Here is a 115,343-nt window from a genome sequence, read left to right as displayed (position 1 = left end):
CGCTCCAGCAGCGCCTCCGCGTGCCCGCCGCCGCCCAGCGTGCCGTCCAGATAGAGGCCGCCGCGCTCTGGCCGCAGAAGCTCCATCGCCTCCTCCACCAGGACGGGGGCGTGGTACGGCGTGTCGTAGCTCACGCGGCGTTGCGCATGGAGGTGGCGCGGGTGACGGTGCTTCCGCAGGCGCGGCAGCGGCACCAGTCCGCACCGGCCCACCCGGACAGCGCGGGGAGCACCAGGTAGGGTCCCAGGTGCCGGTCCGCGGCGCATGCCAGGACGGGCTCCGCCAGCAGGGCGAAGTTGAAGATGTGCGGCTCGGTGGTCACGTGGCGAGGCCCGGGAAGGGGTAGGCTAGCCGAAGATCTGGTGCATGAAGCGCGCGGCGTCCGGCACGGGCATCTCGGTGGCGGCGGTGAAGCGCGCCGGGTCCCACAGCTCGATGCGGTCGATGGCGCCCACCACCAGCGTGGCCCCATCGATCCCCACCGCTTCCTGCAGCCGCTGGGGCACAAGGATGCGCCCCTGCTTGTCCGGCACGACTTCGCAGGCGTTGGCCGTCACCTTGAGGACCCAGGGGCGGGCCTGCGGCTGCAGCCGGAGCACCTCTCGCAGGCGCCCCTCCACCTCGGCCCAGGCGGACCGGGGGTACAGCGTGAGCGCGTCCGGAAAGACGTGCACCAGCACGAAGGGCTGTTCCTGGCCTTCCCGCCTGAAGGAGGCGGGAAGGCTGAGGCGGCCCTTTTCGTCGACGTTGTGATGGAAGCTTCCCAGGAAGCCGGTCATTCGATCCGTAGACGAGGGCACCCCGCGGCATCCCACTCTTCCCCACTTCATCCCACTGAGCCCCAACCTAACGCGTTTCCCGGCAAGGTCAAGGAGAAGATGTGCCGAAGGTGCCTGGCGGGGTTCTTGCTCCCCGGCGCCGCGCAACCCACACCACGCCGCCCCGGAGCGCCGCCCTTGCACCTGGAGATCGTCATCAACCCGTCCACCCCCGCCGCCGTCGAGGCGATCCGGCGCGGGGTCGAGTCGCTGCGCGAGGCCGGCCACCAGGTGCGCGGGCACATCACCTTCGAGGCGGGCGACGCGCGCCGCTTCGCCACGGAGGCGGCGGAGCGCGGTGCCGAGGTGGTGGTGGCGGCAGGCGGCGACGGCACCATCAACGAGGTGGTGAACGGGCTCAACGACTGGGCGGAGGCCGGGGGGCACGACGAGCTGCCGCGCCTGGCGGTGATCCCGCTGGGCACGGCCAACGACTTCGCGGGGGGCCTGCGCGTCCCCAAAGACCCGGAGCAGGCGCTCGCCGTGGCGGTGGAGGGTACCGGCTACCCCGTGGACCTGGCCGCGCTGAACGGGCGCTGCTTCCTCAACGTCTCCAGTGGCGGCTTCGGTGCCGAGGCGACGGACGAGGCGTCGGACGAGCTGAAGCGCATGCTGGGCCCGATCGCCTACGTGGTGACGGGGGTGAAGAAGTTCGTGACGCTCACCCCGTGCAAGGCGCGCTTCACCTCCGGCCGCGAGGTGCTGCACGACGGCGACTTCCTGATCTTCGCCGTGGGCAACGCGCAGCGTACCGGCGGCGGCGTGCGCCTCACCTCCGAGGCGGACCTCTCCGACGGCCTGCTGGACGTGTGCATCGTGGAGGCGATGACGCACATGGAGTTCGTGCGCATCGCCCCGCAGCTCCGCGCCGGCAACCACGTGGAGCACGAAAAGGTGGTGTACCGCAAGGTGCGCAGCGTGACCGTGGAGGCGGAGGTGGAGCTGAGCGTGAACGTGGACGGCGAGCCGATGTCGGCCCGCCGGTTCGAGTACCGCATGCTCCCCCGCCAGATCACGGTGATGGCGCCGGGGCCTCCGGACGGCGCGGAGGGGTAGGGCCGGGGCCCCCTCCCCCAATAACTACCTGGGGGAGGGGCGTTTTGCGTGCATCCGCGCGTAGCGCAGCGCGCGGCGCCGTTCGGCATCCCTGGCGCACACCGATGCCGTAGGGGCGCGATTTATCGCGCCCGCCCTCGCCCCCACCGCGACCGCCGCCCGCCGGACCGACACCCGTCACTGGTAGGGGCAGACCTACGTGTCTGCCCACCCTCTCCCCCACCGCGACCCCCGCCCTCCGCACATAACCCGTGGGGGCCGCCCCACGTGGCTGCCCGTGCCCGCCCCCGCCCCTCCCCCGCAATTTGGGGAGGGGCAGCGAGGAACGAGCGGGGAGAGGGCCCCCGTTTGACTCCCCGCCCGCCCCCGCTCTACCTTTCCGCCCTGGAGCACCACCCAAAAGCACACCCGCGAAGCCCCGCCCGATGCCCATATATCCGCTGCGCAAACTGGACCCGGCCGCCGAGGCGACCGCGCTGTACGACCGGTGGCTCGGGGAGCTGCAGGAGGCGCTGGCCCGCGGCGACGACCGCTGGGAGCTGTGCCGCCAGACACTCACCGCGCTCTGGTATCCGGGGATGGCCGGCGTGGACCCGCGCAACCTCCCGCTCGCGGTGCAGGCGTCGCTGGCGCAGATGGACGCACGCAACGTCACCCTGGAGCCCGAGTACTACGCCGAGGTGGACGTGGAGCGCTTCAACGAGCGGAAGCCGCTGCTCTGGATGTGGCAGATGTTCGACCGCAGCCCCATGGGCGGCAACGTGCACCTGGGCGTGCACTTCCGCCGCGCGCTGGCGCCGTACCTCTTCAAGCGCGTGGGCAAGAACTTCAAGTGCTTCCACTTCGTGGAGTTCACGTACGGCTACAACCTGGAAGTGGGCGACGACGTGGTGGTGCACCGCAACGTCCTGCTCGACGACCGCGGCGGGATCGTACTGGGGAACGGCGTGTCGATCTCCGACTACGCCAACATCTACTCCCACACGCACTCCATCGTCGACCAGCGCGACGTCAGCAACCTGCAGACGGTGCTCGGCGACGGCGTGCGCATCACCTACCACGCCACCGTGCTCGCCGGGACGCACGTGGGGGAGAACGCGATGGTGGGGGCGATGGCGGTGGCCACCAAGGACGTGCGCGCCTACCACGTCAACGTGGGCATCCCCGCCAAGTCGGTGCGGGTGAAGCCCAACGCGCCGCCCGAGGTGTACAAGGTGACGCTGCGCAGCGAAGGGACCGCCTCCGGGGCATCCGCCGCGGGAGAAGGGTGAGCGGCGCAACCACACGAGCCCTGCAGACCATGAGCGATACGACCACCGTGCCGGTGGAGACCACCGATCCCGTCAACGGCCGCATCCTGGCCGTCTCCGAGGACCGGGTGCAGGGGTTCCAGGACGAGCCGTTCCAGGAGATCGCCCGCCTCAGCGAGGTGGATCTGGAGACGGTGCTGGAGCGCATCCGCGCGATGCTCGCGTCGGGCACCATCCGCCGCGTGCGGCAGACGCTGATGGCCACCAACCTGGCCCCCGGCGCGCTGGTGGCGTGGCAGGTGCCGCCCGAGCGGCTGGACGACGCCTTCGAGTACATGTTCCGCGAGGACCCGTTCTCCGGCCACGTCGTCATCCGCTCCACCGACCGCGAGACGCAGGGCTCCAAGTACCGGCTGTGGACGACGCTCAAGGTGCCGCAGGGCTTTTCGATGGAGAAGCACGCGCGCTTCCTGATGGAGCGCACCGGCGCCCTCGCTTACAAGCTCCTCCCGGCCCACAAGCTGTTCGCGCTGGGAGTGGGCCACGTGCGCCGGCGCGGGCTGGAGCCCGGCGCCCGCTCCGAAGAGCTGGGCCAGGTGCTCGACACCAACATCGTGGAGCTGTCGGACCTCGAATGGCGCATCCTGGAGGCTCTGAAGCGCGAGTTCGCCGCGGAGGAGATCACCGACCATCCGTGGACCGCGCGGGCGGAGGAAGCGGGCGTGCGGCTGGAGCGGTTTCTCCAGATCGCGCGCGACCTCAACCGGCGTGGCGTGATCGGGCGCTTCTCCACCTTCCTCGAGCACTACAAGCCCAACGCCGCGGGGGAGCGGGTGACGCGCTACAACGCCCTCTTCCACTGGCGCGTGCCGCAGGGGCGCGAGCTGGACGCGGGGCGTGAGGTGGGCCGCCACTTCGTGATGACGCACGCCTACTGGCGCGAGGGCGGGCCGGAGTTCGGCGGCGTCAACATCATGGGCGTGGCGCACGGCACCGAGAAGGAGACGGTGCTCGCCCACAAGGCCGCCATCGACCAGCACCTGGAAGAGGCGGGCATCCCGGTCGGCTACACCAACGTTTTCTGGGGCGGGCGCAGCGAGATCAAGCCGTCCGAGATCTCGCCCTTTGCCTACGCGGAGTGGTGCCGCCGCAACGGAATGGACCCCGGGGCGATGCGCTGACGCGGCTGGATCGGAGAAACGCGGAAAGGAGGCACGGAGAGACTCGTTCTCCGTGCCTCCATTCGTTTGACCCCGGAATGAGATAAGTTGTTGGTTTTGACAGGCATCGGCGCGGCGCTTACATTCCGGCGTCCTTGACCGGACCCTGAAAGCCGACTCGTGTAAATCACCGGGAATTGTAGATATGGAACTTCGCGAATTCTTCAACGAAGACGCGATCCAGCTCGACCTCAAAGGCGAGAGCAAGGATGAGATCCTCAAGGAGCTCATCGCCCTGCTCAAAGTCGACGAGAAGTCGCAGGGGATCCTCTTCAAGATGCTGAAGCGCAGGGAAAACCTGGGCTCCACCGGGATCGGCAAGGGGATCGCCATCCCCCACTGCCGCTCGCTGGTGGTGAACCGGCTGCGCGTGGCGTTCGGCCGCAAGACGTCGGGGGTGGACTTCAAGGCCATCGACGAGCAGCCGGCGCGCTACTTCTTCATGATCGTGGCGCCGCCGCTGGAGGTGTCCAACCAGTACCTGCCGGTGCTGGGCAAGATCGCGCAGTTCTCCAAGGAGCCGGACGTGTCCACCCGGCTCGACCAGCTCACTAATCCTTTGGAATTCCTCGCGCTCCTTCAGGAGAAGGGCGTCTGAGGCGCGGAGAGTCCCACGTATGCACCCCCAGTTGGAAGCACTGCTGGAGATCCAGGACCTGAAGACGCAGCGCCGCGAGCTGGGAGAGACCTCGTCGCGCGACGTGCAGGAAGCCGTCTTCGGGCTGAGCACCGACGTAGCGCTCACCATCCTGGACGAAAAGATCGCGGAGATGGAGGAGGCGCTGGCCCCGGAGGTCCGCAACCGCTACCGCCGGATCGCGAACAAACAGCCCCGCGTGGTGGTCCCGGTCATCCGGGGCACCTGCTACGGCTGCTTCGTCCAGATCCCCACCGCCCTCGCCTCCGACGCGGACCGGAACGAGGAAGTACGCTCGTGCCAGAGCTGCGGGCGGTTCCTGTATCTGATCGATTGAACGGAAAGTGCTAAGTCCTAAGTGCCAAGTCCTGAGTAACCTTCAGCACTTAGCACTTAGCACTTAGCACTGAGCACAACAGTTAAGCCGGCCCGGATCAGAATCCGCGGCCGGCTTCACTGTCTTCTGAAGATGGGGGGAATGAAGCGCGAGCGCTTCGAAGGGTTGGCGACGATGATGCGAATCAGGTCCGGCTCGCGCCGGTCGCCCACCACCAGCTCGCAGTAGTAGAGCCCCGAGGGGGCGCGCCTTCCGTTCAGGTCCCGGCCATCCCAGTAGGCCACCTTGCGGCCCGGCTCCGTGTAGCGGAGCCCCTGCACGCGCACGTCCCGGCCGCGGGGATGGCCGACCGCCTTGGGGATGGCGATCAGCTGACGAAACATGTTTACGATTCGGATGGTGACGACCCGGGGCTCGCCATCCTTGAACAGGCCTTCCTCCAGGTAAAACGGAATGTATGTATCCGGGTTCGGCGGATTGGGGTAGTTCTGCTCCAGCCGGTAGCCCTTGGATGGCACCACCGGGGCCCTTTCGTCGGGGTCCTGCCCCCATAACCCGGGGGGGAGCCCCAGCCCGAAGAGCGCCAGGAGCAGGAGCAGAACCGGGGGTGCACGCAGCATCAGCACCTCATTCGGTCCGTGGATCGCGCTCGGTGTGCTCCTCCGGGATCGCGCGGGGTTCGTACAGGGTTTCCGTTGTGAGTATACCGGAACCGCGCCGGGCCGGTCAAGCCGAATCCACGACGGGGTGGTGTACGGGCGAGTGAACTCGCTGCAACAACAGCACTAAGTCCGCCTTCGCGGATTCGGGGGCGAGATCTGCCCGTGTACGTGAATACGGCGCCGCCGCTCCGTAGGGGCGCGATTCATCGCGCCCACCCTCTCCCTTCCTCGACCTCCGCATCCCGCATCGATCCCGCAGGGGCCGCCCCACGTGGCTGCCCGTGTCCTGCCATGCGACCGATGCCCGCATCCAGGAGCGAATGAATTCGCCGCCGGAACCACTCAAAGTCCGCCTTCGCGGACTCCGGGACCAATGCCGCGCCTATCAAGCCGGCTTCAGCCGCCTTCCCGTCGTCCCAGCCGGGGGGAATCATCCCCCGGTTCCCGCGCTCGTTGCAGCAGTCAACCGCCGGTCTCCCCCGCCTCCGCCCTCGCCTTCTCCGCCAGCCGCTCCCGGATACGCGCCGCGATCACCTCGATGCCGGCGGTGTTCTGCCCCCCGCGCGGAAGGATCACGTCCGCGTAGCGCTTGGTGGGCTCCACGAACTCGAAGTGCATGGGGCGCACGGTGTTCAGGTACTGGTCGATCACCGCATCCAGCGAGCGCCCGCGCGTCTCGATGTCGCGGCGCAGGCGGCGGATGAAGCGCACGTCCGCCTCCGTGTCCACGAAGATCTTGAGGTCGAACATGTCGCGCAGCCGCGCGTCGGCGAAGAGGAGGATGCCGTCCACCAGGATCACGTGGCGCGGTGCGATCCTCACCGTCTCGGCGGCCCGCGTGTGGCGGGTGAAGTCGTAGACCGGCTTCTCCACCGCCTCGCCCGCCAGCAGCCGCTCCAGCTGCCCGATCAGCAGGTCGTTGTCCAGCGAGTCGGGGTGGTCGAAGTTCATCCGCTGCCGCTCCTCCACCGTCATGTGGGCCAGGTCGCGGTAGTAGGCGTCGTGGTCGATGAACACCGCCGAGTCCAGGTGCAGCGACTGGTAGATGCGGCGCGCCACGGTGGTCTTCCCCGAGCCGGTGCCCCCGGCGATCCCGATCAGGAACGGTTTCATCTAGCGTGCGAAGTGGAGTCCAGGCGTGCCCGGCCGTGCGGCCGGCGCGCTCGGTTGTAGCCCGCGGCGGCGGCGGGCGCAAGGGTACCAAAGAAGAGCGGGGCGGCTCTCAGGCCGCCCCGCTCTTCTTTGCGCAGTACTACCCTTCACCATCCAATGGACTTAGAAGAGGTAGCGCGCGCCGAGCTGGATCTGGTAGCGCGAGCCGAGGTTGCTCGGCTGGAACACCTGGCGCCCGGCGCCGAACGGCGCGAGCTCCACACGGCCGGCGGCGTTCGGCGTGTTGTTGGTCACGCGAAGGAGCGGATCGCTCTGGTTGGACACGCTCTCGTTGAAGCCCCAGTTGCGGTTGAGCAGGTTGCCGAAGTTCAGCACGTCCAGCGTGAGCTGCACCCGCTGGTTGGCCAGCGACGGAACGGTCTGCGCCAGGCGAACGTCGAAGCGGTTGCTCCACGGCTGGTTGCAGGCGTTCCGCTGCAGCACCTTGCCGCGCGACTCACGCAGGCACTCCACGCTGTTGATGAACGCGTTCAGGTTCGCCCACGACTGCTCCGGCGTGATCGGCTGCGTGGCCGTCGCGGCCTGGAAGCGAACCTCACCGATGCTGCGCGGAACGTAGATCAGGTCGTTGCTGATCGCGTTGTCGTTGTTCACGTCGCCGTCGTACCGGTACGAGTACGGCCGGCCGCTCTCCCCTTCGTAGATGAAGGAGATCTCGGTGGGCGCGCGGCGGATGAAGTTGGCGCTGTAGGTGCCGCTCGCCAGAATGCGGTGCTTCACCAGCCAGTCCGATGGGCGCAGCTTCGGGTCGTTCGGATTGCCGTCGATCAGGTTGAACACGAAGTTCGACGAAGCCGTGCTGGAGCGCAGCGCGTTTACGTCCTGCGATTCCGTGAAGGTGTACGCCAGGCGCACATCCAGCGTGCGGGCGAAGTTCTTCTGGAGCTGCCCGGTAAGGCTGTACGTGTAGTTCTCGTCCGTGTTGAACACCTCGTACACCTCGCCCAGGCGGGCCAGGCCGCTGGTCGCGGGGAAAGAGCCGTTCGGGTAGCGGCGCGAGTAGCGCGGGCGACCCTCCACGTAGCCGCCTGTGGCGAGCGGGCCCGTCAGCGAGTCGGTGCGGATCGCCAGGTTGCGGTACACGGGGTCGCTGAGCGACTGGTTGAAGAGCCCCTCGAACGTCACCACGAAGTCCCGCGGGAGGCGGCGGTCGACGCCGAACGAGGCGCGGAACACCTGCGGGAGCTCGAAGTTCGGCGCCAGCGTGTTGATCTCGTTGGGCGTGAAGCTCGTCGTGCCGGTGCACGCGGTGGGCTGCTTGGTCGGGTCGGTGACGAACGCCGGCACGCTGGGCGAATTGCACGTGAAGCGGACGTAGTCCAGCCCCGTGTTGCCGAAGGCGTTCGAAACCCACACGTACGGCGTACGGCCGCTGAACAGGCCCACGCCGCCACGCACCTGCGTCACCTGGTCACCCGCCACGTCCCAGTTGAAGCCGAGGCGCGGGGAGAACTGCATCTCCTCGCCGCCCACCCTGCCGGTGCTGCGCTGGTAGTACTTGACGACGGAGTCGTTCTGCGCCGGCTTGTCCGGGAAGCTGGTGCGGTCCAGGCGGAGCCCGGCCGTGATCGTCAGGTTGTCGCGCGCTTCCCACTGGTCCTGCAGGTAGCCGGAAAGCTGCCGCACCGAGAACTCCGCCCGCTCACGCGCGTTCGGGTTGTTCGGATTCAAAAAGGTGTAGGAGTACTGGTTCGGGGTGCCGTTCTTCAGCGCCGTGGTGTCCGCGAAGCGGTAGTTCCCGTAGATGTTCTGCGCGAACAGGTTGCTGAACTGGAAGAACTCGTTGTGCGTGCCCAGCGTGATGCGGTGGGCCCCCGCCGAGAGCGTCAGGTCGTTCGTGATCTCGAGGAGGTCCTGGTTCAGCGCGTTCGCCACCGAGCTGTTCTCCGGACCCGCCACCACGAAGTTGGTGCCGCCCGCGCCCACGCGCACGAAGGGAAGCTGGGTGGTGCCGGGGTCGCGGCGCTCACGGATGGTGGTGCGGTTGACCCGGAGCTCGTTGGACAAGTTCGAGCCGAAGGTGCTGTTCAGCTGGCCGACCGTCGAGTTCGTCCTGCTGTCGAACGCGTACATCGTGTTCCCCAGCTGGTACAGGTCGTTGCGCCGCGTCAGGTTGTCGTCGAACGCATCCACGTAGTTGTTGCGGATGGTAAGACGCTGGTTCGGCGACAGGTTGAAGTCCAGGCGGCCGAAGATGTTGGTGCTCTCGCGGCCCAGCTTCACCTCGCCCACCGTCCCCGGGTTGTAGCCGTACTGCGTGGTCAGGATGTCCGAGATCCGGTTGGCCAGCGGGTCGCTGATGGACGACTGCTGCCCGGCCACGAAGCCCGTGGGCGACTCGCGGTCCGTGCGCTCGCCCGCCATGAAGAAGTGCACCTTGTTGCGGACGATGGGGCCGCCCAGCGAGGCGCCGAAGTTGGTCTCGTTGAAGTTGCTGAACTCCGGCGACAGCGCGATCGAGTCGCCCTGGCGGAAGCGGTAGCGCCCCACGAGCTCCTGGTCGCGGGTGAAGAACGACGCGGTCCCCGTGAAGCGGTTTGTGCCGCTCTTGGTGACCGCGTTGATCCCCGCGCCCGTGAAGCCGCCCTGCCGCACGTCGAACGGCGCGAGCACCACCTGGAGCTCCTGGATCGCCTCCATGGTGATGGGGCGCGTCCCCGCCGCGCCGCCCGGCGTGCCGCTGGTGGAGAGGCCGAACAGGTCGTTGTTGACGGCGCCGTCGATCTGGATGTTGTTGAAGCGCGAGTTGCGCCCCGCCGCGTTGGAGCCGCCGCCCGAGGTGGCGATCTGCGGCACCAGGCGCGTGAAGTCGGAGAGGTCGCGGCTGATGGTGGGGAGGCGCTGGAGGGCGCTGTCCCGCACCGTGGTGGCCGGCCCCGTGCGCGTGCGGGAGAAGGTGGCGCCCGAGCGCTCGGCGCGCGCGGTGATCCCTTCGATGGCGATCGCCTGCGCGGCGAGGGTAAAGTCGAGGCGCAGCGTCTGGCTGAGCGTCAGCGTCACCCCGGTGCGCGTCTGCGGCGCCAGGCCAAGGCCGCTCACCTCCACGCGGTAGCCGCTTCCCGGCTGGAGGCCGGAGACCAGGTAGCGCCCGTCTTCGCGCGTGACCACGCGGCTCTGGGCGCCGGTGGACCCGCTGGTCACCAGCACGCGCGCGCCGGCGACCGGTGCGCCCGCCGCATTGGTGACGCGGCCCGACACGGCGGACGTGGTGACGCCCTGTGCCTGCGCGCCGCCCGCCCAGCCGAACGCCAGCAGCATCGCGCAGAGGAGCGCGGCTGCCGTCTGCGAACAGCGTTTAATCATGTTTTTCTCGGGGAGATTGAGAGTTTCCAGCCACGACCCGGGCACCTGCCCGGGACGCGCATTACACTAGCCGCGCCCGGACGCGCCGGGTAGCGGTGAATGTAACGTGTTTGCCACGCCGGGCAAGACTTCCGTCCACCTCGTGCGCGAGTTGGAAGGGCTTGCCCCCGCGGCCCTTCACCGGCCGTCGGTTACGTAGCGCAGGACGTCGTAGCGGGTGATGATCCCCGTCAGCCGCCCGTCGTGGCGCACGAGCACCGCCGGGTTCTGCCGGTTCAGCAGCCGGGTGATCCCCGGCAGGTCCACGTGCGCGTCCACCACCGGCAGCGGCGCGTCCATCAGGTGCTGGACGGACTGGTCCAGCGTGGCGGTGTTCTCCAGCACCCGCGACATCAGCGTGGCCTCGGAGAGGTGCCCCACGCAGTCGCCTTCGGAGACCACGGGGAGCTGCGAGATGTTGTGCTGCGTGATGAAGCCCAGCGCCTGCCGCACCGGCGTCTCCGGCGCCACGGCGATCAGGTGCGCAGGCGCGTTGTCGCCCTTGCCGCCCACCATGTCGCGCGCCGTCACGCGCGACGGCTCCAGCATCCGGTTCTCCCGCATCCACTCGTCGTTGTAGATCTTGGAGAGGTAGCGCTCGCCGGTGTCGCACAGGATGAAGACGACGCAGGCGTCGGGATCGTCAACCTCGCGCGCCACGTCCAGCGCCACCTGGCAGATCAGCCCCGCCGATCCGCCCACGAAGAGCCCCTCCTCGCGCGTCAGGCGGCGCGCCATCCCCAGCGAGGCGCGGTCCTCCACGTAGCGCCACTCATCCACCACGCTCATGTCCAGCGTGCCGGGGATCTTGTCCTGCCCGATCCCCTCCACCTTGTACGGCGCCGCCTCCGGCTTGGCACCCGTCGCCGCGTAGCCCGCGAGGATGGAGCCCACCGGGTCGCCGCCGATGACGCGCACCTCCGGGTTGCGCTCCTTGAGGAAGCGCCCGACGCCCGTCAGCGTGCCGCCCGTGCCGGCCGCGGAGACGAAGTGGGTGACGCGCCCCTCCGTCTGCTCCCAGATCTCCGGGGCCGTGGTGGCGTAGTGCGCCTCGGGGTTGGCCTGGTTGTAGAACTGGTTGGCGAGGATGGCGTTGGGGGTCTCCTCCGCGATCCGCTTCGCCATCATCACGTAGTTGTCCGGATGGTCCGGCGCGACCGCGGTGGGCGTTACGATCACCTCGGCGCCGAAGGCCTTGAGGAGGCGCACCTTCTCCTGGCTCATCTTGTCCGGGATGGTGAAGATGCAGCGGTACCCCTTGATGGCCGCCGCCAGCGCCAGCCCCACGCCGGTGTTGCCGCTGGTCCCCTCCACCACGGTGCCGCCGGGGCGCAGCTCCCCCGCGCGCTCGGCCGCCTCGATGATGGCGGGCCCCACGCGGTCCTTGACGCTCCCACCCGGGTTCATGAACTCCGCCTTGCCGTACACCGGCGTGCGGATCCCCGCCGTCACCTGGTTGAGGCGGATCAGCGGAGTCCACCCCACCGCCTCCACGATGTTGGCGTAGGGGCGCGTGTGGCGCGGGCGGGCGAGGAGCTGCTCGGCGAAATCGGTCATGGGACCACGGACTTGGGGGATGGGTCGCGCGCCGAATCGGCGGCGGCACCCGAATCGAACTTCACGGGAAGTATGAACCATGCGCCCACCGGCTCCGCGCCGCGCCGGGCGGGCTCGAAGCGCAGCGACCGGCTCCCGGCCAGCGCGGCCGCGTCGAACGCCTCGTATCCGCTGGTGCGCTCCACGCGCACGCTGTCCACGGTGCCCTGCGCGGTGATGTAGAGGCGCAGCATCGTCTCACCGTTCACCTGCGCCTCCCACAGCTCTTCCGGATACTGGAAGGGAGAGCCCTCCTTCCCCGCCGCGTTCCGGAGCGGCTCGATGGGGCGCGGTGCCGTCATCGCCTCCTGCCGCGCGTCGCACGCCCCCAGCAGCAGCACGAGCGCGACGAGGCGCATCATGAGCGCGCCGCCTCCGCCAGCTCGGCGAGGAGCGCGAGCGCCTGCATCGGTGTCACCTGGTTCACGTCCACCCGGCGCAGCCGCGCGACGGCGGGGTGCGGATCGGGCTCGAAAAGGGCGAGCTGCGCAGGGAGCTGCACGCGTCCGTTGCTGGGCGGGGCGGGCTCGGCCTGCGCCTCCAGCTCGCGCAGGATCTCCCTGGCGCGCTCCACCACCGTGCCAGGCAGGCCGGCCAACCGCGCCACCTCCACGCCGTACGAGCGGTCCGCGCCGCCGGCGATCAGGCGGCGCAGGAAGACGATGTCCTCCCCCACCTCGCGCACGGCGACGGAGAAATTGACGACGCCGGAGAGCCGCTCCGCCAGCCGGGTGAGCTCGTGGTAGTGCGTCGCGAACACCGTCTTGGCGCCGGTCACGTCGTGCAGGTGCTCGGTCGTCGCGGTGGCGACGCTCAGCCCGTCCCAGGTGGAAGTGCCGCGGCCGATCTCATCCAGCAGCACGAGCGAGCGGGCGGTGGCGCCGTGCAGGATCGCCGCCGTCTCGTTCATCTCCACCATGAAGGTGCTCTGCCCGCGCACCAGGTTGTCCGAGGCGCCCACGCGGGTGAAGATGCGGTCCACGATCCCGATGCGGGCCGTGCGCGCCGGCACGAACGACCCGATCTGCGCCAGGAGCACGATGAGGCCCACCTGGCGCAGGATGGTGCTCTTTCCCGCCATGTTGGGCCCGGTCAGGATCATCACCCGCCGCTCGGTGTCCAGGCTCAGGTCGTTGGGGATGAACTCCTCGCGCGGCATCATCGTCTCCACCACGGGATGCCGCCCGCCGCGGATCTCCAGCGCGAACCCGTCGTCGACGGCCGGGCGGCAGAAGTCGCGGCGGCAGGCGGCCTCGGCCAGCCCAGCGAGCACGTCCACGGCGGCGACCCGCTCCGCCACCCGCTGGATGCGCGGCAGCTCCCGCGCGACGGACGCGCGCAGCTCGGCGAAGAGGCGCGTCTCCAGTGCCGCGATGCGCTCCTCGGCGCCCAGCACCTTCTCCTCCCACTCCTTCAGCTCGGGCGTGTAGTACCGCTCCGCATTCGCCAGCGTCTGCTTGCGGTGGTAATCGGAAGGGACGCGATCGGCGTGGGTGCGCGTGATCTCCAGGTAGTACCCGAAGACGCGGTTGAAGCCCACCTTGAGCGACCCGATCCCCGTCCGCTCCCGCTCGCGCGCCTGCAGCCGCGCGATCCAGTCCACGGCGCCGTCGCGAACGGAGCGCAGCTCGTCCAGCTCGGCGTTGAAGCCGGCGCGGATCACCCCGCCCTCCGCCACGGACACCGGCGCCTCCGCATCGATGGCGAGCGCCACCAGCTCGCGCACGTCGTCCATCGGCTCGATCGCGTCCAGGTGCTCCTGAAGCAGGGCTGCCTTGCAGTCCGCCAGCGCGGCGCGCAGCGGGGGCAGGCGCCCGAGCGACGCGGCGAGCGCCAGCATCTCGCGCGGGTTCACGCGCCCCGTGCCCACCTTGACGCCAAGCCTCTCCAGGTCGCGGATCTCGGCCAGCGCCGCGCGGGCGTCGCGCCGCACCCCGTCGTCGCCGAACAGCTCCTCGACGGCGTCCAGGCGGGCGTTGATGCGCTCGCCGTCCAGCAGCGGGGCCAGGAGCCAGCGGCGCAGGAGGCGGCCGCCCATCGGCGTGAGCGCCTCGTCCATCACCCCCAGCAGCGTCCCCTCGGCGCCACCGCCGCGCAGCGTCTCCACCAGCTCCAGGTTGCGGCGCGTCATCTCGTCCAGCGGCATGGCATGGCCGGGGCGCTCCACCCGCGGCGGCCGCAGCGCGCCGAAGCCGGCCGGCTGCACCTCGTTCAGGTACGCCACCAGCGCCCCCACCGCGCCCACGAGCGGCGCGTCCCCCGCCTCGAAGCCGAAGCCGCTCAGGTTGGCGACGCGAAAGTGGCGCTGGAGCTCCTCCCGCGCCGTCCCCGGCTCGAACAGCCAGTCGCCGCGAAAGGTGCGCGTCGCCTCGGCGGGCGGGGTGCCGGGAAAGAGCTCCCACGAACGCGGAAGGAGGAGCTCCGCGGGCCGGGCGGCGCCCAGCACGTCCGCAAGCTCCTCCCACGCCACCGCCCGCACCGTCACCTCCCCGGTAGACAGGTCCGCCAGCGCCAGCGCGACGCTTCCCTCCCCCGCCGGGTCGCCGGAGACCGCCGCCAGGTAGTTGTTGCGGCGGGCGTCGAGCAGGGCGTCGCTGAAGACGGCGCCGGGCGTCACCATCTCGGTGACCTCGCGGCGCACGAGCCCCTTGGCGAGCGCCGGGTCCTCCACCTGGTCGCAGATGGCCGCGCGCCGGCCGAGCCCCACCAGCTTGCGCAGGTAGTTCTCCAGCGAGTGCGCGGGGATCCCCGCCAGCGGCGCCTTCGACCCGCCGTTGTTCCGCGAGGTGAGCGTGAGCCCCAGCAGGCTGGAGCCCTCCACCGCGTCCTCGTTGAACAGCTCGTAGAAGTCGCCGACGCGAAAAAACACGAACGCATCGGGGTGGCGCGCCTTGACCTCGCGCCACTGCATCATCAGCGGGGTGTCTTCCGACGACATTCCGGTGGGGGATGGGAGCCGGTGCGGCCTGTAAGCCCTTGATTTTACAGCGGAATCGGGGTTGGGGCAACTGTGGGGGAATGGGGAACGGGGAATGGGGAACGGTACAATGCCTGGTAGGGGCGCGATTCATCGCGCCCGCCCAGTGCGTTCCCCCGACCTACGCCCCGCGCACGAATTCGGTAGGGGCAGACCCACGTGTCTGCCCACCCTCGCCCCCGCCCCAACTCTGCCACACACACCAATCTGGTAGCGGCCGCCCCGCGTGGCTGCCCGTGCCCTCCCCCGCTCCGCCGCCCGCCGAATGCGCAGGCCCAACTGTTCCGCTCGCCGGTCAGGGCGCGGGCTGGCTCCCGGCGGCGGGCTGACACTCGTCCTGCAGAACCTTGCTCGCGAAATTGACCCGGCTCTGAGGCTCGCGGTTTTCTGGTGCGGGGTGGACGAGGACGCGGGCATAATCCGCCAGTAGCTCCTTTCCAACCGCGGACCCGACAACACCATCGATCTCCAGGCGCGAGCGTTCTTGAATGGCTCGAAGCGCGGCCGCGTCGGGGTGGCGCGGACTGGCCTCGCGGAACGCCGTCCGCAACGCCTGCGAGGGTCTGGCCCGCAAGAACAACTCGGCTGCCGCAAGGCACAGTGCGCTCCGGTTCAAACGGCGCACCGACTCGGCGCTCATCGCGGTCCCCGGTTCTTCCGCGAGATTCAACCGGAGCCGATCCGCGGACCCGTGAACGAGCATGTAGCGCACCTGGGAATCCCGGTTGGCGCAGGTAGACCAGAGCGCCCGGGCACTCACGATTTTTACCCGGGGGGTGGAACTCGCCAGCCCAGCTCGCGCCGACTCAAGCGCAGCCTGCCGGCGGGCCTCCGTTCCTTCGATGACGTGCAGAACCTGCCGCCACGCCAGCACATCGCCGGAAATACGGGCGTCAGCGCCTGGCTCGCCCCGGAGGAGGTCACCTGCTGCTACGCAGAGTGCCGCGCCCTGTCCCTTGAAGCCGTCGTCGAGGGGCTGTTGCTGGGCAGATGCCGCGGGTGCAAGCAGCGACAGCGCTCCCACGATGGTCGCGCACCGCAGCAGCGATGGGACTTCAGAAACTCGCATCGGATTCACCGCCACCTCTCAATTTTTAAGTTTTTGCGACACTGCACCACTGATGTCCGGAGTCCGTCCGCCCTCCCGCTCGTCGGTCAGGGGTTGGCTGAAGTCTCCTGACGGCCGGCTGGCAGCTTTGGAGAATCAGGCTCGCGCGGTTGGCGACGTCGTGCTGGGTCTCGTCTTTTTCTGGAGTGGGGTCGAGGATGTATCGCGCGACATCGACTACAAGCTCCTTTCCAACCGCGGACCCGGAAGCGTCGCCAATCTCCTGGATGGAGCGCTCTCGTATGGCTCGGAGAGCGGCTGCGTCGGGGTGCGGCGGACTGGCATCGCGGAACGCTGCCCGCAACGACCGCGACGGGCTAGGCTGCGAGAACAACTCGGCGGCCGCGAGGCAGCGTGCGCTCCGGTTCAAGCGACGCGCGATCGCAACCCCGAGAACGGTGCCTGGTTCTTCCGGGAGATTGTACAGAAGCCGCTCCGCGGGAGCGTAAGCAGCCAGATATCGCACGCGATAAGCCCGGTCGGCGCAATGCCGCCAGTTCACCTGGCCCAACAGCGCCGCCCGATTCGAAGCGGCCCCTGCCAGTTTCGCTCGAGCCGAGTCCAGCACAACCTGTCGCCGGTCCTCCGTTTCTTCCATCACGTGCAGGATCTGCCGCCATGCGAGCACGGTTCCATGAACCTCCGCCAGAGGGGGGCCCGGCGAGCGCGCGAGATGCTCACCTGCCGCGATGCAGAGCGCGGGGGCGTTTTCCTCGGGGCCTTCCGTAGCCGGTTGGGCGAATGCCGCTGATGAGAGCAGCGACAGCGCTCCCGCAAAGATCGCGGAACGCAGCAGCGACGGGACTTCATAAGCTTGCATCCGATTCATGGCGCGAACTCCGAAATGCACGATCTTGTCTGGAGATACACGATCCTCCTGCGTCGCCGGAGCCTCTCCGCTCTCTGGAAGCGGAAGCGCCCCGTGTGAGCCCGCAGTCATGCCGTCTTCCGCTCCCCGTACTGCCACGCCCCCTGCAGCTCCACCCCCACCACCGACGACACCCCCGGCTCCTCCATCGTCACGCCGTAGATCCAGTCGGCGGACTCCATGGTGCGCGGGTTGTGGGTGATGACGATGAACTGCGTCTGCTCCTTGAAGTCGTCCAGGAGCTGGATGAAGCGGCCCACGTTGGTCTCGTCCAGCGGCGCGTCCACCTCGTCGAAGAGGCAGAAGGGGGACGGCTTCACCAGGTAGATGGCGAAGAGGAGCGAGAGCGCCGTGAGCGTGCGCTCGCCGCCGGAGAGGAGGTGGATGCGCTGCGTCTTCTTGCCGCGCGGCGAGGCGTGGATCTCGATCGGCGACTCCAGCGGGTCCTCGGGATCGGTGAGCCACACGTCGCACTCGCCGCCCTGGAAGAGCGACTGGAAGGTGCGGTGGAAGTTCTCGCGTACGGTGTTGAAGGTCGTCATGAACACTTCGCGCGCCGTACGGTTGATCTGGCGGATGGCGTTGGCCAGGTCGTCGCGCGCGGTGGTGAGGTCGGTGCGCTGCTCCATGAGGAAGCGGAGGCGGCGGTCCTCCTCCTCGTGCTCCTGCACCGCGAGCATGTTGATGGGACCCAGCGCGCTCACCTGCTCCGCCACCTCCTTCACCTCCGCCCGCCATGCCTCCGCGTCGCCCTCCTCCACCGGACGCGCGGCGGCGGCGAGGACGTCCCACGGTCGCCCCCACTCCACCTCCAGCCGCTCTCGGGCGCGCAGGAGGCGGCCCTCCAGCTCGGCGCGCTCCAGCTGCCGGCGGTGGCGCTCCTCTCCGGCGTCGGCCTCGCGGCGGCGGGCGGCGCGGACCCCTTCCTCGGCCGCGGCGGCTTCGGACTCCAGCTCGGCCAGGCGCGCATCCAGATTGGCGAGGGAGGCGGCCTGCTCGTCGCGCTCGCGGAAGAGGATCTCCACCTCGTCGCCCGCGCGTTCGCGCACCCCCGCAAGACCCTCCAGCGAGCGCCGCAGCTCGGTGGCCTCGGCTTCCAGGGTGCCGCCGCGGCGCAGGGCAGCCTCGGCGCCGTTGCGGGCGGCGGCCAGCGCGCGCTCCGTCTCGCGCAGCTCGCCCTCGGCACGCGCAAGCGCGACGCGCAGCTCGGATTCCTCGTCGCGCGCATCCTCCCACGCCGCGTCCAGCTCGGCCAGGCCGGCGCCGGCGCGCAGGGCCTCGGCGCCCGCCTCGGCGGCGGCGCGGGCGAGCTGGCTGAGCCGCTCGTCAAGCGCGGCGATGCGGGCGGTGGCCTCAAGGGCGTCGCGCTGCGTGGCGGCGATTGCGGCGTGCACCTCCTCGCGCTCCAGCTCCAGCCGGCCGCGGCGGTGGCCGTGCGCGGCGGCCTCGGCGTCCAGGCGGCGCAGCTCGGCCTCGGTGACGCGGCGCATCTCCTCCGCCTCGCGTGCGCGCTCCTCCGCCTCGCCCAGCTGCTGGACGAGGGAGTCGCGCTCGCGGACCAGGCGGTCGTGCGCGACCTCCGCGTCGGCCAGCTCGTCGCGCAGGCGGGCGAGCGCCTCGCGCCGGGCCAGGATCCCCTCGCCGGTGAGCGGCTGGCCGAGGCGGATGACGCCGCGCGCATCCACCGTGTCGCCCAGCGAGTCCACCCGCGCGCCGCCGAAGCCTTCCAGCGTGTCCTCCCCGGCCACGTACACCAGGCCCTCCAGGAAGACCTCCACCCAACCGTGCCCCTCGCCCGTGCCGCTAACGCCCAGCGAGTGCGCGGCCGGAAGCGCGTCGCGGACGCCGGGTGCGTCGAGCGGGAGGAGGAGGAGCGTTCCGCCGCCCTTCCACTCGTCGCGGAACCAGCGGCGCACCAGGCGGGCGGCGTCCAGGTCGCGCACGACGACGGCTTGCAGGAGCGTCCCCAGGAACGACTCCACGGCGGCGGCGGTCTCGGCCTCGGCGGTGGTGGCGCGCACGAAATCGGCGAGGGGGGCGAGGACGCCGGGGAAGCGCTCGCGGGCCTGCATCAGCGCCGTAACCGCGGGCGAGAAGCCCTCGTACGAGCGCTCCAGCGCCTCGCGCGCGGCCACCTGCGCGCCCAGGCGCGACACGCGGTCCTGCGCCGCGCGCAGTCCGTCGCGCAGCGGCGCCTCGCGCCCGCGCAGGACGCGCATCTCCTCGCGCGCCCGCGTGGCGGCGTCGGAGGCGGCGTCCAGGCGGTCGCGGAGGGTGTCGCCCTGGCCGCTCCACAGCTCCGTCTGCTGGCCCATGCGGTCGATCTCCGAGCCGAGCTGCTCCGTCTGCATGCTCAGCCGCTCGGCGCGCTCCAGCCCCTCCTGCCTGCGCCGCTCGGCCGAAGCGCGCTCCCCCTCCGCGGCGGCGATCTCGCGGGCGACGTCGCGCTGGCGAGCGGCAGCGGCCTCGCTGGCCTGGCGGTGGCCGGTGAGGGTGGCGCGCAGCCCCTCGTTCTCCTCCACGCGCGCCTCCAGCCGCTCGCGGGTGCCATCGACGCGCGCCTGCACGCGCTCGCGCTCCGCGTCCAGGCGCATGGCCTCGGCGGACTGGGCGGCGGCGCGCTCGGCCAGCTCGCCGCGCTCCCTCACGAGCTGCGCGATGCGGAGCTCGGCGTGACCGCGGCGCTCGTCGGCCAGCAGGATCTCGCGCTCGCGGGCGTCCAGCCGCTGCCGCACGGCATCCAGGCGCCCCGCCACCTCGGCGCGGCGCCGGCCCAGCTCCGCCGTCTCGATCCGCCGCTCCTGTAAGACCGTTTCCGCGGTGGAGCGCTCGATGGCGGCGTCGTGAACGATGCGCTCCAGCTCCGCCAGCCGCCGCTCGCCCTCGCCCAGCGCGGCGGTGAGCGCGGCCACCTCGGCAGTCGCAAGCGCCACCTCCAGGTCCAGACGCCGCGCCTGGAGCTCCTCGTAGCGCTGCGCGCGCCGCCGCTGCCGGGCGAGCGAGCGCACCTTGTTCTCCACCTCCGCCACCAGGTCGTTGAGCCGCGCGAGGTCCCCTTCGGCGCCCTCCAGGCGGCGCTGGGCGGCGCGGCGGCGGTCCTTGTACTTGCCGATCCCCGCCGCCTCTTCGAACATCGCGCGGCGCTCCTCCGCCTTTTCGCTCAGGATCGAGTCGATCATCCCCGCCTCGATGATCGAATAGGCGTCGGACCCGAGCCCCGTGTCGCGCAGGAGGTCGTGGATGTCGCGCAGGCGGCACGGCGCGCGGTTGAGCGAGTACTCGCTGCCGCCCTCGCGGTACACCTTGCGGGTGATCTCGACTTCGGACTGGGGGATGGGAACGGAGCCGTCTTCGTTGGAGAAGACGAGGGCGACTTCGGCGTAGTGGAGGGGACGCCTGCGGACGCTGCCCTGAAAGATCACCTCTTCCATCTTGCCGCCGCGGAGTGCGCTGGCCCGCTGCTCGCCAAGGACCCAGCGCACCGCGTCCGCCGTGTTGGACTTGCCGCAGCCGTTGGACCCTACGATGGCCGTGACCCCGTCGCGGAGCTCGATGGTGGTGCGGTCCGCGAACGACTTGAAGCCGTGGAGCTGGAGCCTGCGGAGCCTCATTTCTGCGGGGCGGGCGCCCGGCCGGTGCGCGCCACGAGGCGCGCGGGGAGCCCTGCCTGCTGCACCATCCTGAGCATGGGCGCCGCGCCCGCGGAGTCCTCGAAGGCGCCGCCGTACACCTTGTACCGCTCGCTGCCGTCGTTGAACGGCACCGCCACCACGTACGCTGGGATGGCGCGCCCGCTGAGCGAATCGGCCCGGGCCTGCGCAGCCGCCTGCGTGGGAAGCTCGCCCAGCTCGACGGCCAGGGGACGGACGAGGATCAGGTCGTCCGCCGTCCCCACGTCCTCCGCGTCGACGTCGCCGCTGCGCAGGAGCCGCTCCCGCAGCGCCACCGCATCCGCCGAATCCGCCAGTGCGCCGGAGAAGACCTTGAAGTAAAGCTTGTCGCCCGTCATCTCGGGCGTGACGTAGAAGCGCGCGTCCGGAAACTTCGCGGCCACCGAGGAAGCGAGCTGGCGCGCCCGCTCGTACTCCGGATACGCCTTGACGAAGACCGCGAAGGGGAGCGCCGTCCCCGCCGCGGCCACGCCCTTGGGGGCCACCGCCGTAGCCTTTGCGCGCGGATCGGCCTCGGCCCCACTCGGTGTGCCGCCCAGCAGCTGCGGATACTGCTGGAGGAGGATGTACACCGCCCCCGCGAGCACCGCCAGCAGGAGGAGGAGGGTGAGGAGCGGCGCCAGGCGGCTCTTCTTCACCGGCTTCGGCTCCGGCGCTTCCCACTCCGGGTCGGGCACCGGGAGCGTCGACGCGGGCGCGCCGACGGTGTCCTCCGCCGTGCGGAACTCCTCCCCACCACCGTGCGGCTCTGTAGTGCGCGGCGCGGCCAGCCAGGGGCGGATCCCGGTGGGCGCCTCCGGTTCGGCGAAGCGGGGCGGCGCGGGCGGCGCGGGCGCGGCAGGCGACGCGGCGATGGCGGCGGCACGTGGCGCGGCATCGGCGCGCGGGCCCTGCGAGGGCGGCGTGAGCCAGGCGTGGACCGTCACCCCGCCCGGCGCGTCTCGCGAGAGCTCGGCCTCGTGCGACTGCTCGCCCAGCATGATGGCGTCGTACGCCCAGCGCGCCAGCGACGGCAGCCCCGGCGCGTCCGAGGGCACGAAGATGAGCAGCGACGCCCCCGCCGAGCGGAAGCCGGCGATGATCTTTTCCCAGCGCCCATCGCGGAGGATGGCGTTGGAATCGGGGGTGTAGGTGCCGGCGGAGATCAGGTAGAAGCCGCGCCCGGGTACGGGCCGCGCGCTGCGGGCGAGCGAGGCGCCGTACAGGAAGATGTCCACCACCCCTTCCATGCTCGACATTCCGATCCGCTCGGCGAGCATGGGATCGTCCAGCCCCAGGTCGGCCAGCACGGTGCGCTGCCCGGTGGCGTTCCACCCCGTCGCGATGGCGATCGCCGCGTCGGCCACCCAGTCGCGGTCGGCGGCGCGGTCGAAGAGGAGGAGCACCGGTCCGGTGCGCGACGCGTCGAACGAAGCCGCGGCCGGAAGGCGCTCGAAGCTGGGATCGAAGAACGTGGGCTCGGGCAGCTTGCGGCCGGCCGAGCCCGAAGTCGCGTGGATGTCGGTCATCGAAGGGAGCGGAGGTCTGCCCGGCGAGGCGCAAACGTGGCGGAAGGACGTTGCCGGGACGCGGGCAATAGTACACGCGGGCGTCGGCGCGTGGCAAGGATGGGGATTGGGGATTGGGGATGAGGGATGGGGGATGGGGAACAACGAATCTGGTTTCCCTCATCCCTTCATCCCCTCATCCCCAATCCCCGCAGTTACGCCGCCGCCCCTTCCGCCGGAGCCAGCACGTGCGTGGGCGCATCGCCCCACAGGCGCTCGAGCTGATAGAACTCGCGCGCGGCCGGGTGGAAGACGTGCACGACGAAGGAGAAGTAGTCGATCAGAATCCACCGGCCCCCGCGCGCTCCCTCCACGTTCAGCGGGCGCGTGCCGCCGGCGCGAAGCTCCTCCACCACGTGGTCCGAGATGGCGGAGACGTGCGTGTCCGAGGTGCCGGTGGCGATCAGAAAGAAGTCCGTCGCGGTGGAGATCCCGCGCAGGTCCAGAAGCGTCACGTCCTGCGCCTTGCGGTCGAACAGGTGCTCGGCGGCGCGGGCGACTTCGGGCGGAAGGTCGAGGCTGTGCGGCGTGACGGGGGTGGTGCTCATCGGTCTCCAGGATCGCGATCGTCGGATAGTCGGTTCCCCGCCGTGTCCGGCGGAGATGCGTGTGCGGGCGGCAAGTCAGGTGCCATCCGCGTCTTTTTTGAGTACAGCGGCCGGTTAGGATCGCCAGCGCAACTGAATGAGGGGGAGCGGCTTCGCGCCGCTCCCCCTCCGCACCGGGCCTGTCCAGGCGAGCCGCGGATCTACGGGTTGAGCGTGCTCCTGACCTCTTCCGGCGCCGAGCCGAACACGCTCAGTGAAGCCGCGGAGCTGTGGGAGTTCACGACGAAGCTCTGCAAGTTCACCGCGGCTGGCGCCGTGGCGGTGAATACGATGTACCCGCTCATCGGTTCGCCCGCGTACCCGCCGGCGGCTTCGATGCGGTCCCTGAGCGAGAACACCTGCTTCGGGCTCGCCGTGAAGCTGATCCTGCACGGGTTGCACACGGCCTGCCCGCTCCGCGACTTCATCGGCTGGCCGTCGTTGGCGAACACGCTCACCTCAACGGTCGCGCCGCGGTCCAGGTTGACCATGTGCAGCTCCGTCGCGACGCGGCCCGGCCGCTCCAGCACGTGCGGGATCACCCAGGTGCGGCGTGCCGACTGCTGCGCATGCGCCGCTTCTGCGGACAGGAGGATGGCTGCACACACGAAAACCGCTGCGCGGATGAGCATGGGGCGTCTCCAGTGGCGTAGTGTGGGGCTGCGGGAAGGACCTGGGCAAAAGTTATTCACCCACCAATCCCGCTGCAACGATCACGTTCTCGCCACGAAACAGGGCGGCCCGCCGCGTGGCGGGCCGCCCCGAACGAACGGAAAGTGCTAAGTCCCAAGTGCTAAGTCCTGTCGTTGCCGTTCAGCACTTAGCACTTAGCACTCAGCACTTCGGTTACTCCTCCGCGATGACCCACACCTTGAGCTCCGGCCGCACGTCGCTGTGCAGACGCACCGGCACCGAAGTCACGCCGAGAGCCTTGATCGGCTCGTCGAGCTCGATCTGGCGGCGGTCGATCTGGATCCCCTGCTCGGCCAGCTTGTCCGCGATATCGCCCGCGGTGATGGACCCGAACAGCTTCCCTTCCTGCCCGGCGCGGGCATTGAAGGTGAGCGAAACGCCCTCGATGGAGGCGGCGCGCTGCCGCGCCTCGGTCAGGGTGGCGGCCTCACGCTTGGCCACCGACGCCCGCTCCGTCTCGATCCGCTTCACGTTCCCCGCGGTCGCCTCGTAGGCGAAGCCACGGGGGATCAGGTAGTTGCGAGCGTAGCCCGGCTTCACGTCCACGAGGTCCCCGGGCTGGCCGAGGTTCTCCAGACTCTGTCTGAGGATGACCTGCATCGTAGTTTCTCCCTTGCCCGGTTACGACTCGAAGCCCGCGATGTACGGCAGCAGGGCCAGGAAACGGGCGCGCTTGATGGCGGTCCCGATCTGGCGCTGGTGGCGCGCGCACATCCCGCTGATCCGGCGAGGCAGGATCTTGCCACGCTCGGTCACGAAGCGGCCGAGCGTCTTCTCGTCCTTGTAGTCCACGGAGCTCAGCCCGGTCTCACACACGGGGCAAACCTTGCGCGAAGATTTCATCTTACTCGTCCTCCCCGTCGTCTTCGGACTCCTCGTCACGCTTCGGAGCGGGCGGGACCGGTGTGGTCTGCAGGTCGCCCTCGTTCACCACCACGAGGTAGCGAAGGACTTCGTCGTCCAGCTTCAGCAGGCGCTCGAACTCGGGGAGCGCCTCGGCCGGGGCCGAGAAGTGGGCCACGGTGTAGTGGCCGGTGGTCTGGTCCGCGATCTCGTACGCCAGGGGGCGCTTCCCCCAGTGGTCCACCGCGGTGATCTCGCCGCCACGCTCGCCCGTGAGCATCCCGTGGAAGCGCTCGATCTTCTCCTCGATACGCTCATCCTCGAGCGCCGGGTGGAAGATGTACACGACTTCGTAATCCGACAAAAGGCACCATCCTTTGGACATGAGGCCCCGTGCGGTGCGCGCGGAGCAGGCATGAAAAAGTGCTGCCCCCGGTCGGGGGGCAGCACGGGAATGTAGCGGATACGGGCAAAATACACAACCCACGGGCGCGTGAACTCGCTGCAACAACCGCACAAAGTCCGCCTTCGCGGACTCGGGGAGAAGATCCCCCCGTACGGCCCCACACCGCGCGCCCATAGGCGCGTGATTCATCACGCCGCCCCATCCCCCGCCTCGATTCTCGCGTTGAACGCAGATGCCGTAGGGGCAGACCCGCTTGTCTGCCCGTGTCCTGCGTATTCGCCCCAGCCCGCCTCCAGGAGAGAAATCGAAGAGGGGCCCAGTGGCTAACTGATCCCGTGGGAGGGTACCGTCAGATAGTACCCGACATGGGTGAGTGTCTGCTTTAGGTGCTTCGTCTCCACCGCGCCAAGGAACCGCAAGAAGCGGCTGGCAGACACGGCGCGAACCTGCTCCGAAAGCAGGTAAGTGTCTTCGGTCACACCGCCAACACCCCTTGGGAGCCTGACCCGTCCGGGGAAGTTCCGGCTCGTGCGGGTACCCGGGACGACCACGCACAGCCCGGTGCGGTTGAGCTCGTTGCGCGAAACCATCAACGCCGGCCGGATTCCCGCCTGCTCGCTCCCCTGGACGGGATCGAAGTTGACCATCCACACTTCACCCTGAAGCGGACCCGCCACTGCCGACATCAAGCAACCTCGTCCTCTAGACCGTCCATCAGGGTGCCGTCGAACTCACGACGCTCCGCCTCGAACTCAGCCAGTGCTGCGGGATCGTCGCGAAGCTTCGCGTACGCCTCTTCGTACTCCCTCAAGAACAACTCGCACTCGAGGCTCTCCAGCGCAGGCGCCGTGCTCTCGGATGCTTGAGGATCAGCAGGTGCTGGCGGGGCTCCGTTGCGTGAGTTGCGATGCGTTACGCGCTGGTGCGGAACAGCAGGATGTCCCCATCCTTGACCACGTACTCCTTCCCCTCCGACCGCATCAGCCCCTGCTCGCGGGCGGTCTTCACGGAGCCGGTCTTCACAAAGTCATCCCAGGCGACGGTCTCGGCGCGGATGAAGGCGCGCTCGAAGTCGGAGTGGATGACGCCGGCGGCCTGGGGGGCGCGAGCACCCACCGGGATCTCCCACGCGCGGACCTCCTTTTCGCCCGCGGTGAAATAGACCTGCAGCCCCAGCAGCGCGTACCCCGTGCGGATCAGCGTGTGGAGGCCCGGCTCGTTCAGGCCCAGCGACCCCAGGAACTCGTCGCGCTCCTCGGGCGGGAGCTCGGCCAGCTCGCTCTCGATCTTGCTGCTGATGGGGATGATCTCGGCGCGCTCGCCGCTCGCCTCCACCGCCTTGCGCAGCGCGCGGACGTGCTCGTTGTCGCCCTCGGGGAGGTCCGACTCGGCGACGTTGGCCAGGTAGAGAACCGGCTTGCTGGTGAGCAGGTTGTACGAGCGCAGGATCTTCGACTCCTCCTCGTTCGCCTGCACCACCCGCGCGGCCTGCCCGGCACCAAGCGCCTCCAGGAGCCTTTCCAGGAGGCCGACCTCGGCGAGCGCGTCGCGGTCCTGGCCGCGGGCGGCCTTGCGGGCGCGGTCCAGGCGCTTCTCCACCACCGCGAGGTCGGAAAGAGCGAGCTCCAGGTTGATGACCTCGCGGTCGCGCACGGGGTCCACGCCGCCCATCACGTGCACCACGTCCGGGTCGTCGAAGCAGCGGACGACGTGCACCACCGCGTCGGTCTCGCGGATGTTGCTGAGGAACTGGTTGCCGAGCCCTTCGCCCTGCGATGCGCCCTCCACCAGCCCCGCGATGTCCACGAACTGCACCACGGCGCGCAGCACGCGCTGCGGCTTGACCTTTTCGGCCAGCAGGTCCACGCGCGGGTCGGGCACCTCCACGTTCCCCACGTTCGGCTCCACGGTGCAGAACGGGTAGTTGGCGGCGTCGGCGCCCGCGGCGGTGAGGGCGTTGAACAGGGTGGACTTCCCCACGTTGGGGAGCCCCACGATCCCAAGCTTCAGCATATCAGAACATCCGGAAAGGATGGAGTTGCAAACGAAGCGGCCGGGACACCTCGCGGGGTCCCGGCCGGACTCTGAAATCTAACCCCTGCGCCGCGAGCGTCAACTGCGCTGCGCGAAGCTGCGAAGCTCCTCCAGCGTCCCGCGGTACCAGTTGCGGTCCACAGGCGCGCGGATGCCCCTCACCCGCCCCCGCTCCGAGTGCTGCCAGAACGTCCACCGCCGCCACCCGCGCGGCACCGCCGGCCCGTTGCTGCGGTAGTCCGCGATCCAGAGCGGGTAGTCGCCGAACTGCGCGGCGAGGCGAGGGGCGAAGCGGCGGCTCACGTAGATGATGGGTCGCTTTCCCGTCTCGGCTTCCACGATGCGCAGCCAGTTGCGCACCCCGCGGCGCAGCGTCGCATCGGACACGCCGTCGGTCGCCTCCACGTCCAGCACGGGCGGCAAGTCGTTTGGGCCGACCTTGACGCGCCGCAGGAAGTGCCGCGCCTGCACGGCCGAGTGCGTCTGCGGGCGGTAGTAGTGGTACGCGCCGCGCAGGAGGCCGGCCTCGCGCGCGTTCGTCCAGTTGCGCCGGAAGTTCGGATCGGTCCAGTCGCCGCCCTCGGTGGCCTTGATGAAGACGAAGCGGATGCCGTCGCCTTTCACCGCCGTCCAGTTGATGCGGCCCTGGTGGTGCGAAACGTCGATGCCGCGGACGCGGCGCGGCGCATCGGCCTGCAGGGCGGTGCCGGCGAGGACGAGCAGGGCGAGGGCGCCGGGCACGAGGCGGCGCAGCGGGAGAAGCGTGGCGAACTTCATGGCGAGGTGAGCGAGCGTTGGATCGGTTCAGCGAATTCAGATGCGGCGGAGCACCGCGCTCCGCCGCGCGTTGCGTCAGCGGCGGGCGAACAGGGGTCCGGAGCCGCCGGTCAGGGCCGCGAGCTCGTTCGATCCGCCGCGGAAGTGGTCCAGGTCCACGTCGCCCTGGATGCCGGGGACGCGGCCGGTGGCGGAGCTCTGCCAGAAAGTCCAGTCGCTCCACCCCGTCGTCGGCATCAGCGGCTGGTCGCGCCCGTAGGATGCGATCCAGAGCGGGTACGGCCCGGGCGAGGCGGAGACGTAGCGGTTCCAGAAGTCCGGGTACGTGTAGACGATGGGGCGCTTCCCCGTGGCGCGCTCCACCGTCTCCAGCCAGCTGCGAACCGCGCGCAGCAGCGCATCGCCCGTCAGCCCGTCCGACGTCTCGACGTCCAGCACGGCCGGCAGGTCACCCGCGCCGAGTCGGGTGACGCGCAGGAAGTGCTCGGCCTGCTTCACCGCGTCCACGTTGGGGCGGAAGTAGTGGTACGCCCCGCGCGTGATCCCCGCGTCCGCGGCGGCGGCCCAGTTGCGCGCGAACTGCGGGTCGGTGTACGTGCCGCCCTCGGTCGCCTTGATGAAGGCGAAGTCGATGCCGCCCCCGCGCACCGCCTGCCAGTCGATCGTGCCCTGCCAGTGCGATACGTCGATGCCGTCGATGGTCTCGTCGATGGCGGGGCCGGTAGGTAGGTCGGTGCACGCCGCGGCGGCGAGCGACACGACCACGGAGAGGGAACGAAAGAAATTATTCAGCAAGTATATGCAGCGGTTCGGGTTGCGTTCGTTCCGCACATCTACACGAAACGCACCCGGAAGGGTCCCTACACGACAACCGCATGGCTCACACAGAGACACAGAGCCACAGACGAAAGACGACGAAGTTCTCTCTGCGGCTCTGTGTCTCTGTGTGAGATTGCTTTTCCGCGATCAGCCGCGGGGCATCTCCATGTGCGGCACCGCTATGGCCTCTTCCTCGCCGGCCTGCGGGACGGGTGTGACCTCCTGGCCGCGCAGGGAGAGGAACCAGGGCGCGAGCACCAGCGCGATCACCGCCATCAGCTTGATCAGGATGTTGAGCGACGGGCCGGCGGCGTCCTTCATCGGGTCGCCCACGGTGTCGCCCAGGACGGCCGCGGTGTGGAGCTCGGAGCCGGGGTGCGTGTCGGGGTCGGACTCGATCCACTTGCGCGCGTTGTCCCACGCCTCGCCCGCGTTGGTCATGAAGAGCGCCAGGAGGATCCCCGACACCGTGGCGCCCACCAGCACGCCGCCCAGCGCCTCCGTCCCAAGCGCGGCGCCCACGATCACCGGCACCAGGATGGCGATGACGAAAGGCACCGCCGCCTCGCGCAGCGACGCCCGGGTGGCGATGTCCACGCAGCGCGCGGAGTCCGGCTGCACGGTGCCGTCCATCAGCCCCGGGATCTCGGCGAGCTGGCGGCGCGACTCGGCCGCGACCTTGGCCGCCGTGCGCCCCACCGCGGCGAGGGTGAGCGCACCGACGAAGAACGGCACGCCGCCGCCCAGCAGGAGCCCCAGGAGGACGAAGGGGTGGATCAGGTCGATCGACTCCAGCCGAACCGCCGAGGCGTAGGCGGAGAAGAGCGCGAGCGAGGTGAGGGCCGCGGCGCCGATCGCCACGCCCTTGCCGCCCGCGGCCGCGGCGCTCCCCGCGGCCTTGAGCGTCAGGGTGATGCGGCGCGTCTCGCTCCCCAGGTGGCTCATGCGCGCGATGCCGCCCGCCGTGTCCGAGATGGCGGCGAAGGCGTTCAGCGTGATCGACGTGCCCACCGTCGCGAGCATCCCCACCGCCGCGACGCCGATGCCGTACAGCCCCGCCGCCTCGTGCGCCACCCACGTCGCCAGCGCGATCAGGAGGAGGGGAATCGCCGTCGATTCCATCCCGATCGCCAGCCCCATCAGGATGGCGGTGGCCGAGCCGCCGCGCGACGCCTCCACGATGCGCCGGATGGGACGTGACCCGGTGTAGAAGTCCGTGGCCGCGGCAATCGCCACCGCCGCGATCGCACCCGCCAGGATCGCCCAGAAGGGGCCGAAGCGGCTGTACGCGCCGCCCGCGGGGTCCTCCAGGTCCAGGCCGAGCAGGCTCACGATGATGAAGGCGGCCACCAGGAAGACGGCCACCGCGCCCAGGGTGGCGACGCGCATCGCCAGCACGGGGCGCGTGTCCTTCATCAGCCGCACCCCGACCAGCGCGAGCACCGACGCCAGGAAGCCCGCCGCCGCCAGGATGAGCGGCAGCGCGACGGCTTCCACGCGGTTGTTGGCGTACGCGGGGCTGTACGCGCCCAGCGCCACCGTCGCGACGATGGCGCCCACGTACGACTCCATGAGGTCCACGCCCATCCCCGCCGTGTCGCCCACGCAGTCGCCCACGTTGTCCGCCACGGTGGCGGGGTTGCGCGGGTCGTCCTCGGGGATGCCGGCCTCGGTCTTCCCCACCAGGTCGGCGCCCACGTCGGCGGACTTGGTGAAGATCCCGGCGCCCATGCGCGCGAAGAGGGCGATGGATGAGGCGCCCAGCGCGTAGCCGGCCAGGATCTCGCCGAAGCGCGCGAACTCCTCCGGCAGGTAGACGCCCTGCACGTAGACGAGGGCGAAGTAGAGCGCGCCCAGCCCCACCAGCGCGAGCGCCGCCACCGTCAGCCCCGCCACCGCCGCCCCGCCGAACGCCACCCGCAGCGCCGGGCCCTCGCCGGCCACGCGCGCGGCCTCGGCGGTGCGGACGTTGGCGCGGGTGGCCGCGAGCACCGACACCCATCCCACCGCCAGCCCCGTGGCCGCCCCCAGCGCGAACGCACCCGCCGTGGCGAGCGACGCCGTGGGCCACAGCAGCAACGCGGCAACGACGATGAACCCCGCCAGCACGATGGATTGGCGGCGGAGGAAGGCGTTGGCGCCGTGCTGGATCTGGCCTGCCCAGTCGCGCATCGCCTCGTTGCCGGCGGGTTGCCTGCGGACGTACGAGAAAGCACCCAGCGCCAGCAGGAGCCCCAGCACACCGAGGGGCCAGCCGGTCCATGCGGTGAACTCCGTCAGCGACACGAGATCTCGGGGGATGGGGTTGGGTGTATACGGGCCGTCCGGGACCCGGTGAGGCATGGAGCGTACCCGCGGGAGCGGATCAGCCGTTGTAGCGGTTCATGGCGGCCTCCACCCCCTCGTCCATCCACGCTCGCACCCCGTCGATCAGGTCGGGGAAGCGGTCCAGAATCGCGTCGCGCGCGGCGCGCGGCGGGGGCGAGAGCACCCAGTCCGCCAGGTCCATCGCCGGGGGCTTGGCGCCCACGCCGATGCGCAGCCGCGGATAATCCTTTGTGCCCAGCGCCTGCTCCACCGACTTGAGCCCGTTGTGCCCGCCGGCCGAGCCGGTGGCGCGGAAGCGGATAACGCCGGGCTCCAGCGCCACGTCGTCCACCACCACCAGCAGGTCGCGCGTGACGTCGATGGCGTTCATCCGCGCGATGGGGCCCAGCGCCGCGCCGCTGCGGTTCATGTACGTCTGCGGCTTGATCAGGCGCACGGCGTGCGGCTCCATCCGTCCCTGCGCCACCGCCGCGTTCTTGTCCAGCCGGAAGCGGCCGAGCCCCCACGAGTCGGCCAGGGCATCCACGAGCCACCATCCCACGTTGTGCCGCGTGAGGGCGTACTCCTTCCCCGGATTCCCCAGCCCCACGATCACCTTGAGCCCCGCCACTGTCCTCGCTCCGCGAAAAAGTGCCCAGTGCCCGGTGCTCAGTGCCTAGTGGATGATACTAGGCACTAGGCACCAGGCACTGGGCACTTTCATTCAGTTCACGTTTCCGCGGCCATGCGCGACGAGATCACCTCCGGCTCGCCGGTCGCCGTCTCGGCGTCGGCCGCGGGCTCCACGGTCGGCGGCACCACGGACGCGATCGGCAGCTCGCCGTCGGCCAGGATGCGCACGTTGGGGAACGACACGTCGTGCACGCGGATCGACTCGCCCACGCTCAGGTTGGAGACGTCCACCTCGAACGCCTCGGGGATGTTCCCCGGCAGGCACTCGACTTCCAGGTCGTAGATCACCTGGTCCAGCACCGCGCCCTCGTCACGGACGCCGGCGGGGTTGCCGCTCAGGCGCACCGGGATCTTCATGCGGATCACCTCGCCCGCGTGGAGCTGGATGAAGTCCACGTGAAGCACCTCGGGACGGTACGGGTGCATCTGCACGTCGCGGATCAGCACGTCTTTCCCCGTGCCGCCGTCGGTCACCAGCGAGATGACCGTGTTCTCCACCGAGATGCCGTGGAGGAGGAGCTCCAGCTCGTGGCGGTCGAGCGCCAGCGGGACGTTCTTGTCGCCATGCCCGTACACCACGGCCGGCACCTTGCCGGTCGCGCGCAGCTTGCGGGCGCCACCCTTTCCCGACCCTGTGCGGGCGGTTGCGTTCAAAGTTGCAGCCATCGTCTTTCTCCCTGAGTTGTTCAAGACTCGCACGCGGTCATCAAGCCGTCAGCCGGCCGCGCGGGTCACGCCGTTTCGAAGAGCGAGCTGACGGATTCGTTGAAGTGTGTGTACCGCACCGCGCGGGCCAGCAGCTCCGCCACGGAGAGCACGGTGAGCGTGGGGAAGCGCTTCCCCGGGGGGATCGGCACCGTGTTGGTGACCACGATCTCCTTGAAGGGCGCGTTCACCAGCCGCTCCACCGCCGGCCCGCTGAGCAGGGCATGCGTTGCGCAGGCGTACACGTCGCGGGCGCCGCGATCCTTGAGCGCCCTCGCCGCCTCGGCCATGGTGCCGGCCGTGTCGATCATGTCGTCGGTCAGGAGGCAGTCCTTCCCCTCCACCTCGCCGATGACGTTCATCACCTCGGCCACGTTGGCGGAGGGGCGGCGCTTGTCGATGATCCCCATGCTGGCGCCCAGCCGCTTGGCGAAGCCGCGCGCCATCTTGGCCGACCCCACGTCCGGCGACACCGTCACCAGGTTGGTGAGGTTCTTTTCCCGGAAGTACTTCATGAACACCGGCGCCGCGTACAGGTGGTCCACCGGGATGTCAAAGAACCCCTGCAGCTGGTGCTGGTGGAAGTCCACGCTGAGCACCCGGTCCGCGCCCGCGGAAGTGATCAGGTTGGCGATCAGCTTGGCCCCGATGGCGACGCGCGGCTGGTCCTTGCGGTCCTGCCGCGCGTATCCGAAGTACGGGATCACCGCCGTGACGCGCGCCGCCGAAGCGCGCCGCGCCGCGTCCAGCAGGAGCAGCAGCTCCATGATGTTGTCGGCGGGCGGCACGGTGCTCTGCACGATGTACAGGTCGCGGCCGCGCACGTTGTCGTCGATCCGTACGAAGATCTCCCCGTCCGCGAAACGGTTTGTGGTCACCGCGCCCAGCTCGACCTCCATGCGCGCCGCCATCTCTTCCGCCAGCGGCCTGTCGGCCGACCCGGAGAGCACCATCATGGAGTTGCTGGAGAGCGCCTCAGTCATCTGCCTGGTCGGTTTTGGTGTGGTTTGGAGCCCGACAGAATAGGCCGCGCCCCGCGCCAGCGTCAAGGAAGGAAGCGCTAAGTCCTAAGTGCTAAGTGCGAAGTGCTAAGTGATGAGGCGCACTAACGCACTTGACCCACTGCCGTTCAGGACTTAGCACCTAGCGCTCAGCACTTCCGTTTCCAAAACAAAACCGCTCCGGCAGCATTGCCGGAGCGGCTTCGTAATTCCTTGCGTCCGCGTCAGTCCGCGGCGACGTCCATCGTCTCGACGGGCACCTCGGCCGCGATGACCTCGAGCGCCTCGTACGGGATGACGGAGACCTTTTTGCGCAGCTTGTCCTTGCGGCCGAACTGAACGACCCCGTCCACCGTGGCGAAGAGCGTGTCGTCGCTGGCGCGCATCACGTTGGCGCCGGGGTGGAACTTGGTGCCGCGCTGGCGGACCAGGATGTTGCCGGCGAGCACCTTCTCGCCGCCGAACTTCTTGACGCCCAGTCGCTGGGCGTTCGAGTCGCGGCCGTTGCGAGTAGAGCCGCCGCCCTTTTTATGTGCCATGGGTGCGCTTCCTTAGCCCAGGTTGACGTCGTTGATGCGCACTTCGGTGAACTTCTGCCGGTGGCCCTGCTTCCGGCGGTAGTTCTTGCGGCGCTTGAACTTGAAGATGATGATCTTGTCGCCCTTGCCGTGGCGCACGACCTCGGCGGTCACGGCCGCACCGGCAACCGTGGGAAGCCCCACCTTGACGGTGTCGCCGTCGCCGCCCAGGAGGACGTCGTCGAACGTAAGGCTCTCGCCCGGCTCGATGTCGACGGACGGAATGCGAAGCGTCTTGCCCGGCTCGGCACGGAACTGCTTGCCGCCGGTGCGGATGATGGCGTACATGGTTACAGGGAACCCCGGTTACACGGACTCGTCCGAAAAAGCGACAGAAGACAGGCAATATCACCCCGGAACCGGGATCTGTCAACCCGCGGCGGCCCCCCTCCCCCCGGCCCCCTCCCCCGCCTGCGGGGGCGCAGGGCGGGTGAGGGGGAGAACTCCGCGCCCAGCGACGATGCCCTGTAGGGGCGCGATTCATCGCGCCCGTGCCCGCTCCTGCTCCGCCGCCCGCAATCCGCACGGATCCCGTAGGGGCAGACCTGCGTGTCTGCCCACCCTCGCGCCCGCACCAACCCCCGCCGCGGAAACCGACCTCGTAGGGGCCGCCCCACGTGGCTGCCCGTGCCCGCCCGCGCCCCACCCCCCGCCCGTACGCACAGATCCAAACCACACCGCCCCTCCCCCAGGTAGTTATTGGGGGAGGGGCAGCGAGGTGACGAGCGGGGAGGGGGCCCTACTCCGGAACGTACCTGCTCGTCAGATCCACCTGCGACTGCGCCCCGATCAGCCGCACCTCGTCCGGCCGCATCAACGGATCGTCGCGGAGGGCGAGCTGAATCCGGAACTGCTTCTCCAGCCCCTTTACGAACCCCGGCTCCTCCTCGATCACGTACAGCGCGACCTCGGGGTGCACGCGGAACTGCAGGGCCTTCTCCTTGCCGTCCGCGGCGACGCGGCGCACCGAGCGCTCGATGCGGCGCACCAGCGTCTCGGGCGTGAAGACGCGGCCCGTGCCGGAGCAGGTGGGGCACGCCTCCGTCTGCGTCTGGTAGAGCGAGGGGCGCACGCGCTGGCGCGTCATCTCGATCAGCCCCAGCTCCGACACCTGGAAGGCCTTGGTGCGGGCCCGGTCGCGCGCCAGGTGGGTGCGCAGCTCCTGCAGCACCTTTTCGCGGTTCTGCTTCGACTCCATGTCGATGAAGTCGCAGACGATGATCCCGCCCACGTCGCGCAGCCGCAGCTGCCGCGCGATCTCCCTGGCCGCGTCGACGTTGGTCTTGAGGATCGTCTTCTCGGGGTCTTTCTTCCCCGTGTAGCGCCCCGTGTTCACGTCGATGGAGACCAGCGCCTCGGTGGGCTCCACGATGATATAGCCGCCCGAGGCGAGGTTCACGCGGCGCTGGAACGCGTCGCGGATCTCGCTCTCCAGGCCGCGCGCGTCGAAGAGGGGCGTGGAGTCGGTGTAGAGGTGCACCCGCTCCACCAGCGTGGGGTCCACCTGCTCCAGGTAGGTGCGCACCTCGTCGAAGACGATCTGCGTGTCCACCACCAGCGAGTCCACCTTTTGAGAAAAGAGGTCGCGGATGATCCCGGAGGTCAGCTTCGCCTCGCGGTGCACCGGGGCGGGGGCGCGGCCGCGGGCGGCCTTCTTCTGGATGTTCTTCCAGGTAGAGATCAGCGAGAGCATCTCGCGCTCGAACGTCTCGCGCGTGAGCTCCTCGCCCACGGTGCGCACGATGACGCCGCCGGACTTCTCCGGCAGGATCTCGCGGGCCAGGGCGCGGAGGCGGGCCCGCTCCTCCTTGTCCTCGATCTTGCGCGACACCCCCACGTGGTCCGACCCCGGCATGTACACCAGGAAGCGGCCCGGGAGCGAGATGTTGGCGGTGACGCGGGGCCCCTTCGTGCTGATCGGCTCCTTGGAGACCTGCACCAGGAGGTCCTGCCCCTTCTTCACCACCTCCTGGATCGGCGGGTAGCCACGCCCGCGCTTGCCGCCGCCGTTCCCGTTGGCGGCGTCGTCCTCCACCGCGACCGGAGCCGGGGCGTCGTCGTCGTCATCGCCGCCGGAGCCGTCCTCCAGCGCCACGTCAGAGACGTGCAGGAATGCGGCCTTTTCGGTGCCGATGTTGACGAAGGCGGCCTGGATCCCCGGGAGGACCGCTTCCACCTTCCCCTTGTAGATGTCGCCCACCATGCGCGCCGCGTCCGGGCGCTCCACCATCAGCTCCACCAGGACGTCGTCTTCAAGGATGGCGACGCGCGTCTCCTTGGCGGTGGTGTTCATCAGGATCTCGCGCTTCACGCCGCCTCTCTCGCGGAGGGGTGAAGGCGACACCCGGGCGCAATGCGCGGAGCGCGGGAAGCGCAGGGGCGCCTCCCGACCGGGTTGCTTCCGACCATGTAGACCTCTGGAGCCGCCCGCACGCCGTAAAGCGCGTGCCGACGGCCATTTCCGTTAGGCGCTGAGCTCGCGGAGGATGTGCCGGGCGATGACCATGCGCTGGATCTCGCTGGTGCCCTCCCCGATCTCGCAGATCTTGGCGTCGCGCATCATGCGCTCCACCGGGTATTCCTTCGTGTAGCCGTAGCCGCCGTGCACCTGCACCGCCTTCGTGGTCACGCGCATGGCGACCTCGGAGGCGAACAGCTTGGCCATGGAGGCTTCCTTGGAGTAGGGCTTCCCCTGCTCCTTGAGCCAGGCCGCGTTGTAGACCAGGTGCTTGGCCGCTTCGATCTCGGTCGCCATGTCCGCCAGCATGAACTGGAGGCCCTGGAACTCCGCGATCGACTTCCCGAACTGCTTCCTCTCGCTGGCGTACTTGACCGCCTCTTCGTACGCGCCCTCGGCGATGCCGAGCGAAAGCGCGCCGATGCCGATGCGGCCCGCATCCAGCGTCTTCATGAAGTTGATGAAGCCCATCCCGGGCTCCCCCAGCACGTTCTCGTCCGGGACGAACGCGTCCTCGAACACCAGCTCGCGGGTGTCCGAAGCGCGCCACCCCATCTTGTCCTCCTTCTTCCCCGCCCGCACCCCTTCCGTGAACTGGAGCTCGTCCGAGTGCCCCACCCCCACCTCCCGCGCCCGCTCCAGGTCGGTCGTGGGCTTGGTGACGATGAAGGAGGTGATACCCTTGGACCCCTTCTCACGATCCGTGACGGCGGTGGCCACGAAGACCTCGCCGACGCCCGCATGCGTGATGAAGATCTTGCTCCCATTCAGAATCCACCCGCCGTCCGCCTTAACGGCGGTGGTCTGCGTCCCCCCCGCGTCCGACCCCGCGCCCGGCTCCGTGAGCCCGAAGCCGCCCAGCACCTGCCCGCTGGCGAGAAAGGGTACGAACCTCTCCTTCTGCTCCTGCGTGCCGAACGACATGATGGGCGAGGTGCCCAGCGTGGTGTGCGCCGACACGGTAATGGCGTGCGACGCGTCCACCCGGGCGAGCTCGTGGATCGTGATCATGTAGGCGATCCCGTCCATCCCCGCCCCGCCCAGCTCCTCCGGCCAGGGCACGCCCAGGAGGCCCAGCTCCGACATCTTCTTGACGTTCTCCCACGGGAACTCTGACTTCTGGTCCATCTCCCCCGCGACGGGCGCGATCTCGTTCCTGGCGAACTCGCGCACCATGTCGCGGATCATCAGGTGGTTGTCGTCGAAGTACCGTTCCATCTGGCTCTATGTAGAAATGGCGTACCGTGTGGACGCCGGTTGCGCGGACTTCCGGGTGTGTAAACCGGTGCAATCTACGCGGCGAGGGCGAAAACCGAAAGATGGCCGGCCCCCTCCCCCCGGCCCCCTCCCCCGCCTGCGGGGGCGCAGGGCGGGGGAGGGGGAGAACACCCTCCGGGCTGCGCAGATCCGGTAGGGGCGCGATTCATCGCGCCCGCCCCTTCCCCCACCTCGAACGCTGCCCCTCACCCGTAAACCGGTAGGGGCAGACCTGCGTGTCTGCCCACCGCCTGCCCCACCTCGACCCTGGCGGTCCGCACCTTCATCTCGTAGGGGCCGCCCCACGTGGCTGCCCGTGCCATCCGCCGCGAGGACGCTGGGGTTACCGCCCCGGCGCGCCGACCAGATCCACGCGGGTGCGCGGCGGACGGCTGCATCGCGAGCTGCTGCGGATCCGCGCCAGGGTGTCCGTGCCCAGGGTGCGGATGCCGATGGAGGAGAGGCTCGTGATGAAGATGCGGAAGTCCTGCTCGTACTCGCCGCCCCCGCGCGTGTAGGTAGAGTCCAGCACGTTCGCCCACGTCGCCGTATCCGGCGGTGGGGGACCGATGTAGAACATGATCTTGGTGCTGTCCGGCGCGGGCTGGCCAGCGGCGGTCCGCACGGTGCCGTACACCTCCGAACAATAGCTCGGGTCGCACGCCGCGGCCGCCAGGGCGAGGGCGGCAAGATGAAGGGTGCGCACGGTGGGCCTGAGGAAGGGGGTGAGGGTACCTCAGCGAGGCTGGATGTTCAGCGACCAGTCGTAGGGAGTGTAGCGGATGCGAAAGTTGCCGCTGACGAGGAGCTGTTTCTCCGGGCCATCGGGGAGGTAGCGCGCGATGTAGCGGCCAATGGCGGCCGGGGTGCCGCCGAAATCGTCCTCGTAGTCGCGGAACTCGAAGATCTGGCTGGCGTGCAAGGTCCGGTTCGCCACGTCCACACGGTTCTTGGCCGGCGTGCGGGCGAGAAAGTGGCGCGCCTGGTCGTCGAGCTGCTCGTCGATGCGGGCGCCGGTGTACGCCTCGCCGCGCAGGGGCGGGCAGCCGCGGGCGGCGCACACCAGCGCGAAATGGATCCGGGGCTCGCGCAGGCGTTTGCGAAGGATCTCCTGCTCCACGTGATCCAGCGTGTACGTGCGGCCGCCCGCGCGCACGATCGGCTCGTTCCAGGGGCCGTACCCACGCACGATTCCGAGCGTGCGGTTGATGTTGCGGATCGACTCCCGCTCCCCGTGCTTGTTGATGAGCTGGATGGTGAAGGCGTTGTACGAATTGATCCAGTAGGCGAGCTGGTCGTTGCGCGACATGCCGGCGGGGTTGGCCGCTCCGAGGGCGCGCAGGTAACCCTGGAACTCGGCAGAGCGGGCGAAGGCGTCATAGTCCACCAGTCCGTTGCGCACGTGGGCGTGCAGCAGCCGGTCGAAGGCTGCGTGGCTCATCGGCTGCGCGGCAGCCGGCGCGGATGCGACGACGAGCAGAGTGGCCATGGTTCGTGCGAAGCGCATCGGAATCTCCCGGAATCGGTTCGGGAGATGGTACGCCCGCGAGGGGCCGAGCGGTTTTCGGGGGGAAGCGGCGGGTCTTCGAAGACCTACTCGCCTGCCGCTTCCTGGGCGATGCGATAGGCGTCGTTGCGGGCGATGCCGAGGCGGCGGCGCAGCTCCTTTGCGATCCCGCTGGGCGACTGGCCCTGCGCGAGGAGGGCGTCCGCCATGGAGCGCGCGGCGAGCTCGTCCACCGCGCCCTCGGCGGGAGCATCGACGGTGCGCCCGGCGACGACGACGACGATCTCGCCCAGCACCTCGCCCGCCGAGAAGTGCGCGGCCCCCTCAGAGGCGGTGCCGCGAAAGAACTCCTCGTGCATCTTGGTGAGCTCGCGCGCTACGGCCACGCGACGGTCCGCGCCCGCGGCTTCGGCGATGTCGGCGAGGAGCTTGCCGACGCGGTTGGGCGACTCGTAGAGCACCGATGCGCGGCGCGACGAGGCGACCTCCTCCAGCAGCTCGGCGCGCTCGGGGCCCTTGCGCGGCGGGAAGCCGACGAAGGTGAAGGTGTCCGCCTCGATGCCCGAAGCCACCAGCGCGGCCAGGAGCGCGGAGGCGCCGGGGATGGGGATCACCTCGAATCCCGCGGCGACCACTTCGCGCACGATGCGGGCGCCGGGGTCGGAAAGGAGCGGCGTGCCTGCGTCCGAAACGAGCGCCACCTTCTTCCCCTCCCCCAGCATGGCGACGACGGTGGCGGCGCGGCCGGCCTCGTTGTGCTCGTGCGCGGAGACCAGGCGCGTCTGGATCCCCAGGTGGCGGAGGAGGATGGAGGTGCGGCGGGTGTCCTCGGCCAGCACCACGTCCGCGCTGCCCAGCACCTCGACGGCGCGGCGGGTGATGTCGCCCAGGTTGCCGATGGGGGTGGAGACGACGTAGAGCGCCGCCACTACAGCGACACCGCCCAGGGGAGGCGGTCGAAAAAGCCGTGCTCCTGCAGCACGAAGCGGCTGTCGCGCGCCACCCGCTCCACCATCGCCGCCGGGTCCACCCCGTCGTGGCGCGAGCCGGCGATCAGGGCCGCGGTCAGCCAGCCCGCGACCGCCTCGGTGAGCCCCTCCGGCGACGCCACGGGGTCCCCCACGACGCGGCCCTCGTCGGTCAGGTGGAAGGCGCGCGCGGCCGGGAGGCGCCCGCCCACCTCGGTCTGGGCCGCGCGCACCATCGCCATCGCCGCGTCACGGCCAAGGGAGGAGGAGAGCTCGCGCACCACTCCGCCCACCATGCGGCGGTAGAGATCCACCAGCCCGGGGCCCGCCTGCACGGGAAGGGTGCCGAGCGCGGGATACGGAATCACACGCGGCGCGCCCCCCGCCGCCCCGAACACGGAGCGCACGAAGTCCGGCACGGGGACGGTGCCGTCGCGTTCCGTGAAGTAGCCGGAGCGGAAGACGCCATCCTCGAAGACCATGTAGTGGTGCCGCCCCGCCGACGTCATCTCCAGCACGCCCGTGAAGTGCCGCTGGCGCAGGTGCGGAAAGAGGAGTTCTGGGCGCGTGCAATCGACCGACGCGGCCCACTCCACCGGCTCCTGCACCAGCGTGGCGAGCATGGCCTGGAGTTGGGCCTCCGGCGCGCCGAAGTACGCGATCTGCCCCGCCTCACCCCGCTCGCTCTCGGTGGCCGCGATGCGCAGCACTTCGGAGAGAGCGGCGGCCCCGCGCCCCTCGTCCGCCTGGAGGCGGGCGGAGTGGAAGGGCTCGCCGTTGCGCAGGAAGATCAGGTAGCACCGCTCCCCCAGCTGGATACACACGAAACCGGAGACACGCGCCGCGCGGTCGCGCTTCCCATCGCTCAATATCCCCGGGAGGTTGACGTAGCTGAGCTTGGTGCGGGGGAGGAAGGCCGCTTCGTGCGGGAAGTGGTGGATCATCGCGGAGCGCGGGGGAAGTGGGTGACGTCCAATCGTACACTTTCCGTCGCCGCGCGCAAGGCGGAAAAGCAGGGCCAGTGCCAAGTGCCAAGTGCCAAGTGCCAAGTGCCTAGTGCCTAGTGCCAAGTGCCTAGTGCCTAGTGCCTAGTGCTAATGTCGTGCTCCCCCCACTTGTCATCCTGAGGGAGCCGCCTCCCGGAACGCCGCCGCTCACGCCGTACTCCTGCGGCGACCAAAGGATCTAGCCGGCGAGGCAAGAGGACGGCGTGACCGGCCGGGCCTCTCGCCACGCGCAGTAGATCCTTCGCTCCGCGCCACAGGTTGGAGCACGGGAGAGGACGGCGAAGCGCGTCGCTCAGGATGACAGAAAGTGGGGGTGCGCCGACACCGCGCACTCACGCACTAACGCACTAACGCACTTCCGTTCCCACTGAGCACTAGGCACTAGGCACTAGGCACTGGGCACTATAAAGCCGGGGAGAGCGCAGAGGCCCTCCCCGGCTCGGGATACCGCGGAGCGCTTAGACCGCCGCCGTGCCCAGGTGCTGCTTGATCTTGGCCTCGAGCGCCGGGCGCGGGACCGCGCCGATCACCTGGTCCACCACCTTGCCGTCCTTGAAGAACAGGATGGTGGGGATGGAGCGCACGTTGAACTGCGCGGCGCTGCGCTGGTTGTTGTCCACGTCCAGCTTGCCGACCGTCACCTGGCCCGCGTAATCGTCCGCGAGCTGCTCCACGATGGGGGCCACCATCCGGCACGGCCCGCACCACACGGCCCAGAAGTCGACCATGGAGAGCCCGGCCTGGCCGGTCACGTCGCTGAAGGTCGCGTCGGTGATCTCTACAACATTCTTGCTGTCCGCCATCTTATACCATCCTGTGCCGAAGGCCGGTAGCCGTGCCCGCGGGGCGGGGCTAACTTGGCGGCTACCTGATTGTTGACTACTCCCGTCACTGCGAGGGCCGATGACCGAGCGGGCGCTGGACCACGTTGGAATCGCGGTTCATTCCCTGGACGATTCGCTCCCCCTCTTCGAATCTATCACCGGAGGGAAGGGGTACGGCCGCGAGGTCGTCGAAAGCCAGGGGGTGGAGGTGGTGTTCGTGGGCGCCGGTGCCGGCCGCCTTGAGCTCCTGGCCCCCATCCGCGACGACTCCGCGGTGGCGAAGTACCTCGCTCGCCGCGGTGCCGGGATGCACCATCTGTGCTACCGCGTCCGAGACATCGCCGCCGAGCTCGCCCGCTACCGCGCCGAGGGCGCCCAGCTCATCGACGAAACCCCTCGCGCCGGCGCCCACGGCCATCGTGTCGCCTTCATACACCCGAAGTCCACGGGCGGCGTTCTAGTGGAGCTTCTGGAGGCGTCGCACCCCGATCCGTAGCGTCCTGCGATCCTAGTACTGACCGGGTGGCACCCTGTGGGGGCGGGGGCGGGGGAGGCGTTCTGACGTGGATTTCCACCACGCCTCCCAGTCGGCCTGGAGCGCGGCCGAGTCGCTCGGAATGCCAGGCAAGCCTGCGAGCTGGGCGCGCGATGCCATGTCCTGCCGCAGGCGCTTGAGCAGCTGCGTGGTCGCGGCGGCTCCTCCACGGTCACGCAGGTAGGTCATGACCGCGAGGGCGGGCGCATAGAACGTGTCGGCCATTCCCGCATCGAGGGCGCTCCCGTCCTCGGGATCCAGATACGCGGTGTCCACCGACGCCCGGCCAAGACTGTCGACGGTAGCCGTGATCTTTGGGATCCGGTCGTCGGCCGGATTGCACACACCCTTACAGGGGCCGACATTCGTCCGGATCGTTACGGTCCTGCGCCAGCGCGTTGCGGCAACACCGCCCGACGGGTGCGGCGTGGCGAGCACCGCCGCGATTGATGGCGGACTCTGGGCCGCGCCCATCACCCGCGCCAGACGTGCATCCCTGTTGGCTCGTGGCTCCATCCACATTGCCACGGATTCGTCGAACCAGTCGGGGAGCGGGGTTCCGTAGTCGCGAGTCGCGCCGTGGTGCGCAGATCCTGGGGGCAAATCCGTTACTCCTATCACCGTCGCGAGGAAGAGGTGCCCGATCTCGTGGGGCAGGACCGAGTCCCGAATATCGGCGAGCCACCCTTCCAGCGAATCGTACTGCCCCGCGCCCGTGGGCGGGTAGTCCAGCTTCCTTCCCACCGTTTCCAGGGTGGCGGACGTGGGCCAGCGGAGCGCCCACCAACCCTGTTCGAACTGCGCACCGACCACCGGCCGTTCGGAGAGGTAGACCCGCATCGGCGGAGCCGGCACGCCGAACAGATCGGTATAGCTCGCCCGCGCCCGCTCGCACGCGCTCCGGGCGAGCTCGAGGTCGGCCGCGGGGGCTTGTCCGGCTACGTCGCACGTGGGCGGCGGGGGAGAGGAACCGCATGCGCCGAGCACCAGGAGCAATGCGGCCCTGGCAAGCCAGCCGCCGGGTGCCGGCTCGGTCACATTGTCCGCCGCGACACGAACGCGCTAGAACGCGATGCGGGTGATGCGCTCGAGATCCACCTGCTCCACCAGCCAGGTGCTGCCGGCGCGGACGGCGGTGAACGGGACCTGCTTGCGCTGGCGGCCGCTGGTCAGGTTCACCGTCATGCGCACCGCCTCGCCGAAGCGGCCGGGGATCTGCTCCTCGTTGGCGATGCTGAACGACTCGTGCTCCAGGATCGAGGCGATGGCGAACATCCGCTGCTCCACCTGCCGCGCCGGGTCGATCCGGTAGATGTTGCCGTCCTTGGTGCCGAAGACCAGCCCCATCTCGCGGTAGTTCTTGGCTTCCACCAGGCGGAGAAAGCGCTCCACCGCGGCGGCCGGGGCCGCTGCGCCGCTGGGACCGGGAGGTGGCGCGGAAGGACGCGCGCCGCCGCACGCGGCGAGTAGGACCAGGATGGCGAGCGGGATGATGCGCCTGAGATGCACGGGGCCTCCGGGAGAACCGCTTGTCGTGGAGATGTGTCGGGGGTGGGTGTGCCTCAAGTGTAGACCTGCTGCGCGGCCCCGCGCAACCCTACGGCTGCACGACCACCTCCGCCTCCCACCGGCGGCCGCTGGTCGCGCCGCCGTTCCAGGGCTGACGGTACACCAGCACCAGCCGCGTGCGCCCCGGCCGCGCCCCGCGGAAGGCGAGGATCTGCGTGCCGCCCGCCCCCACCAGCCCGGGCTGCGTGTTCGACGGCTGGTAGCGCGAGCTGTCGGACGCGAGCACGGCCGTGTCGCCGCCTTCGCGCTGCCAGGAGTACCCGGTCGTCGCGTTGGACTCCAGCGCCACCTCCATGCGCCCGCCCGTGCGGAGCGTCACCGTCTTCCCCGAATTCTCCTGCGTCACCCGCACCACGCCCTGCGGTGCGGCGGTGTCGGCGTCCTCGTTTTGCGGGGCCGCGCAGGCGGCGAGCAGCAGACAGAGCGCGATGCGGAGGGTCATGGCGGGCCTGGATTGGAGGGGTGCGGTGGGAGGGCTGTCGCGGCGCAAGGTAATGCGCGTGCGGACGGCTGTCACGGCGCAAAAAAGCGGAGGCTCGGAGATCTCTCCCCGCGCCTCCGCGTAAGACCCGCCGTTTACGCCGCCACCTCCACCGGAGCCTCAGCACCGGAGCGGAACACGAGCTGGTGCGAGCCCGGCTCCCGGTCCACCACCACCGTATCGCCGTCGCCGAACTCGCCCTCCAGGACGCGCATGGCGAGCGGGTTCTGCACCAGGCGCTGGATGGCGCGCTTCAGCGGGCGCGCGCCGTACGCCGGGTCGTGGCCCTCCTCCGCGATCAGCTGCTTGGCCGCGTCGGTCACCTGCAGCGTGATTTTGCGGTCGGCCAGCATCCGCTCCAGCCGGCGCAGCTGCAGGTCCACGATCACGGTGAGCTCCGCCGTGCCGAGCGGCTTGAACACGATGATGTCGTCCACACGGTTCAGGAACTCCGGGCGGAAGTGGCGCCGCAGCTCGCCGAGCACCGCCGTCTCCACCTCCGCGGCGCCCTCGGGCGTCTCCATCAGGCGCGACCGCTCCAGGATCAGCGGGCTCCCGATGTTGGAGGTCATGATGATGACCGTGTTGCGGAAGTTCACCGTCCGCCCCTGCGAGTCGGTCACCCGCCCGTCGTCCAGGATCTGGAGGAGGACGTTGAAGACGTCGGCGTGCGCCTTCTCGATCTCGTCGAAGAGCACCACCGAGTAAGGGCGCCGCCGCACGGCTTCGGTGAGCTGGCCGCCCTCCTCGTAGCCCACGTACCCCGGGGGCGCGCCGATCAGGCGAGACACGGCGTGCTTCTCCATGTACTCGCTCATGTCGATGCGCACCATCGCCTCCTCGCTGTCGAAGAGGAACTCGGCGAGGGCGCGCGCCGTCTCCGTCTTCCCTACGCCGGTGGGGCCCAGGAAGATGAAGGAGCCGATCGGCCGGTTGGGGTCCTGCATCCCCGCGCGGGAGCGGCGCACGGCGTTGGCCACCGCCTCCGTCGCCTCCGTCTGGCCGATGACGCGCTTGTCCAGGTGCTTGTCCAGGTGCGCCAGCCGCTCGCGGTCGCTCTGCAGCATGCGCGTGACGGGGATGCCGGTCCACTTCGCCACCACCTCGGCGATGTCGTCGCTGTCCACCTCCTCCTTGAGGAAGCGCGACGACTTCTGCAGCTCGGCCAGGCGAGCCTCGTCGTCGGCGATCTCCTTCTGGAGCGCGGGGATCTGGCCGTACTGGATCTCGGCGGCGCGGTTGAGGTCGCCCGTGCGTGAGGCGCGGTCCAGCTCCACCTTGAGCTCGTCCAGCTTCTCCTTGCGCTCGCGCATTTCGGCGATCACCGCCTTCTCGCTCTGCCACTGCGCCTTCATCCCGGACGAGCGCTCCACCAGCCCGGCAATCTCCTCCTCCACGCGGTTCAGGCGGTCGCGGCTCTCGGGGTCGATCTCGCGCTGCAGGGCGTTTCGCTCGATCTCAAGCTGCATGATCCGCCGCTGCACCTCGTCGATTTCCTGCGGCAGCGAGTCGATCTCGATGCGCAGCTTGCTCGCCGCCTCGTCGATCAGGTCGATCGCCTTGTCCGGCAGGAAGCGGTCGCCGATGTAGCGGTTGCTGAGCGTGGCCGCCGACACGATGGCCGGGTCGGTGATCCGCACGCCGTGGTGCACCTCGTAGCGCTCCTTGAGCCCGCGCAGGATGGCGATGGTGGCCTCCACCGTGGGCTCGCCCACGAACACGGGCTGGAAGCGCCGCTCCAGCGCCGCATCCTTTTCGATGTACTGGCGGTACTCGTCCAGCGTGGTGGCGCCCACTAGCCGCAGCTCGCCGCGGGCCAGCGCCGGCTTCAGCATGTTCCCGGCGTCGGGCGACCCCTCCGTCTTCCCCGCCCCGACGATGTTGTGCAGCTCGTCGATGAAGACGATGAACTTGCCCGCCGAGTCGGTCAGCTCCTTGAGGACGGCCTTGAGGCGCTCCTCGAACTCGCCGCGGTACTTGGCGCCGGCCAGCATGGCGCCGATGTCCAGCGACACCAGCGTCTTGTCGCGCAGCCCCTCCGGCACGTCGCCGTTGATGATGCGCTGCGCCAGCCCCTCGGCGATCGCCGTCTTGCCGACGCCGGGCTCGCCGATTAGCACGGGGTTGTTCTTGGTGCGGCGGCTGAGCACCTGCACCACGCGGCGGATCTCCTCGTCGCGGCCGATCACCGGGTCCAGCTTGCCCCGCCGCGCCCGCTCCGTGAGATCGACGGAGAAGCGCTGGAGCGCCTGGTACTTGTCCTCGGGGTTCTGGTCCGTCACGCGGTGCGACCCGCGCACCTGCTGGAGCGCGTCGGCCAGCGTCTCGCGCCGGGCGCCCTGCGCGCGCAGGAGGTCGCGCGTGGTGAACCCCTTCTCCGCCAGTCCGAGAAGCAGGTGCTCGGTGGAGACGTACTCGTCCTTGAGGTCCCGCGCCTCCTGTTCGGCCCGGTCCAGCACCTCGTTCAGCTCGCGCGACAGGTGCGGCTGCGCGCCCGACTGCTTGGGAAGGCGGGCCGCCGCCGCGTCGTTCTCGCTGCGGAGCCGCGCCACGTTCACCCCCACCTTTTGCAGGATGGGGACGACGATCCCCTCCTCCTGGTCGAGCAGCGCCGCCAGCAGGTGGGAGTCTTCTATCTGCGGATTGCCAGCCTGCCGCGCGGCGTTGGACGCCGCCTGTATGGCCTCGCCGGCCTTTACCGTCAAACGTTCGAAATTGGGCATTGGATCTTCACTCCTTTACGCGTCTGGCCGGATCATCGCGGGTGGGAAAAGGAAGTTCTGTGCCGGGGAAATGTGCCGGAATGGCAGGCGGCCCGTGCCCAGCACTGCTCCGCCGCCCGCGGCACGGTTTCTCCTGATGCAGACCCCGTCACCGCTTTTTCTTCCTGGATTGTCAACAGACCATGACCTACGCAACAACGCGCGCCCTCCTGCTCCTCTCCCTCGCCGCGGTTGCCGGGTGCACGCCCGCTGACGCGCGCACACCCCAGCGGCAGACCGGCGAGCCCAATCGGATGGGCAAGATCCCGGTTATCGAGTACCATGTGATCGGCCCTGGCAGAACGGAGTTCCACCGTTCCGTCGACGGGTTCAAGGCGGACCTGGAGCTGCTGTACCGGCGCGGGTATCGGCCCGTAACGGTCGCGGAGATGAACGGGCGCCGCATCGACCGGGTGGTGCCCAGGGGGTACAAGCCTTTCGTGGCCGTCTTCGACGATGCGAGCGCATCGCAGTTCCGCTACCTGGAAGGTGCGGGCGGCAAGCTGGAGATCGATCCTACCAGCGCGGTGGGGATCTGGACGGAGTTCACGCGTACGCACCCCGGGTGGCGCAACGCCGCCACCTTTTGCGTCCTGAGCGCGGCCAGCGGAGGAAACGCCTTCTTCGGCAACGCCAACATCCAGGGGCAGAAGACCGCCTGGCGCTTCCCAAAGATCCAGTACCTGGTGCGGAGCGGATTCGAGATCTGCAATCACACGCTGTGGCACGCCCGGCTGGATCGCTACTCCGATGCAGTAGTCCAGGAGCAGATCGCGCGGCTCGCACTGGCCGTCGACTCGGCCGTACCGGGCTACCGCATCCAGACCTTCGCCCTCCCGCTGGGTATCTGGCCCAAGAACCGCTCGCTCGCCGTGCGTGGCTCATGGCGCGATCCGAGATCCGGGCGTGTGGTGCAATACGAGCACGCCGCCGTCCTCGAGGTCTCCGGCGGCCCCAGCGTGAGTCCCTTCGACCCCCGCTACAACGCGCACAGCATCGACCGCGTGATCGCGCACGGCAACGCGGTCCGCAACACCGTGGAGCGCCTGGACCGCGAGCGCGCCGCGTACGTCTCAGCGGGGCGGTGAGGGCTTCACGGATGACCCGGCGCGACGAACCGATCCCGTAGGTGCGTGATTTATCACGCCCATGCTCGGTGCTGCTCCGTCGCCGTCACGCACACCGATACCCGGTAGGGGCAGACCTGCGTGTCTGCCCCATCCTGCCCCCGCCCCGAATTTCGCGGCGCGCGCGTTATAACTTACGCGTCTTCCACCTGCCGCGGCGGAAGAGGATGGCGCTGACGATGGCGAGGGTGGAGAAGGCGATGGTAATAGACCAGAAGACACCGCGCGGGCCCAGGCCGAGGTGGATTGCGAGCACGTAGGCCAGCGGGATCTCCCATAGCCAGAAGACCACCAGGTTGATGACGGTGGGGGTGAAGGTGTCGCCCGCGCCGTTGAACGACTGGGTGAACACCATGCCGTACGCGTAGAAAAGAAAGCCGCTCGCGATGATGCGCAGACACGAAATCGCGTGGACGGCGACCGCCGGGTCAGTGGTGAAGAGCGAGACGAGTGCGGGGGCGAAGAGGACGAAGATCGCGCCGATCCCGCCCAAGAAGCACAGGTTGTAGAAGCCGGCCTTCCACACGGCCTCCTCCGCACGCTCCGGCTTCCCGGCGCCGAGGGCCTGGCCGACCATGGTGGCGGCGGCGTTGCTCATCCCGAAGCTGGGGAGGAGGGCAAAGATCACCACGCGGATGCCGATGGTGTAGCCCGCCAGCGCGGCGCTTCCAAAGGTGGAGATGATCCGCACCAGCCCGATCCAGCTCGCCGTGCCGACGAGCGACTGCACCGCCGCCGAGCCGGAGAGCCGCGCGACCTGCGCCATCAGCGCCGGGTCCGGGCGCAGGTGGCGGCGGCGCACGGGGATGCGGCCGCCGGGACGGGTAAGCCGCCAGATGGCGTACGCCGCGCCGGCGCTGCGTCCAAAGGTGGTGGCCACCGCGGCACCCGTGACGCCCAGCTTCGGGAAGGGTCCCAGCCCGAAGATCAGGCAGGGAGCCAGCGCCATGTTCAGCGCGTTCGCCATCCAGAGCACGCGCATGGCGATGGCCGCGTCGCCGGCACCGCGGAAGATGGCGTTGACGACGAAGAGGAGGATGATCGCCGCCTCGCCACCGAGCATGATGCGGGCAAAGGTGGCGCCGATCTCGATGACGCCGGGCGACGCGCCCATCAGCACCAGGAGTTGCGGCGCGAACACGACGCCCAGCGCCCCCAGCACCACCGAAACAAGGAGCGCCAGGAGAAGCGATTGCACGGCCGCGCGGGCCGCTCCCTCCGCGTCGCGCTCGCCGATGCGGCGGGCCACCAGCGCGGTGGCCCCGATGGCGAGCCCCATCGCCAGCGCGTACACCGGCATCAGGAGCGACTCGGTGAGCCCCACCGCCGCCACCGCGTCCGCGCCCAGCCGCGAGACGAAAAAGATGTCGACGACCGCGAAGATGCTCTCCATCGACATCTCCAGCACCATGGGGATGGCGAGGAGGAGGATGGAGCGCCCCACGGGGCCCGTGGTGTAGTCCTGCTCCGACCCGCGCAGCGCTTCCCTGATCGAAGAGCCGAGCGTGTGTTCAGGGATGGCGTCCTGCATTCGGATGGCGTGGTGGAAAAGGCGGAGGCACAGAGACGACGTAATCTCTGTGCCTCCGCCCGTCTGCGCGAGAGTGCTGCCTTACGGCGTGGTTTCGGGGACCAGCACCACCTGCACGTAGTTCTGCGCGTTGAGGAAGCGGCGCGCGGCGGCCTGGATGGAGGCGGAGGTCACCCGGTCGGCCAGCGCGGCCTCTGTGGGGATGGTGCGCGGATTCCAGCCGCGGGTGTCGTACGTCACCAGGTTGTTGAGCCAGAACTGGTTGAGGCGCAGGCTGGTCTCCGCGTTGCGGCGCTGCGCCTCACGCACCTTGTTGAGGTCGGCTTCGGGGGCACCCTCGTTCTTGATCTTCTCGATCTCGGCGAAGGTGGCGCGCACCAGCTCGTCCGCGCGGTCGGGCGCGGAGGTGAACTGCACGTTGAGCGTGTAGGCTTCGACCGGGAGGCGCGACACCGTCCAGTTGACGCTCGGCGAGTAGGTGCCGCCCAGCCGCTCGCGGAGAGCCTCGGTGAGGCGGATCTGGAGCAGCTCGCTCAGCGAGCGGAGCCCGTGCACCTCTTCCGGGCGCACCGCGACGGCGCCGGTGAAGGCGAGGCGCGTCATGCTCTTGGGCTCGGTGCCGCGCCTCACCGTCTTGCGCACCACGCCGCGCGGCGGGCGGATCCCCGTGTCGCGCGAGCCCTCGCGGCGCCCTGCGGAGGGGAGGCTCGCCAGGTACTTCTCCACCAGCGGCTTGAGCGAGTCCGGCCGCACGCTACCCACGAAGACGAAGGTGAAGTCGCCCGCGTCGGCAAAGCGGTCGCGGTAGAAGGCGAGCGAGCGGGCCAGGTCCTGCGCCTCGACGGTGGCGGCGTTGAAGGGGCGGGCGCGCGGATGTCCCTGCGCCATCGTAACCTGCACCGTGTCCTGGAAGGCGGACTCGGGGTTTGCGTCGCGGTTGCGCAGGAAGCCGATCATCTGGTTCTTGAACGCCGCCGCGGCCTCCGCATCGCCGCGCGGAGCGGTGAAGTGCAGGTGGATCAGCTGGAAGAGCGTCTCAACGTCCTTGGGCGAGCCGCCGCCGCCGAGCCCTTCCTCGGCGCCGGAGATGAACGGGTTGACCTGCGCCGCCTTCCCCGCGAGCGCCTTCTGCAGCTGCACGCGGTTCATGGAGCCCACGCCGCCCGCCGCCACCGTGGCCGAAGCCATGGAGACCGCCGGGAAGTCCGCGTCGGAGGCCAGCGAGGTGCCGCCGGGGCTGTAGGCGCGGAAGAGCACCTCGTCCGCCTTGAACTCGGTGGGCTTTATGATGACGCGCGCGCCGTTGGACAGGCGCCACTCCACGGTGCCGATCTCGTCCATCCGCCGCTCGCTTACGACGCGGCCAGCGCGAGGAGCGCGGGCCAGCAGCGGGGTGGTCACGACGTTGTCCACGTACGCGGCGACCGGCTTGCCGCGCACCTGCGCAAAGGTGGCGGCGAGCGCCTGCTCGGTCGGCAGGGGGGCTCCGGCCTTCTCGGGCCCGTTGGCCAGGATGACGCGGTTCTGGTCCGTGATCAGCTCGCGGGCCAGGCGGTTCACCTCATCCAGCGTCACGCCGGGGACGAGCGCGCGGTGCATCTCGTACGACGCGGTGGGTCCGGGAGCGGGCTCGCCCTGGAGGAAGTGGGCGACGTAGCGGTCCACGATCTGGCCGGAGCGCATCTTCTCGCGCTCGGCGTACGCCCGCTCCACGCTGCGCAGCAGCTCGGCCTTGGCGCGCTCCAGCTCGCTGGCGGTGAAGCCGTGCTGGCTCACCCGCTCCGCCTCGGTGAGCAGCGAGGTGAGCGCCGGCTCCACCCCGTTCTCCTTGGCGATGGCGTACAGCGTGTAGCTCTCCAGCGTGCGGACGCTGCGCCCCTGGTTGGCGAAGGCCGCCACAAAGGGGGCGTTCGGCGTGCGGGTGATCTCGTCGAAGCGGGCGTTGAGCATGGCGTCGTGGAGCCCTTCCACCACGCCGCGCCGGAAGTCGGCCACGGTGCGGGTGGGGCGCGCCGGGTGCTGGAAGCTCACCTGCACGCTGGTGTTGGTCGCCTCCGGGTCGGTGACGACGGAGAAGCGCGGCTGGGCGTGCGCGGGCACCTGCATCACCGGGCGCGGCGGGGCCGAGCGGGGCGCCGCCATGGAGCCGAACTTCTCGCGGATCAGCGCCTCGGCGCGGGCGGGGTCGATGTCGCCCACCACCACCACCGCCATCAGGTCGGGGCGGTACCAGTCGGTGTAAAACCGGCGCAGGTCGGCGGCGGAGAAGCCCTGCAGCGACTCGCGCGTGCCGATGGGGAGCCGCTCGGCGTACGCGGAGCCGGCGAACTCCACCGGGAACTGCTTGAGCGCCATCCGCATCCCCGCCCCGCGGCCGCGGCGCCACTCCTCGATCACCACGCCGCGCTCGCGCTCGATCTCCTCGTCGTCCAGCATCTGCCCGCCGGCCCAGTCCGCCAGGATCTGGAAGCCGCGCTCCACCACGCGCGCGCTGTCGGTGGGGATGGGGAGGATGTAGACGGTCTCGTCGAAGGAGGTGTAGGCGTTGAGGTGCGCGCCGAACTGCACGCCGACGCCCTGCAGGTAGTTCACCAGCTCGTTCTTGGCGAAGTTGCGCGTCCCGTTGAACGCCATGTGCTCCAGGAAGTGCGCCAGCCCGAGCTGCTTGGGGTCTTCCAGCACGCTCCCCGCGTTGACCGCCAGGCGCAGCTCCACGCGATTGGGGGGCTCGCGGTTGGGCTGGATGTAGTAGCGCAACCCGTTGGGCAGCGTCCCCATCCGCACCGCCGGATCCAGCGGGATCTCCTGCGTGAGTGCGGGCTGCTGCGCCAGCAGCGCCGGCGCGGGCGCAAAGGCGAGCGCCGCGGCAGCAACCGCCACCGGGAACCTGATCGTGTGTCGCATAGGGAGCGGGGGGGGAGTAGGTAGGACGGTCCGAAAGGGGCAGCGGAAAGGTTGCGCCGCACATGGCCGGCGTCAATGCGCGCCGGCCGAAACGGCGGTTTCACACAGAGACACAGAGGGTACAGCAAGAACAGAAAAGGGTTTCCTCTGCGCCTTGTAGTTCCCTCTGTGATCTCTGTGTGATGCTATTTCAACGCACCTCCCTCACGGCCCCATCAGCAGCGCGTTCACGTACAGCGGCTGCATCGAGCGCCAGAACAACCGAAACAGCGGATCGTCGGCGAAGAGAACGACGCTGCCCTGCCCCATGCGCCGGGTCGCGACGACGGAGCCCTCACCGAGGCGGCGCAGGTTCTCGGGGGAGATGACGCCGGAGATGCGCGCGGGGTTCCGCGGGAGGTAGGCGACCGTCTCCAGGTTCTCGGCGGGCTCGAAGACCGTGGTGCCCTGGTGCAGCGTAAAGGTCTCGCCCGGACGCCCGTCCAGCCCCGCGCCGAAGGCCAGCGGGTGCGCCGGGTCCAGCCGCAGCGGGAGGATGGTGCCGGGGACCTCCTGGCGCCACTCCTGCCGCTCCCGCTCCTCGCGCCCCGCCAGATAGCGGGTGCGCGCGTTCCCCGTGTCGCGCCCGGCCTCGCGCAGCTTGACCTCGGCCATCCCCGCGATCGCCTCCGCGCCCCCGGCGATGGCCACCAGGCGCCCGCCGCGCTGCACCCACGCCTTGAGCGCGTCGGTCGCGTCCCTGACCGCGCGCGGCGATGCGTCGGGGAGCACGATCACCTGGTAGTCCGAGAGGTCGGCCGAGGCCAGATCGGTGGCCTGGACGGCGTCGAAGGGTACGCCGAGCTGCTGGTCGAGAAAGAACCAGTGCGCGCCGAACGACGTCGGGCTCACCCCCTCGCCCGAGACGACGGCGACGCGCGGCAGCTTGATGTTGGCGACGTTCTCGCTCCCCAGGTCGATGCCGCCCTCGCTGAGGCCGCTGGAGATGGGGATCGCGACGCTTCCGAGGCCGACGCGGGTGAGGCGCACCTGGAGCGAGTCGTTGCCGCGCGCGGGGATGAACCACGTCCCCGCCGGGTAGCGGCGGCCCGCAAAGGTGGAGGGCTTGCCGAGCACCCGCGCCCGGCCGCCGGCGCGCAGTAGGCTGACGACGCCGCGCGACGCCTGCTCGCCCGGCGCCACCAGGTAGCCGAACGCGCTGGGCTGCGGCGCCGAGCCGGCCGTCAGCGTCTCGGTGCCGGTGGTGCGCACGGGGGTCCATCCGGTACCGCCGCCCGTCGCGCGGTAGGCGGCCACCCCGTAGGCGTACGGAAGCGACCAGGCGCTGACGTCGTACGAGTACTCGGCCTTGAGCACCGTCTCCGGCTGCAGCAGGGTGATGGCGAGGCGGCCCAGCGGCTGGCGTGCGCGCACGCGGTAGGTGCCCGCGGGGAAGTCGCTGCGCGCCGGGAAGCCCGGGTACGCCGTCGTGCCCGCGCGGAAGCCGGCGGAAGCGCGCTCCACCTCGATCCCCTGGCGGCGGAGGTGCGCCACCAGCGACTCGATGCGGCTGGGATCGGTGCCCGGCACCAGGAGGAAGTCGCGCTCGCCCTGGCCGACGGTGCGCTGCCCGGCGGCGTAGTCCATCAGCAGCTGCGCCTTGCCGGCGGCGGCGGTGCGCAGGGTGGCCTGGCCGCTGGCGTGGTGGTGGAGCGCGCGGTCACGCAGCGTCAGCGTGTCGCCCGACTCCTGGATCACCGCCTGCCCCGCCGCGCCGTGCCCCGCCTGCTCGTACGTCATCCCCACCGCGCCCGTGAGCGACGGCCACGAGTCGCCGTAGCCGGGGTAGAAGAGGTCGAACGCCTCCCCCGTATAGTAGGCCCAGCCCTGCGCGTCGAAGGTGCGCGCGTTCTCCTGCCCGAAGCGCTTCCCCCAGGCCAGGATGTGCTGCGGGTAGATGGGGTTGATGGGCGCCGACGCCGGGAAGAAGAAGTACGACGAGTTGTAGTACATCTCGTGGAAATCGACGTGCACCTGCGGGTTGTAGCGGAACCAGGTGGCCAGCCGCGCCCGCGTCTCCACCTGCGTGGACCACGACCAGTCGCGGTTCAGGTCAAAGAGGTAGTGGTTGAAGCGCCCGCCCGGCCACGGCTCGCGGTGCTCGCGCGACACGGCGTTGAGGTTGGGCTCCGCGCCGCGAACCGATCGGTACCACTGCACGTAGCGGTCGCGCCCGTCCGGGTTGGCGACGGGGTCGATGATGACCACCAGCGACTGCAGGACGCCGCGCACCTCGGCCGCGTCGCGGGCTAGGTCGTAGGCCGTGTACAGCGCCGCCTCGCTGGACGAGCTCTCGTTGCCGTGCACGCCGTAGCTGAAGTACACCACCGCCGGGTTGGACGCGGCGATCTGCCGCGCGCGCTCCGCCGTCGTCTCGGGGCGGGTCAGCTCGGCGTTGGCGGCAAGGATGGCGTCCAGCCGCGCCAGGTTCTCGGGCGTGGCGATGACCATCTGGAAGAGCTCGCGCCCCTCGTACGTCTGGCCGTAGGGGCGGTACTCCACCCGCGGCGAGGCGGCATCCAGCGCGCGGGCGTACTGCTGCACGCCCGCGTACGGGGTGAAGCGCTCACCGAGCTGGTAGCCCAGCACCTGCGCTGGGGAGGGTGGATCCGCCTGCGCCCGGAGCCCGGACGCGGTGCCGAGGAGCGCGGCCGCCAGGAGAAGCGTGCGAAGTGCCATGCGTGTGGTCGTATGGGTGCGTGGGGCGCGGTCGGGAGGGTGCCCGCGCGCAAGCTACGCGGCCCCGTGGGGGCGCGCAACGCGGCTTGACACCGTCCGCCCCGGCGGGTACGCTCCACCCGACCGCCGCCTCGCTCCCGTCCAGCCCATGCGCCCGTGAAGCTCCACCGATCCGCCCTGCTCGCCCTGCTGCTCGCCGCCTGCGGAACCGAAGGCGCGAGCGGAGGCATTTCCCGAGAGCAGTTCATCCGCGCCAACGTGGCCCTGCGCGCGGTGAGCGACACGGCGCGGCAGGTAGACACGCTCCGCGCGCGCGCGCTGCGCAAGGAGAAGGTGACGCCCGCGCAGCTGACGGCGTGGCTGCAGGCGCACAAGGAAAACCCGGAGCTCCTGGCCGAGACGTGGACCGAGATCTCGCGCCGCGCGGACGCCGCGGACTCGGTGAACCGCCCGAAGCCGCCGCACCGCCCCTACGTCGCGCCCCCTCCGCCGCCGCCCGCCACCAACCCTGCGCCGCCGATGCCGCCTCCTCCGCCGGTAAGCCGCCCCGCACCGCCCTCCGGCCCGCCAGGCGGATACCAGACGCCGGAGCCGCGCCCGCAGATCAAGCGCCCGCCCCCGCCCGACAGCGCCGGCGCACCGCCGACGCCGTAACACCATCACACAGAGGGCGCAGAGGGAACTACGAGGCGCAGAGAACCTCCTTCGGTTTCATCTTGTGGTTCCCCTCTGCGGCTCTGTGTGATGCCGCCGTTGCAGTTCCTGCCTTGACCGTCCTTGCAGCTTCAAGCATCTTCAACTTGCGGTCATCAGGCTCGCGCTACAGCCGCGCACAGGCATCCAGCCGCCAAGAGGGCTCACCGTATGGGGTGTTTGGCACTCAACGCATCCTTTGAACCTCTCACCATCCTCCCGGTGGAGCGGGCCCTGCGGCTCGTGCTGGAGAGGAAGGCGGAGGTGCTGGAGGCGGACGACGCACGAATTTTCCGCTCGGAACGCTCGCGGATCGCCTGTCCCCTGGTGATCCGCCTGAAGCGCTACGTGCACGTCCCGCGCAGGTTCCGCCGGCAGGTCACCAACACCTTCCTCTTTGCGCGCGACGGCTACCGCTGCCAGTACTGCCTGCGGCACCGCGGCACGCTGCGCGGGCGCGAGTTCCTGACGCGCGACCACGTGCACCCGCTCTCGCGCGGCGGCGACAACGTGTGGGAGAACGTCGCCACGGCGTGCTCGCACTGCAACAACCGCAAGGGGAACCACCTTCCCGAGGAGTGCGGGATGGTGCTGCACACTTCACCGCGCGAGCCCAACTACGTGGAGCTGGTGTGGGCGGTGCGCCGCGTGACCGACGTGCAGGCGAAGTACATCGCCATGTTCTACGGCGAAGAGGTGCTGGAGGCGCTGCGCCGCCACGACCGCGAGGCCGAGACGCGCGACGCGGAGCACTCTCAAGACGGGGAACGCCACCTCGCGCTGCTGTCCTGATAGGGCGGGTCGCCACCACGGCGGTCCGCCCTCTTCACGTCCGTCCCCTGTCCCGGCGCGTGCGCCCCGCGCTACCTTGGGGCCGCTCACACGCGTTCACTCTGCACTCGATCGACATGCGCCCGAAGCTCCACGCCGCCCTCGCCGCCGCGATCCTCGCCGGCCCGCTCGCCGCCCAGCAGCCCGCGTCCGTGCCTGACGGGCCGCGCGTGCGGCAGGCGCTCGCCTTCGTGGCGCGTACGGAGCCGCAGACCATCGAGGAGCAGATCGCCATCTGCGAGATCGAGGCGCCGCCCTTCAAGGAGGCCCGCCGCGCCGCCGACTACCGCCGCCGCATGGAGGCGCTGGGGCTGCGCAACATCCGCATCGACTCCGTGGGCAACGTGATCGGCGAGCGCCCCGGCGAGCCCGGCCAGCCGGTGATCGTCATCTCCGGCCACCTGGACACCGTCTTCCCCGAGGGAACGGACGTGCGGGTGAAGCGCGAGGGCACCCTCCTGCGCGGCCCCGGCATCGGCGACGACTGCCGCGGGCTGGCCGTGGTGCTCGCGGTGGCGCGGGCCATGAACGACGCGCAGATCCGCACGCGCGGCACCGTGCTCTTCGTCGGCACCGTGGGCGAGGAGGGGGCGGGCGACCTGCGCGGGGTGCGCCACCTGTTCGAGAAGGAGCTGCGAGGGCGCGTCACGCACTTCATCTCGGTGGACGGCACCGGCTACACGATGACCAAGGACGCGGTGGGGAGCTACCGCTACCGGGTGGCCTACAAGGGTCCCGGCGGCCACAGCTACAGCGACTTCGGGATGCCAAACCCGACGCACGCCCTCGGCCGCGCCATCGCCAGGATCGCCGACTTCCAGGTCCCCGCCGAGCCCAAGGTCACCTTCAGCGTGGGCGTGGTGCAGGGCGGCACCTCGGTGAACGCCATCGCGGGCGAGGCGAGCATGCTGGTGGACATGCGCTCGGTGAACCCGGCCGCGCTGGACTCGGTGGACCGCCGCTTCCACGCCGCCGTGCGCCAGGCGGTGGAGGAGGAGAACGCCCGCTGGGCGGACACCGTGCGCCTGACGGTGGACGTGCAGCGCACCGGCACCCGCCCCGCCGGCACCCAGCGCGACGACGCCCCCATCGTCCGCGCCGCGCGCGCGGCCGGCGAGCGCCTGGGATTCACTCCGGAAGCCAGCCCCTCCAGCACCGACGCCAACATCCCAATCTCCCTCGGCATTTCATCGCTGACCATCGACGCGGGCGGCACCGGCCAGGGCGCGCACTCGCTGGCGGAGAGCTGGGATTCGAAGGGGAGCGAAAAGGGGACGCAGTGGGCGCTGCTGCTGGTGCTGGCGCTGGCGGGGGTGCGGTAGGGGGGCCTCTCCCACAGCGTCGCTCCGCGATGCATCCCCCTCCCCCGAAACTGCCTGGGGAGGGGGTTTGCATAGATCGATGTGTGGCGCACGGGCGGCGCGGGGGAAGGCACGGGCAGCCACGTGGGGCGGCCCCTACATGGTGTTGGTGTGTGGGGCGAGGGTCGAAGTGGCGGCGAGGGAGGGCAGACACGCAGGTCTGCCCCTACGAGATTTGGGCGTTACGAAGAGGTCGAGACACGCAGAGGGTGGGCGCGATGAATCGCGCCCCTACCACGGATGTCGCGGCATGCGCTGAAAAGCTCCCCCCTCTCTCGATAGCAGAGGCGCCAGCCTCTCCTGTTATCGGGAGAGGGGGGTTGGGGGGGTGGGGGCCTCTACAACAGCGCCACCGGATCCCGATCCAGCGCCAGCCGCAAATCCGCCTTGTTCTTGGGGATGTCGAAGCGCTCGTGGAAGTAGCGCGCGACCTCGCCCAGGAGCTTGGAGCTGCCGGAGCGCAGGAGGAAGTGCCAGCGCCAGCGGTTGCGGATGCGGTCGATGGGGCACGGCGCGGGGCCTACCAGCGCCACCTCCGCCAGCTTGCGTGTGGCCAGGAGGCCCTGGACCCACTCGGCGGCGGCGACGGCGAGCTCCTGGGTGGGGGCCTCCTCAAGGCCGCTGATCACCACGTTCACCAAGCGTGAGTGCGGCGGGTAGCTGGGCTCGCGGCGCGCCTCCAGCTCACGGCCGGCGAAGCCCACGAAGTCGTGGTCCGTGGCGCTCTCGATGGCGTAGTGGCTGGGGAGCGCCGTCTGGATGAACACCTCCCCGCCCTTCGGCCCGCGCCCCGCCCGCCCAGCCACCTGCGTCAGTAGTTGGAAGGTGCGCTCCGTGGCGCGAAAGTCGGGGAGGTTGATCCCCACGTCGGCGTTGATGACGCCGACGAGCGTCACGTTGGGGAAGTCGAGGCCCTTGGCGATCATCTGCGTGCCGAGGAGGATGTCCACCTCGCGGCGCTCCACGCGGCCCAGGATGTCGTGGTGCGCCCACTTGCCGCCCGTGGTGTCCACGTCCATCCGCGCGATGCGGGCGGAGGGGAACGCCTCCCCCACCGAGCGCTCCACCTGCTCCGTGCCCACGCCGCGGAAGCTCAGGTCCATGGAGCCGCACGCCGTGCACGACTTTGGCGACTGCTCCTCGTGCAGGCAGTAGTGGCAGGTCAGCAGGCCCCGCCGCCGGTGGAAGGTCAGCGACACGTTGCAGTTGGGGCAGTGCCACACCAGCCCGCAGTCGCGGCACTGCACGAAGCTGGCGTAGCCGCGGCGGTTCAGCAGGAGGATCGTCTGCTCCTCGAGCCGTATCCGCTCGTGGACGGCGTTCACCAGCACGTCGGCGAGGATGATGGGGCCCATGTCGGCCTTCTGCAGCGGGCCGGCGGTCTCCTTTTGCCGCTTGCGCTCCTGGCGCAGGTCGACGATGCGGATGGGGGGGAGGGGCTGGCCGCCGACGCGCTCGGGGAGTTCGACGAGGGTGTACTTGCCGGTCTGCGCGTTGGTCCAGCTTTCCAGAGCGGGGGTGGCGGAGCCCAGCAGACAGACGGCGCCCTCGATGTGCGCGCGCACCACGGCGACTTCGCGGGCGTGGTAGCGCGGCGCGTCGGCCTGCTTGTACGAGGACTCGTGCTCCTCGTCCACCACGATGGCGCCTAGGTTGGACAGCGGCGCGAAGACGGCCGAGCGGGCACCCACTACGATCTGCTTCTCGCCGGCGCGCAGGGAGCGCCACTCGTCGTAGCGCTCGCCGTCGGAGAGGGCGGAGTGCAGCACGGCCACGCGGTCGCCGAAGACGGCCTTGAAGCGCCCCACCGTCTGCGGCGTGAGCGCGATCTCGGGGACCAGAACGATGGCGGTCTTCCCCTGCCGCTCCACCACTTCGCGCAGCAGCTCGATGTAGACCAGCGTCTTGCCGGAGCCGGTGACGCCGCGCAGCAGAAAGGTGCCGGGGTCGGCGGTGCGCGTGGCGGCGGTGAGGCGGCGGATGATGCCGGCCTGCGCCGGGGTCGGCCGCAGCTTGGGTGCGGCGCCGACCTCGATGTTGGCGTATGGGTCGCGCGACACCTCCTCGTCGGCCACCGCGGCGAGCCCCTTCTCCACCAGCCCCTTCACGACCGTGCTGGAGAAGCCCAGGGTGCCGGTGAGGTGGCTCAGCTCTGACTGGCCGCCGAGCGCCTCCAGCATCTCGTACGCCTCGCGCTGGCGGGGGGCGCGCGCAAAGATCCCCTCGCGCTCCAGGAGCGAGGGGACGTGGCGGACGATGCGCACCACGCGGCGGGTGCGGACCGGGGGTGCGGTGCGCGGTCCCTCGCTGTCCACGCGCACCAGCCCGGCATCGGTGAGGCGGCGGATGACGGGCCACCACGCGCGGTCCCCCATGTCGCGCCGCAGCCGGGCGACGGGCTGCGGGCCCTCGCGGCTCTGCAGCCAGCGGACGAGCTTGGCTTCCTGCGGCGAGAGGCTCTCTTCGTCCACGGTCGCGCCGTCCTCCAGCGCGACGTAATCCGTGGTGGACTCGGTGAGCCCGGCGGGGAGCGCGGTGCGCAGCACCTGGCCGAGCGGCGCCAGGTAGTACTCCGCGATCCACCTCGACAGCCCCAGGATGGCGGGGGTGGCGCTGGGCACCGCTTCGAGCACCCCCGCGATCGGCTTGATCCGCTCCACCTTGCCGCCTGGCTCGCCGTCGACCACGCGGTCGATCCACCCGATCTTTTCCTTGCTCCCGAACGGCACGAGAACACGCGCGCCCGGCTGTGCGGCCGGGCGCATCTCGTCCGGCACCCGGTAGGTAAAGGTGCGCGGAAGGGGGAGCGGAAGGGCGACTTCGACGAACAACTTCGGGGAATGGGGAATGGGGAAATGGGGAATGGGAGGTGACTGCTATTCCGCCGTCCCGTGACCCGTCGCCGTGACGCCGAGGCCGGGGGCGTCGTTGAACCGCAGTCTCCCGTCAGGCTCGATGCCGGGGCCGACGAACGGGTCGTTGGCGAGGAGGGCGGCGCCGTCCAGGTCCACGTAGTCCACCAGCGGCGTGAGCTGCACGGCGGCGGCGATGCCCAGCGTCGACTCGATCATGCAGCCGAGCATCACTCCCATCCCGTGGGCGCGCGCGGCGTGCACGATCCGGAGCGCCTCGCGGAGGGAGGCGCACTTGGCCAGCTTGATGTTCACGACGTCCACCGCGCCCGCCAGCTTCGCCACGTCCGTCGAGACTTCGCAGCTCTCGTCCGCGACGATGGGGAGGCGCGAGTTCTGGCGGACGTGGCGCAGGCCTTCGAGGTCGCCCTTGGGGACCGGCTGCTCCACGATGCTGACGCCGAACTCCTCCAGCATGGGGATCAGGCGGATGGCTTCCTTGGCCGTCCACCCCGTGTTGGCGTCCACGTACAGCGTCTTCTCCGGCGCCTCGTCGCGGATCATGCGCAGGATCTCCGCATCGCGCGGCGTGCCCACTTTGATCTTGAGGATGGGGTACGTCGCGGCCTCGCGCACCTTCTGCCGCATCACCTCCAGCTCGTCGATGCCGATGGTGAACGACGAGCGCGGCGCCGCGGCGGGGTCCAGCCCCCACAGCTTCCAGAGCGGCACTCCCAGCTTCTTCCCCACCAGGTCGTGCAGCGCCGCCGAGACCGCCACCCGCGCCGCCGGGTTGCGCCCGATGTGCATCGCCAGCGCCCCCTCGATGCGCTCCAGCGCGAACGGGTCCCCCGCCGCCGCGTCCGCCAGCACCCCCGCCAGCCCCGGCAGCACCGCGGACACGGTATCCGCCGTCTCGCCGTAAAAGGGCGTCGCCGGAGCCTCGCCCCACCCCTCCACCCCGTCCGCGTCCGTGATGCGCACCCACACCGTGCGGCGCGCGGGCGGGTCCTTCATCCGCGCGATGTTGAACGCGTGCTTCGTCCGCAGGTCGAGGATCTGGAAGTCGAGCTTCATCGCGTTGGGCGTCGTTCGGTGCGGTTGAAAGCACGGGCGGCCACATGGGGCCGCCCCTACAAGTCCCCCATTCCCCATTCCCCATTCCCCACCCACCTACCCGTGCATCTGCACGAAATCATACGCCGGCCACGGGCCCGTCAGGTCCAGCTCCAACGCGGAGTTGAGCTGCGACAGGTGCTCCACGTGGTCGCGGAATGCGGCGGAGGCGGAGCGCTGCACGAGGAAGGCGGCGCTCAGGATGCGCGTCTCCTCCGAAGGCGTGGGGATGGCGGCGCCCGCCAGCCGGCGCAGGTCGGCGTAGATGTGCGTCGCCAGGTCCAGCGCCTTGACGTGCGGAAAGGCCGCGTCCACCACGTCCACGTGCAGGCGGAACTCCCAGCGCCCCGCCACCCGCGCCAGCGCGCCGCGCAGCGTGGCGTACGACTCGCTGAGGAAGTGGACCACCTCGTCGTCGCCGCCGAACACCACGCCCGGCGGCGCTGGGACGACGTCGCCGTGCAGCAGCGCGCGGTGCACCTCCCAGTGGCGCGCCGTCACGTGGAGCGGGTCCGCGTCGCCGCCGGCGGGCGGGGCCGCGCACACGATCGCCGCTACGTCCTGGAAGCCGACGAGACGCACGGCCAGCCGCGGCTCCGCCGGCTCCCACTCCGGCAGCGCGCCGCCGTCCAGCGGGATCACGCCGAGCAGCGAGATCCCACGCGCGGCGCGCGACGCGTCGATCGGCACCACCGCCGCGTCGGTCATCCCGCGAACGGATCGTCGGTGAGGAGCGCGTACAGCCTGCGCTGCGGGCTGTCGGTGGTGACCTCGGGGCCCGCCGCGCCGATGAACATGTTGACCTCCGAGCGGAAGCCCACGTCGCCCGGGAAGTAGATCCCCGGCTCCACCGAGAAGCCGACACCCGGGATGAGCGTGCGGGTGTCGCGCGTCTCCATGTTGTCGATGTTGGGGCCGGAGCCGTGCAGCTCGCGGTCGATGGAGTGCCCGGTTCGATGGATGATCTGCCCGCCGTAGCCGCGCGCCTCGATGATGCCGCGCGCCACGTCGTCCACCTCGTAGCCGGACACCGGGTTCCCCGCGGCGAAGCGGTCGATCACCATCTGGCACGCCGCCTCGCGCGCGTCCACCAGCGTCCCGAACATCTTCTCCAGCCGCTCGGGGATGGTGTCGCCCACGAACGCCATCCACGTCTGGTCGGCGTAGATGGCGCCGTCGTTCTCCTTCCCCCAGAGGTCGATCAGCACCAGGTCGCCCGCGCGGATCTCGGCATGCTGCTCGGCGGAAGGGGCGTAGTGCGCGTTGGCGGCGTTGGCGTTCACGGCCACGATCGAGTCGCCCCCGACCGTGATCCCGCGGCGCGCGAACTCCCCCTGGATCCACTGGCGCACCTCCCACTCCGTCGTTCGCCCCCCCGCCCGCGCGGCCGCGGCGATGCGCTCGAACGCGGCGTGCGCGGTCTCGCGGACGGCGGCGGAGGCACGGCGGTGGCTCGCCTCCCCCTCGTCGCTCCAGCGCGCGGTGAAGAAGGAGATCAGGTCGCCCGACCCCTCCGGCTCCGCCCCGGCGGCGCGCACCAGCTCCACGATCCCCGCCGGCACGCGGTCCACCACCGGGACGGCGTCGCCGGGGGTGTACTCCATCGCCAGCCGGCGGACGCCGCTCAGGATCGACGCCAGCTCCGCCTCCATCTCGCGCCACGAGGAGTACACGCGCTTCTCGCCGTGCCACGTCGTCCACGGCTGCTGCTCGATGCGGTGCGTGAGCGCGACCGGCGCCCCATCCGCGCGCACCAGCACGAAGTAGCGCCGCGTCAGCGCCGGCAGCCCCAGCAGGGTCCCCGCGACGGGGTTCATCCCGCGGAAGTCGTACAGGAGCCAGCCGTCCAGCCCGCGCGCGCGAAGCTCCTGCTGGATGCGCGCGACGGTCTCGGCGGTGAGGGCGACGGTCTGTTCGGTAACGGCCATGGTTGCGATTCGGTGTGCGTCAGGAATGCTCGATCGCCTCGGGCGACCAGCGCGTCCCCTTGATCATGGTGAGCCCCAGCACCCGCTCGCGGGTGAGGAGCTGGTGGATCTCCCGCTCGCGCACGACAGCGCCGCGCACCCCGCGCCACCCCCACCTGCGCAGCGCGCGCATGAAGATGCCCATCTTCTCGCGGAAGGTGAAGATCTCGGTGAAGTCCGGGAACGGCCCTGAGCTCGAGGGCCGAAACGGCGAGGGCGTGTCGGACCAGTCCTCCACCACCAGGTCCACCACGCCCGCGTCGCGCAGGAGCTGCTTCCACTCCACCAGGATGAGCGGACGGGCGCCCAGGTGCCGCACCAGGGTCTCACGCCGGCCGGGGTCCACGTTCCCCGTCCAGATGAGCTGCACCAGCACCACGCACCCGAACGGCTTGGTGACGCGGGCCAGCTCGGCCACGGCGCGGCGCGGGTCCGCCAGCGCCCCCAGCCCCAGCTCGCCGATGGCGACGTCGAAGATCCCGTCCTTGTACGGCAGATCGTCCAGCGCCCCGGCCTCGTAAGCGAGCCCCGCCGCCGCCCCTTCGCGGGCGCGGCGCTCGGCCTCGGCAACCAGCTCGGGGTCGCTGTCCACGCCCACGCCGTGCACCCCGAACGACTCGGCCAGGAAGCGGGTGGAGACGCCGCGCCCGCAGGCGGCGTCCAGCACCTCCATACCGGCCTGCATCTCGGTGAGGCTCGCGATCTTGCGGTACAGCGCTTCGCCGCCGGGCGGAAACACCACCTCGCGGCTCAGGCGCACCAGGTCCAGCATGGAGGGTACGCGGTCGCGGCGCGGGCCGGGCGCGTTCGGAGGCGGCGACGACATGGGGGTGGAGTATAGGGGCGCGGACGGCGGGTCGCCAGCGGGCCCCCTCCCCGCTCGTTCCTCGCTGCCCCTCCCCCAAAACAAGCTGGGGACCGCGGGCATTCGCGTGGGCGGCTCTCTGACATGTGAGGGGGCATCGGCACCCAGCGCAGCGATGCACTCATGCACTTTCCAACCCGATCAGCGCGCGCAGATGCTGCACCACCGCGCGCGCAGTGTTCGCCGCGTCGTAGCCGCCCTCCAGCACCGAGACCAGGCGGCCCCCAGCGTGCGCGTCTGCCCATTCTCGTAGGACCCGCGTGACGTCGTGGATCTCGCGCGGATCGACGGCGAGCGAGCCGAGCGGGTCGCCGGCCAGGATGTCGAAGCCGGCGGAGAGAAGGACGAACTCCGGGGCGTCCGATCCGAGCGCATCTAACGCGTCAACCAGCGCACGTGAGAAGACTGCGCCGTCGCTCCCGGGCGGCAGCGGGGCGTCGCCGGGCATCGGCGGCGGCGGATCAGCCTGCGGCGCGGGGAAGGACTGCGGGTGCGCGTGGATGTCCACCATGCGCACCCACGGCGCGCCGGAGAGCGCCTGGCGCAGGTGGGTGGCGGGACGCGATCCCCAGCTCACCACGAGCACGCGCTCCACCCCGTGCCGCTCGCGGAGGTGCCGCGCGGCGATGGCGACGGTGTTGAAGAGCGAGAATACCGCCGCCGAGTCCGCCAGCGCGTCGCGCCCGGGCGGCCTCGCCAGGACGAAGGCGTTGCGCACGTCGCCCGCGATCACGGCCTCCACCGCGGTCAGCGCTCCGCCGACCGACGCCCGCGCCGCCTCATCGCTGGCCCCCGAGAGGCGCACGCCATCCAGCTCCGCCACCTGGCTCCCCGCCCGCGCCGCCGCTTCCCGCACGCGCGCGACGTGCGCCGGCGTGTGGACGAGGAGGATGTCCGCGTCCGTGGCCGGGGTGGCGGACAGCTCGAGGAGCGGATCGAAGAGCGTCAGCATGTCCTTGTACACGGCGCGCGCGATGGCGGGGATCCGCCCCTGGTGGTCGGGGTGGTTCCAGCCCGTGTCGTGGCGCGGCGTGTCCTCGTGGCTGACGAACGCGGTGATCTTGGGCACAGGAATGGGGGTGGCGCGGGAGGGGGCCCTCACCCCCGCTCGTTCCTCGCTGCCCCCTCTCCCGATAACAGGAGAGGCTGCGCCTCTGTTATCGAGAGAGGGGGGTATTGATGTGACTTGTGACACAACCAACCATCCACGAACATGATTTATCACGCCCGTGCCTGACGCCGCGCCGCTGGCGCAGCAGCGAGATTTTGTAGGGGCGGCCCCGTGTGGCCGCCCGTGTTTTCACCCGCGCCGAACTTCAGCCAATCAGCACAAGCTACGCCTGCTGTGCTAGTCGACGAAGGTCAGGCGCGGCCGGAAAGGCGGCGGATCGTCCATTCCGCTCCGGCAGCGAGGACGAGGGCGGCGAGGAGGAGCCAGGCCAGCGGCGGGCGCGGCTCATCTATACCGGTCGTGCGTGCGGCGACGGCGCGGGCAAGCTCGGCACGCGGAAGGGCCTCGCCGCCGGATGCGTGGGCGATGAGGGAGAGGCGCGCCCACGCTGCATCCGCATCGGCGCCGCGGCGGGCGCGGAAGCCGGCGCTTGCGCTGGTACCGGGGACGCTGAGCACGTAGACGCCATCCGCGGCGGGGACGAAGGCGACGCGCAGGACGCCGGGGCGCGCGGGGTCTGCGGCGAGGCGCAGAGTGTCGCCGGGGGCGCCGGGGCGGGTCATAAGTAGCGCCATTGGAAGGGTGGCGCCCTCGGATGCGAAGATGGCGACCTCCTGGCGCACTCCAGTCGCGCCGACGCTTTCGGCGGGGCGGATGGTGATGGGATCGCGCGGGGCGGAGGCGAGCCAGTCGACGAGGCCGCGCCAGAAATCGCGGTGCTCGTCGATGCGTCCGCCCTCCATCCGCCAGCGCCAGCTGTCGGTGATCGCGAGCGAGGCGGCGCGCCCGCGGCCGAGCGGGCGCAGGGCAAGGAGGCCGCCCTGCGGAGTGGAGGCGGCCAGCACCGTTGCGGGACCCGTGCCCGTGAAGGCGGCGGCGGTCACGCGGATGCGGTCGACGGGGAGCGGGGCCAGTTCGGCGGGGGCGGTCCAGCGGATTGTAGACGCATCCACCGGCGTGACGGTGCTGCCGCCGCGCACGGTCCCGAACGCGGTGGCGCCCGCGCGGTCGCCGGCCAGGAGGACGCCTCCACCACGCGCGGCGTAGCTCGCGAGCAGAGCCGCTTCGCCGGCGCTCAGGGGTGCGCCGTCCAACACCAGCACGGCATCGGCGGCCGCGAGACGCGCGGGGGTGATCGCGTCTCCGCCGCCCTGCCCCACCGCCATCCCACGGCCGAGATCGAAGCGCACGTCAACGCCGGCGCCCGATTCTTCCAGCGCGCGCACGACGAAGCGCGACTCCCATCCCGGAAGGCCCGCTCTCACCAGGACACGCGGCGCACCAGCCGTGTCCACCCAGGCGCCGATGGCCGTGGTGCGATCCGCTGCTTCCACGGTCCACTCGCGCCACCCCGCGCGCGCCGGTCGCACCCGGAAGGCGCCCGCGGCTCGTCCGCCGTCGTCGGTGCGCAGGCGGACGCTGTCGAGCGCGCCTCCATCATCGGCGAGGCGCACCGTCACCTCGGCGCGCGGCGCGGCGCGGATGCGGAAGGGGATGGCGGCGGCGCGGCCAGCGCGCGGGTTCACCGGCGCATCGGCGGCGACGGTGGGCGCATCCTCCGGCAGTGCGGCCAGGAGCGGCGCGCGCTCGGCGGCGGCGGCGAGGGCGTCCAGCTCGGCGGCGGTCGGGGGACGCACGGACTCGCGCACGAGCAGCGGCGGCGCGTCCGCGGCCAGGGCGGCGCGCGCGATCTCGTCCGCGCCGGTGCGGTCGCCGATGCGCAGGGGGCGGGCGGATGCGGGGGCGCCGCGCCAGACGGCCGGGTGGAGGAGCGCGGCGGCGAGGAGGGCGAGGACCAGTGCGCGCAGGACGGCGGCGATCTTCATCGCGTCAGCGCGTACACCACGATGTTGACCCCGAAGCGCGTGTTGTCCAGGGCCTGGAAGCGCTTGTTGCGCGCGTGGTAGCTCCACTCGGAAGAGTAGTCCTTGTTCGAGTAGAGGATGCCGATGCGGCCGTTCACCTGGATCCCCAGGAGCTGCTCGTGGACCAGGTTGTCGCCCCAGCCGTTCAGTTCGTGGCTGGTGGTGGGCGGGCCTTTAGGGAAGGTGAAGAACGCGCGGTAAAGCTCGTGGTCGTTGGGGATCGGGCGCAGCGCTCGGGGTCCAAAGATGCGCGCCAGTTCCGCCACCGCGGTCTTGTGGAAGGCGCCGTCCACGTCGTGGTTGTGGTCGTCGATGAAGAGGAAGCCGCCGCGCTCCACGAACGCCTTCAGGTTCGCGCTCTCCTGGCGGCTGAAGCGCACCGGGAGGTGCCCCGTCATGTAGACGAAGGGGAAGCGGAAGAGCTCCGGGCTGGCGAGGTCCACCACCGTCCCCTGCGCGGCGACGGGGATGGAGGTGTACTGCGCCACCGAGTGCAGGAGGTTCGTCGGCACCAGCGGCGCGGAGTCCCAGTCGCCTGACTCGTAGCGCAGGGTGGCCCAGATGAACGGCTCCGGACGCGCCGACGCGGCAACGAGCACCAGGAGGCACGCGGCGGCCGCGGCCCGGAGGCGCTTCACGGCGTCCTCCCCAGGCGGCGGAAGTACTCCGCGGCTGCCGGGTCCGCGGTGGCGGGGACGACGCGGGTGCGCGCCCCGCCTTCCGGCGCAAGGCGTCCGCGGGCGCGGCGCAGCAGGGCGCTTGCGGCATCAACGCGCCCGGCCGCCGCCTCTCCCGCCGCCTGCGACACCAGCGCCGCGCCCTGCCGGTCCGCGTTGGGAGCGGCCAGAAGGCGCCCGGCCAGCGCCGACAGCTCCAATGACGCCACACGCGCAGGGCGACGGCCAAGGTCGCCAGCGGCGCGGTCCAGCTCCGCCAGCAGCGGAGCGAGGGTGGGGAGCGTGGCCCCCGCGGCGCGGCCCGTCGGCGCCGCCTCGTCCAGCTTCCCCTCCCCGCGCGCGGCGGCGATGTCGACCGGGTCGACGCGGACGTTGCCACGCGGCAGGAGGCGGTCCGTCTTCCTCATCTCCTGGATCAGCTCCAGCGCGGCGTACTGATGCGCGAGCGACCCCGCCGGATCAGACTGGTTCAGGGCGCGCTCGGAGGCCCACATCAGGTCGTAGATGCGTGACAGGGTGCGGTTCACTTCCAGAATGGGATCGGCGTCGTGCTTGTGCGTGACCTCGTCCGCCGTGCCCTTCCCCGTCGCCTCGCTGGCTTCCTCCAGCACCTCCGCCTCGCGCGACGGCGGCGGGCCGGCGGCAGGCGTCTCCGCTTCGTGCGCGTGGCCGGCGCCCGCCGTCTCGGTGAAGCTGAGGTCCGCGAAGGGGTCCTGCACGCCGCCGGTGGCGCGGGTGAAGACCTGCTCGCCTACGCGCTCGCGCAACCGGCTCTGCTCGTGGCCGATGTCGGCGCTCTGCTCGCGCAGCTCGCCCGCGGAGATCGCCCGCATCCGCGCACGCAGCCGCTCGGTGCGCAGGATCAGCATCCGCTGGCTGAGGAGCGGGTTCTCCGGCAGCTCGGTGGGAAAGCCGACGTCGGTGTTGACTTCGTCCATCTCTTCGGGCCGCGCGACGCGGATCACGCGCGTTCGCGACACGCTCTCGCCGGGGCCGGTGACGGTGTTGCGGTCGCGCGCCACGGCCCGGATGTGGATGACGTCGCCCGGCTGGAGCTGCAGCGCGGCGAGATCCAGGTCGAGCAAGCCCGCCGCCGTCTTCCCCCCGCGCGACACGCGGGCGAAGGCCCACTGGCCGTCCACGTACTCGAAGCTCTCGCCACTCCCGCGCGTGCGGCTCCAGGTGAGGATGAAATCGCCGACCCCGTAGTCGTCCGCCGCCGTCGCCCGGATGGCGACTCGTCCGCTGCCCGAGGCGAGCACGAGGTCCGTCTCCGGCTGCGTCAGCGCGACATCCGGCGCATTGTCCGGGAGCACGGTGACGGGAAGCACGCGGCGGGCGACCACTTGGCCATTGGCGCGCGCCTCAAGCGACACGCCCCGCTCCGCGGGAGTCTGTGTCCACTCCACGATCCACTCACCCCCGCGGCGCCTCACCGGGAGCACCCCGCCGCTGATTCGCGACGCCGCGACGCCGCTCCATCGCGCGGCGAAGCGGCTCCAGAGGCGAATGCGGCTCCCGGGGAGCGCCCCCAATACGTCATCGCCGCGCCCGGTGGAGGCGGGGAGATTGGCGTACGCGGGCGGCTCGATGCGCCAGCGCAACTCATCGAAGGGCGGGATCGGCGCCGGTTCGGAGCGTGGCAGCGCCTGCGCGCGCACCTCGCGCCAGCGCGTTTCGTAGGCATCGAGCGGGCGGGTCCATCGCTCCCACGCCTCCGCGGCCGCGCTCGGCAGGAGCAGCGCGAACAACGCCGCAAGCACCAGCGACGCCCCAAGCACGATCGCGGGCACCCGCATGCGCGCCGGAGCCACGCCGCGCAGATCGGCGGCGGCGAGGTGCCGCTCGGCGTCTTCAAGGAATGCTCGGCGCACCGGGCCGTCTGGAGCGCCCTCCATTTCCAGCGCCGTCGCCAGGCGGTTGCCGAGGGCGGGGACGCGCTCCTCCGCCAGCAGCGCCAGCAGCGCCGTGGTGGGAGGACGCGCCACGCGCCACCCGGCCCACCCCAGCGCCCCCGCCGCCAGAGCGAGCGGGAGCCAGCGTAGCAGCTCGCGCGTGGCGGCGCTCAGCGGCATCGCCAGATCCACCGCCACGAGCAGCACCGCCGCCGCCGCGAACAGCGCCGGCGCCACTACCATTACGCGCAGGAGCACCGACCGTCGCCACGCGACGCGCACGCGGGTGAGCAAGCGCTCCGCGGACGGGAGGGGGGCGGGTGGGAGAAGGCGGGTGCTCATGCGGCCGGCGGTTGAAACCGCTGCAACAACCGCGGGAAGCCTGCCTTCGCAGGCTCCGGGCGGTCGGGATTGGTGCCGCACCACCGGGGGATGAATCCCCCGGCTGGAACTACGGGAAGCCCACTGAAGTGGGCTCGCGGGCCGCAGCCAGTCCGCGAAGGCGGACTTTGCGTAATTCCAGCGGCGAATTCATTCGCTCCTGGGAGGCGCTCCTGCCGCAAGCTCAGCCCCTTTCTCATGCGGCACCCCTGCGCGAGTACGCAAAAAACGTTTCTGCGAGCGCGATCAGTAGCGCAGCAGCCATCAGCCAGCGCCCGAGCGACACGCTTCCCGCGCCTCCGCCCGCCGCCGCGTTGACCACGGCTGCGCCGCGACCCCCGAGGATGGCGCGCGCGCCGGCATCCAGCGGCAGCATCGCATCGCCCGTGCGCTCGAGGTTGCAGGCGCGCGCCATCCGCTCCAGTGCGCGCGGGAAGGCGGGCGAGAGCGGGAGGCCGCCATCCTCGAGGCGTGTTCCCGCGAATACTATGCACCCTTTTCCCAGACGCGCGGCGACGACTGCCGGGCGCCCGTCGTCCCACGCGGCCAGGACCGTCGCGCCGCGCTTGGGGCGGATGTCGGCGCGGGTGGTGGCGCCGGGGAGTCGCAGGTCCGGGCCGAACCAGACGTCGCCCGCGTCGCTCTGGAGGCGGGCCGCGGTGCCCTGGACCGGGAGCCAGCCGGGCATGGGCGAGCCGGCGCCCCCTGCATCCACGACCACCGTCGCGCCTGCCTCAGCGACCGCACGCAGGTCGCCAGCGGGGCGGGTGACGACGATCAGGCGCGCATCGGCAGGGAGCGAGGACGGTCGGTCGACAGCGCGCGTGGTCCAGCCGGTCGCCTCCAGCGCGGGGATCACGAAGCGCCCCGCGCCGCCTGACGCGATCACCACGGCGCTCCGGCGCGGCTCCGGCTCCGACGGCGCGGCGGTGTCGGGCGGGCTGGGCAAAGCCACCAACGGGAGGCGGATCGCGCCGGGCCAGGCGGCTTGCCGAAGCGCGGCCATCCCGGGCCGCCATCCGCCCCAGCGCAGCGCGGAGAGCACGGTAACGCGCACCGAATCGGCGCCGCGCACGGTGCGGGCGGCGGGGTCGATGGCGCGCAGGGCGGCGGCGTAGCTGGCCGGGTGGGCGGAGGGGCCGGCGGCAGCGAGCGAATCAAAGGTCGCAGCGGTGAGCCGGCGCTGCGGGAGGTGGACGGCGGAGGTGTCGAAGAGGACGAGGTCGCCGCGCGCGCTTCCGTCCGGCGCGAGGAGGGTGCGGCGCGCCTGCTCCACGGCTCGGCGCCACGTATCGGCCTGGCGCATGGCTGCGCTGCGGTCGAGGAGCACGACCTCGCGCGTGCCCCGTGGCGCCGGGACCCACGATGGCCGCGCGAACGCCGCGCCCGCAAGCAGGAGGAGCAGCATGCGGAGCGCCATCAGGAGGCGGTCCGTGGGGCGGCTCACGCGGATTGAGCTGCGTGCGTCCTCGGTCAGGAAGCGCGCGGTGGGGAGCGGCGAGCGCGTCGGCGGGCGCCTGCGGATCAGGTGCAGCGCCAGCGGGACCAGCGCCGCGAGGGCACCGGCCAGGAGGAAGAGCGGCGCGCCGATCGTCAGCATCCGCCTACCCTCGCCGGGCCGTGGCCCACGCCGCCAGCGCGGATTCCACCGGTTGCGCGGTCGTCAGCGCGACGTACTCGACCCCACGCTCGCGCAGCCGGTCTGCGATGCGGGCGTAGTACTCGGCCACGCGGCGCGCGTACCCCGCATCGGATTCTGGAACGGCGGGGATCTCGCGCTCTGGATGCTCGGGATCGAAGAAAAGCCCCGCCCCGCCCCCGCGCTCCCCCGCCTCCACCCGCGTCAGGACGCGCATTACGATCACCTCGTCGCCGCGCGCGCGCAGCCGGCCGGCGGAGGCGATCAGGGCGTCGCCATCGTCATCCTCCAGCAGGTCCGATACAAGCACGACGCGCCCGCCGCGTGGAAGGGCACCGCCCACGCGGTCCAGGATCTCCGCCGCGCTCCCGCTGCCGGCCGGGCGCAGGCGCTCCATCTGGAGAAGGAGGTCGTGGAGCTGGCCGCGGCGCGCGCGAGGCGGGCTGAGGAGTTGCGGCTGCGCGCCGAACGCCGCCAGTCCCACCGCGTCGCCCGAACCGAGCATCAGGTGCGCGAGCGCGGCGGCGACGTAGCAGGCGTAGCGCAGCTTGGAGGGATCGTCGCCATCCGCGAAGTCCATCGAGAGAGAGGCGTCGAGCACCAGGAACGCGGAGAGGTTGGAGTGCTCCTCGTACTCGCGCACGTGCAGCCGGTCGGTGCGCGCAAAGAGCTTCCAATCGAGGTAACGCGTGTCGTCGCCCTGCTGGTAGTCGCGGTGCTTGGCGAAGTCCTCCCCCGCCCCGTGCCGCGGCGACCGGTGCGACCCCGCCAGGAAGCCGCGCACCACCGTCTTCGCCACGATCTCCAGCCCGCCCAGCCGCTCCAGGAGCCGCGGGGGGAGAAAGGAGCCGGTCGTCGATGCGGGCATGGTGTGTGGCTGTGGTTTGTGTGGGGGCCCTCACCCCCGCTCGTTCCTCGCTGCCCCCTCTCCCGATAACGAGAGAGGGCTGCGCCCTCGCCGTTATCGAGAGAGGGGGCGTGGGTCGGCGCGGATTCCTCGTAGGGGCGCGATTCATCGCGCCCACCCTTTGCCCTGCTCGACCCTTGCCCAACGCACAGATCCCGTAGGGGCAGACCTGCGTGTCTGCCCGCCCTCTCCTCCACCGCGACTCCCGCCCTACGCACCGCAACCCTGGTAGGGGCGGCCCCGCGTGGCCGCCCGTGCCCTCCCGCGCGCCGCCGCCCGCCGCGGGCGCCGGCCCCCCAGGTCCCCTCTCCCACGGCAGTTTGTGGGAGAGGGTGGCAGCTGTAAGCTGTCGGGTGAGGGCCCCCCTACAACCCGCTCTTCGGCGCCGCCACCGTCTCCAGCAGGCGCGCGACGACGGCGTCGGGGGTCACGCCCTCCGCCTCCGCGTGGAAGTTCACGAGGACGCGGTGGCGGAGCACCGGAAGCGCCACACGGCGCACGTCGTCCAGGGTGGCGTGGAAGCGGCCGGCGAGGAGGGCGCGCGCCTTGGCGCCCAGAATCAGCGCCTGGCCGGCGCGCGGACCGGCGCCCCAGCGCACCCACTTCTTCACCTCGTCGTCGCCGTCGCCGGGGCGGGTGGCGCGCACCAGGGAAGCGGCGTAGCGGAAGACGTTGTCCGCCACCGGCACCTCGCGCGTCCACCGCTGCAGCGTCAGCACCCGCTCCGCGTCCAGCACCGGCTCCACCGCCGGGTCCGCGACGCCGGTGGTGGCGCGGAGGATCTGCACCTCCTCCTCCTCCGACGGGTAGTCCAGGCGGATGTCCAGCATGAAGCGGTCGAGCTGCGCCTCGGGGAGCGGGTAGGTGCCCTCCTGCTCCAGCGGGTTCTGCGTGGCCAGCACGAAGAAGGGGCGCGGCAGGATCATGTCCTCGCCGCCGACGGTGACGCGGCCCTCCTGCATCGCCTCCAGGAGCGCGGCCTGCGTCTTGGGCGGGGTGCGGTTGATCTCGTCGGCCAGCAGCACCTGCGTGAAGACGGGGCCGCGGATGAAGCGAGCCGCGCGCCGGCCCGTGGTGCGGTCCTCCTCGATCACCTCGGTGCCGGTGATGTCGCCCGGCATCAGGTCCGGCGTGAACTGCACGCGCCGGAACTCCAGCTCCATCGCCTCGGAAAGGGTGCGCACCAGGAGCGTCTTGGCGAGGCCGGGGACGCCCACCAGGAGCGCGTGGCCGCCCGCGAGCAGGCACACCAGTACCTCGTCAAGCACCGCCTCCTGGCCCACGATGCGGCGCTGGACCTGCGCCCGCAGGCGGGCGGTGTCGCCCAGGAGCGCTTCGACCTCCATCTGTGCCGTAGCCAGGGGAGCCAACCTCGCGTGGAGTGGATGAGGAGCCGTTTGCCGGCCTGCTAAGATCCCAGCACCCCCCGCCGCGCGCAAGTGCCCGCCGCGCGCGCACGAGGTGTGCGGAACGAGATCCGCCCCTCCATCCGCCGAACGGAGTCATCCGATGAAGACGACCCACCTCCTCGCCGCCGCCCTGACCCTCGCCGCCTGCTCGCGCGAGCCGGCGTCGGTAGCGCCGCGAGCCGCCATCCTGCTGGCTGCGGGCGACATCGCGGAGTGCCCGCGGCAGGGAGACGAGGCCACCGCCGCGCTCCTCGACACGCTGCCGGGCGCCGTGGCGGTGCTGGGCGACAACGCGTACGAGCGCGGGACGGCGGAGGAGTACGCCCGCTGCTACGACCCGAGCTGGGGCCGGCACAAGGCGCGCACCCGCCCCACGCCGGGCAACCACGAGTACGCCACGCCCAACGCGGCGCCCTACTACGCCTACTTCGGCGCGGCGGCTGGGAATCCGGACGAGGGATGGTACAGCTACGAGCTCGGCGCGTGGCACATCGTGGTGCTCAACAGCGAGGTGCCGCGCACGCCGGGTTCGCCGCAGATCCAGTGGCTGCGCGCGGACCTGGCGGCGCACCCGGCGCGCTGTACGCTGGCATATTGGCACAAGCCGCGCTTCAGCTCGGGCCCGCACGGCGCCAACGCGTCGATGCAGCCCTTCTGGGACGCGCTCTACGAGGCGGGCGCCGACGTGGTGCTCACCGGCCACGACCACATCTACGAGCGCTTCGCCCCCATGGCGCCGGATGGGCGCGCGGACGCGGCGCGAGGGATCCGGTCGTTCGTCGTGGGCACCGGCGGGCGAAGCCTGTATGCCATCGCCAACGTCGCCCCCAACAGCGAATTCCGGCAGAACACGTCCATCGGCATCATCCGCTTCGAGCTGGAGGAGAGCGGCTACCGCTGGCGCTTCATCCCCACCACCGGCGCGCCGCTGGACGAGGGTAGCGCGAGCTGCCACTGAAAACGGCATGGCTCACGCGGAGACGCGGAGACGCGGAGGCGAGCACGCGACGATTCCTCGGCGCCCTCAGCGTCTCCGCGTGAGGCCCATCTGTGGAAGCCTGGTCCAACACGAACTCCGATCAGCACTTGGAAGCAACCACACGCACCCGCCCCGCCATCCTGGAGCTGCTGCGGGATCGCACCCGCGCGGCGCACGACCGCGCCGAGGAAGCGCTCCCGCTCCTCGACCCGTCGCTGGACGCGGCGCGCTACCGGGCGATCCTGGCGGGCTTCTGGGGCTTCCACGCCGCGTTGGAGCCGCGCCTCGCCGCCGTGGCGGAGCTGCGCGAGCTGGGGCTGGATCCTGCGGAGCGCCGCAAGCTGCCGCGCCTGGAGCACGACCTGCGCACCCTCGGCACGGACCCGGCGCGGCTTCCCCTGGCCGACGCGGTGCCGGAGGTGGAGGGCGCGGCGGCGGCCCTGGGGTGCATGTACGTGCTGGAGGGGGCCACGCTTGGAGGCCGCGTCATCAGCCGCCACCTCGCCGCCCGGGGCATCGGGCCAGACACCGGCGGGGCCTTCTTCGCCGGCTACGGCGACGAGACGGGCGAGATGTGGAAGTCGTTCTCCGCCGCCATCGGCGAGTACGCCGAAGCGCATCCGGAGAGCATCGCCCGCATCGTAGAGGCGGCGGACAAGACGTTCACCCTGCTGGAGCGCTGGCTCGCCCGCGCAATTGAATACCGTGCGTTCTGATCCTGAGGAGGGCTGCTTCGACTGCGCCTGTGCTCGCGCTGGTCCAGAGTGAGTGTGCAGCTCCTTCCCTCTTCAGATAACAGCCATGTTGGCGAAGAAAGCGAAGGAGTGCGGCAGTCTTCATCCAATCGACACAGTAGATCGCCACGCCTCGTGCGGTAGACCCCGCAGTGCGTCCTCGCGCCGGTCTTCAAGGATCGGCTCGATCGCGGCGGTGAGGCTCTCCATGGCCTCTTCCCTGGCCGGTGGCACCGGGAACCTCGGGAGAATAAGCCACGAACCAGCCCTCGTCCTGCTGGATGATCGCCGTAAACTCGTTCTGCATCATCATACCTCCATCTGGGAGTTGCCCGCTGACCGAAATACCCCGGATTCTTCATTCCGGTGTCTTCCTGGTTCTCCCATTCGCGCCTGGCACCGCCGACGACGAGGCGATTAACCACTCACCGTCCCTCTCGGTGATCGCTTCGACTTCGTCACACATCATCGATCTCCGTGGTTGTGTGCGAAGATTCGTTTGACAGGGTGAGGCCGCGAAATCAGATTACGGTTCCCGCTGCAACTGCCGCAACCACCCGCATCTCACCAGGCCCGCGATGCCCGGCCACACGATCCTGCTGGTGGAAGACAACGACGACAACCGCGTGGTCTACCGCACGATGCTGGCGCACTTCGGCTTCCGCGTGGTGGAGGCGACCGATGGGCACGAGGCGCTCCGGCTCGTGCGCGACGACCGCCCGGACCTGATCCTGATGGACATCTCGATCCCGGTGATGGACGGCTGGGAGACGACGCGCACCCTCAAGGCCGATCCTGACACGGCGAGCATCCCGGTGATCGCCGTCACCGCGCACGCCCTGGAATCGGACCGCGCGCGCGCCGAGCAGATCGGCTTCAACCTCTTCCTCACCAAGCCCGTGGAGCCGCGCCGCGTGGTCACCGAAGTCCGCCGCCTGCTGGGCCTGGAACAGACGCCGTAGCCGCAGACGACGCGGAACCAAAGTGGCACGGAGAGCGCGCATGCTCTCCGTGCTTTTCGCGTCCCGGGGTACGAAAGCCTCGCGCGGACGCCCCGGCCGGCGTAACATTGTGGCGCCTACCAATGACCTCCATACCTCCCGCCCCCGCCCGCCGTGCCAGATGACCAGGACGCCCAGGAAAACCCGGGCTTGTACCTCCTCATCGGGGCAACGCTTCTCCTGATGCTGATCGTCGCCCTCTTCAACATCCACCGGCGCTTCACCCGGCGCGCGCCTTCCGTGGTTCGCGACAATCACGTGGACCGCATGTTCATCGCCCGAGACGACATCCCGCACAGCCTGCGACGCGGGCCGTTCAGCGCGCCGGTGCGGCGGGAGGTCAACGAGATCGCGGCGCGCCACCAGGTGGACGCGCTCAGGCCGTACGGGCTACACGGCACCACCGCCAACGCCCACAACATCCTGGAGAACGAGATCCTCTCCAACCGCCGTCCGGAGTTCCAGGTGCGGCACGTGTTGGCGGACAACTTCCTGCGCCGCTCTGTGGTGGCCGCTCTGCGCATGAGGGACGACGGGCTGGCGGCGACGATCCGAGAGGTGTTCGAGTCGTTCGGTTCCGCCCAGCTGCTGAACATGTGGGACACCGCCTGGGCGCAGGCTCGCGTCGGCGGCAACTGGTTCCACGCCATCGGCCGCAACGGCGTTCGGGACCTGCGGCGAGCGCTCAACGACGTTCGGGGCGACCTCTACCTCTCCGAGCACCAGTCCAACGTGGCCGCGGGAACGAACGTCGACGTAACTCCGGACGCCCTCGCGCTCCTCGGCGAGCCCACGGTCAACCGGATCGTGGACCGCGGCGTACGCCTCATGCACCAGCTGGGGCTGGAGCCGCGGCTGGTGCAGGTGCAGAACGAGATCATGCTGGGCTACAGCGGCTCGGCGGGCGCCTTCTACCAGTTCGGCTTCGACCATCGCCGTACGCGCGACATGCAGGTCGACCCGCTCACGCTGGTTAGCGAGGACGAAGCGCGCCAGGTGTGGGAGAACACCCCTCCGCGTCTCCGCCTGGCGTACGCCTTCCGCGTTCGCCCGCTACAGACGATCGCGGCGCTGATCCTCCTCTTCGTCCTTGCTGCCGGCGCTGGCCTCTCGATCTTCCGTGGGCTGAGGTAGCGGGCGAGCCGCACCGTACCGCGCGCGCCGAGCAGATCGGCTTCCGCCTGTTGCCGTCGGACGACAACTCCCAATTCAGGAGCCCTGCATGGCAGACGCAGACCTCATCGCTGATCAGGATGCGATTGCGGCCGAGATGTCCCTGGTCAGGACCAAGCTCAACAGGGCACTGCCACCGCACTTTCAGGCAATACTGTTGAACCAGGCGAACGCCGTATGGAACCAGCATGCCGGTCCACGGCCCAACTATAACGGCCTCCACCTGAAGCAGGTGAACGGCCAGCTCTGGAGTGTCTACCAGGGACAGGTCGACATGGGGCCCGCACACGAAATCTACGCCTTCGTCACCATGCCTGACGGCGAGATACGTGTCGCGCCGCGGGCAGGGGGACTCCACCACGAGCTGTCGGGACGATGCCTGCACGTCCGCTACGCGGGCGAGGCCGAGTTCGTGCAGGGAGACCTGGGGCGCTGGAACAACGTCTCGGGCACGTACAGGGCTCCGCCGACGCTGAAGTACCAGGCCGGTTTCCGAGTCGCCGCCGGATTCACCGAGGCACCGATCGCCTGACCAACGCGCCGGTTTCGGCCTCGGTGCATTCGCCCGGCGTGGAGGAAACGTCCTGGCCGTGGACCAGGCACACAAAAGAGGTACGGAGAGCATGCTTTCCGTACCTCTCGTGCATCCCGCCCGATGCGGCTACCGGACGAACCGCTGCACGATCCAGCTCGCCACCGCCTCCAGCGCGGCGGGCGACATCGTCTCCTCGATCGTGGCGTACTCGCCGGGGGAGCCGGTGCGGGCGGTCTGGAAGAGGTGGTTGAGCGCCGGAAGCTCCATCACACGGTAGTCGCGGTTCCCGGCCGCGCGCAGCGCCGAGTCGATCGCCGCGAGGTTCTCCCTGGCCGGCACCTGCACGTCCAGCGACCCGTTCAGCGCCAGCGTGGGCACCGTCAGGCGGCGCAGCGCGGGGCGCGGATCGTACGCCAGGAAGTAGCGGAACCAGGGGGCGAGTAGCGGCCGCATCTGCGCCGGGATGGAGTCCGGCGACGAGGCGCCTGCGGCGCGCTCCTGGGGCGTCAGCGCGGCACGGATCCGGCGCGCGACGTCCGCGCTGTCACGCCCCGCGCGTGCGGCGGCGAAGATGCGGCCCTGCTCCTCGCCCTGGCGCCGCACCATCTCTTCCGATGCCCCGGAGGATCGCAGCACCGCCGCGCCCTGCAGCCGCAGGAGCGAATCCCCGGGGATGCCCGTGCCGGCGAGCATCACCACGTACGCCACGCCGGGCGAGCGCGTCGCCACCATCGGCGCGATGACCCCGCCCTCGCTGTGCCCGATCAGCCCGATCTTGTTCCGCGCCACGTCCTGCCGCGCAGCCAGGAAGCGGACCGCCGCCTCCACGTCGTTCGCGAAGTCCGCGGACGTGGCGGCGCCGAAGTCGCCGGTGGAGCCGCCCTCGCCGCGGTCGTCCATGCGCAGCACGGCGATCCCGCGGCGCGTCAGGTAGTCGGAAAGCACCAGGAAGGGCTTGTGCCCCATCAGCGACTCGTCGCGGTCCTGCTGCCCGGAGCCGGTGATGAGCACCGCGGCCGGAAACGGTCCGCGCCCCTGCGGCAGCGTCAGCGTCCCCGCGATCCGCACCCCCGGCACCGACGCGAACGAGACCTCCTCCTCGCGGTACGGAAAGGGGCGCTTCGGCTCCTGCGGGCGGGCGGGCACCGCCGCCAGTGCCGCCCCGCGCACCAGAGTGAGCGGCAGCTTCGCGCCACCCTGCTCCCACGTGCCGGCCAGCGTGTCCCCGTTGGCCGAGATCCGCGCCTGGAACGCCGCCCCCATCGCCTCGATCCTGACCGCCGTGTCCCCCTGCGGCAGCACCGTGACAGGCACACGGGCGCCGCCCTGGTCCACGCTCGTCAGCACCCCGCTGAGCGCGCCATTCGCCCCCCGCTCGATGGAGAGCGCCAGGCGCAGCTTCATCACCCCCGCATCCAGCGCCCCATTGTAGTTCCCGGGCAGCCGCGCGCCCGTCCCCTGCGCCGCGGCCCCCGAAGCGAGCCCTACCAGCGCGAGCCCCGCCACCAGCCATCGACGCATAAACTCTCTCTCGTTTCAAAGTACACAACGAAGCCTCACACAGAGACACGGAGGGGCACTGCGAGGCACAGAGAACGCCTTTTTCGTTCTTTCAGTTCCCTCTGTGGCTCTGTGTGAGGCCTACCGTTCCGCCTACAGCCCCGCCGTCCGCTCCTGAATCGACCTCACCTCCCGCGTCCGGCTGCGCAGCGCACTGATCGCATCGGCGGCGGCGTTGGCGGCGGACATCGTGGTGATGTACGGGATGCCGTACTGGATCGCCGCGCGGCGGGTGGCGTAGTCGTCGTACTGGCTCTGCTTGCCGAGCGGGGTGTTGATGAGCAGCGCCACGTCGCCCGAGATGATGTGGTCCACCATGTTGGGGCGCGCCTCGTTCACCTTGAAGACGCGCTCGCACGGCACGCCGCGGCTGCGCAGGTAGCGCGCGGTCCCCTCGGTGCCGGCGATGCGGAAGCCCATGTCGTGCAGCCGCCGCGCGATGGGCGTCACCGTGGCCTTGTCGGGATCGTTCACCGTGATGATGACGCGCCCGTCCTTGGGAAGGTGCGTCCCCGCCGAGATCTGCGCCTTTGCGAACGCCATCCCGAACGAGTCGTCGAAGCCCATCGCCTCGCCCGTGGAGCGCATCTCGGGGCCGAGCAGCGGGTCCACCTCGGGGAGCTTGTTGAAGGGGAAGACGGCCTCCTTCACCGCCACCCCGCCCACCGGGATCTCCTCCGGCAACCCGAAGCTCGCCAGCTTCTCCCCCACCATCAGCCGCGCCGCGATCCTTGCCAGCGGCACGCCGGTGGCCTTGGAGACAAAGGGCACCGTCCGCGACGCGCGCGGGTTCACCTCCAGCACGTACACCACGCCACCGTAGACGGCGTACTGCACGTTGATCAGCCCGATCACCCCCAGCCCCAGCGCGAAGCTGCGGGTGTGCTCGCGCATCTCCTCGATCTGCGCGTCGGTGAGCATGAAGGGCGGCAGCACGCACGCCGAGTCGCCGGAGTGGATCCCCGCCTCCTCGATGTGCTGCATCACCCCGCCGATCACCACCGTCTCGCCGTCGCACAGCGCGTCGACGTCGGCCTCGAAGGCGTCCTCCAGGAAGCGGTCGATGAGCACGGGCCGCTCGTGGCTCACGCTCGCCGCCGTCTGGAAGTAGTGCCGCAGCCCCTCCTCCTCGTACACGATGCGCATCCCCCGCCCGCCCAGCACGTAGCTGGGGCGCACGAGCACGGGGTAGCCCACCCGCTCCGCGATCTCCGCCGCCTGCTCAACCGACACCGCCAGGCCGTTGGGCGGCTGCTTGACCCCCAGCTCGCGGGCCAGCGCCTCGAAGCGCTCGCGGTCCTCCGCCCGGTCGATCGCCTCGGTCGGCGTGCCGATGATCTTCACCCCCAGGCGCTCCAGCGGCTCGGCGAGCTTCAGCGGCGTCTGCCCGCCGAGCTGCACGATCACGCCATCCGGCTGCTCCAGGCGCACGATCTCCAGCACGTCCTCCAGCGTCAGCGGCTCGAAGTACAGCTTGTCCGAGACGTCGAAGTCCGTGGAGACCGTCTCCGGGTTGGAGTTGACCATGATCGACTCCCACCCGGCGTCGCGCAGGGCGAGCGCGGCCTGCACGCAGCAGTAGTCGAACTCCACCCCCTGCCCGATCCGGTTGGGCCCCGATCCCAGGATCACCACCTTGCGCCGCTCCGAGCGCTCGGACTCGTTCTCCTCCGCGTAGGTGGAGTACAGGTACGGCGTCATCGCCGGGAACTCACCGGCGCAGGTGTCCACGCGGTTGTAGATGGGGTGGATCTTCATCCCCCAGCGCCGCTCGCGCACCGCGTCCTCGGTATCGCCGCGCAGGCGGGCGAGCTGCACGTCGCTGAAGCCGAAGCGCTTCATGCGCAGCATCTCGACGGGCGTCACCTCGGGGAGTGCCGCGTACGCCCGCTCGGCGTCCACCAGTTGCGCGAGCTGCGCCACGAACCACGGGTCGACCGCCGTGAGCGACGACACCTCTTCCTGCGAGAAGCCCTGCTCCAGCGCGCGCTTCATCTGGAACGCGCGCTCCGGCGTGGGTCGGCGCAGGGCGCGGCGCAGCGACTCGTCCGTCTCGTCCGGCACGCGGTCGTCGGCCAGCGAGCCCGTCTCCCATCCGCTGCGCCCGATCTCCAGCGCGCGGATCGCCTTCTGCCACGCCTGCTTGAAGGTGCGCCCGATGGCCATCGACTCCCCCACCGCCTTCATCTGCACGCCCAGCGTGGCGTCGGCGGCGGGGAACTTCTCGAAGGCGAAGCGCGGGAACTTGACCACCACGTAGTCCAGCACCGGCTCGAACGACGCGGGCGTGGTCTGGGTGATGGCGTTCGGCAGCTCGTCCAGCGTGTAGCCCACGGCCAGCTTCGCCCCGATGCGCGCGATGGGGTACCCCGTCGCCTTGGACGCCAGCGCGGAGGAGCGTGACACGCGCGGGTTCATCTCCACCACCAGCAGCTCGCCGTCGGCGGGGTTCACGGCGAACTGGACGTTGCACCCCCCCGCCTCCACCCCGATCTCGCGGATGATGGCGATGGCGGCGTCGCGCATCTTCTGGTACTCCACGTCGGTCAGCGTCTGCGCGGGCGCCACCGTGATGGAGTCGCCGGTGTGCACGCCCATGGGGTCGAAGTTCTCGATGGAGCAGATGATGACGACGTTGTCCGCCCCGTCGCGCATCACCTCCAGCTCGAACTCCTTCCACCCGATCACCGAGCGGTCCACCAGCACCTCGCTCACGGGCGACAGGTCGATGCCGCGGCGCACCTGCTCCTCGAACTCGGCGCGGTTGTACGCGATCCCGCCCCCCGTTCCACCCATGGTGAACGACGGGCGGATGATGGCGGGGTAACCGGTGTCCTCCACGATCCGCAGCGCCTCGTCCAGCGAGCGCGCGAACCCCCCGTGCGGCAGCCGCAGCCCGATCCGCGAGATCGCCTTGGAGAACTCGCTGCGGTCCTCCGCCATGCGGATGGCGCGCGCGTTGGCGCCGATCAGCTCCACACCGTGCCGGGCCAGCACGCCGGTGTCGTGCAGCTCCAGCGCCACGTTAAGCGCCGTCTGCCCGCCCATGGTGGGGAGGATGGCGTCGGGCTTCTCCTTCTCGATCACCCGCTCCACCCATTCGGGTGTGATGGGCTCGATGTAGGTGGCGTCGGCGAGGTCGGGGTCGGTCATGATCGTGGCCGGGTTGCTGTTGACCAGGATCACGCGGTACCCCTCCTCGCGCAGCGCCCGTACGGCCTGCGTCCCGCTGTAGTCGAACTCGGCCGCCTGCCCGATGACGATGGGCCCGGAGCCGAGGATCAGGATGCTCTGGAGGTCGGTGCGCTTGGGCATCAATCTGTGCGTGCGCGCGCCGGCCCATCCGCGGTCGGACGAGCCGGCGCGTGGTGCCGGACGGAGTTGTCGGTCAGGGGGGAATATAGGAGGTGAGCTTGCGGGGGGAAAGACGGACGGCGCGGAAACGCGGCGCGCCTGTCCGACAGAGGGAGTGACGCAGGAAGGGGTCTTCGTCGCTACCCTCCGGAGGCTGAAATGGCTAAGCAGATCACGTGCATCAACAAGAACGACCGCGAGAGCAAGTACGAGCGCATCACGCACGTCGGCGGCGCAGGGTGGAAGCATACGCAGCAGGCCGCCATCAGCAATATCGAGGGCGACCATGAGTCGTACTACGTGAGCCAGGACGGCGAGAAGGTGGACGTCGTCGTGGCGACTCGAAACGGGGTCAAGTACCTGAAGACGAAGGCCGACGACAGCGAACCGAACAACCTCCTGAGCCTGAAGGAGTGCCCCTGAACGTCGCGCAGGAACGCCGGCCGGCCGGCGTTTTGCCCGTGGCGGTTCACGAAGCCGCACGCTCTTCCGCCCCCCCGAAGAGCGTGCGGCGCCGCGTCTGGGAGGTTCTGGAACCGGCGCGGCCGGGTGACGCGCTCAGCCGCCGGTTCGACCTTTTCATCCTCACCCTTATCGCGGCAAACGTCGCGGCCATGGTCCTGGAGTCCGTCCAGCCGATCAGGACGAGCTTCGGAGCCGCGTTCGCCGTTTTCGAGGCGTGCTCCGTTCTCGTGTTCCTGGCGGAGTACGCCGCCCGCCTGTGGTCGTGCGTGGAAGATCCGGAGTTGAGCGGAGCCGTGCGCGGACGGCTGCGTTGGGCGATCCGGCCCCTCTCGCTGGTAGACCTGCTGGTAGTAGCGCCGTTCCTCCTGACGCTCGGCATGGCTGACGCGCGCGTGCTGCGGGTGCTGCGGCTGTTCCGGCTCGTATGCGTGCTCAAGGCCGGCAGGTACCTGGCGGCTCTGAGGCTCTTCCGGTGCGTGGTGCAAGCCAAGCGCGAGGAACTGGGCATGAGCATCGCGCTGACATCCGTGCTGCTCGTCGTCGCCTCATCGGTGATGTACTTCGCCGAGAACGAGGCGCAACCGGACAAGTTCTCCAGCATTCCTGCGAGCATGTGGTGGGCCGTCGCCACCCTCACTACCGTGGGCTATGGCGACGTCTATCCCGTGACCGCCCTGGGACGTGTGGCGGGCGGATGCCTTGCGCTTCTCGGCGTCGGATTGTTCGCGCTCCCCACCGCCATACTCGGCGCGGGCCTGGTGGAAGCGGCCCAGGGCTCACGCATCCCGCAGGCATGCCCCCACTGCGGAAAGCCGGCGCGCTGACCAGCGTTCGATAGTTGGCGGCGGGAGAGTAGCACAGCGTGCGGACAGCCGCGCCACGCTAGCAATCTCCGACCGCGGACGGGCCAGAGCCGCGTTTGCGACCGAACTGATCTGGTCCGTGTGGTGACGCAACGACCGGGATCCGCGCCTCAACGGTTGTCGAAGCACTCCTCAGACAGTACCGTGTCCGCCGATCTCCGGGGCAACACCGCGCCAGCACAGCGGGGGGTGCCACCCGGGACGCGGCCACGCGCCGTAGCTGTTGCTCTCGCAATCAGAACCGGCGGCGCACTGACGAAAGGGGTAGGAGGTGGGCGCTTGAAGCTGCACGAGCTGGACTGGCAGGAGGTGCTGGAAGCGCTGCCGCGGTGGGAGGCGCTCTCGCCCGCGGCGCGGCGCGCGTTCATCGGGATCCGCCCGGGGCAGGGCTTCACGCTCGAGTCGCTCGATGGGGGAGCCGAGCTGCGGGACGCCGGGCTGCTCGTGGCCCCCACCGGCCGCGGCACCCTGTACGCGCTGGACTCCAGACTTCGCCCGCTGCTGATCGCGCTGCGGGCGGCGGACCGGCTGGCGCCGCTCTCCGAGCCGGCGCTGCGGCAGGCGTACCTGGACGACCAGATGAACTCGCTCCAGGCGCTCCGCATCGCCGCGCCCGGACGCGGCTATTACGAGCCGCGCGACCGCAAGCTGGCGGCCGAGGTGGTGTCGTCCGTCGCGTGGCTGCGCGGCTTCCTGGCGGCCGGGTCTCACGCGGAGATGATGAAGTGGGAAGAGGCGCGGATGACGGCGGAGGACCGCCCGCGCCTGGTGTTTCCCGCCGTGGCCGCGGCGCTGCGCGCGCTCGTGACGGAGCTGGCCCGCCATCCGCGCGGGGTGCCGCTGAGCAAGATTCGCGAGCTGGTGCCGGAGACGAGCCCGCACAACCTCACCGCGGCGTTGGCCGCGGGACTGCGCTACCTGCTCGTGTTCGTCTCCATGAGGCGAGACGCGAGCGTGGTGGTGGGGCTGCTCCCCGGAGTGGCCGTGCGCGCGGCGGGCCCGCTGCCGCCGCCCGGGCCGGTGCAGGCGGGGGAAGTCTTCGCGGCGCCGTTCCGGGTGGGCGACATGGTGGCGGTACTCGTGGAGGCGGCAACGGAGCCCATCGCACTCCGTGCCGCGGACCGGTCGATGTACGTGCGCTCGCAACGGGCCATCGCCGCGCGCCTTGCCACGGCCCCGTCGTGGGTGGAGCGCTTCGCCTCCACAGGATACCCCCTCATAACCGGCAAGGCCGGGGCGGGAGAGGGCGACTCCGCGGACGCCACCAAGCGCATCGAGTCCGCGGCCGAGCTGGCGAGCTTGCTGCGGCTCGCGCGCGTGGAATCTTCCGGCGGGCGCCTGCAATACGCTTCCACCCGCTCCGGCCGCGCCTGGCTCAACGTTGGCGCGGGGGAGCGGCTCAAGGCGGTGCTGTCCGCGCTGCGCGCGCTTTCTCAGCGCGTCCCGTCCGCGCACGGGAGCGCGGGCGGACCGGACTTTTTCGGCGCGCCGCTAGGGTTTGCGGTGGACGGCGCGAAGATCGACTTGCGGGACGCGCTCTCGGCCGCCTTTCTCTCGGTTCCGGCTGGCGAAATGGTTTCCGCGACCGACTTCATCCACTACCACGCGCGGGAGCGCAATCCATTCCTGGGGGCTGAGGGACCTCTGCTACCAGCCAGCCACTACTGGCGCGGCACCCCCCATACGGTCGAGGGGTGGGAGAACGCGTGGGGCGGCATGCTCCTGGGCTTCCTGGCGAGCAGACTCGTCCCGCTGGGATGCGCCACGCTGGCCCAGGCGGGGAAACACGACGTTGCGTTCGGGCTTACCGACGCGGGACGGTACCTGCTCGGCGAGGCGGAAGACTTCGAGATACCGGCCGAGCCCGGCGGCGGTGACGTGGTGGTGCAGCCCGACTTCGAGGTCGTCTTCCTTGCGCCCGCGCCGCACGCGGAGGCGGAGCTGGGCCGCATGGCGGAGCGGACGGGCTCGGGAGTGGGCGCGATCTTCCGCCTGACCCGCGCCTCGATTTTCCGCGCGGCGGAGCAGGGGATGTCCGCCGATCAGGTGCTGGATACGCTGCGATCGGCTTCGCGCGGCGAGATCCCCGCCAACGTCTTGCGGCAGGTGCGGGACTGGGTGCAGTCCGCGCGGACGGTGCACATCGCCCCCGCCGTCCTCATCAACTGCCCCGATGCGGAAACGGCGGCCCGGGTGCGGGCGCTGGGCGGCGCGCACGTGACTCCGGTGAGCCCCACGCTGCTGCGCCTGGACGGCGACGCAAAGATGCATGCCGCTCTCGTCAAGCGCCTGCGCGAACGCGGGATTTTCGTGGCGTCTACGTAGAGCGGAGATGTACGCCGCGATGGTCGAGCTCCACCGCCTTCGCAAAGGCGGATGCTCTGGAAGTCGGCGCGCACGATAGCTGACTCTGTCGTGGACACGCGCCAGCGTGCCGATGGCGCGCCCACCGATTACTTTGGACTGTATGCCACCTCGAAATCGTACTGAACTACCCGCGCGCCGTGGCCGCAAGCCCACACCGCGCCTGCTGCAGCTCCGCATCGCTCTGGCGGAGATCGAGCCGCCGATCTGGCGCCGCGTACGCGTGCCGGACGCATACACGCTCCACCAGCTGCACCGTGTGATCCAGATGGCGTTCGGATGGCTGGACTACCACCTGTACAGCTTCGAGATCGGCGAGCGCCGCTTCGAAGCGCCCCACGAGGATGCGGAAGACGAAGATTCGACGGCCGTGCGGCTGCGCGACCTGGGGCTGGGCAACGGCGCGCGGTTCACCTACACGTACGACTTCGGCGACGACTGGGTGCACGAGATCGATGTGGAGGGCGTGTCCATCGCCGCGCCGATGGACGATCAGATGCTCCCGGAGCTGGACGCGGGGGACCGCGCAGGACCGCCCGAGGACTGCGGCGGACCGCACGGCTATGCGGAGATGCTCCAAGCCCTCGCAGATCCGCATCACCCGGAGCACAAGACCTATCTCCTCTGGTCGGGCGACTACGATCCCGAACGGTTCGACGTGCGCACCACCCGCAACAATCTGGCGCTGGCCGCGGCGTGGGGCGCCATCTGAGCAAGGCTCCGTCCGGCCGTCAGTGATCCGCGCATCCAGCACGGAACAGAGGTTCACGGCTGGCTGTGGTCGTGCAGAAGCAGCCGACGTCTGGCGCCCCCTTCCCTTCCAGCTAAATTCTGGCGCCGCTCGTTCAACGTCCGCAGACGAATTCGGTGAGGAACGCGTGACACAGTACGACACCATCGCCCTCGACTATCAGAAGATCTCCGCCGCCGTGCCGCTCCGGGACGCCGAGTGGTACTCGCTGCGCCTCCGCCTCGGTGACCTCACCGGTCTCTCCGTCCTGGACCTGGCCTGCGGCGACGGAATGGGCACTCGCCTCATCAAGCGGTGGGGGGCTGCGCGCGTGGTGGGCGTCGACATCTCACCGCAGATGATCGCGCTTGCGCAGCAACAGGAGGATGCGCAGCCTCTCGGCATCGAGTACCGTGTCGCGGATGCCGCGACGCTGGGTGCAATCGGCCCGTTTGATCGTGTCGCGGCCGCGTACCTCCTGCACTATGCGGAGAGCCGCGAGCGACTGCACCAGATGGCGCAGACGGTCTACGACAACCTCGCGCCTGGCCAGCCCTTCGTGGCGAGCATCGCCAATCCGCTCCGGCCGCCGCAACCCGTCGTCGACCACCGCAAATACGGCTTCAGCTTCCGCCTCCTGGACGAAACCCTCAACGAGGGCGCAAACCTCCGCGGCACGCTGTTCCTCGGTGAGAAAACGGTGGAGTTCGACTTCTACTGGTGGCCCTGGGAAGTGTACGAGGAGGCATTCCGAAGCGCGGGATTTTGCTCGTGCAAAATCGAGCCTTTCCTGATCCCTCCAGATTCGGAACACAAGCGCGGTCAGGGCTTCTGGGACGAATACCTCGCCGCACCCTCTGCGATGCACGTCCTCTGCGAGAAGTAAGAGCCACAATTGCGACACTCGCGCTATGGGGGACCCCGGCTAGCAGCGAACCGACAACCTCCTGAGTTTGCTGGAGTTCAGGTTGCCGCGAGGTAGCGCCCACAAACTCCGCAATACACCTGCAGCCGGGGGCCCTCGGAACACGACGACTCCCGGAAACCTGTGCGGCCAGACAAGCTTGCGTCCCGGTGGCAAGCGCACTTGCGGCCGGGGGAATGGTTCGCTCTACTGATGCGCAGACGTTGCGCCCCCCCCCGAGCCGAGGCCGATCCTTCGCGCGTCCTGAAGCGTCTTACGTTGCGCCACGCTAGCCGTGGGAATCCAACGACCCCGCCTCTGCACCCCTCCCGACCAACCAGGTGCCACGCGCATCCCAAAGGAGCTCACGATGCTTGCTTCCATGGCGCTGAAGAACTTCACTTCCTTCAAAGAGGCGACGTTTGAGTTCGCGCCAGGACTCAACGTGTTCGTAGGAGAGAACGGAACCGGAAAGACCCACGCTCTCAAGCTCGCGTACTCCGCGATCTACGTGCTCGCGCGGGGTGCCGCGCACGTCGCGGTGTCTCGCCCAAGCAGAACACATCTCCAGAGCAGCATCGCCCAGAAGCTTGTGGCGGTGTTTCGTCCAGACGACCTCGGTCGGCTCGCACGAAGAGATCGGCGAGGGCGGCAGCGCTCTACCGTTGCGTGCCGCTTCGACCAGCCTGTACACGATTTCGACTTCTCGTTCAGCACGATCAGCAAAGAGGAGGTATTGATCGACAAGACACCGTCCGCTTGGATTGACCGGCTGCCCGTGTATCTCCCCACCCGCGAACTCCTCACACTCTATCCAGGTTTCGTTTCGCTGTACGAAACGAGCTATCTTCCCTTTGACGAGACATGGCGAGACACCAGCGTTCTCCTCGGCGCGCCGCTAGCCCGAGGCCCCAGGGAGCGGCAGATTAAGGCGCTTCTCGAGCCGCTCGAAAAGGCGATGCAAGGCAAGGTGGAGACGGACAAAGCCGGAAGGTTTTATCTGAACTCCAACGGTGTGAGCATGGAGATCCACCTCGTTGCGGAAGGCCTACGAAAGCTCGCGATGATCGCCAGGCTGATCGCGACCGGGTCGCTCGTAGACAAGGGGTTTCTCTTTTGGGACGAGCCGGAATCGAATTTGAATCCGAAGACGATCAAGGTGATCGCTCGTACAATTCTTCACCTTGCCAACAGCGGTATCCAGGTATTCATCGCCACGCACAGTTTGTTTCTGCTGCGGGAGATCAGCATACTCCTCCAATCCAATGATTTCAGCGGAACGGCCACGCGCTTCATCGGGCTCCACCGCAACGTGAGTGGCGTAGTAGTCGATCAGGGACGCACAGCAGACGACATTGGGCACATCGACGCGCTGGAAGAGGAGCTGAGTCAATCTGACCGTTACATGGACGCCGAGGTCGGTTGATGCCCGTGATCACTGAAGGTCGGTTGAGCTTCACCTTCCCGGCCAATTGGACCGCGACTAAGTTTGACGAGTGGAGCTTCTACCGAAACCAGTTCCAGGGAATTTGCGGAGGAGCCAAGGCGATCGACATCCTCGCGATTGAGCAAGACTGCTGCTGGCTCATCGAGATCAAGGATTACCGACACCAGCGCCGCACGAAAAGCGGACATGTGGCGGAGGAGGTCGCGAGCAAGGTACGCGACACCCTCGCCGCACTCGCCGCGGCTCGCGTCAACGCCAACGACGCGACGGAGCGTGCCACAGCTCAAGCGGCGCTCCGTCGTGATCGGATTCGTGTCGTTCTGCACCTGGAAGCGGCAGGTCGCACATCGAAGTTGTTCTCCCCTTCTCTCGATGCTGCTAACGTTCTGCAGCGCCTCAAACAGTGCCTGAAGCCAGTCGACCCACACCCTCGTGTGTGCTCTAGCGCCCGAATGGCCGGGTGCGATTGGAACGTAGCTTAGCGACCAAAACAATCCACACTGCACCGTGGAACTCATCGCCATGTGCTCGGCGGCGAGCGTCTCCGCCGCAACTCCTCTGTAGAATCCATGATGCGCGGACCCTGCCGAACCTCAGCGTTCAAATGACGGAACTCTCTCGGCTCGCTGTACCGCCGGCCGAACCGTCCAACGGCCCGTACACCCCCCTCGGCCCCATCGGCCTCTCGCTCTCCGGCGGGGGGTACCGGGCGGCGGGGTTCCACCTGGGGGTGCTGGGGCTGCTGAGCGAGGTGGGGCTGCTGCGCAATGTGGCCGCGCTCTCCACCGTCTCGGGCGGGACGATCGTGGGGATGAAGTGGGTCGTGTCGCTGCTGGACGGGGTGGCGTTCGACGAGTTCCGCGAGCGGTTCCGCGCGTGGCTGACGGCCACCAACGTGGTGCGTGAGGCGCTGGGGCGGCTCACGTCGCACCCGCGCGGGGATGTGCGCTCCAATCCGAGCCTGATCCGCTGCGCCGCGGCCGTCTACGCCGCACCCAACTTCCTGGGCGACCGGCGCCTGGGCGAGGTGCTCGACGGCGAAGGGATCCCGGCCGAGATCATCTTCAACTCCACCGAGTTCCGCAGCGGCCTCGATTTCCGCTTCCGCCGCAGCCGCAATCCTGACGTGAGGGTCGGCAACGGCAACTTCCCGGTGCCGCACGACGTGGCCGCGCAGGTCAGGCTGGCGGACGTGGTGGCAGCATCGTCGTGCTTCCCCGGGGGCTTTGAGCCGATCCTCTTCCCCGACGAGTTCCATTGGGCGCCGGGCGTGCTGGAGCGCGTCCGGCAAGAGCTGGGGACGAAGTTCGAGCCGGCGCTCCCGCTGATGGACGGCGGCATCTACGACAACCAGGGGGTGGAGAGCGTCGTCCGCGCGAACGAGCACGGCGAGGCCGACACCCTGCTGATCTCCGACACCAACACGCGGCAGGCGGCGCTGTATGTCACCCCTCCCGCGCCACGCCGCGGATGGTTCACGCTGCGGATGGCTGCATGGGCCGGGCGGCTGCTCTTTGTGCTGGCGGCAGCATCGGTGGCGGCGCTGGGGGTGCACGCGTGGCGGGAGCGGAGCGGGAACGGATGGCAGTGGCAGGACATCCTGGTGTACGTGGTGCCGGGGATCCTGTGCATCGCCACCATCGCGGCGCTGATCGAGGCGCGGCGGACGGCGCTGGAGGTACGGACGCGCCTGCGCACGCAGGTGCAGATCGCCCACGCCTGGAAAGACCTGCGCGATCTGACGCTCACCGAGGCCATGGTCCTGGTGGAGTTGCGCGCGCTGTCTCTGCTCTCCCTCACCTCCAACGTGTTCATGAAGCGGGTGAGGGGGCTGGTTCAGGCCAGCGTCTTCGGCAACCCGCGTTACGAGAAGAAGCGGGCGATGGTGCTGCTGTACGGCCTCGACGAGCCCCACCCGAAGCTGTACGGCGAGGTCCCCTGGCTGCGCCCCTCGCAGCAGCTGGTGGACGCGGTGCGCCGCGTTGACACGATGTCCACCACTCTCTGGTTCGACTCCCCCGGGCAGCTCCCCACGCTGGAGCGCGTCGGCGCGGCCACGGCCACCTTCTCGCTCCTGCGCCTCATCGTGGAGCGGCACGGCCCCGATGGCGGCCCGGCCGGCTCGCCGGTCCGCGAGCTATTCGACCGGTTGCGCGGCAAGTGGGACGGCTACAACGCTACCGCCTGAAACCGCGGCTCATGGCGAAACGGGGGCGGACCGGTCATCCGGTCCGCCCCCGTCGCTCTTCCCTGCACGAATCTCAGCGCGGTCCACTCAGCGACTCGTCGAGCCAGAGGACCAGCCGCTCCAGCATCGTCTCGTCCTTGTCGATCACCTGCCGCGCGCCGGCGTCGTGGGCGCGCGAGTGGAGCTCCGGCGCGCGCGACCCGGTGACGAACGCAATGGGCACGCTCGCGAACGCGGGGAGGGTGCGCAGGGCGCGGCAGCACTCCACGCCGTCGCGGCCGGGCATGTCGTTGTCCAGCAGCACGGCGTCGGCGCGGCCGCTGTCTCGCTCGGCCCACCCCAGCAGGTCGTCGCCGCTGGCGAAGGGGAGCACCTCGAACCCGCGGCAGCGCAGCACCGATGAGAGCAGGTACCCCTGGTCCGGGTCGTCGTCGGCGAACGCGATGCGAAAAGCTTGCGGCATAACCAGGGCGTCAGGGGGCAGGACGGTTGCCCCCACACGGATGGCAAGGTCCGGCCCACCGCGCATGCGCAGCCAAGTCGTTGCAGGAACCATCTTTGGGAGAATACGTCCGAAATCATCGTTGTTCCGGTACGGGAACAGGTGCGCCCGATTGGGAACATCCGTGGGTGGTTCCTGGATGCGGAGGGCCCCCTCCCCCGCTCGTCACCTAGCGGCCCCTCCCCCAACAACTACCTGGGGGAGGGGCGCTGCCGTGAATTGGTCTGCGGGTGCGTGGGTCGTCGCGGGGGAGAGCACGGGGAGCACGCGGGGCGGCCCCTACCAGATCGGGCGAGAGGGGCGGGGGTCGGCGCGGGGGAAAGGGCGGGCAGACACGCAGCTCTGCCCTACGAGTGTCGGTGCGTGGGGCGGGGGTCGCGGTGGCGGGTAGGGTGGGCGCGATAAATCGCGCCCCTACGAGGCATCCGCGCGGCACACGCAGTTCCAGCCCCCTCTCTCGATAACAGAGGGCGCAGCCCTCTCCTGTTATCGGGAGAGGGGGCTGGCGAGTGTAACGAGCCGGGGGTGAGGGCCCCTCACACCTCCCCCCGCAGCGCCTCCACCGCCGCCGCCACCTCCGGCGCGTCCGCCAGCGGGACGCCGGCGCGAAGGGCGTCTTCGGCGGCGCCTGCGAGGTGGGAGAGCTCGGTGAAGCCGTAGCCGGCGGAGGTGCCGCGCAGCTTGTGGAGGTGGCGCCGCACCGCCTGCGCGTCTCCCGCCGCGAGGGCGGCCTCCAGGTCGGCGAGGCGCGCGGGGAGGCCGGCACGGAAGCGGGCGCGGAGCGGGCCCCAGAACTCGTCCTCCGACGTGTCGGCGGGGGTGGGGGGCGGCGCGGGGGCGGCGGCGCGGCGGCGGGCCTCGGCCACGGCGTCGTCCACGCGAGCGACGAGCTGGTCCGGCTCCACCGGCTTGGCGACGTGCCCGTCGAAGCCGGCCGCCAGGGCGCCCGCGCGGTCCGCCTCGCCCACGGCGGCGGTGAAGGCGAGCACTGGGGTGCGGCGCAGCTCGTCGCGCGCGCGGAGCTCGCGGAGCACCTCGGCGCCGGTGCGGTCGGTGAGGTTCAGGTCCAGGAGCACGGCGAGCGGGCGCGCGGAGACCAGCCGCTCCGCCACGCCGGCGCAGCCGTCGTCGGCGTGCACGGTGTAGCCGGAGCGCTCCAGCACGGCGGCCACGAAGGCGCGGATGTCCTCGTCGTCGTCCACCACGGCCACCGACTCGCCGCGGGTGTCGCGCTGGGCGAGGGGGAGCGCAGGGGCGGCGGCCGGGCGGGCGGAGGCGTCCGCCTGGGGGAGCGCGATCCAGAAGGTGCTCCCCGCGCCCACGCGCGAGCGCACCCCGATGCGGCCACCCATCGCCTCGGTGAGGTCCTTTGCGAGCGCCAGCCCCAGCCCCGCCCCCGACACCCGCGTGCCCGGGTGGTGAATGCGCGAGAACTCGCGGAAGATCAGCTCCTGGTCGGCCTCGGTGAGCCCGGGGCCCTCGTCCCGCACGTCCAGGCACACCTCGCCGCCATCCTCGCGCACCGACACCTCCACCTCGGTGCCGGAAGCGGAGTACTTGATGGCGTTGTCCATCAGGTTCAGCAGCACCTGCCGCAGCCGCCCCGCGTCCGCCAGCGCCAGGGGAGCGCCGCCGTCCGAGAGGCGCAGCGTGATCCCGCGGTCGGCGGCGACGGTGTGCAGCGAGTCCACCACCGCCGCGGCGACCTGCCCCGCGTGGACGGCGACCAGCGTCACCTCCAGCGTCCCCGCCTCGACCTTGGTGAGGTTGAGGATGTCGTTGACGACGTGCAGGAGGTGGCGCGCGCTGCGGTGGATGATGTCGACGTACTCGCGCCGCCGCTCGGGGCTCACCTCGCGATCGTCGGCGGCGAGGAGGGCGGCGAAGCCCAGGATGGAGCTGAGCGGCGTGCGGAACTCGTGCGCCACGTGGCCTACGACGCGGGCGCGCGCCTCGGCCACGCGCTCCGCCTCCGCCAGGCGGGCGCGCAGCTCCGCGATCTCGTCGTGCGCCACGGCGCTCTGCGGGGCGCTCACAGGCTGACGTCCGGCATGCCGTGCTTCTTCCTTCGCTGCCACAGCACTTTCCGCGAGATGCCGAGCTGCTCGGCGGCGGCGCTGACGCTGCCGCCCAGGTCACGCAGGGTCGACTCGATGTACATCCGCTCCACCTCGTCCAGCGTGAGCCCGCGGGGCACCTGGAGCGCGTTGGTGACCGCAGCCGGCGCGGCACCCGCGGACGCCAGCTCGCCGATCTGCATCACGGGGCCGCGCGAAAAGATCATCGACCTCTCGATGACGTTGCGCAGCTCGCGCGCGTTCCCCGGCCAGTCGTGTGCCTGCAGCCGCTGCACCCCCGCCGCGTCGATGGCGGGCACCTGCTTGCCGAAGTACTCCGCGGCGCGCTTGGTGAAGTGCCGCGCGACCTCCGGGATGTCCGAGCGGATGTGGCGCAGCGAGGGGAGGACCTGCGAGGCCACGTTCAGCCGGTAGAAGAGGTCCTCGCGGAAGCGCCCGGCGCGCGCGTCGGATGCGAGGTCCACGTTGGTGGCGGCCACCACGCGCAGCGTCACCGACTGCTCCTGCGTGGAGCCGATGCGCCGAAAGGTGCGGCTCTCCAGGAAGGAGAGGAGCTTGGCCTGCAGCTCCAGCGGCATTGACCCGATCTCGTCCAGCAGCAGCGTCCCGCCGTCGGCGACTTCCACCAGCCCGCGCTTGGTCTGGCGTGCGTCTGTGAAGGCGCCGCGCTCGTAGCCGAAGAGCTCCGCCTCCAGGAGCTGGGCCGGGAGGGCGGCGCAGTTGACCTCCACGAAGCGGCGTGCGGCCTGCCCGCTGGCGCCGTGGATTGCGCGCGCTACCAGGTTCTTCCCCGTGCCGCTCTCGCCCAGGAGGAGCGCGGAGATCTGGCCCACGGATGCCACCTGGTCCACGAAGTTCCTCACCTCCTGCACCAGCGGGTGCGAGCCGACGATGCCATGGCGGTCGAACTTCGCCGCCGTGACGGAGGTGAGCAGCTCCTGGGCGGGCACCTGCTCCAGGGCGCGGCGGATCCGCGTCTCCAGCGCCTTGGGCTCGATGGGCTTGGTGACGAAGTCCGTGGCCCCGGCTTGCAGCGCCGTCTCCGCATCCCCCTCCGTTCCTCGCGCGGTGGCGATGATGACGGGGAGCGACGGCGCGAACTCCCGCACGCGCCGCGTAAAGGTGATCCCGTCCATCGAGGGCATCACCAGGTCGCACACCACCGCGTCGGGTGCTTCGGCGCGGATCTCGTCGAGCGCCTCCTCCGGCCGCGTAAACCCCTTGGTGACGAAGCGCCGGCTCCGCTCAAGCTGCGCGGTCACCAGCGCCACCTGGTCGGGGTCGTCGTCGATGATGAAGATGGTGGGATTCATTGGCGGAACTGCAGGGATGAAGGGATGGGGGATGAGGGATGGGGGAGCGATGCGGGATCGGGTCGGTTACCTCATCCCTTCATCCTTGATCCCCCATCCCCTTTCCGTTCCCAGCGGTTGGCGTCGCGCACGCGGTACTTGCCGAGAGTGCGCGCCACGGCGTCGTCCAGGTCGATCCCCATCTGGTTCGCGAGGACGACGCACACGAACACCACGTCCCCCAGCTCCAGCGCGACGTCGCCCTCGGGCTCGTCGGCCTTCTTCTTCTTCGGGCCGAAGCGGTGGTTCAGCTCGCGGGCAAGCTCGCCCACCTCCTCGGTGAGGCGGGCCAGGTTCACCAGCGGGGGGAAGTAGCCTTCCTTGAACTGCGAGATGTACTCGTCGACCTGCTGCTGGACTTCGCGGATCTGCATTCGGTGCGGCTCTTCGGCGGGTAGGACCGGCAACCTACGTCCGTTCCCAAACGGAAACAAGACTCTCGTTCTCCGTTGCAGCCGCCCGCCCGCCGCCGGTACATTGACGGGGTGCGGAAGAATGCCTCCGTCCGCGCCATTTCGCGTGAAACGCCTCACGTGCCACCAACGAGCCCGACGGGAATGAGCCAGCCGCGCGTGGGGATCATCATGGGGAGCCGCTCGGACCGCGAGACGATGCTGGAAGCGGCCCGGGTACTGGATGAGCTGGGGATTGCCTACGAGATGGAGGTCGTCTCCGCCCACCGCACCCCGGACCGCATGTTCGCGTACGCCGAGGCGGCGGAGGGGCGCGGGCTGGAGGTGATCGTCGCCGGGGCAGGAGGGGCGGCGCACCTGCCCGGGATGACGGCGGCCAAGACGGTGCTTCCCGTGATCGGCGTCCCCGTCCTCTCCTCCACGCTCAACGGGGTGGACTCGCTCCTTTCCATCGTGCAGATGCCGCGCGGCGTCCCCGTCGCAACGGTGGCGATCGGCAAGGCGGGGGCGGCGAACGCGGGGCTCCTGGCCGCGCGCATCCTGGGAACGCGCGACCCCGAGATCCGCGACCGCCTGCGCACATTTGCCGAGCGCATGGCGGAGGACGCGCTGCGGGAGCCGGAAGCGTGACGCCGATCCTCCCCGGGTCCACCATCGGCATCGTGGGCGGCGGCCAGCTCGGGCGGATGTTCGCGCTGGAGGCGCGGCGGATGGGCTACCGCGTCGTCGTGTGGGACCCCGCCGCCGACTCCCCCGCCGCCGCCCTCGCCGACGAGTCCATCATCGCCCCCTTCCACGACGCTGATGCCGCGCTGGAGCTGGCCCGCCGCTCGGACGTGGTGACGCTGGAGTGGGAGAACGCGGACGTGGACACGCTACGCGCACTGGAGGCCGTCGTCCCCGTCCGCCCCGGCCCCGGCGTCCTGGAAGTGGCGCAGCACCGCATCCGCGAAAAGGATGCGGCCCGCCGCCTGGGCGTCCCCACCGCGGACTATCGCGCGGTCGGCTCGCTGGACGATCTGCACGCGGCGCTGGCGGAGATCGGCGTCCCCGCTGTGCTCAAGACGGCGCGCGGCGGCTACGATGGCAAGGGCCAGGCGGTGATCCGCGATCCCGCGGAGGCCGAAGCCGCCTTCCGATCCGTCGCGCCGGAGGGAGCGGAGCTGATCCTGGAGGCCTTCGTCCGCTTCCGCATGGAGATCTCGGTGGTCTGCGCGCGTGGGCCGGGCGGGGAGATCGCGTGCTTCCCCGTGGGTGAGAACGAGCACCGCGGCGGCATCCTCCACTCCACCGTCGCGCCGGCGCGCATCTCTCCCGAGCTGGCGGAAGAAGCGCGGCGGATCGCGTGCGCCCTGGCCGAGGGGCTGGAGGTGGTGGGGCTGCTGGCGGTGGAGATGTTCGTGGGCGAGGACGGCGTCGTGAGGATGAACGAGATCGCGCCGCGCCCGCACAATTCCGGGCACTACACCTGGGAGGCCTGCCCCGTGTCGCAGTTCGAGCAGCAGCTCCGCGCGGTGTGCGGGCTCCCGCTCGGCTCGGCCGATCTGCTGCGCCCGGCCGCCATGGTCAACCTGATGGGCGACGACGCCGGAACCGGGCTGGGGCGGGCGGGTACGGCTGATGTGATGGCGGTGCCGATGGCCGCCCTGCACCTGTACGGAAAGGCGGAGTCGCGCCCCGGCCGCAAGATGGGCCACGTGACGGCGCTGGGCGACACGGCCGACGAGGCGCTGGAGCGGGCGGACCGTGCCTGGCGGGCGCTGGTGAACAAGGTGCACACTGGAGCCCTTGCGCCGGCCCGCAGGTGAGGCAATTGTAGGATCAGCGGTACGACGCAGCACCCTCCTCTCACCGTCCTCCCGGGGATGCGCGCCCCGTCCCCGCCACGGGACGCAACCCGGCGCCGTGGAATGCCGCGATCGTGGCGTTCCGCCCGGCGCCTCACCTGAAACCCGCGTGTATCCCCTGGCGTAAACGTTTGGGAAGGCGCGGTGTACTGAGGACAGCGGCACGTGGCCCGCCGATTGCCTTGATCGGTGGGTGACCTTAGCAAGGGAGGCTCCGTGATCCTTCACTTCAACTTCGAAGAGCTCCGCGCGCTTTCGGCCGCGATCGAGCTCATGGCGACCGACAGTGGTCGCTTCGGTGCGGTTGCCGCACCGCCGGAGGGCGTGGCGAAGGTGGAGCAGCTCCTTCCCCGCCTCACCGGCGACTTCAGCATCGACTCGCTGGAAGACCAGCGCCGCGTGCGCGAGGCGGTCGGCATCCTGGTGACCGATCTCCACCGCCGGCTGGACGACAAGGTGCTGGAGTTCCATCCGGCGCACGAGGAGGCGGTCGCGCTCTACTTCGACTACGCGCACGGCCGCACCGTCCTCAACCGTCTGGACCGCATGGGCGCCCAGATGGAAGCGATCATCGACCTGATCGGCGACCACAGCGCCGCCGTCAACTTCCCGGACTGAAGCCCCGTCCGCGCGAACCAGGAGGCCCCGCACCCAACCATCGGTGCGGGGCCTTTTTTGCGCGCCGGAATGGGAGTTGCGACCGCTGGAGGGCTCACCCGCTGAAGGAGACGAGCATGGACCAGAACAACACCGGCGCCAACCAGGGCAACGAGGACACCCGCGCCGCGGAGGCCCACACCCAGAACGCGCACGACAACCTGGAAGCCCTCCGCGACCAGAACCGCCGCACCGAAGCCACCGCCGGCGACTCCGCCAACCACCCGGTTGGCCAGCAGGAAATCATCAGTAACAACGGCGCCAACATCACCTCGAATGCGACCGGCGGCGGTACCACCTCGACCGGCGCGCACACCTCTGGCAACACCGGAACGGCCTCCGAGGACAACTCACAGGCCGCCGCGAACGTCGCCAACGCGCAGGACAACCGCGACGCTCTCGCCGAGCAGAACCGGCGCACGGAAGAGACCACTCCGGACGCGGTGCGCGACCCCATCCGTCAGCCCGACAACCAGCGGTAGAGGCGGGCCCCCACCCCCGCTCGTCACCTCGCGGCCCCTTCCCCAATAACGACCTGGGGGAGGGGCGTACGCGTGGGTTGGTGCGCGCCGCAGGGGTCGAGGCACGCGGGCTCCCCCTCTCCCCGGCCCTCTCCCCCGCAAGCGGGGGAAAGGGTGCACTCCGCCCATGCCCCGGCATCTGTCGTAGGGGCGCGATTCATCGCGGCCGTGCCTGACGCTGCTCCGCCGCCGTCGTGAACACCAGAAATTGGTAGGGGCAGACCGGCGTGTCTGCCCTCCCCTGCCCCGCCTCCTGCCCCTGCCACGTACACCGACCTCGTAGGGGCCGCCCCAGCCCACCCCCGCTACGCGGTCCGCTCCGGACACCCGTAAAGCGAAGAGGCGCGGATCTCTCTCCGCGCCTCTGCGTCTCTGCGGACCCGCCGTTATAGGATGTACTTGCGCAAATCCTCGTCCTCCACGATCGCCTTGAGACGGCCGCGGACGGTGTCGCCGTCGATGTGGATCGTCTTCTGTTCGCGCTCGGGGAGCTCGAAGAGGATGTCCTCCAGGAGCGTCGTGAGCACGGTGTGGAGGCGGCGCGCGCCGATGTTCTCCATGCGGTCGTTCACCTGCGCGGCGATGCGGGCGATCTCGCGCACGCCCTCGTCGCTGAACTCCAGCGTCGCGCCGTCCGCCGCCACGAGGGCGCGGTACTGCGTGAGGAGCGCGTTCTTGGGCTCCTGTAGGATGCGGATGAAGTCCTCCTCCGTCAGCGCCTTCAGCTCCACGCGGATGGGGAAGCGCCCCTGGAGCTCGGGGATCAGATCGGACGGCTTCGACACGTGAAAGGCACCCGCCGCGATGAAGAGGATGTGGTCCGTCCTCACCATCCCGTACTTGGTCTGCACGGTAGAGCCCTCGACGACCGGGAGAAGGTCGCGTTGCACGCCCTCGCGCGAGACGTCGGGGCCCGGCGCGCCGCCGCGGTCGGTCGCGATCTTGTCGATCTCGTCCAGGAAGATGATCCCCATCTCCTCAACGCGGTCCAGCGCCTCGTTGATCACCTCGTCCATGTTGACCAGCTTGTCCAGCTCGTCCTGGAGGAGGATGCGGCGCGCCTCGGCCACGGTCACGCTGCGGCGCTTCGTCTTCTTGGGGAGGACGTCCTGCAGCATGTCCATCAGGTTGTTGTCCATCCCGCCGTCCATGCCGCCCATGGGGATCAGCATGTTCTCCAGGGGAAGGCTCTGCGTCACCTCCACCTCCACCTGGCGGTCCTCCAGCTTTCCATCCTTGAGGAGCTGGCGGAACTTGTCGCGCGTGCGCTCGCGGCGCTCCTTGACGCGGTCCTCCTCGGCCGCCACGCCGCCGGGGCCGGCCACGAACACGCGCGCCTTTTCGGTCTCCGTCGGCTCGGGCGGGGGCGCGCCGCCCTCCGGAAGGGGCGGGATCAGGAGGTCGAGGAGGCGATCCTCGACGCGCCCCTCGGCCAGCTCCTGCACGTCGTCCTCGCGGTCGGTGCGTACCATGTTGATGGCCACGTCCACGAGGTCACGGACCATCGACTCCACGTCGCGCCCTACGTAGCCGACCTCGGTGAACTTGCTCGCCTCCACCTTGATGAACGGCGCGCCGGCGAGCCGCGCCAGCCGCCGCGCGATCTCCGTCTTCCCCACCCCGGTGGGGCCGATCATGATGATGTTGTTGGGGACGATCTCCTCGCGGAGCTCCTCGTCCACGCGCTGGCGGCGCCAGCGGTTGCGCAGGGCGATGGCGACGGCCTTCTTGGCCTCGCCCTGCCCCACGATGTACTTGTCCAGCTCGGCCACGATGCCGCGCGGGGTCAGCTCGTCCAGCCAGGGCTGGGGCTCGGCCGCGTCTTCGCGCGGTGCTTCGGTCTCTTGCGTCGCCACGTCAGTCCAGCTCCAGAACCGTAATGTTGCGGTTCGTGTAGATGCAGATGTCTCCCGCGATCTCCAGCGCGCGCCGCACGATCTCGGCCGCGGGGAGGTCGGAGTGGTCCTTGAGCGCGCGGGCCGCCGCCAGCGCGTACGACCCGCCCGAGCCGATCGCGACCACGTCGTCGTCGGGCTCGATCACGTCGCCGTTGCCGCTGAGCATGTACAGGTGCTCGCGATCGGCGACGGCCAGCAGCGCCTCCAGGCGGCGGAGGTAGCGGTCGGAGCGCCAGTCCTTGGCCAGCTCCACCGCCGCGCGGCTGAGGTTGCCGGGATAGCGCTCCAGCTTCTCCTCGAACTTCTCGAAGAGGGTGAACGCGTCGGCCACGGAGCCCGCGAACCCCGCCAGGATCTTGCCGTCGCGCAGCTTCCTCACCTTGGTGGCGGACGACTTGGCGACCGTGTCGCCCATGGTCACCTGCCCGTCTCCCCCCAGCGCGACCTTGCCGTCGCGCCGCACGGCGAGGATGGTGGTGGCGTGGAACGTTGGCATCGTCATGTATCTTCGACCGTCTCTCAAGTTTTCGATGACTCGCCAGGAGCGCTTGTATTCGCCACTGGAACAGCACAAAGTCCGCCTTCGCGGACTCGTTCCGCAAGGGCGGCACCCATTCCCCATTTCCCCATTCCCCATTCCCCGCCGTCACGCCCGCGGGTGCGCCTGCCGGTAGATCCGCTTCAGCCGCTCGCGCGAGGTGTGCGTGTAGATCTGCGTGGTGCTCAGGCTGGCGTGTCCCAGCAGCTCCTTCACCGCCAGCAGGTCCGCGCCCGCGTCCAGCAGATGGGTCGCAAAGGTGTGGCGCAGGGAGTGGGTGGACAGGCCCGCGTCGTCAGCGATCCCCTTGAGAAAGGCGCCGACGACGTTCTGGATCTGGCGGACGGTGATGCGGCGCCCCGTCTGCGCCACGAAGACGGCGCGGCGGTCGGGACGCTCCGCCGTCTCCATCACCCGCTCGCGCGCCTCGTAGTAGGCCCGAAGTGCGCGCGTCGCCGCGCGTCCGACCGGTACGATGCGCTCCTTACGACCCTTCCCCATCACGCGCACGCGGTCGCTCACCAGGTCCAGGCTGGCCAGGTCCATCGCCTGGAGCTCGGAGAGGCGCATTCCAGTCGCGTAGAAGAGCTCCACCACCGCCAGGTTGCGCAGCGCGTGGAAGCCGCCACCCTCCGCCCGCGCCTCCGCATCGCGGAACACCTCGTCCATCTGCTCGCGCGTCAGGAAGCCGGGGAGGTGGCGCTCCCGCTTGGGCGTGCGCACGGTGCGCGCCGGATTCGCGGCGACCCGCTCCTCCACGTGCAGGAAGCGGTAGAACGACCGCACCGCCGACAGCTTGCGCGCGATGGTGGTGCGCGCGAGCCCGCGGCGGCCGGCCATCTCGCCCATCCACGAGCGGATGGAGAGGCGGTCGACGCCGCTCCACGTCCACTCGGGGGCGCCATAGTAGCGATCCAGAAACGCCTCGAACTCCGCCAGGTCGATCGTGTACGCCTCCAGCGTGTTTGGCGAGAGCTGGCGCTCGTGCGCCACGTAGCCCAGAAAGGCGTCCACGTCCTCCCGGCGCGCCGGGTCGCCGGCGGGGGTCACGCCGCGGCGGGCTCCGGCACCAGCTCGTGCTGGCGGATCCAGGCCGCGAAGTCGGCGCGGGCGCGGGCCACCAGCTTCTCGCGCTTCTCCTCCTTCTTGCGCACCGGCTCCTCCAGCGGGTCCACCAGGCCGAAATTGGAGTTCATCGGCTGGAAGTGGCGCGGCTCCGACTCGCGCAGGTACCTCATCAGCCCGCCCAGCATCGTGGTGGCAGGTGGCAGCACCGGCTCCAGGCCGCGGACGATGCGGTCGAGGTTGGCCGCCGCGAGGATCCCCACCGCCGTCGACTCCGTGTACCCCTCAACCCCCGTGATCTGCCCCGCGAAAAGCAGCTCCGGGCGATCCGGGAGCGAGCCGTGCGCGGTGAGGCGCGCGGGGAAGTTGAGGTACGTGTTGCGGTGGATGGAGCCCCAGCGCAGGAACTCCGCGTTCTCCAGCCCCGGAATGGTGCGGAAGATCCGCTTCTGCTCGCCGATCTTGAGGCGCGTCTGGAAGCCGACCAGGTTCCACATCTGCCCCGCGCGGTCCTCGCGGCGGAGCTGCACGACGGCCCACGCGCGCCTGCCGTCCCACTGCGGCACGGGGAGCCCCACGGGCTTCATCGGCCCGAAACGGAGCGTCTCGGGGCCGCGCGTCGCCATCACTTCGATGGGGAGGCACCCCTCGAAGTAGGGGACGTTCTCCCAGTCGTGCCCCTCGTACCCCTCGCCGGACCGCAGCGCCTCCACGAAGACGTCGTACTGCTCCTTCGTCATGGGCGCGTTGAGGTAGTCGTCGCCCTCGCCCTTCCCCCAGCGCGACGCGGCGAAGAGCGTCTCCATATCCAGCGACTCGTTCGACACCACGGGCGCGATGGCGTCGAAGAAGGCGAGCCCGTCGTCGCCCAGCGCGCGGCGGATGGAGGCGGAGAGCGCATCCGAGGTGAGCGGGCCGGTGGCGATGATGGCCGGTCCCGCCGGAAGCTCCGCCACCTCGCCGCGCTCCACGCGGATGCGCGGGTGTGCCTCGATGGCCGCCGTCATGCGCGCCGAGAACTCGCGCCGGTCCACGGTGAGCGCCGTGCCGCCGGGGATGCGGGAGGCGCGGGCGGTGGACAGGAGCAGGCAGCCACCTGCGCTTAGCGCCTCCATCTCCAGCTTCAGCAGCCCGTGCGCGTTGGCCGGGTCCTCGCTCTTGAAGGTGTTGGAGCAGACGATCTCGGCCAGGTCGTGCGTCTGGTGCGCGGGGGTGCCGCGCACGGGACGCATCTCGCACAGCGTCACATCGTGCCCGCGCTCCGCGAGCTGGTACGCCGCCTCCGAGCCCGAGAGCCCCCCGCCCACCACGGTTACATCGGCCATTCACTCACCTTCGGATTTCGGTTGTACCCACGCGAGCCGTACTGATACCAGCGTGCGAGCGTTCGGTTCGTCGTGGCGCAGGAGTATAGCCGCCGGAGCGGGCCGGGGCGAGTAAAACCACAGCCTCACACAGAGCCGCAGAGAGAACTGAAAGAACGGATGAGGGGTTCTCTGTGCCCTCGCCGTTTCCTCCGTGTCTCTGTGTGATGGTTTTGTCTCGTAAACACGGAGGCACCGAGAGATCTTCTCGGTGCCTCGGTTTCTTTCGCACTAGGGCGAGCGCTACGGACGCCGCTTCACCGCCTTCTTCGGCGTCGCCTTCTTGGCCGTCGTCTTCTTGGCGGTTGTCTTCTTCACCGCCGCGGCGGTCTTGGAGGCGGCCTTCTTGGCGGGCGCCTTCTTCGCCGGCGCCGCCGACTTGCGCCCACGCACGCCCTTTTTCGCGGGCGCCGACAGCGCGCGCTCGGCGAGGAGCGCGACGGCCTGGTCGATGGTCACGGCCTCCGCCTCCACGCCCTTGGGGAGCGAGGCATTGATGGCGCCGTGCTTCACGTAGGGCCCGTACCGCCCCGCGAAGAGCTGCACCGGCTCGCCGTCGGCCGGGTGCGGGCCGACGGTGCGGATCGGCTCGATGGCCGTGCGCGTGCGTCCGCCCTTGGGCGCGGAAAGGAGCTCCATCGCGCGCGAAAGCTCGACCGTGTACACGTCATCGGTCGGGAGCAGCGAGCGGAAGTCGCCGTCGCACACCACGAACGGCCCGAAGCGCCCGATGCCGGCCGTGATCTCCTTCCCCTTCTCGGGATGGTTCCCCAGGTTGCGCGGGAGCGAAAGGAGCTTGAGCGCCGCCTCCAGCGTCACCTGTGACGGCGCCAGCCCCTTGGGCAGCGAGGCGCGGCGCGGCTTCTCGCTGCTCCCCTCCTCCGCCTCGCCGAGCTGCACGTAGGGCCCGAAGCGCCCCTGCAGCATCAGCACGGGCTTGCCGGTGCGCGGGTCGGTGCCCAGCACGTCCGGGCCCGACGACTTGGCGCGCACCAGCTCCGTCACCTGCTCCGGCGTCAGATCGGCCGGCGCCACGCCCTCGGGGAGCGACGCGGTGACGGTGGCGCCGTCCTCCTCCATCTCCACAAAGGGACCGAACTTGCCGATCCTCACCCGCGCCTGCAGGTCGGAAAGGCGCACGGTGGAGGCGTCCCGCGGGTCGATGCTCTCCTGGCCGGTGCGCACCAGCGCGTCCAGCCCCTCGGGGCCGTTGAAGAACTCGCGCAGGTACGGGAGCCACTCGGCGTCGCCCTCCGCGATCTCATCGAGCTGCTCCTCCATGCGCGCGGTGAAGCGCGTATCCACCAGGTGAGGGAAGTGGCCTTCCAGCAGCCCCGTCACCGCGAACGCCGTAAAGGTGGGAACGAGCGCGTTCGCCATCCGCTCCACGTAGCCCCGGTCGATGATGGTGCCGATGATGCTGGCGTAGGTGCTCGGCCGCCCGATCCCCTCCGCCTCCAGCGTCTTCACCAGCGTCGCCTCGGTGTAGCGCGCGGGGGGCTGCGTCTCGTGTCCCAGCGCCTCCAGCGCGCGCAGCCCCAGCACGTCACCGCGCCGGAAGGGGGGAAGCGGCTCGTCGCGGTCCTCCAGCGCCGCGTCCGGATCGTCCTGCCCCTCCACGTACGCGCGGAAGAAGCCGGCGAAGTCCACCCGCCGCCCCGAGGCGCGGAAGACGGTGTCGTCCGCCTCGATCAGCGCGGTGAGCTGCGTGATGCGCGCATCGGCCATCTGGCTGGCGACGGTGCGCATCCAGATCAGCTCGTAGAGGCGGGCTTCCTGGCCGCTGAGCCGCAGCTCCTCGGCGGTCCGCATCTCGGTGCCCGCGGGGCGGATCGCCTCGTGGGCCTCCTGCGCGCCCTTGCTCTTGGTGGTGAACTGCCGCGGCTGCGGCGAGAGGAACGGCTGCCCATAGAGCTGCTTCACCCGCGCGCGCGCCGCCCCGATCGCCTGCTCGGAGAGGTGCACCGAGTCGGTACGCATGTAGGTGATGTAGCCTTCCTCGTACAGCCGCTGCGCCACGCGCATGGTGTCGCGCGCGGAGAGGCGCAGCTTGCGGTTGGCTTCCTGCTGGAGCGTCGACGTGGTGAAGGGCGGATACGGGCGCCGGACGGAGGGCTTCTCCTCGGTCTCGGCCACCTTCCACGTGGCCGGGCGCAGCCGCTCCACCATGGCGCGCGCGGCGGCTTCATCGAGCAGCACCACCTCGCGCGCTTCCTTGAGGCGCCCGGTGGTCTCGTCGAAGTCGCGCCCGCTGGCCACCCGCTTGCCGCCCACGCTCTGCAGCGTGGCGCCGAAGGGGACCGCCTCCGCGAGGAGCGTGGCCTTGAGGTCCCAGTACGCGCCGGAGCGGAAGGCGCGCCGCTCGCGCTCGCGCTGCACCAGCAGGCGCACCGCCACGGACTGCACGCGCCCGGCCGAGAGCCCGCTGGAGATCTTCTTCCAGAGCAACGGCGAGAGGGTGTAGCCCACCAGCCGGTCGAGGATGCGCCGCGTCTCCTGGGCGCGCACCACCTCGGCGTCGATCTGGCGGGGCGACGCGAGGGCGGCGCGGATGGCCTCGGGGGTGATCTCGTGGAAGACGATGCGCGACACGGGCACGCGCGGCTTGAGCACCTCCACCAGGTGCCAGCCGATGCTCTCCCCCTCGCGGTCTTCGTCGGTCGCCACCACCAGCTCGTCGGCGTCCTTGAGCATGGCGCGCAGCTCGCTCACCACCTTGCGCTTCCCGGCCGGCACCACGTAGAGCGGCTCGAAGTCGTGCTCCACGTCCACCCCCAGGCGCGCCCAATCCTTCCCCTTCACGTCGGCGGGGATGTCGCTGGCCGACTCAGGAAGGTCGCGGACGTGCCCCATGGACGCGGCGACCTGGTACCCGGCGGGCAGGTACCCGCGGATCGTCTTCGCCTTGGTGGGCGACTCCACCACCACCAGCCGCCTGCGCTCCTTCGCCATTGTCTCCTGAATTGATGAGTGATGCGGAAGTGCTGAGTGCTGAGTCCTAAGTGCCTGGTGCCTAGTGCCCAGTGCCTAGAGGGAACAGCGGTGCGTGAGTGCGTGAGTGCGGCAACTTCGGCGCACCCCTTCTCTTGTCATCCTGAGCGACGCGCTACGCCGTCCTCTCCCGTGGGCCAAACCCTGGCGCGGAGCGAAGGATCTACTGCGCGTGCCGAGGGCCCCGGCCGGTCCCGCCGTCCCTCTTGCCTCGCCGGCTAGATTCTTCGGTCGCCGCAGAAGCGTGGCTCGGGACGAGAGCCCCGGCCCAGGCGGCTCCCTCAGAATGACAAACCCGCGAGACCGCTTCAGCGGTCTTCCCGTAGTTCCAGCCGGGGGCTTCAGCCCCCGGTGCTCCGGCGCTGATCCCCGCCTCCGATGTTGCGGCGCCCGGCGCTGTGCCACCTGCGTTCATCCATCTGCGTTCATCCGCCGACCGCCCCTACGCCCGCCGTTCAGCCGCCCGCCCCCACCCCAAGCACCGCTCGCTCCACCTCCGCCGCGACCTGGGCCGGGGTGCGACCCTCGGTGTCCACCGACAGCTCGGCTCGCGAGTACGAGGGCTCGCGCTCGGCGAGAAGGCGGCGGGCGGCGGAGAGCGGGTCGGGACCGGCCAGGAGCGGGCGCGCACCCGGCGCCGCGGCCCCACGGCGCACCACCTCCTCCGCCGAAACGCGCAGCCATACGCGCACCGTGCCGTCCCCCGGCAGCTCGCCGCGAAAGGCGTTGCCCATCCACCCGCCGCCTGGAGCAAGCACCATCCGCGCCCACGCCGCCACCGAGTCGCTCAACTCCGCCTCGATGCGGCGGAAAGCCGGCTCGCCCTTGTCCGCAAAGATCTCGCGGACGGGGCGCCCCTCGCGCTCCTCGATCAGCCGATCCAGGTCCACGAACGCCCACCCCAGCCGCCGCGCCAGCAGCTCCCCCACCGCGCTCTTGCCGGCGCACATGAAGCCGACCAGCACCACCCGCTCGACCGGGGAATCAGCCATGGCCCGCGCGCGCGGCGATGCGGTCCACGTAGCCGTCGAAGTTGGCGCGCACCTCGGCGAGCGAGTCGCCCCCGAACTTCTCGCGCACCGCGCCGGCAAGCACCAGGGCCAGCATCGCCTCGGCAACCACGCCGGCCGCGGGCACCGCCACCACGTCCGACCGCTCGCGCACCGCCTCGGCGGGGGCACCGGTGCGCAGGTCGATGGTGGGGAGCACGGGGCGCATCAGGGTGGAGATCGGCTTCATGGCGGCGCGCGCCACCAGCGGGGCGCCGGTCGTGATCCCCCCCTCCAGCCCGCCCGCGCCGTTCGAGGAGCGCCCGTAGCCGCCCCCGCGCCGCGCCGCCTCGTCGCGCACGATGGGGTCGTGCACGCGGGAGCCGGGGCGCATCGCTCCCTCGAAGCCCAGCCCGATCTCCACCCCCTTGATCGCCTGGATCGACATCAGCGCCCCGGCGATGCGGCCGTCCAGCCGCGCATCCCACGACACGTGCGACCCCAGCCCCGCGGGAAGTCCGCGCGCCACCACCTCCACCACCCCGCCCAGCGTGTCGCCCTCGCGCTTGGCGGCGTCGATGGCGTCGATCATCCGCCCCTCCGCCTCCGCGTCCAGGCAGCGCACCGGCGACGGGTCGGAGGAGGCGTTGAGGTCGTCCGGGAGCTCGGAGGGCATGGCGGCCACGACCCCGCCCAGCGCCACCACGTGGCTCCCCAGCGTGATCCCCAGCTCGGCCAGGAAGCGCTTCGCCACGGCGCCGCACGCCACGCGCGCCGCCGTCTCGCGGGCGCTGGCGCGCTCCAGGATGTCGCGCGCGTCGGTGCGGTCGTACTTGAGTGCGCCCACCAGGTCCGCGTGGCCGGGGCGCGGGAAGAAGACGCGGCGCATCGCCTGGTCATCACCCTCCACCGGCTCCGGCGACATCGCCTCCGTCCAGTTGGCCCAGTCGCGGTTGCGCACCAGGAGCGCGATGGGGGAGCCCAGCGTCTCGCCGTGCCGCACGCCGCTCAGGATCTCGGCGCGGTCGCTCTCGATGCGCATCCGCCCGCCCCGGCCGTACCCGCCCTGGCGGCGGCGCAGCTCGCGGTCCAGGTCGTCGGCGCGAAGGGGGAGGCCGGCCGGGAGCCCTTCGACCACGGCGGCCAGCGCGGGGCCGTGCGACTCTCCGGCGGTCGTGAAGCGGAAGGCGGACATGGCGTAAATAAAACACCGGGGGTCTGGCATCGCCAGACCCCCGGTCCCGCCTCACCCCTGCCGCACCGCACCCCTCAGCGGCGCAGGTCCGCCGCGGTCAGCCCGATGCGCAGTATCCCCGAGGGGGTCAGCGCGAAGAGGCGGATCGTGTACAGCGCCGCCTCCGGATCGCCCGCGAGCACCGGGATGGCGATCACCGTCCCCGTCACCCGGTCGCGCACCGGCAGGCGCCGGATCGTCTCAAAGCTGTACGTGTCGATCACGTCGAGGTAGGGCCCGTTCGCGTCCACGCCCGATGTGAAGCCCAGCCGCCGCCCGTCGTTGGCCGGGTAGCCGGCGTTGAGCGGGTGCATGGCGCTGCCGCCCGTGGGCGATCCGCTCCGCGTGACCCCCGCCAGGCGCAGGCTGTTGTCGAAGAAGTACACCTGGTTGCCACGCGCCACGCCCAGCGAGCCGTCCGAGTTCAGCCCCAGGCCGATCACCCGGTCCGCGGCGTTCTGGATCAGGTCGCCCGATTCCCGGCTGGAGCCCACCAGGTTGCCGCCCTGGAGCTGGAAGAAGAGGATGCGCCCGAAGTCCCTCACCCCCTCGCCGAAGGCGATGGCGTTGCGCTGCGTGCTGGTCGCCACGAACGTCGTGTCGCTCAGCCCGATGGTCGAGGCGTCCACCCCCAGGTCCAGGCGGGTGTCCGTGAGCCCGGCGGTGCGCATGTTGGCGAGCGCGGCACTCACCGGCGTCGCCAGGCCGTTGACGCACGACGGGTCGCTCTGCTCCGGGCGCAGGCGGCGCGGGCACACCGTGATGGTGCTCCCCGGCGACAGCCCGGCGTCCAGCGCGTTCACCACGATCCCCTTGCCGACTGTGCGCGTGGCGTAGTTGGTGAAGATCTCCGTGCCGCGGTTGAACTCGTACGACGTGTCCTTGCGGCGGTCGTACACGCGGATCGTCCCTTCGATGCCGGCGGCGGTCGGGCGGGTGGAGTACAGGATCTGCCCGCTGGAGAGCTGCCCCAGGAACTGCGGCCGGTCGCTGTAGCGCCCCACGTCTACCCTGCTCACCGAGTCCGTCTTCACGTCGTACGACACGTCGTACAGCTCCACGTCCGCCGTGCGGATGCGCCTCACCTCCTGCGGCGTTCCCGTTGCCGGCAGCGCCACGACGGAGATGTTGGTGCCGCCGCTGTTGGCCACCAGCAGCGAGTCGCCCGTGGCGCCCACCGCGAGCCCCCACGGCCGCGAGCCCACGCTCACCGGCGCGCCGAAGGCCAGGCCGGTGACCGGAAGGACTTCCACCCGGTTGGCGTTCATGTTGGATGCGAACACCCGCCGCCCGTCCGATGCGATGTCGGCGATGGTGTCGCCCGCCGACGGGAAGGCCACGGTGGTGCCGCGGGTCACCAGGATCGTCAGCAGCCTTCCGGACACGCCGGCCGCCACGTGCGCCCCGCCCGCCAGCGCGCACGGCAGGCGCTGCGGCGTTCCCGGCGAGGTGGCCGCGCCGCAGTTGCCGGCCGCGTCCACCGCCCACGCCGTCACCTCCACGGAAAGCGTCACCGTGTCGGCGGGCGACAGGCCCAACTGGCCCAGCGGAATCCTCGCCGTGTCCTGCGGGCCGCGCCGGCGGGCGGTCAGGTAGCGATCCATCGCCGCGCCGGTGGCCGGGTCGCGGTAGCGCACCCGCAGCGTCGCGCCCACCGAGTCCACCGCGGTCTCGTCGGTTGCCAGCACCCACACCTTCACCGTGTCGCCGCCCTGCCTGCGCGACACCGAGTCCACGTTGAACGTCACCCGCGGCGCGATGAGGTCCGCCACCGGCGCGGTGATCCTCACCGCCACGGCGCGCGAAGTCGCCTGGATGTTGCTCCCCGAGGTGGCCACCGCCTCGATGGCCAGCGGCCCCGTCGCCGCGGGGAGTGCCACGTTGACCGTGGTGTCCACCTTTGCGCGCGGCGTGGCGATGGGGATGACGATCTCGCGCGCGAAGGCGCCGGTCATCCTCACCACCACCGAGCGGACCAGGTCGTTGGCGTCTTCCGCCGACACCCTGACGGGGAGCTGCCCCCCGGCGGGGAAGCTGTCGTTCTGCACGGGAGCCACGATCTGCACGCGCGGCCCGCCGATGTTGACGTAGGCCGTGTCCGCCCGCGAGTTGCCGGCGCTGTCCACGGCCACCGCCACCACCATCACCCGCCGCTCGGAGGTGCTGTCGGCGGTGGCGATCAGGTAGCGCGTGATCGTGGTGTCCCTTCGCGTGGTCTGCGACAGGTTCACGCTCTTGCTGCCGAAGCGCGGGTACACGCTGTCGGTGCCCAGCGAGCGGTCGCCTCGCACGGAGAAGCCGGCGAGCGACAGCGAGCCCAGCCGCTGGTTGTCCGCCACCTTCACCTGCACGAAGACGGAGTCCGCGATGGCGACCACAGCGCTGTCGCGGGGGAACTCGATGGTGAGCGTCGGCTTCGCAGTGTCGGCAGCCGCGGCGCCGCCGCCGTTGCCGTTGCCGGAGCCGACCGGGTCCCTGAAGCCGTTGCCGCCGTCGCAGGCGGCGAGCGCCACCGCGGCGGCAAGGAGAGAGGCCAGCCCCCGGAGGGGCCGGCGCGAGGTGCGTGTCACGGAAGTTCTCCGGTAGGGGTCCTGCGGGGGATGATCACGAAGCGCTCTCGTCCGCGATGTGGGGCGTGACCATGATCAGCAGGTCGCGCTTGACCTCGCGGTCGCTGCTCCGGCGGAAGAGGACGCCCAGGAAGGGGATGTCCATGAGGAAGGGGATGCCGACGCGGTTGCGCGTCACCTCGGTCACGGTGAGGCCGGCGATGACCGCCGTCTCGCCGTCGCGCACCATCACGCGCGTCTGGCCCTGCTGCTGGAGGAACTGCACGCCGATCTCGGTGGCCGCGGCCGCCGCGCTGGAGCGCTCCGCGTGCAGCGTCAGCAGCACGCGCCGGTCCGAGGTCACCTGCGGCGTCACGATCAGCCGGATGCCGGTCTCCACCAGCTGCGCCGTGGCGCGAGCCGTGGCGGCACCGCCGCCGCCTCCTCCGCCGGCACCCGCGCCGCCCACGTCCACCACGCGGATGGGGGTGCGCTCACCCACCCAGATGGAGGCTTCGTGGTTGCTGGACACCGTCACCGTGGGGGCCGCCTGCACGTCCGAAAGCTCGGCCGACTGCAGCGCCTCCAGGAAGGAGACCAGGGTGTAGCGCCCCAGCACCAGCGAGGTGAGCACCTGCAGCGCCGGCGAGGTCACGCGCTGGTTGGCGTTCCCCAGCGCCGCGATAGAGCTGCCGCCCAGCGACACCAGGTTGGCGTTGGTGAGCTGCCCCGGGTTCTGCGGGTCCGGCACCGAGGTGAGCTGGTTCAGCGAGTTGCCGCGCGAGTCCTTGAGGTCGTACGTGACGCCCAGCTCCTCCGCGTCCGTGCGGTTGACGAAGACGATCTTGGCCCGGATCGCCACCTGCGGCGTGCGCACGTCCAGCTGCTCCACCAGGCGCACGAAGTCGTTGATGATCGACGAGATGTCGGTGGCGATCAGCGTGTTGGTGGTGGGGTTGACGGACACCGTGCCGCGCTCGCTGGTCAGCGGCTCCAGCGTGGACCGCATCTCCTCCACCGGCACGTAGTTGATGCGAAAGGTGCGCGTCACCAGCGGCTCGTTCCGCTCGCGGTTGGCGAGGTTCTCGATCTTGTCGACGCGGATGATCCCCGTCCCCTGCTCTTCGGCCGCCAGCCCGTACGCCTGCAGGAGGGCGCGGAGCGCCTCGTCCCACGGCTGGTTGTCGAAGGCGACGTAGTCCACCGCGATCCCGCCCACCTCGGCGCCCGGCACGATGGAGCGGCCGGTGAGCTCGGCAAAGGAGGCCAGCACCTCGCGCATGTCCGTGTTCTCGAACGTCACGGAGATGGGACGCGCGCGCTGCTGTGGACGCTGCTGCTGGCGCGGCTCCTGGCGGGTCTCCTGCTGCCGCGGGATCGCCGATTCCGCGGCCATGCGCGGCGCCGCAGCGGAGCCGCCGCTGCGCCACGCCTGGAACTCCGGCGCGCCGGCGGCGAGCGCGATGCGCACCCCCTCGGGCACCTGCTCCACCGTGTACTGGGCGTCGCGCACCAGATCGATCACCACGCGCACCACGTCGGCGGCGTGCTGGCTGGTGCGCACGGCCGACACGCCGCCGCGATGGATCCCATCGTAGCGGCTGGCCGGCAGGTCGCTGCGCGCGCCGCGGATGTCCACCACCACGCGGGGAGGCCCGGAAAGGCGGAAGTGCTCGTAGGTCACCTCGCCCCCCGTGATCTCCACGGTGAGCTCGGTGCGCCCGCCGCGCCCTTCCAGGCGCAGCGCCGAGATGCTGCCGTCCGCGCCGCGCGGCGCGGAGGGGCTGCTTCCCGCCGGGTCCGCCGCGGCCGCACGCGGCGCCGCGGAGGCGAGCAGCGCCGGGATGAGCGCGGCGGCTAGGTGACGTATCATGGTGAAAGTCCTGGGTGGGGGAGCTTGGCGGAGATTCAGGGATTCTGCGTGCTCGATGGGCGCGCCAGCGTGGCGCCGTTGCCGCGGGGCTGCTGCTGCGTACGGGACGCCGGCTGCTGGGGGGCGCCCGGCTGCGGCTGCGCGCCGGGCTGCTCCGCCGGCCTGCGCTGCCCGCCGCGGCGCAGCGGGCCCG

97 protein-coding genes (1 of these 97 running past the window's edge) are annotated in these 115,343 nt (G+C 70.4%); 27 read left to right on the top strand and 70 right to left on the bottom strand.

The window, feature by feature from the left end:
* The 3 genes in view from rsmH to VF584_13115 are tightly spaced (at most 25 nt apart) and all read right to left on the bottom strand, a layout consistent with a single transcriptional unit that may run on beyond the window.
* On the bottom strand, positions 1-134 hold the 5' end (the start) of the coding sequence (gene rsmH / locus VF584_13125; GenBank protein HEX8211109.1) for a 16S rRNA (cytosine(1402)-N(4))-methyltransferase RsmH. It extends 802 nt beyond the left edge of the window; the window shows 134 of its 936 coding nt (coding positions 1-134); its start codon is at positions 132-134; its stop codon lies off the left edge, out of view.
* Positions 131-322 (bottom strand): hypothetical protein, encoded by a 192-nt coding sequence (locus VF584_13120; protein HEX8211108.1) that lies wholly within the window; start codon positions 320-322, stop codon positions 131-133. The genes rsmH and VF584_13120 overlap by 4 nt, the downstream gene beginning before the upstream one ends.
* Positions 323-347: 25 nt before the next feature.
* Positions 348-779 (bottom strand): division/cell wall cluster transcriptional repressor MraZ, encoded by a 432-nt coding sequence (locus tag VF584_13115; protein ID HEX8211107.1) that lies wholly within the window; start codon positions 777-779, stop codon positions 348-350.
* A 177-nt stretch (positions 780-956) separates the two neighbouring features.
* On the opposite strand from VF584_13115, the gene VF584_13110 reads away from it, so the two are divergent.
* From VF584_13110 to VF584_13090, 5 genes are all read left to right on the top strand, one after another.
* A complete protein-coding gene (locus VF584_13110) occupies positions 957-1,874 on the top strand; it encodes a YegS/Rv2252/BmrU family lipid kinase (protein HEX8211106.1) in 918 nt (305 codons plus the stop codon).
* 425 nt (positions 1,875-2,299) lie between these two features.
* Entirely contained in the window at positions 2,300-3,145 is an 846-nt protein-coding gene (locus VF584_13105; GenBank protein ID HEX8211105.1) for an acyltransferase, read from the top strand.
* A gap of 29 nt (positions 3,146-3,174) precedes the next feature.
* Positions 3,175-4,305 (top strand): hypothetical protein, encoded by a 1,131-nt coding sequence (locus VF584_13100; GenBank protein HEX8211104.1) that lies wholly within the window; start codon positions 3,175-3,177, stop codon positions 4,303-4,305.
* Between the two features lie 184 nt (positions 4,306-4,489).
* Positions 4,490-4,942: a PTS sugar transporter subunit IIA gene (locus tag VF584_13095; GenBank protein ID HEX8211103.1), complete on the top strand. Its 453-nt coding sequence runs from the start codon at positions 4,490-4,492 to the stop codon at positions 4,940-4,942.
* A 19-nt stretch (positions 4,943-4,961) separates the two neighbouring features.
* Positions 4,962-5,318, top strand: coding sequence for a C4-type zinc ribbon domain-containing protein (locus VF584_13090; protein HEX8211102.1), 357 nt, complete (start codon positions 4,962-4,964; stop codon positions 5,316-5,318).
* 116 nt (positions 5,319-5,434) lie between these two features.
* On the opposite strand, the gene VF584_13085 is transcribed toward VF584_13090, so the two are convergent.
* The 33 genes from VF584_13085 to trxA form a co-directional block, all read right to left on the bottom strand.
* The gene (locus VF584_13085) at positions 5,435-5,938 is read right to left on the bottom strand and encodes a hypothetical protein (protein HEX8211101.1); all 504 of its coding nucleotides are present in this window, start codon (positions 5,936-5,938) and stop codon (positions 5,435-5,437) included.
* Between the two features lie 504 nt (positions 5,939-6,442).
* Complete coding sequence (gene udk, locus VF584_13080; GenBank protein HEX8211100.1) at positions 6,443-7,093, bottom strand: uridine kinase; 651 nt, start codon at positions 7,091-7,093, stop codon at positions 6,443-6,445.
* Positions 7,094-7,255: 162 nt separating this feature from the next.
* Positions 7,256-10,456: a TonB-dependent receptor gene (locus VF584_13075; protein ID HEX8211099.1), complete on the bottom strand. Its 3,201-nt coding sequence runs from the start codon at positions 10,454-10,456 to the stop codon at positions 7,256-7,258.
* Positions 10,457-10,633: 177 nt separating this feature from the next.
* The gene (locus tag VF584_13070) at positions 10,634-12,052 is read right to left on the bottom strand and encodes a pyridoxal-phosphate dependent enzyme (protein ID HEX8211098.1); all 1,419 of its coding nucleotides are present in this window, start codon (positions 12,050-12,052) and stop codon (positions 10,634-10,636) included.
* Complete coding sequence (locus VF584_13065) at positions 12,049-12,453, bottom strand: energy transducer TonB (GenBank protein ID HEX8211097.1); 405 nt, start codon at positions 12,451-12,453, stop codon at positions 12,049-12,051. Before VF584_13065 ends, VF584_13070 begins: the two co-directional genes overlap by 4 nt.
* On the bottom strand, positions 12,450-15,029 hold the full coding sequence (gene mutS, locus VF584_13060; protein HEX8211096.1) for a DNA mismatch repair protein MutS: 2,580 nt from the start codon (positions 15,027-15,029) through the stop codon (positions 12,450-12,452). The genes VF584_13065 and mutS overlap by 4 nt, the downstream gene beginning before the upstream one ends.
* A 334-nt stretch (positions 15,030-15,363) precedes the next feature.
* Positions 15,364-16,146, bottom strand: coding sequence for a hypothetical protein (locus VF584_13055; protein HEX8211095.1), 783 nt, complete (start codon positions 16,144-16,146; stop codon positions 15,364-15,366).
* A 16-nt stretch (positions 16,147-16,162) separates the two neighbouring features.
* A complete protein-coding gene (locus VF584_13050) occupies positions 16,163-17,005 on the bottom strand; it encodes a hypothetical protein (GenBank protein ID HEX8211094.1) in 843 nt (280 codons plus the stop codon).
* A gap of 107 nt (positions 17,006-17,112) precedes the next feature.
* A complete protein-coding gene (gene smc / locus VF584_13045; protein ID HEX8211093.1) occupies positions 17,113-20,655 on the bottom strand; it encodes a chromosome segregation protein SMC in 3,543 nt (1,180 codons plus the stop codon).
* Positions 20,652-22,223, bottom strand: a complete 1,572-nt coding sequence (locus VF584_13040) for a hypothetical protein (GenBank protein ID HEX8211092.1) — start codon at positions 22,221-22,223, stop codon at positions 20,652-20,654. The genes smc and VF584_13040 overlap by 4 nt, the downstream gene beginning before the upstream one ends.
* Before the next feature lie 194 nt (positions 22,224-22,417).
* On the bottom strand, positions 22,418-22,810 hold the full coding sequence (gene rsfS, locus VF584_13035) for a ribosome silencing factor (protein ID HEX8211091.1): 393 nt from the start codon (positions 22,808-22,810) through the stop codon (positions 22,418-22,420).
* A 200-nt stretch (positions 22,811-23,010) separates the two neighbouring features.
* Positions 23,011-23,481 (bottom strand): hypothetical protein, encoded by a 471-nt coding sequence (locus VF584_13030; protein ID HEX8211090.1) that lies wholly within the window; start codon positions 23,479-23,481, stop codon positions 23,011-23,013.
* Between the two features lie 214 nt (positions 23,482-23,695).
* Positions 23,696-24,142: a 50S ribosomal protein L9 gene (gene rplI / locus VF584_13025; protein ID HEX8211089.1), complete on the bottom strand. Its 447-nt coding sequence runs from the start codon at positions 24,140-24,142 to the stop codon at positions 23,696-23,698.
* A gap of 21 nt (positions 24,143-24,163) precedes the next feature.
* Entirely contained in the window at positions 24,164-24,385 is a 222-nt protein-coding gene (gene rpsR, locus VF584_13020; protein ID HEX8211088.1) for a 30S ribosomal protein S18, read from the bottom strand.
* A 1-nt stretch (position 24,386) separates the two neighbouring features.
* Positions 24,387-24,749 (bottom strand): 30S ribosomal protein S6, encoded by a 363-nt coding sequence (gene rpsF, locus VF584_13015; protein HEX8211087.1) that lies wholly within the window; start codon positions 24,747-24,749, stop codon positions 24,387-24,389.
* 365 nt (positions 24,750-25,114) lie between these two features.
* Complete coding sequence (locus VF584_13010; GenBank protein HEX8211086.1) at positions 25,115-25,477, bottom strand: type II toxin-antitoxin system PemK/MazF family toxin; 363 nt, start codon at positions 25,475-25,477, stop codon at positions 25,115-25,117.
* Positions 25,477-25,602: a hypothetical protein gene (locus tag VF584_13005; GenBank protein HEX8211085.1), complete on the bottom strand. Its 126-nt coding sequence runs from the start codon at positions 25,600-25,602 to the stop codon at positions 25,477-25,479. Before VF584_13005 ends, VF584_13010 begins: the two co-directional genes overlap by 1 nt.
* A gap of 101 nt (positions 25,603-25,703) precedes the next feature.
* On the bottom strand, positions 25,704-26,804 hold the full coding sequence (ychF, locus tag VF584_13000) for a redox-regulated ATPase YchF (protein ID HEX8211084.1): 1,101 nt from the start codon (positions 26,802-26,804) through the stop codon (positions 25,704-25,706).
* Between the two features lie 99 nt (positions 26,805-26,903).
* A complete protein-coding gene (locus tag VF584_12995) occupies positions 26,904-27,602 on the bottom strand; it encodes a glycoside hydrolase family 25 protein (GenBank protein ID HEX8211083.1) in 699 nt (232 codons plus the stop codon).
* Positions 27,603-27,677: 75 nt separating this feature from the next.
* The gene (locus VF584_12990; GenBank protein HEX8211082.1) at positions 27,678-28,397 is read right to left on the bottom strand and encodes a glycoside hydrolase family 25 protein; all 720 of its coding nucleotides are present in this window, start codon (positions 28,395-28,397) and stop codon (positions 27,678-27,680) included.
* A 171-nt stretch (positions 28,398-28,568) separates the two neighbouring features.
* Entirely contained in the window at positions 28,569-30,707 is a 2,139-nt protein-coding gene (locus tag VF584_12985) for a sodium-translocating pyrophosphatase (GenBank protein ID HEX8211081.1), read from the bottom strand.
* A 79-nt stretch (positions 30,708-30,786) separates the two neighbouring features.
* Positions 30,787-31,359 carry an aminoacyl-tRNA hydrolase gene (gene pth, locus VF584_12980; protein ID HEX8211080.1) on the bottom strand — a complete coding sequence of 191 codons (573 nt, stop codon included), beginning with the start codon at positions 31,357-31,359 and terminating at the stop codon, positions 30,787-30,789.
* Positions 31,360-31,457: 98 nt separating this feature from the next.
* Positions 31,458-32,087, bottom strand: coding sequence for a 50S ribosomal protein L25 (locus VF584_12975; protein ID HEX8211079.1), 630 nt, complete (start codon positions 32,085-32,087; stop codon positions 31,458-31,460).
* A gap of 65 nt (positions 32,088-32,152) precedes the next feature.
* On the bottom strand, positions 32,153-33,109 hold the full coding sequence (locus tag VF584_12970) for a ribose-phosphate pyrophosphokinase (protein ID HEX8211078.1): 957 nt from the start codon (positions 33,107-33,109) through the stop codon (positions 32,153-32,155).
* 242 nt (positions 33,110-33,351) lie between these two features.
* Positions 33,352-33,666 carry a 50S ribosomal protein L27 gene (gene rpmA, locus VF584_12965; protein HEX8211077.1) on the bottom strand — a complete coding sequence of 105 codons (315 nt, stop codon included), beginning with the start codon at positions 33,664-33,666 and terminating at the stop codon, positions 33,352-33,354.
* Positions 33,667-33,678: 12 nt separating this feature from the next.
* Positions 33,679-33,993, bottom strand: coding sequence for a 50S ribosomal protein L21 (gene rplU, locus VF584_12960; GenBank protein HEX8211076.1), 315 nt, complete (start codon positions 33,991-33,993; stop codon positions 33,679-33,681).
* 451 nt (positions 33,994-34,444) lie between these two features.
* A complete protein-coding gene (locus tag VF584_12955; protein ID HEX8211075.1) occupies positions 34,445-36,016 on the bottom strand; it encodes an Rne/Rng family ribonuclease in 1,572 nt (523 codons plus the stop codon).
* Positions 36,017-36,169: 153 nt separating this feature from the next.
* On the bottom strand, positions 36,170-37,381 hold the full coding sequence (locus VF584_12950) for an acyl-CoA dehydrogenase (protein HEX8211074.1): 1,212 nt from the start codon (positions 37,379-37,381) through the stop codon (positions 36,170-36,172).
* Between the two features lie 382 nt (positions 37,382-37,763).
* Positions 37,764-38,126: a hypothetical protein gene (locus VF584_12945; protein HEX8211073.1), complete on the bottom strand. Its 363-nt coding sequence runs from the start codon at positions 38,124-38,126 to the stop codon at positions 37,764-37,766.
* Positions 38,127-38,156: 30 nt separating this feature from the next.
* Entirely contained in the window at positions 38,157-38,927 is a 771-nt protein-coding gene (locus VF584_12940) for a DUF547 domain-containing protein (protein ID HEX8211072.1), read from the bottom strand.
* An 86-nt stretch (positions 38,928-39,013) separates the two neighbouring features.
* Positions 39,014-39,856 carry a 16S rRNA (cytidine(1402)-2'-O)-methyltransferase gene (gene rsmI, locus VF584_12935; GenBank protein ID HEX8211071.1) on the bottom strand — a complete coding sequence of 281 codons (843 nt, stop codon included), beginning with the start codon at positions 39,854-39,856 and terminating at the stop codon, positions 39,014-39,016.
* Complete coding sequence (locus tag VF584_12930) at positions 39,856-40,839, bottom strand: hypothetical protein (protein HEX8211070.1); 984 nt, start codon at positions 40,837-40,839, stop codon at positions 39,856-39,858. The genes rsmI and VF584_12930 overlap by 1 nt, the downstream gene beginning before the upstream one ends.
* A gap of 521 nt (positions 40,840-41,360) precedes the next feature.
* The gene (gene trxA / locus VF584_12925) at positions 41,361-41,705 is read right to left on the bottom strand and encodes a thioredoxin (protein ID HEX8211069.1); all 345 of its coding nucleotides are present in this window, start codon (positions 41,703-41,705) and stop codon (positions 41,361-41,363) included.
* Between the two features lie 100 nt (positions 41,706-41,805).
* On the opposite strand from trxA, the gene mce reads away from it, so the two are divergent.
* On the top strand, positions 41,806-42,222 hold the full coding sequence (mce, locus tag VF584_12920) for a methylmalonyl-CoA epimerase (GenBank protein ID HEX8211068.1): 417 nt from the start codon (positions 41,806-41,808) through the stop codon (positions 42,220-42,222).
* Positions 42,223-42,234: 12 nt separating this feature from the next.
* On the opposite strand, the gene VF584_12915 is transcribed toward mce, so the two are convergent.
* The 4 genes from VF584_12915 to clpB form a co-directional block, all read right to left on the bottom strand.
* Positions 42,235-43,299: a hypothetical protein gene (locus VF584_12915; GenBank protein HEX8211067.1), complete on the bottom strand. Its 1,065-nt coding sequence runs from the start codon at positions 43,297-43,299 to the stop codon at positions 42,235-42,237.
* Between the two features lie 24 nt (positions 43,300-43,323).
* Complete coding sequence (locus tag VF584_12910) at positions 43,324-43,770, bottom strand: hypothetical protein (GenBank protein HEX8211066.1); 447 nt, start codon at positions 43,768-43,770, stop codon at positions 43,324-43,326.
* An 88-nt stretch (positions 43,771-43,858) separates the two neighbouring features.
* Positions 43,859-44,272: a protease inhibitor I42 family protein gene (locus VF584_12905; GenBank protein ID HEX8211065.1), complete on the bottom strand. Its 414-nt coding sequence runs from the start codon at positions 44,270-44,272 to the stop codon at positions 43,859-43,861.
* A 134-nt stretch (positions 44,273-44,406) separates the two neighbouring features.
* Positions 44,407-47,034: an ATP-dependent chaperone ClpB gene (clpB, locus tag VF584_12900; GenBank protein ID HEX8211064.1), complete on the bottom strand. Its 2,628-nt coding sequence runs from the start codon at positions 47,032-47,034 to the stop codon at positions 44,407-44,409.
* A gap of 182 nt (positions 47,035-47,216) precedes the next feature.
* On the opposite strand from clpB, the gene VF584_12895 reads away from it, so the two are divergent.
* Positions 47,217-48,161, top strand: a complete 945-nt coding sequence (locus VF584_12895) for a polysaccharide deacetylase family protein (protein HEX8211063.1) — start codon at positions 47,217-47,219, stop codon at positions 48,159-48,161.
* A gap of 166 nt (positions 48,162-48,327) precedes the next feature.
* On the opposite strand, the gene VF584_12890 is transcribed toward VF584_12895, so the two are convergent.
* The 3 genes from VF584_12890 to VF584_12880 form a co-directional block, all read right to left on the bottom strand.
* The gene (locus tag VF584_12890) at positions 48,328-49,731 is read right to left on the bottom strand and encodes an MATE family efflux transporter (protein HEX8211062.1); all 1,404 of its coding nucleotides are present in this window, start codon (positions 49,729-49,731) and stop codon (positions 48,328-48,330) included.
* A gap of 81 nt (positions 49,732-49,812) precedes the next feature.
* On the bottom strand, positions 49,813-52,611 hold the full coding sequence (locus tag VF584_12885) for an insulinase family protein (protein HEX8211061.1): 2,799 nt from the start codon (positions 52,609-52,611) through the stop codon (positions 49,813-49,815).
* Positions 52,612-52,839: 228 nt separating this feature from the next.
* On the bottom strand, positions 52,840-55,353 hold the full coding sequence (locus VF584_12880) for a M14 family metallopeptidase (protein HEX8211060.1): 2,514 nt from the start codon (positions 55,351-55,353) through the stop codon (positions 52,840-52,842).
* Positions 55,354-55,509: 156 nt separating this feature from the next.
* Between VF584_12880 and VF584_12875 the strand changes: the two genes are divergently transcribed.
* From VF584_12875 to VF584_12865, 3 genes are all read left to right on the top strand, one after another.
* A complete protein-coding gene (locus tag VF584_12875) occupies positions 55,510-56,007 on the top strand; it encodes a hypothetical protein (GenBank protein HEX8211059.1) in 498 nt (165 codons plus the stop codon).
* Between the two features lie 219 nt (positions 56,008-56,226).
* Positions 56,227-56,838, top strand: a complete 612-nt coding sequence (locus tag VF584_12870; protein HEX8211058.1) for an HNH endonuclease — start codon at positions 56,227-56,229, stop codon at positions 56,836-56,838.
* Positions 56,839-56,954: 116 nt separating this feature from the next.
* Positions 56,955-58,199, top strand: coding sequence for a M20/M25/M40 family metallo-hydrolase (locus VF584_12865; GenBank protein HEX8211057.1), 1,245 nt, complete (start codon positions 56,955-56,957; stop codon positions 58,197-58,199).
* 377 nt (positions 58,200-58,576) lie between these two features.
* Here VF584_12865 and priA read toward each other — a convergent pair whose 3' ends face one another.
* The 12 genes from priA to VF584_12805 form a co-directional block, all read right to left on the bottom strand.
* Entirely contained in the window at positions 58,577-61,069 is a 2,493-nt protein-coding gene (priA, locus tag VF584_12860; GenBank protein HEX8211056.1) for a primosomal protein N', read from the bottom strand.
* 45 nt (positions 61,070-61,114) lie between these two features.
* Complete coding sequence (locus VF584_12855) at positions 61,115-62,167, bottom strand: dipeptide epimerase (protein ID HEX8211055.1); 1,053 nt, start codon at positions 62,165-62,167, stop codon at positions 61,115-61,117.
* Positions 62,168-62,263: 96 nt separating this feature from the next.
* Entirely contained in the window at positions 62,264-62,914 is a 651-nt protein-coding gene (locus VF584_12850) for a GvpL/GvpF family gas vesicle protein (GenBank protein HEX8211054.1), read from the bottom strand.
* Complete coding sequence (locus VF584_12845) at positions 62,911-64,134, bottom strand: M24 family metallopeptidase (protein HEX8211053.1); 1,224 nt, start codon at positions 64,132-64,134, stop codon at positions 62,911-62,913. Before VF584_12845 ends, VF584_12850 begins: the two co-directional genes overlap by 4 nt.
* 19 nt (positions 64,135-64,153) lie before the next feature.
* The gene (locus tag VF584_12840) at positions 64,154-64,999 is read right to left on the bottom strand and encodes a methyltransferase domain-containing protein (GenBank protein ID HEX8211052.1); all 846 of its coding nucleotides are present in this window, start codon (positions 64,997-64,999) and stop codon (positions 64,154-64,156) included.
* A 160-nt stretch (positions 65,000-65,159) separates the two neighbouring features.
* Complete coding sequence (locus VF584_12835) at positions 65,160-66,140, bottom strand: hypothetical protein (GenBank protein HEX8211051.1); 981 nt, start codon at positions 66,138-66,140, stop codon at positions 65,160-65,162.
* Positions 66,141-66,400: 260 nt separating this feature from the next.
* Entirely contained in the window at positions 66,401-68,035 is a 1,635-nt protein-coding gene (locus tag VF584_12830; protein ID HEX8211050.1) for a hypothetical protein, read from the bottom strand.
* Positions 68,032-68,712 (bottom strand): DUF4159 domain-containing protein, encoded by a 681-nt coding sequence (locus tag VF584_12825; GenBank protein ID HEX8211049.1) that lies wholly within the window; start codon positions 68,710-68,712, stop codon positions 68,032-68,034. The genes VF584_12830 and VF584_12825 overlap by 4 nt, the downstream gene beginning before the upstream one ends.
* Positions 68,709-70,988, bottom strand: a complete 2,280-nt coding sequence (locus VF584_12820; protein HEX8211048.1) for a hypothetical protein — start codon at positions 70,986-70,988, stop codon at positions 68,709-68,711. The genes VF584_12825 and VF584_12820 overlap by 4 nt, the downstream gene beginning before the upstream one ends.
* Before the next feature lie 235 nt (positions 70,989-71,223).
* Positions 71,224-72,627 (bottom strand): BatA domain-containing protein, encoded by a 1,404-nt coding sequence (locus tag VF584_12815; GenBank protein ID HEX8211047.1) that lies wholly within the window; start codon positions 72,625-72,627, stop codon positions 71,224-71,226.
* 4 nt (positions 72,628-72,631) lie between these two features.
* Positions 72,632-73,534 carry a DUF58 domain-containing protein gene (locus VF584_12810; protein HEX8211046.1) on the bottom strand — a complete coding sequence of 301 codons (903 nt, stop codon included), beginning with the start codon at positions 73,532-73,534 and terminating at the stop codon, positions 72,632-72,634.
* Between the two features lie 404 nt (positions 73,535-73,938).
* On the bottom strand, positions 73,939-74,919 hold the full coding sequence (locus tag VF584_12805) for a MoxR family ATPase (GenBank protein ID HEX8211045.1): 981 nt from the start codon (positions 74,917-74,919) through the stop codon (positions 73,939-73,941).
* Between the two features lie 163 nt (positions 74,920-75,082).
* Between VF584_12805 and VF584_12800 the strand changes: the two genes are divergently transcribed.
* The 5 genes from VF584_12800 (at position 75,083) to VF584_12780 (ending at position 79,401) form a co-directional block, all read left to right on the top strand.
* Entirely contained in the window at positions 75,083-75,940 is an 858-nt protein-coding gene (locus VF584_12800) for a metallophosphoesterase (GenBank protein ID HEX8211044.1), read from the top strand.
* A 128-nt stretch (positions 75,941-76,068) separates the two neighbouring features.
* Entirely contained in the window at positions 76,069-76,677 is a 609-nt protein-coding gene (locus tag VF584_12795; protein ID HEX8211043.1) for a biliverdin-producing heme oxygenase, read from the top strand.
* A 596-nt stretch (positions 76,678-77,273) separates the two neighbouring features.
* A complete protein-coding gene (locus tag VF584_12790) occupies positions 77,274-77,657 on the top strand; it encodes a response regulator (protein HEX8211042.1) in 384 nt (127 codons plus the stop codon).
* Positions 77,658-77,846: 189 nt separating this feature from the next.
* Positions 77,847-78,830, top strand: a complete 984-nt coding sequence (locus VF584_12785) for a hypothetical protein (protein HEX8211041.1) — start codon at positions 77,847-77,849, stop codon at positions 78,828-78,830.
* An 88-nt stretch (positions 78,831-78,918) separates the two neighbouring features.
* Positions 78,919-79,401 (top strand): hypothetical protein, encoded by a 483-nt coding sequence (locus tag VF584_12780; GenBank protein ID HEX8211040.1) that lies wholly within the window; start codon positions 78,919-78,921, stop codon positions 79,399-79,401.
* Positions 79,402-79,530: 129 nt separating this feature from the next.
* Here VF584_12780 and VF584_12775 read toward each other — a convergent pair whose 3' ends face one another.
* Both VF584_12775 and carB read right to left on the bottom strand, forming a co-directional pair.
* Positions 79,531-80,925: an alpha/beta fold hydrolase gene (locus VF584_12775; GenBank protein ID HEX8211039.1), complete on the bottom strand. Its 1,395-nt coding sequence runs from the start codon at positions 80,923-80,925 to the stop codon at positions 79,531-79,533.
* Positions 80,926-81,057: 132 nt separating this feature from the next.
* Positions 81,058-84,279, bottom strand: a complete 3,222-nt coding sequence (carB, locus tag VF584_12770; protein ID HEX8211038.1) for a carbamoyl-phosphate synthase large subunit — start codon at positions 84,277-84,279, stop codon at positions 81,058-81,060.
* Between the two features lie 198 nt (positions 84,280-84,477).
* Between carB and VF584_12765 the strand changes: the two genes are divergently transcribed.
* The 8 genes from VF584_12765 to VF584_12730 all read left to right on the top strand — a co-directional run bounded on the left by VF584_12765 (position 84,478) and on the right by VF584_12730 (position 93,279).
* Positions 84,478-84,741 (top strand): DUF3892 domain-containing protein, encoded by a 264-nt coding sequence (locus tag VF584_12765; protein ID HEX8211037.1) that lies wholly within the window; start codon positions 84,478-84,480, stop codon positions 84,739-84,741.
* The gene (locus tag VF584_12760) at positions 84,732-85,607 is read left to right on the top strand and encodes an ion transporter (protein ID HEX8211036.1); all 876 of its coding nucleotides are present in this window, start codon (positions 84,732-84,734) and stop codon (positions 85,605-85,607) included. Before VF584_12765 ends, VF584_12760 begins: the two co-directional genes overlap by 10 nt.
* A gap of 318 nt (positions 85,608-85,925) precedes the next feature.
* Entirely contained in the window at positions 85,926-87,971 is a 2,046-nt protein-coding gene (locus VF584_12755) for a helicase-associated domain-containing protein (protein HEX8211035.1), read from the top strand.
* A 142-nt stretch (positions 87,972-88,113) separates the two neighbouring features.
* Positions 88,114-88,722: a plasmid pRiA4b ORF-3 family protein gene (locus VF584_12750; GenBank protein HEX8211034.1), complete on the top strand. Its 609-nt coding sequence runs from the start codon at positions 88,114-88,116 to the stop codon at positions 88,720-88,722.
* 166 nt (positions 88,723-88,888) lie between these two features.
* Positions 88,889-89,626 carry a class I SAM-dependent methyltransferase gene (locus VF584_12745; GenBank protein ID HEX8211033.1) on the top strand — a complete coding sequence of 246 codons (738 nt, stop codon included), beginning with the start codon at positions 88,889-88,891 and terminating at the stop codon, positions 89,624-89,626.
* A 388-nt stretch (positions 89,627-90,014) separates the two neighbouring features.
* Positions 90,015-91,070: an AAA family ATPase gene (locus VF584_12740; GenBank protein ID HEX8211032.1), complete on the top strand. Its 1,056-nt coding sequence runs from the start codon at positions 90,015-90,017 to the stop codon at positions 91,068-91,070.
* The gene (locus VF584_12735; protein HEX8211031.1) at positions 91,070-91,573 is read left to right on the top strand and encodes a hypothetical protein; all 504 of its coding nucleotides are present in this window, start codon (positions 91,070-91,072) and stop codon (positions 91,571-91,573) included. Before VF584_12740 ends, VF584_12735 begins: the two co-directional genes overlap by 1 nt.
* A gap of 122 nt (positions 91,574-91,695) precedes the next feature.
* A complete protein-coding gene (locus VF584_12730) occupies positions 91,696-93,279 on the top strand; it encodes a patatin-like phospholipase family protein (protein ID HEX8211030.1) in 1,584 nt (527 codons plus the stop codon).
* Positions 93,280-93,352: 73 nt separating this feature from the next.
* Here VF584_12730 and VF584_12725 read toward each other — a convergent pair whose 3' ends face one another.
* From VF584_12725 to VF584_12710, 4 genes are all read right to left on the bottom strand, one after another.
* The gene (locus tag VF584_12725; GenBank protein ID HEX8211029.1) at positions 93,353-93,742 is read right to left on the bottom strand and encodes a response regulator; all 390 of its coding nucleotides are present in this window, start codon (positions 93,740-93,742) and stop codon (positions 93,353-93,355) included.
* A gap of 575 nt (positions 93,743-94,317) precedes the next feature.
* Entirely contained in the window at positions 94,318-95,817 is a 1,500-nt protein-coding gene (locus tag VF584_12720) for a hybrid sensor histidine kinase/response regulator (protein HEX8211028.1), read from the bottom strand.
* The gene (locus VF584_12715; protein ID HEX8211027.1) at positions 95,814-97,172 is read right to left on the bottom strand and encodes a sigma-54 dependent transcriptional regulator; all 1,359 of its coding nucleotides are present in this window, start codon (positions 97,170-97,172) and stop codon (positions 95,814-95,816) included. The genes VF584_12720 and VF584_12715 overlap by 4 nt, the downstream gene beginning before the upstream one ends.
* 71 nt (positions 97,173-97,243) lie before the next feature.
* Positions 97,244-97,585, bottom strand: coding sequence for a nucleotide pyrophosphohydrolase (locus VF584_12710; GenBank protein ID HEX8211026.1), 342 nt, complete (start codon positions 97,583-97,585; stop codon positions 97,244-97,246).
* Between the two features lie 183 nt (positions 97,586-97,768).
* Between VF584_12710 and purE the strand changes: the two genes are divergently transcribed.
* The 4 genes from purE to VF584_12690 all read left to right on the top strand — a co-directional run bounded on the left by purE (position 97,769) and on the right by VF584_12690 (position 100,610).
* Positions 97,769-98,254 (top strand): 5-(carboxyamino)imidazole ribonucleotide mutase, encoded by a 486-nt coding sequence (gene purE, locus VF584_12705; GenBank protein HEX8211025.1) that lies wholly within the window; start codon positions 97,769-97,771, stop codon positions 98,252-98,254.
* Complete coding sequence (locus VF584_12700) at positions 98,251-99,432, top strand: 5-(carboxyamino)imidazole ribonucleotide synthase (GenBank protein ID HEX8211024.1); 1,182 nt, start codon at positions 98,251-98,253, stop codon at positions 99,430-99,432. Before purE ends, VF584_12700 begins: the two co-directional genes overlap by 4 nt.
* Before the next feature lie 255 nt (positions 99,433-99,687).
* Positions 99,688-100,089: a hypothetical protein gene (locus tag VF584_12695; GenBank protein ID HEX8211023.1), complete on the top strand. Its 402-nt coding sequence runs from the start codon at positions 99,688-99,690 to the stop codon at positions 100,087-100,089.
* Positions 100,090-100,205: 116 nt separating this feature from the next.
* The gene (locus VF584_12690; protein HEX8211022.1) at positions 100,206-100,610 is read left to right on the top strand and encodes a hypothetical protein; all 405 of its coding nucleotides are present in this window, start codon (positions 100,206-100,208) and stop codon (positions 100,608-100,610) included.
* A gap of 425 nt (positions 100,611-101,035) precedes the next feature.
* Here VF584_12690 and hslU read toward each other — a convergent pair whose 3' ends face one another.
* The 9 genes from hslU to VF584_12645 form a co-directional block, all read right to left on the bottom strand.
* Positions 101,036-102,505, bottom strand: a complete 1,470-nt coding sequence (gene hslU / locus VF584_12685; GenBank protein ID HEX8211021.1) for an ATP-dependent protease ATPase subunit HslU — start codon at positions 102,503-102,505, stop codon at positions 101,036-101,038.
* Position 102,506: 1 nt separating this feature from the next.
* Positions 102,507-103,043 (bottom strand): ATP-dependent protease subunit HslV, encoded by a 537-nt coding sequence (gene hslV, locus VF584_12680; protein ID HEX8211020.1) that lies wholly within the window; start codon positions 103,041-103,043, stop codon positions 102,507-102,509.
* A gap of 150 nt (positions 103,044-103,193) precedes the next feature.
* Positions 103,194-104,135, bottom strand: coding sequence for a tyrosine recombinase XerC (locus VF584_12675; protein ID HEX8211019.1), 942 nt, complete (start codon positions 104,133-104,135; stop codon positions 103,194-103,196).
* The gene (gene trmFO, locus VF584_12670) at positions 104,132-105,475 is read right to left on the bottom strand and encodes a methylenetetrahydrofolate--tRNA-(uracil(54)-C(5))-methyltransferase (FADH(2)-oxidizing) TrmFO (GenBank protein HEX8211018.1); all 1,344 of its coding nucleotides are present in this window, start codon (positions 105,473-105,475) and stop codon (positions 104,132-104,134) included. Before trmFO ends, VF584_12675 begins: the two co-directional genes overlap by 4 nt.
* A gap of 282 nt (positions 105,476-105,757) precedes the next feature.
* A complete protein-coding gene (gene topA, locus VF584_12665) occupies positions 105,758-108,466 on the bottom strand; it encodes a type I DNA topoisomerase (protein ID HEX8211017.1) in 2,709 nt (902 codons plus the stop codon).
* A gap of 494 nt (positions 108,467-108,960) precedes the next feature.
* Positions 108,961-109,497, bottom strand: a complete 537-nt coding sequence (locus VF584_12660) for a shikimate kinase (GenBank protein HEX8211016.1) — start codon at positions 109,495-109,497, stop codon at positions 108,961-108,963.
* Entirely contained in the window at positions 109,490-110,719 is a 1,230-nt protein-coding gene (gene aroC / locus VF584_12655; protein ID HEX8211015.1) for a chorismate synthase, read from the bottom strand. The genes VF584_12660 and aroC overlap by 8 nt, the downstream gene beginning before the upstream one ends.
* Before the next feature lie 44 nt (positions 110,720-110,763).
* Positions 110,764-113,298, bottom strand: a complete 2,535-nt coding sequence (locus VF584_12650) for a hypothetical protein (GenBank protein ID HEX8211014.1) — start codon at positions 113,296-113,298, stop codon at positions 110,764-110,766.
* 34 nt (positions 113,299-113,332) lie between these two features.
* A complete protein-coding gene (locus VF584_12645) occupies positions 113,333-115,150 on the bottom strand; it encodes an AMIN domain-containing protein (protein ID HEX8211013.1) in 1,818 nt (605 codons plus the stop codon).
* Positions 115,151-115,343: the final 193 nt, after the last annotated feature.

The organism is Longimicrobium sp. (assembly GCA_036389135.1).
GTDB lineage: Bacteria > Gemmatimonadota > Gemmatimonadetes > Longimicrobiales > Longimicrobiaceae > Longimicrobium.
This window is presented reverse-complemented; position numbering and strand designations above follow the sequence as displayed.

Bases quoted from the DNA above. Each gene is read 5' to 3' on its own strand.
- VF584_13115 (HEX8211107.1), bottom strand. From the start codon at position 779: ATGACCGGCTTCCTGGGAAGCTTCCATCACAACGTCGACGAAAAGGGC.
- VF584_13105 (HEX8211105.1), top strand. From the start codon at position 2,300: ATGCCCATATATCCGCTGCGCAAACTGGACCCGGCCGCCGAGGCGACC.
- VF584_13100 (HEX8211104.1), top strand. From the start codon at position 3,175: ATGAGCGATACGACCACCGTGCCGGTGGAGACCACCGATCCCGTCAAC.
- VF584_13095 (HEX8211103.1), top strand. From the start codon at position 4,490: ATGGAACTTCGCGAATTCTTCAACGAAGACGCGATCCAGCTCGACCTC.
- VF584_13090 (HEX8211102.1), top strand. From the start codon at position 4,962: ATGCACCCCCAGTTGGAAGCACTGCTGGAGATCCAGGACCTGAAGACG.
- VF584_13085 (HEX8211101.1), bottom strand. From the start codon at position 5,938: ATGCTGCGTGCACCCCCGGTTCTGCTCCTGCTCCTGGCGCTCTTCGGG.
- udk (HEX8211100.1), bottom strand. From the start codon at position 7,093: ATGAAACCGTTCCTGATCGGGATCGCCGGGGGCACCGGCTCGGGGAAG.
- VF584_13075 (HEX8211099.1), bottom strand. From the start codon at position 10,456: ATGATTAAACGCTGTTCGCAGACGGCAGCCGCGCTCCTCTGCGCGATG.
- VF584_13070 (HEX8211098.1), bottom strand. From the start codon at position 12,052: ATGACCGATTTCGCCGAGCAGCTCCTCGCCCGCCCGCGCCACACGCGC.
- VF584_13065 (HEX8211097.1), bottom strand. From the start codon at position 12,453: ATGATGCGCCTCGTCGCGCTCGTGCTGCTGCTGGGGGCGTGCGACGCG.
- mutS (HEX8211096.1), bottom strand. From the start codon at position 15,029: ATGTCGTCGGAAGACACCCCGCTGATGATGCAGTGGCGCGAGGTCAAG.
- VF584_13050 (HEX8211094.1), bottom strand. From the start codon at position 17,005: ATGAATCGGATGCAAGCTTATGAAGTCCCGTCGCTGCTGCGTTCCGCG.
- smc (HEX8211093.1), bottom strand. From the start codon at position 20,655: ATGAGGCTCCGCAGGCTCCAGCTCCACGGCTTCAAGTCGTTCGCGGAC.
- VF584_13040 (HEX8211092.1), bottom strand. From the start codon at position 22,223: ATGACCGACATCCACGCGACTTCGGGCTCGGCCGGCCGCAAGCTGCCC.
- rsfS (HEX8211091.1), bottom strand. From the start codon at position 22,810: ATGAGCACCACCCCCGTCACGCCGCACAGCCTCGACCTTCCGCCCGAA.
- VF584_13030 (HEX8211090.1), bottom strand. From the start codon at position 23,481: ATGCTCATCCGCGCAGCGGTTTTCGTGTGTGCAGCCATCCTCCTGTCC.
- rplI (HEX8211089.1), bottom strand. From the start codon at position 24,142: ATGCAGGTCATCCTCAGACAGAGTCTGGAGAACCTCGGCCAGCCCGGG.
- rpsR (HEX8211088.1), bottom strand. From the start codon at position 24,385: ATGAAATCTTCGCGCAAGGTTTGCCCCGTGTGTGAGACCGGGCTGAGC.
- VF584_13010 (HEX8211086.1), bottom strand. From the start codon at position 25,477: ATGTCGGCAGTGGCGGGTCCGCTTCAGGGTGAAGTGTGGATGGTCAAC.
- ychF (HEX8211084.1), bottom strand. From the start codon at position 26,804: ATGCTGAAGCTTGGGATCGTGGGGCTCCCCAACGTGGGGAAGTCCACC.
- VF584_12995 (HEX8211083.1), bottom strand. From the start codon at position 27,602: ATGAAGTTCGCCACGCTTCTCCCGCTGCGCCGCCTCGTGCCCGGCGCC.
- VF584_12975 (HEX8211079.1), bottom strand. From the start codon at position 32,087: ATGGCTGCAACTTTGAACGCAACCGCCCGCACAGGGTCGGGAAAGGGT.
- VF584_12970 (HEX8211078.1), bottom strand. From the start codon at position 33,109: ATGACTGAGGCGCTCTCCAGCAACTCCATGATGGTGCTCTCCGGGTCG.
- rpmA (HEX8211077.1), bottom strand. From the start codon at position 33,666: ATGGCACATAAAAAGGGCGGCGGCTCTACTCGCAACGGCCGCGACTCG.
- rplU (HEX8211076.1), bottom strand. From the start codon at position 33,993: ATGTACGCCATCATCCGCACCGGCGGCAAGCAGTTCCGTGCCGAGCCG.
- VF584_12950 (HEX8211074.1), bottom strand. From the start codon at position 37,381: ATGGAACGGTACTTCGACGACAACCACCTGATGATCCGCGACATGGTG.
- VF584_12940 (HEX8211072.1), bottom strand. From the start codon at position 38,927: ATGCGCTTCGCACGAACCATGGCCACTCTGCTCGTCGTCGCATCCGCG.
- VF584_12930 (HEX8211070.1), bottom strand. From the start codon at position 40,839: ATGATCCACCACTTCCCGCACGAAGCGGCCTTCCTCCCCCGCACCAAG.
- trxA (HEX8211069.1), bottom strand. From the start codon at position 41,705: ATGGCGGACAGCAAGAATGTTGTAGAGATCACCGACGCGACCTTCAGC.
- mce (HEX8211068.1), top strand. From the start codon at position 41,806: ATGACCGAGCGGGCGCTGGACCACGTTGGAATCGCGGTTCATTCCCTG.
- VF584_12905 (HEX8211065.1), bottom strand. From the start codon at position 44,272: ATGACCCTCCGCATCGCGCTCTGTCTGCTGCTCGCCGCCTGCGCGGCC.
- clpB (HEX8211064.1), bottom strand. From the start codon at position 47,034: ATGCCCAATTTCGAACGTTTGACGGTAAAGGCCGGCGAGGCCATACAG.
- VF584_12895 (HEX8211063.1), top strand. From the start codon at position 47,217: ATGACCTACGCAACAACGCGCGCCCTCCTGCTCCTCTCCCTCGCCGCG.
- VF584_12890 (HEX8211062.1), bottom strand. From the start codon at position 49,731: ATGCAGGACGCCATCCCTGAACACACGCTCGGCTCTTCGATCAGGGAA.
- VF584_12880 (HEX8211060.1), bottom strand. From the start codon at position 55,353: ATGGCACTTCGCACGCTTCTCCTGGCGGCCGCGCTCCTCGGCACCGCG.
- VF584_12865 (HEX8211057.1), top strand. From the start codon at position 56,955: ATGCGCCCGAAGCTCCACGCCGCCCTCGCCGCCGCGATCCTCGCCGGC.
- VF584_12855 (HEX8211055.1), bottom strand. From the start codon at position 62,167: ATGAAGCTCGACTTCCAGATCCTCGACCTGCGGACGAAGCACGCGTTC.
- VF584_12850 (HEX8211054.1), bottom strand. From the start codon at position 62,914: ATGACCGACGCGGCGGTGGTGCCGATCGACGCGTCGCGCGCCGCGCGT.
- VF584_12845 (HEX8211053.1), bottom strand. From the start codon at position 64,134: ATGGCCGTTACCGAACAGACCGTCGCCCTCACCGCCGAGACCGTCGCG.
- VF584_12840 (HEX8211052.1), bottom strand. From the start codon at position 64,999: ATGTCGTCGCCGCCTCCGAACGCGCCCGGCCCGCGCCGCGACCGCGTA.
- VF584_12830 (HEX8211050.1), bottom strand. From the start codon at position 68,035: ATGAAGATCGCCGCCGTCCTGCGCGCACTGGTCCTCGCCCTCCTCGCC.
- VF584_12820 (HEX8211048.1), bottom strand. From the start codon at position 70,988: ATGAGCACCCGCCTTCTCCCACCCGCCCCCCTCCCGTCCGCGGAGCGC.
- VF584_12815 (HEX8211047.1), bottom strand. From the start codon at position 72,627: ATGCTGACGATCGGCGCGCCGCTCTTCCTCCTGGCCGGTGCCCTCGCG.
- VF584_12810 (HEX8211046.1), bottom strand. From the start codon at position 73,534: ATGCCCGCATCGACGACCGGCTCCTTTCTCCCCCCGCGGCTCCTGGAG.
- VF584_12805 (HEX8211045.1), bottom strand. From the start codon at position 74,919: ATGGAGGTCGAAGCGCTCCTGGGCGACACCGCCCGCCTGCGGGCGCAG.
- VF584_12800 (HEX8211044.1), top strand. From the start codon at position 75,083: ATGAAGACGACCCACCTCCTCGCCGCCGCCCTGACCCTCGCCGCCTGC.
- VF584_12790 (HEX8211042.1), top strand. From the start codon at position 77,274: ATGCCCGGCCACACGATCCTGCTGGTGGAAGACAACGACGACAACCGC.
- VF584_12780 (HEX8211040.1), top strand. From the start codon at position 78,919: ATGGCAGACGCAGACCTCATCGCTGATCAGGATGCGATTGCGGCCGAG.
- VF584_12775 (HEX8211039.1), bottom strand. From the start codon at position 80,925: ATGCGTCGATGGCTGGTGGCGGGGCTCGCGCTGGTAGGGCTCGCTTCG.
- carB (HEX8211038.1), bottom strand. From the start codon at position 84,279: ATGCCCAAGCGCACCGACCTCCAGAGCATCCTGATCCTCGGCTCCGGG.
- VF584_12765 (HEX8211037.1), top strand. From the start codon at position 84,478: ATGGCTAAGCAGATCACGTGCATCAACAAGAACGACCGCGAGAGCAAG.
- VF584_12750 (HEX8211034.1), top strand. From the start codon at position 88,114: ATGCCACCTCGAAATCGTACTGAACTACCCGCGCGCCGTGGCCGCAAG.
- VF584_12740 (HEX8211032.1), top strand. From the start codon at position 90,015: ATGCTTGCTTCCATGGCGCTGAAGAACTTCACTTCCTTCAAAGAGGCG.
- VF584_12735 (HEX8211031.1), top strand. From the start codon at position 91,070: ATGCCCGTGATCACTGAAGGTCGGTTGAGCTTCACCTTCCCGGCCAAT.
- VF584_12730 (HEX8211030.1), top strand. From the start codon at position 91,696: ATGACGGAACTCTCTCGGCTCGCTGTACCGCCGGCCGAACCGTCCAAC.
- VF584_12725 (HEX8211029.1), bottom strand. From the start codon at position 93,742: ATGCCGCAAGCTTTTCGCATCGCGTTCGCCGACGACGACCCGGACCAG.
- VF584_12715 (HEX8211027.1), bottom strand. From the start codon at position 97,172: ATGAATCCCACCATCTTCATCATCGACGACGACCCCGACCAGGTGGCG.
- VF584_12710 (HEX8211026.1), bottom strand. From the start codon at position 97,585: ATGCAGATCCGCGAAGTCCAGCAGCAGGTCGACGAGTACATCTCGCAG.
- purE (HEX8211025.1), top strand. From the start codon at position 97,769: ATGAGCCAGCCGCGCGTGGGGATCATCATGGGGAGCCGCTCGGACCGC.
- VF584_12690 (HEX8211022.1), top strand. From the start codon at position 100,206: ATGGACCAGAACAACACCGGCGCCAACCAGGGCAACGAGGACACCCGC.
- hslV (HEX8211020.1), bottom strand. From the start codon at position 103,043: ATGCCAACGTTCCACGCCACCACCATCCTCGCCGTGCGGCGCGACGGC.
- trmFO (HEX8211018.1), bottom strand. From the start codon at position 105,475: ATGGCCGATGTAACCGTGGTGGGCGGGGGGCTCTCGGGCTCGGAGGCG.
- topA (HEX8211017.1), bottom strand. From the start codon at position 108,466: ATGGCGAAGGAGCGCAGGCGGCTGGTGGTGGTGGAGTCGCCCACCAAG.
- VF584_12660 (HEX8211016.1), bottom strand. From the start codon at position 109,497: ATGGCTGATTCCCCGGTCGAGCGGGTGGTGCTGGTCGGCTTCATGTGC.
- aroC (HEX8211015.1), bottom strand. From the start codon at position 110,719: ATGCCAGACCCCCGGTGTTTTATTTACGCCATGTCCGCCTTCCGCTTC.
- VF584_12645 (HEX8211013.1), bottom strand. From the start codon at position 115,150: ATGATACGTCACCTAGCCGCCGCGCTCATCCCGGCGCTGCTCGCCTCC.